Below are 113,295 nucleotides of genomic sequence, written 5' to 3'. Positions count from 1 at the left end.
ACAGCACGCCCTGCGGATAGAGCAGCCCGAGCTTCTGGATTTCCTGGTGTGCGGCGAGCAGGTTGCCCTCGACGCGCTCCGCGATGAACTGCAGCGCGCGCCGGCCGTCGTCGCCGGGCGCGACGCGCTGGCTCTGCATCGACAGACGCTGGCCGATCCAGTTCGGCAGCTGCGCGCGGTCGACCGGATCGATCTTCAGCGCGACGCCACCGTTCTGCAACGCGGTAAACCACGCGGATTTCTGCGTTGCCGCGTCGAGGCGCGGCAACGTGACGAGCATCAGCGCGTCGGGGTTGGGCGTCGCCGCGAGCGTCTTCAGCGCGTCGGCGCCTTCCTTGCCGGGCTTGCCCGACGGAATGCGCAGCTCGATCAGCTGGCGTTCGCCGAACAGCGACATCGCCTGGGTCGCGCCGAGCAGCACGCTCCAGTCAAAGCCGCGCTCGACCGTATGCACCGAACGTTCGGTGAACCCGGCCGCGCGCGCGGCCGCACGAATGCGGTCGCACGCTTCCTGCGCGAGCAGCGGCTCGTCGCCGTAGACGGTGTAGAGGCCGGCCATCCCCTTCGCGAGGTGCGGCTCCAGCGCATCAAGTCGCAATTGCATCGGTGCGTGCGCCCGCGATCAGAGCGGTGGCGGCGGCAGCGGTGCGCGCGGCGCGACGCCCGGCACCACGTCCTCCGGCGCCGGCGTCAGCGAGTGGACGATCGCGAGACGCCGCATCAGCTGGTCGACCGCGTCGTTCTGCATGTCGCCGTACAGGATGTCGGCTTCCTGCGCCTTCGCGTTGGTGTACTGGTCGCTGTACGTCATCGCGCGGTTCAGCGCGATCGCGCTCGGCGGGATCAGCACGGTGCCGTCCTTGCTCGTCAGCGTGTAGTTCAACGTGTAGAACAGCGCATATTCCTGCGCCGAGCCGTACTTGTTGAGCGTCAGCGTGTTCTGCCCGCGCGATTCCCACATGCGCAGCACGGCGTCGGCGTCGTCCGCCGACTTGACGATCTTCGTGTCGCTGCCAGCCTCGACGAGACGCACCAGGCGCGCCTCGACGGGCGCTGGCGCGCCGGCCACCAGCAAGTGCTTGAACGCATAGTCCTGCTGGCCGCGCAACTGGAAACCGCATGCCGACAGCGCGACCGCGCTGCCGACGGCGAGCATCAAAAACGATCTGCGGATCACCTTCGCTCCTTCTGTGTGCACCCGACGGCCAACGGCCGTCAGACGACGATGTTCACGAGGCGGCCCGGCACGACGACGATCTTCTTCGCCGGCTTGCCGTCGCTGAACTTCGCGAACGCCTCGTCGGCCACCGCCGCGGCTTCGATCGCCTCGCGGCTCGCGTCCTTCGCGACCTTCAGCGCGCCGCGCACCTTGCCGTTCACCTGCAGCACGAGTTCGATCTCGGCCTGCTCGAGCGCGGCCTCGTCGACCTTCGGCCACGGCGCGTCGAGCAACGGACCGAACTCTTCCGCGTAGCCCAGTGCCTTCCACAGCTCGAACGTGACGTGCGGCACGACAGGGTACAGCACGCGCAGCAGCACGCCGTACGTCTCGCGCAGCACGCCGGGCGTCGCGCCCTTCGCGCCGTCGATCGCGTTCAGCATCTTCATCGCGGCCGACACGACCGTGTTGTACTGCAGGCGCTGATAGTCGAAATCGGCCTGCTTCAGCACGCTGTAGATCTCGCGGCGCAACGCCTTGTCGGCATCGCCGAGCGCGGCCGCGTCGAAGCCCGCGCGCACGGAAAGCGCTTCGCGATTCATCGCGCCGAAGCTCCACACGCGGCGCAGGAAGCGGCTCGCGCCTTCGACGCCCGCGCCCGACCACTCGAGCTGCTGCTCGGGCGGCGCGGCGAACATCGTGAACAGGCGCGCGGTGTCCGCGCCGTACTGGTCGATCAGCACCTGCGGATCGACGCCGTTGTTCTTCGACTTCGACATCTTCTCGATGCCGCCGAGCACGACCGGCTGGCCGTCGGCGTTCAGCGTCGCGCCGACCGGGCGGCCCTTTTCGTCGAACGCGACGGTCACGTCGGCCGGGTTGTACCAGGTCTTCTTGCCCGACGCGTCTTCACGGTAGAACGTCTCGTTCAGCACCATCCCCTGCGTGAGCAGGTTCTTCGCCGGCTCGCCGAACTTCACGAGGCCGAGGTCGCGCATCACCTTGGTCCAGAAGCGCGAATACAGCAGGTGCAGGATCGCGTGCTCGATGCCGCCGATGTACTGGTCCATCGGCATCCAGTAGTCGGTGCGTGCGTCGACCATCGTCTCGGCGTCCGGCGCCGTGTAGCGCGAGAAGTACCACGACGAATCGACGAAGGTGTCCATCGTGTCGGTTTCGCGCTTCGCGGCCGCGCCGCACTTCGGGCACGTGCAGTTCAGGAACGCTTCCGACTTCGCGAGCGGGTTGCCCGAGCCGTCCGGCACGAGGTCTTCCGGCAGCACGACCGGCAGGTCCTGCTCGGGCACCGGCACGTCGCCGCACGACGGGCAGTGGATGATCGGGATCGGCGTGCCCCAGTAGCGCTGGCGCGACACGCCCCAGTCGCGCAGGCGCCACGTGACCTGCTTGTCGCCGAAGCCGCCGGCCTTCAGGTCGGCCGCGATCGCGTCGACCGCCGCGCCGTACGCAAGGCCGTCGTACTTGCCGCTGTTCACGCAGGTCGCGACTTCCTTGTCGCCGTACCACTCCTGCCATGCGTCGAGCGAGTACGTCTGGCCTTCGGCCGCGATCACCTGCTTGATCGGCAGGTCGTATTTCTTCGCGAATGCGAAGTCGCGCTCGTCGTGCGCGGGCACGCCCATCACGGCGCCTTCGCCATAGCTCATCAGCACGTAGTTGCCGATCCAGACCTCGACCGGCTCGCCCGTCAGCGGATGCGACACCGTGAAGCCCGTCGCGACGCCCTTCTTCTCCATCGTCGCGACATCGGCCTCGGCAACGCCGCCGCGCTTGCATTCGTCGATGAACGCCTGCAGTTCCGGCTTGCCCTGCGCGAGGCGCGTGGCGAGCGGGTGCTCGGCCGCGACCGCGCAGAACGTGACGCCCATGATCGTGTCGGCACGCGTCGTGAACACGCGCAGGAGCGCCTTCTCGCCGTCGAGTTCGTACGGGAAGCCGAAGTTCACGCCGAAGCTCTTGCCGATCCAGTTCTGCTGCATGATCTTCACGCGCTCGGGCCAGCCGAGGCCGTCGAGGTCGTTCAGCAACTCATCCGCGTACTGCGTGATCCGCAGGTAGTACATCGGGATCTCGCGCTTCTCGACGAGCGCGCCCGAGCGCCAGCCGCGGCCGTCGATCACCTGCTCGTTCGCGAGCACGGTCTGGTCGACCGGGTCCCAGTTCACGGTGCCCGTCTTCTTGTACGCGATGCCCTTCTCGAGCATCTTGAGGAACAGCCACTGGTTCCACTTGTAGTAGTCGGGCTTGCACGTCGCGATCTCGCGCGACCAGTCGATCGCGAGGCCCATCGACTGCATCTGGCCCTTCATGTAGTCGATGTTGTCGTAGGTCCACTTCGCGGGCGGCACGCCGTTCGCCATCGCGGCGTTCTCGGCCGGCATCCCGAACGCGTCCCAGCCCATCGGCATCAGCGTGTTGTAGCCGTTCATCCGCAGATAGCGGTACATCACGTCGTTGATCGTGTAGTTGCGCACGTGACCCATGTGCAGCTTGCCGGACGGGTACGGCAGCATCGACACGCAGTAGAACTTCGGCTTCTGCGAATCTTCCTTCGTCTTGTAGGCATCGGCTGCGCGCCAGTCGCCCTGAGCGGCGGCTTCGACGTCGGCGGGTACGTATCTCTCGTGCATGGTGTGGTTCGGACTAGGCTTTAAGCGGCGCGCCACGAGGCGGGCACGCGGAAGTGGACGAAATCGGGCAGCCCGGCGGCGGGAGCAGGCTCACGGTTCCCGGGCCTGCCTCATGGTTCCGGAGGTTCGCCGGGTAACCCGGAGGGTCTCCAGGTTACCCGGCGAAACCCTGCCAACCGGGCGGAAACGACGATTATACCGTTCGTGGCGGGCGGTACGGCCGGTCTCGCGGGCCGTGGCGCATTCTTGCCTGCACCGGGCTTGCGGGCGGCAGGCGGGTCAGGGTTTCGCGCCCGCGGCGGCCGGCGCGGCGGCGCCCGCCGGCGGCATGTCGGTGACGAAGCCGATCCGCGTGAGGCCCGCGGCCTGCGCGGCGCCCATCACCTGCGCGATCACGTCGTAGCGGGTCGCGCGCGATGCGCGCAGCCGCAGCTCGGGCGGCGCGGCGCCCGCGGCGGCGGCCCGGAAGCGTGCCGGCAGCGCGTCGAGTGCGACGGGCGCGTCATCCCAGTAGAGCTTGCCGGCGTCGTCGATCGACAGCGTGACCGACTGCGGCGTGTCGCGCGCGACACCGGCCGCGACCTTCGGCAGGTCGAGCCGGATCGCGTGCGTCATCAGCGGCGCGGTGATGATGAAGATGACGAGCAGCACGAGCATCACGTCGATCAGCGGCGTCATGTTGATCTCCGCCATCGGCGCGGACGTCTTGTGGTGCTCCAGTCCGCCGAATGCCATGGTCGTTCCTCCCGGCCGCGCGTCAGGCGCCCTGCGCGCACACGAATACGTGCAGGTCGCGCGCGAAGCCGTCGAGTTCCTCGGCGAGCTGGCGCACGAGCCGCCCGAGGATGTTGTAGGCGAGCACCGCGGGGATCGCGACGACGAGCCCGAACGCGGTCATGATCAGCGCCTCGCCGACCGGCCCCGCGACGTTCTCGATCTGCGCCTGCCCGCTCGCGGCGATGCTGCCGAGCGCGTGGTAGATGCCCCATACGGTGCCGAGCAGCCCGACGAACGGCGCGGTGCTGCCGATCGACGCGAGCAGCACCTGGCCGAACTCGAGACGCCGCTGCGAGCGCAGCATCGCGTGACGCAGCGCGCGCAGCACGCGTTCGCTGCGCTCGACACGCGCGGCCAGCGCGGCCGGATCGTGTTCGTCGGCCGCGTCGCGCGCGGCTTCGGCGAGCGGCACGAACACGCGCTCGCGATCGGTGCCGGCGAGCGCGGCGATGCCCGCGTCGAGCGACGCCGCGCGCCAGAACGCGGCGAGCGCACGCGGCCCCTGCCGCTTCGCGCGGACCAGCAGCCAGGCTTTCATGACGAGGAAGCACCAGCTGGCGACGGACATCGCCAGCAGCACATAGGCGACGGCGTGCGTGATCGCATCGCCGCTTTCGAGGTAATGGACAACGCCGGTGGGAATCGCCATCGGAGTTTCCCCGTGAGGATCAGCGCAGGCCGAGCACGTCCTGCATGTCGAACAGGCCGGCGCCGCGCGCCGACAGGAAGCGGACCGCACGCAGCGCGCCCTGCGCGTACGACACGCGGCTCGACGACTTGTGCGTGATCTCGATCCGCTCGCCGATCCCGGCGAACAGCACGGTGTGATCGCCGACGATGTCGCCGCCGCGCACGGCCGCAAAGCCGATCGTCGACGGATCGCGTTCGCCCGTCACGCCCTGGCGGCCGTACACCGCGCAGTCGTCGAGCGAGCGCCCGAGCGCGCCGGCCACGGCCTCGCCCATCATCAGCGCGGTGCCCGACGGCGCGTCGACCTTGTGACGGTGATGCGCCTCGATGATCTCGATGTCGTAACCGTGCGAGAAATGCTTCGCCGCGAATTCGAGCAGCTTCAGCGTGACGTTCACGCCGACGCTCATGTTCGCCGCGAACACGATGCCGATCTTGGCGGCCGCAGCCTGAAGCTCGGCCTTCTGCTCGGCGGTGAAGCCGGTCGTGCCGATCACGAGCTTCACGTCGTGGCGCAGCGCGGCCGCGACGTGCGCGATCGTGCCTTCCGGCCGCGTGAAGTCGATCAGGTAGTCGGCCTGCGCGAACACGGCGTCGAGGTCGTCGGTCAGCTTGATCCCGGTTTCCTTGCCTAGGAACGCGCCCGCGTCCTGGCCGAGGAACGGCGAATCGGCGCGGTCGAGCGCGCCGACGAGCTGCGCGTCGGAATCGTTGAGAACGGCTTCGATCAGCATCCGGCCCATACGGCCCGATGCACCGGCAATCGCAATCTTCATGGCTTTCTACACGACAGGTCTAAAGGCGGGCGGCGCATGCCGCCCTGTTTCCGCACGCCGGCCGCTTATTGCGACTGGGCCGGCGCGGTGAGCGGCTGGTTCTGCAGGTTGTCCGAACCTTGCGGGCCGACCGGCGGCGACGCCTCGTTCGACACGTTCGGCTGCGGCGGACGATGGAACTGGAACTGCGGCTGAATCGCCGGCGCGGCGCCCGGCGGCTGGCCGCCCGGCACCGGCGCACCGCTCGAGGCCTGCGCGGACGGCGTGAAGCGGCGGGCGGCAGTGCCCTGCCCCGACACCTGGTTGGTCGCGCGGTTCGCCGCGCGCGCCGCCTGGGCGTTCGCATCCAGGTCGACCGCCGCGCCGGAGGCCGGCTCGGCGGCCGGGCTCGCGGCAGCGGCCGCCTGCGCGGCGCTCGCGGCAGCAGCGGCTTCGGACGCCTTCTTCGCCGCGGCCGCGGCCTTCGCCTTCTTGCCGCCGCGGTCGCCGTCGATATCGGCCAGCAGGTCGAGTTCGGACGGCAGGTTCTCGGCGCCCGTCCAGCTCGCGAGGCGGTCGCCCGAGAACGTCAGCACGAGGTCGCGCTGCTGGACGACGGACGTCGAGCCGCGCTTGAAGTAAAAGAGGTAATCCCAGCGATCGGCATGGAACATGTCCGACAGCAGCGGCGTGCCGAGCAGCGCGCGGACCTGCTCGCGCGTCATCCCGGCCTGCAGCTGCGCGGCCTTCTCCTGCGACACGAAGTTGCCCTGCACTACAGTGATCCGATAGGGCGTGATGCTCTGCGCGATGCGCTGCGTCACGCTGTCGTACGACGAACAACCAGCCAGCGCGGCAACGGCGGCGGCAGCGATGATGGCACTCCGCATGCGACTCCTCTGAAAGTGCGAAAGGGATTCCGGGAACATTTCCGTCACCGTGCTGGCCCGCGTCGCGGGCCGCGCGTGTTTCTGGAACGGCGAAAAGCCGGTAACATTGAAGCCCTGCATTGTACTCTAGGGATGCCTAGCCATGACCAATCCGACGGATCTCAAGAATATCGGGCTAAAGGCCACCCTACCGCGCCTCAAGATTCTCGAGATCTTCCAGCAAAGCCCGGTGCGTCACCTGACGGCCGAAGACGTCTACCGCAACCTGCTCAACGAGCAGCTCGACATCGGGCTCGCCACCGTTTACCGCGTGCTGACGCAGTTCGAGCAGGCCGGCCTGCTCACGCGCAGCAACTTCGAATCCGGCAAGGCCGTGTTCGAACTGAACGAAGGTTCGCACCACGATCACCTCGTCTGCCTCGATTGCGGCCGCGTCGAGGAATTCTTCGACGCCGAGATCGAAGGCCGCCAGCAAGCGATCGCGAAGGAACGCGGCTTCCGGCTCCAGGAACACTCGCTCGCGATGTACGGGTCCTGCACGACCGAGAACTGCCCGCACCGCAAGCACTGATCCGCACGCTTCGCGCCTGCGCGACGGCCCGGCCGGCAACTCGCCGCCCGGGCCGTGTTGTTTTCGGGACCGGAATGAAAAACGGCCCGCGCGTCACGTGCGGGCCGCCTCGGGTCGGGTCGGAACGTTTTCAGTCGATCGAGCGGCGGCGAGCCGTGCTGCCGCCGGCGACTCTCGATGCTCGACGATCGGTGCCAGGCTCGATGCCGCCTTCGCCGCGCGTCAGGCCGCGCTCGCGCACGCCGGCTCGAACTCGAGCGCCCAAGTGTCGTCGAGCGGAATCTCGTCGCAGTTCGGCTGCGGGCCGCCACGGTCGACGATCACGAAGTCGCTGACCGCGTCGAGCGCGAGCAGCGGATGGTGCCAGACGCCCTTCGCGTAGTTCACGCCCTGCCAGCCTTCGGCCAGGAACGCGCGCATCGCTTCGGGCCGGAACTCGCCGGTCGGCGCGACGACGATCGCGTAGCGCGACACGGCCGCCAGCGGGATGAACGCCTGGCTGCCGTGCGGATGGCGCTCCATCAGCGTGATCGCGACCGGCAGCGCGCGCGGCTGCGCGCGAAACACGCTGACGAGCGGCCGGCCGCCGTCCGCGCAGACATCGATCGTCGCAAGATCGTGGAAGCGCTCGGTCGTGCCGCCGTTGATCGGGAAGTGCCGCGCGCCTTCGAGCGCGATCACGTCGCCGAACGGCGCGAAGGCCTCGCGGGTCAGGCGCTCGACGCGCAGGATGTGGGGTCCGCTCATGGCATTGCCCTCCTTCAAGCCGGCTCGCCCCACAGACGCAGGCGCGACACGCCGCCGTCCGGGAAGATGTTGAAACGCACGTGCGTGACGGGGCCGAGTGCCGCGAGCTGGTCGAACGTATGCACGTGGTCCATCTGCAGCTTCTGCTCGCCGAGCAGTTCGGCCCAGAACATCGCCTGCGTGACGAGCGAATCGTCGGTGCCGCCGGCAACGTGCGCGGCCTGCAGCGAGCAGCGGTCGGGGAAGTTGCCCTTGAAGAACGCCGTATCGACCTCGACGCGCCGGATGATGCCCGGCCGCGCCAGCGCGACGATCGCCCAGTCGTTGCCGGGCTCGCGCCGCCGCCGCGTTTCCCAGCCGTCGCCCATGTTCGCGCCGCGCCCCGGCATCAGCATCTGCGAGGCCGGGCCGAAGTGCTGGTTGTTCGCGGCCACCAGGTAGCCGCCGTTCTCGATCGCCGCGAGATCGACGAGTTCGCCCGCCGGCACATGGCGCCAGTCGCGCTGCGGCTGGCCGTACACGCGCAGCCGCGCGAGCCCGCCGTCCGGATACAGGTTCACGCGCAGGTGCGTGACCGGCTGCGCTTCGTCGACGCTCACGTAGTGATGCGAATTGCCCTGCAGCGTCGTCGCGGGGACGATCGTGCGCCATTCGGCATCGTCCGGCGGCGTGTCGCCGTCCACCGCGCAGGCCTCGATCGACGCGGCCGGCGGGAAGTTGCCGGTGAAGTGGCTCGTATCGAGATCGACGCCGTGGATCACGCCCGGCCGCGCGAGCCGGACCACGCAGAAGTCGTGGCCGGTGGTGCGCTTGCGGCGTGTTTCCCAACCGTCCATCCACTTGCCGTGGTCGTCGTACTTGCCGGGAATGAAGACGGCCGGCTCGGGATTCAGCATGCGCTCCTTCGGCGCGAAGAATTCGTCGCTGGCGAAGAGCGCCTGCGCGCCCAGGCGCGGGTCGGCGAGGTTCATGTAGCGCCGCGTGAAGGCCGGCGCGTTCGGATCGAGGATGGGGGCTGCCATGTCGTCTCCACTATCTTGTCTTGGTAAGGGCCGGCGCACGTCGTCGCTGCGGCCGCGGAAAATTCGTCCGCGGGAACGGCCGGGGAAGCCGCTCCGCGCGAGCGTGCGCTCAGAGCGCGTGAGCCTGGTCGCCGGCGACCGGCGCGGCGCTGCCCGGCTCGTCGGCCACGTAGCGCAGTTCGCGGTTCAGCACGCGCTTCGCGCGGGCCCGGTCGATGTCGTTCTCCCACACGGCGACGACCACCGTCGCGACGCAGTTGCCGATCAGGTTGGTCAGCGCACGGGCGATGCCGACGAACCAGTCGACCGGCAGGATCAGCACGAGGCCGAGCACCGGAATCGCGGGAATCGCCGACAGCGTCGCCGCAAGGATCACGATCGCCGAACCCGGAATCCCGTGCGCGCCCTTCGACGTGACGAGCGACACGAGCAGCACGACGATCAGGTCATGCGTGGACAGCGGCGTGTTGGTGGCCTGCGCGATGAACAGCACGGCGAGCGTCAGATAGATCGAGAAGCCGTCGAGGTTGAACGAGTAACCGGTCGGGATCACGAGGCCGACCGTCGAATCCTTGATGCCCATGTATTCGAGCTTGCTCATCACCTGCGGCAGCACCGCGTCCGACGACGCCGTGCCGAGCACGATCGACAACTCCTCGCGCAGGTAGCGGATCAGCTTGAACACCGAGAAGCCCGCGAGACGCATCACCGCGCCGAGCACGACCGTGACGAACACGAAGCAGCTCAGGTAGAACACCGCGACGAGGTAGCCGAGCTGCTTGAGCGACGCGACGCCGTACTTGCCGGTCGTGAACGCGATCGCGCCGAGCACGCCGAGCGGCGCGAGCTTGATGATGAAGCCGATGATGCGGAAGAACACGTGCGACAGTTCCTCGATCAGGCTGTTCACGCGCTGTGCCTTGTCGCCGAGCAGCGACAGCGCGGAGCCGAACAGCACCGCGAACACGAGGATCTGCAGGATGTCGCCCTTCGCGAACGCGTCGATCGCGGTCTCGGGGATGATCTTCATCAGGTAGCCGGCCGTGTCCTTCAGGCTTTCGGCGTTCTTCGCGTACGACGAGAGCGAGGCCGCATCGAGCGAGTGCAGGTCGATGTTCATCCCGACACCCGGGCGCGTGAGCCACGCGAGTACCAGACCGATGCCGAGCGCGAGCGTCGTCATGATCTCGAAGTAGACGACGGCCTTCAGGCCGACGCGGCCGACCTTCTTCAGGTCGCCCGCATTGGCCATCCCGCTGACCACGACGCAGAACACGATCGGGCCGATGACCATCTTGATGAGCTTCAGGAAGCCGTCGCCGAGCGGTCGCAGCGACTCGGCGAAATGCGGGAAGAACGCGCCGAGCGCGACCCCCAGGATGAGTGCGACGACTACCCGGCCAAACAGCGAATTGAGGAATTTCGACACGGCGCTCTCCCGATCCAACGGTTGCAGTTTCGTCTGTTCATACTGGTAAGACCAGTGATGTTATGGTGGATAGTAGGAAGCCGATATAGTCACGTCAAGGACGGACAAAATAGGGATTTCCCGCCCCCTTCGCCTCCGTTTGCAGCGCACCATGCAGGGGCGGATCGTGGCTTTCCCGTAGGCCGGTCGTGCACCGCGCGCGTGCGGATTACAATGCCGGTCAGACCGGCCATCGTTCACATCATGAAAAACGTTCCGCACACCGTGACCGACGCCGCCATCGCGACGATCCGCGACCGGATCGAGGCAGGCGTGTATCCGGTCGGCAGCCTGCTGCCGGCCCAGCGCCAGCTCTCCGAGGAGCTGGAGATCAGCCGCGCGTCGCTGCGCGAGGCGCTCTCCACGCTCGAGGCGCTCGGGATGCTGCGCATCCGCGCCGGCAAGGGCGTGTATGTCGAAAGCGCGCAGGCGACGGCTGCCCATCCCTGGCAGTTCGCCGAGCAGTCGTCGCCGCCCGACACGTACCAGATGCGCTATGCGCTCGAAGGGTTCGCCGCGCGGATGGCCGCGCACGTCGTCACCGACGACGACATCGCATGGTTCGAGGACAACCTCGCCGACCTGCACGTCGCGCTGACCGAAAGTGCGCTCGACGAAGCATCGCGCCTCGACTTCGACTTCCACATGCGGATCATCCATCTCGCGGGCAACGCGGCGATCGAGTCGGTACTGCGCAGCAGTGCGGACATCATGAAGGAAAGCCAGCGCATGCCGTTCTACCGCCGCGAACTGCTGCTGTCGACGTGGCACGAGCACCGCGCGATCGTCGACGCGCTGATCGCCCGCGATGCGGCCGCGGCCGGCATCGCGATCGAGACGCACATCGCGAACGCCGCGCAGCGCGCGGGCATCTTCTTCCCGACGCCGGGCACCTGACGCAGCCGTCGGCCGGCGGTCGCGGCCGGCGCGGCAGCCATTCTCCGGTCGAGCCGGTCATCCTCCCGACGGAGCCTGCCGATCGCGCTGTGGCTCGCCTCGCAGCGCGTCGGCGTGCGGCAAGTCACGCAGTAGCCGGCTTTCACTCCCGCCAATGAAAAAGGCACGCTCCCGCAAACCGCGGGCGTGCCTTTTTGCATTGCGCGCCGTCGCGCGCCATCAGCAGACGATCATGCCGCCTCGCTCGCGAAATCGATCAGCACCTTCATCGCGCGCTGCCGGTCGCCGGCCAGCTCGAACGCATGGTTCGCATCGCGCATCGGGAACACGCCCGTCACGGCCGGGCGCAGGTCGACGCGCTGCGCATTGATCAGCTGCACCGCGAGCGCGAATTCCGCATGGAAGCGGAACGAGCCGCAGATCGACAGCTCCTTCGCGACCACGACGTTCTGCGGCAGGCTGACGTCGCCGCCGAGCCCGAGCTGCACGACGACGCCGCGCGGCCGCATCACGTCGAGGCCATCGCGCAGCGCGCGCGCATTGCCCGAACACTCGATCATCACGTCGAACGTGCCCTTGTCGGCACCGTAGCGCGCGACCCAGCCGGCGTCGGTCGCCGCATCGATCGTATGGTCGGCGCCGAGCGCGCGGGCGACCTCGAGCGGCGCATCGACCACGTCGGTCGCGACGATCTCCGCCGCGCCGTGCACGCGCGCCGCCGCGACCGCCAGCACACCGATCGGCCCGCACCCCGATACGAGCACGCGCCGGCCGATCAGCGGGCCCGCGCGCGACACCGCATGCAGCCCGACCGCGAACGGCTCGGCGAGCGCCGCGAGCGACAGCGGCACATGGTCCGCCACCTTCACGCACTGCGTGGCGTCGCACACGAGCGCGTTGCGAAACGCGCCCTGTACGTGCGGCATGCGCATCGCGCTGCCGTAGAAGCGCATGTCGAGACACTGGTTCGGCAGCCCTTCGAGGCAGTAGCGGCACGCGCCGCACGGGCGGCTCGGATTCACCGCGACGCGATCGCCGACCTTCACCGACGTCACGTCGGGCGCGACCGCCGCGACCGTGCCGGCCACTTCATGGCCGAGCACCATCGGCTGCTGCAGCCGGATCGCGCCGAAGCCGCCGTGCCGGAAGTAATGGAGATCGGAGCCGCAGATGCCGCCCATCGCGACATCGACGCGCACCTGGCCCGGGCCGATCTCACCCGCGTCCTGCTCTTCGAGCCGCAGATCGTTCGGCCCGTGGATCACGAGACACATGCAACGCATACGCATGACTTTCTCCTATACCGCGCTCGTCAACCCGCCGTCGACGAACAGCGTCTGTCCGTTCACGAAATCGGACGCCGCCGACGCGAGGAAGATCGCCGCGCCGCACAGCTCGTCGACGCGCCCCCAGCGGCCGGCCGGCGTGCGCTTGCACAGCCAGTCGGAGAACGCCGCGTCGTCGACCAGCGCGCGATTCAGTTCGGTCTCGAAATAGCCGGGCGCGAGGCCGTTCGCCTGGATGCCGTGACGCGCCCAGTCGGCGCACATCCCTTTCGTCAGCATCCGCACCGCGCCCTTCGTCGCCGCATACGGCGCGATCGTCGGCCGTGCGAGCTCGCTCTGCACCGAGCAGATGTTGATGATCTTGCCGCGGCCGCGCGCAATCATGTGGCGCGCTACCGCCTGCGCGACGTTGAACACGCCGTCGAGATTCACGCGCATCAGCGCGTGCCAGTCGTCCGGGTCGAATGCATCGAGCGGCGCGCGACGCTGGATGCCCGCGTTGTTCACGAGGATGTCGATCGCGCCGACGCGCGCCTCGAAATCGTCGATCGCCGCGCGCACCTGCGCGTGCTCGGTGACGTCGAACACCGCATGGTCGGCCGCGAAACCCTCCTCTCGGAAATGGCGCGCAAGCGTCGCGGCCTTCTCCTCATTGCGATCGTTGATCACGATCGCCGCACCGGCTTCCGCGAGGCCGCGGGCGAGCGTCAGCCCGATCCCGCGTCCGGAACCCGTGATCAGTGCGCGGCGGCCGTCCAGGCGGAACCGGTCAAGCGCGTTGCTCATGCATGTCTCCTCGTGCCATCGAGCCGACCGCCGGGTCGCGGCCGGTCTCGCGTCAAGGGTATCTTCGGCGCTCGGCCGGGGGCCGCGCCAATGGTCTTTTTTGATCCGGTTATCATGAAATCCGATCACCGTCCGCTGCCGCCCGCCCACCATGGAACTCAAGCAATTGCGCGCCTTCGTCACGCTCGCCGAAGAGCTGCATTTCGGGCGCGCCGCGCAGCGCCTGTTCGTCGTGCAGTCCGCGCTGAGCATGCAGATCAAGGCGCTCGAGGAAGAGCTGGGGGCGCGTCTGTTCGAGCGCGACCGTCACAAGGTCGAACTCAGCGATACGGGGCGCGTGTTCCTGCCCGAAGCACGGGCGACACTGCAGCAGGCCGCGCGCGCGGAGCAGATGGCGCGGCTGTCGAGCCGCGGCGAGATCGGCACGCTGCGGATCGCGTTCGTGTCGTCGGTGCTGCCGGCGCTGCTGCCGGCCGTGCTGCGCACGATGCGCGATCGCTATCCGCTGATCACGCTCGAACTGAAGGATTTGCCGACGCCCGACCAGATCGCCGCACTGCGCGACCGGCGCATCGATTTCGGGATGATACGGCTGCCGGCCGCGTATGCGGGCATCGACACGCGCGTGGTGCTCGAGGAAGGCTTCGTCGTCGCGCTGCCGCTCGACCATCCGCTCGCCGCGCACGACACGATTTCACCGTCCGCGTTGCGCGGCCAGCCCGCGTTCGTGCTCGCGCGCCGCTACGCGCCCGGCTTTCACGACGACATGCTGCTCGCGCTGAGCCGTGCGGGCACGACGCTCGAGATCGCGCAGGAATTCGGGGAATTCACGACGATGCTCGCGCTCGTCGCGGCGGGGATGGGGATCGGGCTGATCCCGGCGGAAGCCGCGAGCGCGCTGCCGCCGAACGTGCTCGCGCGGCCGCTCGACCTGGCCGGCCACCGGACCGGTATCGGCCTCGCATGGACCGACCTCGACAGCCCGCTGAAGCGCGCGTTCGTCGACGCGCTCGAACACGTGACGGCGAACGCCGGACAATAAAAAACCCGGCCGCAGAATCGGGCCGGGTTCGTTCGCCGCGCAAGCCGCCTTGAGGCGGCCGCGCAACGTGCGGGATTACTTCGCGTTCGCGAATGCGACTGCCGTATCCAGCATGCGGTTCGAGAAACCCCACTCGTTGTCGTACCAGCTCGACACCTTGACGAGGCGGCCCGACACCTTGGTCAGCGTTGCGTCGAACGTCGACGAAGCCGGGTTGTGGTTGAAGTCGATCGACACCAGCGGTGCGTCGTTGTAGCCGAGGATGCCCTTCAGCGCGCCTTCCGATGCTTCCTTCATGATCGCGTTGACTTCCTCGACCGTCGTGTCGCGCTTCGCGATGAACGACAGGTCGACGACCGACACGTTGATCGTCGGGACGCGGATCGCGTAGCCGTCGAGCTTGCCGTTCAGTTCCGGCAGTACGAGGCCGACGGCCGACGCCGCGCCCGTCTTCGTCGGGATCTGGCTGTGCGTGGCCGAACGCGCGCGGCGCAGGTCTTCGTGGTAGACGTCCGTCAGCACCTGGTCGTTCGTGTACGCGTGGATCGTCGTCATCAGGCCGGTTTCGAGGCCGATCTTGTCGTTCAGCGGCTTGACGAGCGGCGCGAGGCAGTTCGTCGTGCACGATGCGTTCGAGATGACGGTGTGCTCGGCCTTCAGCACGTTGTGGTTCACGCCGTAGACGATCGTTGCGTCGACGTCCTTGCCGCCCGGCGCCGAGATGATCACCTTCTTCGCGCCGCCCTTCAGGTGCGCGCTCGCCTTTTCCTTCGTCGTGAAGAAGCCCGTGCATTCCATCACGACGTCGACGCCCAGCTCGCCCCACGGCAGTTCTGCCGGGTTGCGGTTCGCCAGCACGCGGATCTTGTCGCCGTTCACGACGAGGTAGTCGCCGTCGACCGACACTTCACCCGGGAACTTGCCGTGCGCGGTGTCGTACTGGGTCAGGTGCGCGTTGGTCTTCGCATCGCCCAGGTCGTTGATCGCGACGATCTCGAGATCGTGCTTCTTGCCGTTTTCATAGAACGCGCGCAGCGTGTTGCGGCCGATACGGCCGTAGCCGTTGATTGCGACGCGAATCGTCATGGTCTATCTCCTGATGGCTGAAAAAATTCGTTTCGTGCAGCTTCACGGTGCGACGCGCGCGCGGGGCCGCGCGCGTCGCGAATGCTTTTAGGCCAGCACGGCCTTCGCGGTCTCGACGACGTGCTCGACGGTGAAGCCGAAGTACTTGAACAGCACGCCGGCCGGCGCCGATTCGCCGAACGTGTCGATCCCGACGACGCCGCCTTCGAGGCCGACGTACTTGTGCCAGAACGCGGTCACGCCCGCTTCGATCGCGACGCGGCGCACGCCGTGCGGCAGCACGCGTTCGCGGTATTCGGCGTCCTGGCGGTCGAACACGTTGGTCGACGGCATCGACACGACGCGGGCCGCGATGCCCTGCTGCGCGAGCGACTCGACGGCCTTCATCGCGAGTTCGACTTCCGAGCCCGTCGCGATCAGGATGATCTTGCGCGCGACGATTTCCTCGTCCCAGTCCTTCAGCACGTAGCCGCCCTTCTCGATGTTCGCGATCTGCGAGTCGGTGCGCGGGTTGAACGCGAGGTTCTGGCGGCTGAAGATCAGGCTCGACGGACGGTCGGCGGCAACCGCGTGGGTCCATGCGACGGCCGTCTCGACCGTGTCGGCCGGACGCCACACGTCATGGTTCGGGATCAGGCGCAGGCTCGATACGTGCTCGACCGACTGGTGCGTCGGGCCGTCTTCGCCGAGGCCGATCGAGTCGTGCGTGAACACGAAGATCGACGGGACCTTCATCAGCGACGCGACGCGCAGCGCGTTGCGGCTGTAGTCGGAGAACGTCAGGAACGTGCCGCCGAACGGCTTGTGGCCGCCGTGCAGCGCGAGGCCGTTGATCGCGGCGCTCATGCCGAATTCGCGCACGCCGTAGTTGATGTGGTTGCCGAGCAGCACGCCCGCGCCTTCCGGATTCGCGCGCACCGCCTTCGATGCCTTCCAGTTGGTCAGGTTCGAGCCGGTCAGGTCGGCCGAGCCGCCGAGCAGTTCCGGCAGGGCGGCGGCGAGCCCTTCGATCGCCTGCTGCGATGCCTTGCGGGTCGCGACCGTCTCGGCGCGCTCGTTCGCGCCGGCGATGATCGCCGCGGCCTTCTCGGCCCAGTCGGCCGGCAGCTTGTTGGCCATCCGGCGTTCGAATTCAGCGGCTTCTGCCGGGAATTTCGCGCGATAGGCGGCGAACGTCGCGTCCCATTCGGTCTCGGCACGCTTGCCGGCTTCCTTCGCGTCCCATGCCGCGTAGACTTCCTGCGGAATCACGAACGGCTCCCACTTCCAGCCGAGCGCTTCGCGCGTCTTCGCGATTTCTTCCGCGCCGAGCGCCGCGCCGTGCACGTCGTGGCCGCCCGCCTTGGTCGCCGCGCCCTTGCCGATCACCGTCTTGCAGCAGATCAGCGTCGGCTTGTCCGACAGCTTCGCCTTCGCGATCGCCGCGTCGACCGCGTCGACGTCATGGCCGTTCACGTTCGGGATCACGTTCCAGCCGTACGCTTCGAAGCGCTTCGGCGTGTCGTCGTGGAACCAGTTCACGACGTCGCCGTCGATCGAGATGCCGTTGTCGTCGTACAGCGCGATCAGCTTGTTCAGCTTCAGCGTGCCCGCGAGCGAGCAGGCTTCGTGCGAGATGCCTTCCATCAGGCAGCCGTCGCCGAGGAACACGTACGTGTGGTGATCGACGATCTTCGCGCCGTCACGGTTGAACTCGTCGGCCATCAGCGCTTCGCCGAGCGCCATGCCGACCGCGTTCGCGAGACCCTGGCCGAGCGGGCCGGTGGTCGTCTCGACGCCCGGCGTGATGCCGTATTCCGGGTGGCCCGGCGTCTTCGAGTGCAACTGGCGGAAGTTCTTCAGCTCTTCCATCGGCAGGTCGTAGCCGGTCAGGTGCAGCAGCGAGTACAGCAGCATCGAGCCATGGCCGTTCGACAGCACGAAGCGGTCGCGGTCTGCCCAGTGCGGGTTCGTCGGGTTGTGCTTCAGGTGGCGCGACCAGAGCGCGACGCCGATTTCGGCCATGCCCATCGGCATGCCGGGGTGGCCGGAGTTCGCTTGCTGGACGGCGTCCATCGCGAGCGCACGGATCGCATTGGCCATCAGGGTGGTGGAGGCGGGAGACGAAGTCGTCATGTCGAGTCCGGAGAACGAGTCGAGGAAACGGGGGCACGGCGGCATCCGGAAGCTCGAGCGTCAATCGTTCCCGGCGCGCGGTGCGGCGCCTGACGGACGCGAAGCGGACGGAGCCTACGGACGGGGCTGCAAAGCTCGTCATTTTAACAGATGGGCTGACATTTCCCTTGTCGGCGCGTAGTGTTCCGGCACGGTTTTCCGCCAGACCGCCCGCCTCCTATAATTCAGGCGTCGGAACTGCCTACCCCGAGCGGCCCGCCCGTGAACACGACCCTTCTCTTCCATCCCACGCCCGATGCCGCGTACGGCTTCCCGAATGCACGCCGGCTCGCGCACGTCGCGTCGCCGCACCAGCACATCGAAGTCTGGGAAACCCCGCAGCTCGGCCGCCTGTTCACGCTGGACGGCCGGCCGATGACGTCGGTCGGCGACGAATACGTGTACCACGAGTGCATGACGCACCCGGCCGCGCTCGCGCATCCGTACCCGAGGAAGGCGCTCGTGCTCGGCGGCGGTGACGGCGGCGCCGCGCGCCAGCTGCTCAAGCACGCGTGCATCGAGCGGATCGTCGTCGCGGAACTCGACGACGAAGTGGTCGGCATGGCGCGCCGCTATCTCGACGACGTGCACCAGGGCGCGCTCGACGACCCGCGCGTCGAGGTCGTGATCGGCGACGCCACGCATTTCGTCGCGTCGACCGTCGAGCATTTCGATCTCGTCGTGTTCGACCTCACGCCGCCCGATTCGCCGGCGGCCGGCCTCTATACGCGCGAGTTCTACGCGCGGCTCAAGCGGATCCTCACGCCGTGCGGCGCGATCTCGATGCATCTCGGCTCGCCGGTATTCCACGCGGCGCGCATCGCCGCGCTGCTCGACGACCTGCGCGCGAGCTTCGCGGTCGTCGATCTGCTGTCCGCGCACGTGCCGCTGTATGGATCCCAATGGCTGATGGCGATCGCGAGCGACACGCTCGACGCGGCCGCGCTGTTCGCGCACGACATCGACGAACGGCTCGCCGCACGCCGCGTGCAGGGCTTGCGCTACTACGATGCGCGACTCCATGCGGCCCTCTTTGCCCTGCCGCGCGCGCTGCGCGATACACTGGGCGCTCGCCGCTGAGCTTCCGGGCGGACGCAGCGTTCCGCGGGTTGGTCGCGCAGTCTCCCGCGCCGGACCCGCGCGCAGGCCCGGAACGATGCAGGCGGCCCGCCTGCGTAATCGCGACACAGCGCGACACGGCGCAGCACGGCGCGGGACCGCACCGGGCGCCCGCGCGCCAATATCCGCCGGATTGCAACGCCTGGGACCGGCGTAACCGCTCAAGCGCCAACACCGTTCGACCGCAAAGCATGGGAACAGCGTAGGCGCTGAAGCACCAACACTGTTCGACAGGAGATTTCATGACCGATCCACGTCCGGCCAACGTGCCTTGGTTGACGCCTTACCTGGCCGTGCGCAATGCGCACGCGGCCATCGAGTTCTTCCAGGCCGCATTTGGCTTCGAACTGCGCGACGTCCATGACGAGGACGGTGCGATCATGCACGTCGAGATGACCTACCGCGGGCAGCTGATCGTGATGTTCGCGCCCGAAGGCGCATTCGGCTCGACCGCGCTCACGCCGAAGCGTGCGTGCGCAACCGCCCCGCAATCGTTCTACCTGTATGTCGACGACGTCGACACGACCTGGCAGCGGGCGCTCGACGCGGGCGCGAAATCGCTGACCGCGCCGCAAGATCAGTTCTGGGGCGACCGCTTCGCGCAGATCGAGGATCTCGACGGCTACCGCTGGGCGCTCGCGCGCCGCCTCGGTGCATGAACGGAGCCGCGATACGCATGAGTGAAGCCACCACCACCGCGGCCGTGCCGCGTTTCTTCGTCGAAGCGGCGCTATGCGCCGATGCGACGCTCGCGTTGCCGGCCGACGTCGCGCGGCACGCGCACGTGCTGCGGCTGCAGCCCGGCGACGCGCTCGCGCTGTTCGACGGCAGCGGCGGCCAGTACCGCGCGCGGCTCGTCGAGATCGACAAGCGCGGCGCGCTGGCGCAGATCGAAGCGTTCGACCCGGCCGAGGCCGAGCCGCCCTACCGCGTGACGCTGGCGCAAGGCATCGCCGGCGGCGACAAGATGGACTGGGTGATCGAGAAGGCCGTCGAACTCGGCGTCGCGGCGGTCGTGCCGCTGTCGACCGCGCGCGGCGTCGTGAAACTGTCCGGCGAGCGCGCGGACAAGCGCGTCGCGCACTGGCGCGGTGTCGTGCGCGCGTCGTGCGAACAATGCGGGCGCAACCGCGTGCCCGACGTCGCGCCGGTACGCGGCTTCGGCGCATGGCTCGATACGCTGCCGGCCGCGCCGGCCGACGGCGAATTGCGGCTGCTGCTGTCGCCGCGCGCGAGCATCCCGTTCGCGTCGCTGCCGGACACGCCGCCCGCGGCGGCCGTCACGCTGCTGATCGGGCCTGAAGGCGGGCTGTCGCCAGACGAGGAAAACGCGGCCCGCGCACACGGGTTCACCGCGTTGTCGCTCGGGCCCCGCGTGCTGCGCACCGAAACAGCCGGCGCGGCCGTGCTGGCGGCGCTGGCCGCGCGCTGGGGCGGCTGGTAACGAACCCGACGTGCCGCACCACGTGGCGGCCCGGCCCCCGGGTCACCGCGTGAATGCGGCGCGCCGTCCTGCATGCGTCGCACGGACGCAAAAAAGCCCGCGCGAGGCGGGCCTTTCGCCGAATCGGCCGCGCTCGGGCGGCCGCCGGGTTCGCGCTTTACGCGAACGAATAGAACACGCGAAACGCGACCTTGCGCTCGGCCCAGAATTCGGCGGCTTCGCGGAACACGTCGAGCAGCGTCTCGCGCCCTTCCTTGTCGAATTTCTGCGCGATCGGCAGCCCTTCGAGCACGATCACGAAACCGGGCTGCGCGCCGGCCTTCGCGACGAGGTCGGTCAGGCAGTCGTACAGCGCGTCGTAGTTCTTCCCGAAATGCTTCGGAAACAGGAACGACGTCGCGATCGTCTCCATCACTTCCTGCTTCGACTGCGCGGCACCGCAATACGCGTACAGGAAATGCTGGCCGAGCCGCCCGGCTTCGTCGGCGAGATCCTGCACGCGGAACGCGCGGATCGACTGCACGAGATTGGGTCGCACGGTCGTGAAAAGGCTCATAGGCTCCTCGTTCGATGAAAGCCCGTCGGCTTCCTGTTGCTCCGGCGCGCCGCCGGCCTGTGCCGCCGCGTGAAGCTGGATCACGCGCTGAAACAGATTGCCGTCGCCGGCCGCGAACAGTTCCGCCGCCGCCGTATCGTGCGCGTAGATGGAGTCGCTCATGCCGTTCATCCCGAAGTCATTCAACAATACGTTTAAAACTGTTGTAGTGGTCGTCCGTGTAAAAACAGTTGTCGATTCGGCGCAATGGCCCGCCACAGACGATCCGGCGCGCGCCGCGATTGCGTGCGCGCGGCGTCGGCACCGTGTACTCGTGGTAGTAGCCGCGCTTCGCCTTCGGCAGGATCCGCTCACGGTTGCCGAAGACGACGCCGTCTTTCTCGTACGGATAGGGGCCACCGGCGCCGATCAGGCCAAGCGTGGTCACGGCCTCGCGCGGCAGGCGGCCGGTCGGGATCGTATCGAGCCCGCCGACGGCCACGTCGGCCGAAACGGCCTGCCGTGCGTAAGCGGCGGAAACCAGACTGCCCGTCGGTGTACCGACGATACCCATCGCGAACATCGCGAAGCCGGACGCGAGCGCGCCGTTGCGGAGCCACTTGCGTGCCATGAACCAGGGTTCCCGCTGTTAAATCAAGTAGTTGACGACCAACCAAAGGCGTTAGCGTAGCGCTATTGTCCGCGCGAATCAATGTTCGTTTGGGAACCGAAAGGCTGGGGTCGCACGGAATCGCGCATTTTTTACCGAAACAAGACTACATTTAGCTTCCATGGGATAAAATATCGGCGGCATCTCTCGTATGGCAAGACACTGCCTCCTTGCCACGCTCGCTACCCGGAGTGGAGAGATGCTGCTGTTGCTTATGGGAAGCGCGTTTGCGCCCTGCCCGCGGCGTGCCCATTGCGGGCACGCCTCTTTTTGCTTTTGTTTACAATTTCGCCCGACGTGCGGCACCGGTTCGACCGGCACCGCGCGTTCGTTCCGGCTCAGCGCGCGGCGTTCACGTCGGCAACCAGCAGCGCCGCCATGTTGACGATGCGGCGAACGGTCGCCGATTCGGTCAGCACATGCACCGGCTGAGCCGCGCCCAGCAGGATCGGCCCGATCGCGATGTTGTTGCCGGCGGCCGTCTTCAGCAGGTTGTATGCGATGTTCGCGGCATCGATGTTCGGCAGGATCAGCAGGTTCGCGTCGCCTTCCAGCGTCGATTCCGGCAGGATTTCCTTGCGCAGCGCCGCGTCGAGCGCGACGTCGCCGTGCATTTCGCCGTCGACCTTCAGCTCCGGCGCACGTTCCTGCAGGATCGCGAGCGTATCGCGCATCTTCTTCGCCGAAGGTGCGTTGCTCGTGCCGAAATTCGAGTGCGACAGCAGCGCGACCTTCGGCTCGATGCCGAACCGGCGCACTTCTTCCGCGGCCATGATCGTGATCTCGGCCAGTTCCTCCGGGGTCGGATCGACGTTCACGTGCGTATCCACGAGGAAAATCTGGCGGCCCGGCAGCACAAGGCCGTTCATCGCCGCGTACACGCTGCAGCCCGGGCGCTTGCCGATCACCTGGTCGATGAAGTGCAGGTGGCGGTGCGTGGTGCTGATCGTGCCGCAGATCATCCCGTCCGCTTCGCCCTTCTTCACCAGCATCGAGCCGATCAGCGTCGTGCGGCGGCGCATTTCGACGCGCGCGAGCTGCTCGCTGATGCCCTTGCGCGCCATCAGCTTGTGATACGTCTGCCAGAAGTCGCGGTAGCGCGCGTCGTGCTCGGTGTTGACGACCGTGAAGTCGACGCCCGGATTCAGGCGCAGGCCGTAGCGCTGGATCCGGTGCTCGATCACCGACGGGCGGCCGATCAGGATCGGCTTCGCGAGTTTTTCGTCGACGATGATCTGAACCGCGCGCAACACGCGCTCTTCCTCGCCTTCCGCGAACACGACGCGCTTCTTCTCTTCCGGCGCGACCCGCGCGATCTGGAAGATCGGCTTCATCGTCGTGCCGCTGTGATACACGAACTGCTGCAGGTGCTGCTTGTACGCATCCATGTCCTCGATCGGGCGCGTCGCGACGCCGCCGTCCATCGCGGCCTGCGCGACGGCCGGCGCGATCTTCACGATCAGGCGCGGATCGAACGGCTTCGGAATCAGGTATTCGGGCCCGAACGACAGATCCTGGATGCCGTACGCGGTCGCGACGATGTCGCTCTGCTCGTGCTGCGCGAGTTCGGCGATCGCATTGACGGCCGCGATCTCCATTTCACGCGTGATCGTCGTCGCGCCGACGTCGAGCGCGCCGCGGAAGATGAACGGGAAGCACAGGACGTTGTTGACCTGGTTCGGGTAGTCGGTGCGGCCGGTCGCGAGAATCGCGTCGGGGCGCACTTCGAGCGCGAGTTCCGGCAGGATTTCCGGCGTCGGGTTCGCGAGCGCGAGGATCAGCGGGCGCTCGGCCATGCCCTTCACCATCTCCTGCTTCAGCACGCCGGCGGCCGACAGGCCGAGGAAGATGTCCGCGCCGTCGATCACTTCGGCCAGCGTGCGAGCGTCGGTTTCACGCGCGAAACGCTCCTTGTCCGGATCCATCAGCTCGGTGCGGCCCTTGTAGACCACGCCGGCCAGGTCGGTCACCGTGATGTTCTCGAGCGGCAGGCCGATGTCGACCAGCAGGTCCAGGCACGCGAGCGCGGCCGCGCCCGCGCCGGACGCGACGAGCTTGACCTTCTTGATGTCCTTGTTGACGACCTTCAGGCCGTTCGTGACGGCCGCGGCCACGACGATCGCGGTGCCGTGCTGGTCGTCGTGGAACACCGGGATCTTCATCCGCTTGCGCGCTTCGCGCTCCACGATGAAGCAGTCCGGCGCCTTGATGTCTTCCAGGTTGATCCCGCCGAAGGTCGGCTCCAGCGCGGCGATCACGTCGACCAGCTTGTGCGGGTCCGACTCGTTCAGCTCGATGTCGAACACGTCGATGCCGGCGAACTTCTTGAACAGTACCGCCTTGCCTTCCATCACCGGCTTCGACGCGAGCGGGCCGATATTGCCGAGCCCGAGCACCGCCGTGCCGTTCGTGACGACGCCGACCAGGTTGCTGCGCGCGGTGAAGCGTGCGGCGTTCAGCGGGTTCTCGACGATCTCCTCGCACGCATACGCGACACCCGGCGAATACGCGAGCGCGAGGTCGCGCTGGTTGATCATCTGCTTGGTCGGGGCAATCGCGACCTTCCCGGGCGTCGGGAACTCGTGATAGTCGAGAGCGGCTTCGCGGAGCTTGGCTTTGGAGGAGGCTTGGGTCGACATGTGTCTCTTGACGGGCGGATTAGAATAACTGTTCGACGGCATTGTAGCGCCAATCGAAGGCCGCCAGACCGGCGATTCGGGTGCAACAGCCGCGACAAAAATGGGCTGAACGGTGCGGGAATGGCGCCGTTCGCTGCGTACAATGCCGTTCCTTTCACCGCTTCCGGGTCCGTCCGCCGTGCCAGTCGCCCTGTCCGAGTTTTCGCTGATCGATCGCTTCTTCGCGCGCCGCGCGGCCCGGGGGGCGCGTGCGTCGACGCTTGGCATCGGCGACGATTGTGCGCTGATCGCACCGCGATCCGGCAAATTGCTGGCCATTTCGACGGACATGCTCGTCGAAGGCCGCCATTTCTTCCCCGATGTCGCGCCCGACGCGCTCGGCCACAAGACGCTCGCGGTCAACCTGTCGGATCTCGCGGCGATGGGCGCCGAGCCGCGCGCGTTCACGCTCGCGTGCGCGCTGCCGCGCGCCGACGCGGCGTGGCTCGGGGCGTTCAGCAACGGGCTGTTCGCGCTCGCCGAGCGGTTCGGCTGCGAGCTGATCGGCGGCGACACGACGAGCGGGCCGCTGAACCTGTGCGTGACCGTATTCGGCGAGGTCGCGCCGAATGCGGCGCTGCGGCGCGATGCCGCGCGCGACGGCGACGACGTGTGGGTATCCGGCACGCTCGGCGACGCCCGTGCCGGGCTCGGGGTCGCGCGCGGCGAATGGGCCGCCGGCGCGGCCGAAGCCGCCGTGTTCCGTCAGGCGCTCGAGCGCCCGGAGCCGCGCATCGCGCTCGGGCTCGCGCTCGCGGGCGTCGCGCATGCGGCGCTCGACATCTCGGACGGCCTCGCCGGCGACCTGCGGCACATCCTGGCCCGCTCGAACGTGCGCGCCGACATCGACGCCGACGCGGTGCCGCGCTCGGCCGCCCTCGCGACGCTGCCGCCCGACGTGCAGCGACGCTGCACGCTGGCCGGCGGCGACGACTACGAACTGTGCTTCACCGCGCCGGCCGCGGCCCGCGCGGCGGTCGAGGCAGCGGGCGCGAGCGCCGGCGTCCGGGTCACGCGAATCGGTACAATACACGCGTTGTCCTCGCCGTCGGAGCAGCCCGCGATCGCGTGGCGCGGCGCCGCCGGCGCGCCCCTGACTCTCACGTTGCACGGTTTCGACCACTTCCATGCAGACTGACCCGACGACCGCGCAATCCGCGGCCGCGCCCGGCGCCGCCCGGAACGTGCCGCGGCGCGCCACCTTGCGCTTCATGCTGTCGCACCCGGCGCACATCGTGTCGCTCGGCTTCGGCAGCGGGCTCGCGCCGTTCATGCCCGGCACGTTCGGCACGCTGTTCGGCTGGGTCACGTTCGTCGTGCTCAACCGCTACCTGACGGTGCCCGAATGGTGGGCGCTGATCGCGATCGGTTTCGCGGCGGGCACATGGATCACCGGTTTCACCGCGAGAAAGATGGGCACGTCTGATCCGGGCGCCGTCGTCTGGGACGAAATCGTCGCGATCTGGCTCGTGATGCTGTTCGTCACGCCCGCGACCTTCATCGGCCAGCTGTGGGCGTTCGTCGTGTTCCGCGTCTTCGACATGCTCAAGCCGCCGCCGATCCGCTATTTCGACCGTCGCGTGAAAGGCGGGCTCGGCATCATGGTCGACGACCTGATCGCCGCGTTCATGACGCTGCTGGTGATCGCCTTCTGGCGCTCCGTCGTCGGCTGACCCATTTCCCGACTCCCGCTTCCCGACCGCATGCCAACCGATTCCGTCGTCCATCAGCTTGCGATCCGCGCAGGCAACAAGCTGCGTGACGAGCACCTGTCGCTCGCCACCGCCGAATCCTGCACGGGCGGCATGATCGCCGCCGCGATCACCGACATCTCCGGCAGCAGCCAGTGGTTCGAACGCGGCTTCGTCACCTACTCGAACCAGGCCAAGATCGAGATGATCGGCGTGCCGCCCGACCTGATCGAGAAACACGGCGCCGTCAGCGAGCCGGTCGCGCGCGCGATGGCCGAAGGCGCGCTGCGCAACAGCCGCGCGCAGGTCGCGCTGTCCGTCACCGGTATCGCCGGCCCGGCGGGCGGCAGCGAGAAGAAGCCGGTCGGCACGGTGTCGTTCGCATGGAGCAACCGGCTGCATACCGACGTCGAGACCCTCGTGTTCAAGGGCGACCGCGAGCAGATCCGCACGCAGGCGGCCGCGCATGCGCTGCGCGGGCTGCTGAAGCTGCTCGACGAACGCGAACGCTGATTCGCCGGCGTAACGGCAGGGACGGCCGGCGCCCCTGCGCGCCTACTGGATCGCGTCGGGCTTCACGACGATCCAGTTCTTGTCCGCCGTGACCGGCAGGCCGAGCGCCTTCTGCTGCGCGGCCGATTCGTCCGACCACGCGCGGATCTGCGCCATCTGCTTGTCCTTCTTGTTCACCCATACGCGCACGCCGCCGCGCGCGACGTCGGTCGCGTTCAGCAGCATGTAGCCGTCGGATTTCGGCGTATCGCCCGCGACGAGCACCGGCTTCTTCCACTGGTCGATCCAGCCGGCGATCGAGCCCAGCTTGCCCTCGTACCACGTCATCGGGTTCATCAGGAACGGCGTGATCACGAGGTCGCGGTTCGCGGCCTCGTCGTACTTGCCGGCCTTGATCTGCAGCCGCGACGTGGTCAGCGCGCCCGTCGCCGGGTTGCGCAGCAGCGTCGTCACGCCGATCACGTTCTGCGGCTTCACGTTGTAGCCGTACTTCGGATCCGACAGCACGAGCCGCGCGAGCTCCTCGTGCGCGGCGGTCATCACGTAGACCTCGATCCCGTTCTCGCGCAGCGCGTTGTACAGCTCCTGCATGCCGCGGAAGAAGCGCGGCGGATGCGCCGCGCCGTCGACGACCTTGTCGCCCTGCCAGTAGCGGATCGGCACCGGCTTGCCGTCGGCGAGCATCGCGTCGACGTGGCGCTTCAGGTCGGCCAGCGACAGCCCCGCGAACGCCTGCGCAATCCACGGGTAGCAGACCAGGTCGTCGATCTCGCAGAGGCGGTAGTAGTAGCTCGTCAGCGATTCCCTGTAGTCGGCTGAATCCTTGAACGGGATCAGCTTCAGCGACGGATCGAGCGAGTCGCGCGTGAGCACGCCGTGGTTCTCCAGATACGGCAGCAGCGATTCCTCGAGGTCGTAGCGATAGGTCGTGTTGTCGGCGTCGAACACCGCGTAGTCGCCGCGATGCGCATGCGCGGCGATCATCGCGTTCAGTGCCTTCGCACTGTCCGCCGGCCAGTGCGACAGGTCCGCCGCATGGGCGAACGACATGCACAACGACGCGGCAAGCGCGCTCAGAAGACGTCGGGACAGCTTGGGCATGGCGTCGCTCCCTTTCTTGACATTTTGATTACGGATCGATGACAAGCGGCAGCATCGCGCGATTGATGCGCGGGCATGCGGTGCGGAAGCGACGGGAAGTTGTTCGCGTGCGCCAATGCGACAGGCAGGAATACGGAACAAGTGGAGAGGAAAGGGGAACAGCGGAGAAAGCAGCACGGGCCCGCGGGCGCGGGCCTGCCGGAGCGGGCCGCCCGTACGGGCGACCCGTGCCGTCCGCAATCAGCGATGCGCGTTGATCGTGTCGCGCGTCTTCTGCGCGGCGAGCGCGGCGGCTTCGGCGAAATCCTCGCCCTTGCTCGCGTACAGGATCGCGCGCGACGAGTTGATCATCATCCCGGTGCCGTCGGCGGTGCGGCCCGCGTTGACGGTCGCCTGCACGTCGCCGCCCTGCGCGCCGATGCCGGGGATCAACAGCGGCATGTCGCCGACGATCCCGCGCACGATCTCGATTTCGTTCGGGAAAGTCGCGCCGACCACGAGGCCGAGCTGGCCGTTCTTCGCGTTCCACTTGTTCGCCGCGAGGTCGGCCACGACCTGGTACAGCGGCCGGCCCGGATGGCCGTTTCCGCCGGTTTCCAGGAACTGCAGGTCCGACCCGCCCGGGTTCGACGTACGGCACAGCACGATCACGCCCTTGCCTTCATGCTCGAAGTACGGCTCGACCGAGTCGTAGCCCATGTACGGGTTCACTGTGACCGCGTCCGCGCGATAGCGCTCGAACGCTTCGCGCGCGTACTGCTCGGCCGTGCTGCCGATGTCGCCGCGCTTCGCGTCGAGGATCACGGGCAGGCCCGGATGCTGGAGGTGGATGTGCGCGATCAGGCGCTCGAGCTGATCTTCCGCGCGGTGCGCGGCGAAGTACGCGATCTGCGGCTTGAACGCGCTCGCATACTGCGCGGTCGCGTCGACGATCTGCCGGCAGAATTCGAAGATCGCGTCGGGCTGGCCGTCGAACTGCACGGGAAAGCGCGACGGCTCGGGATCGAGGCCGACGCACAGCAGCGAATTCGTGCGCTGCCACGCGGCGCGCAGCGATTCGATGAAAGTAAGCGGGGAAGACATGGCGGATACTCGCGGCAAACCGTTGGTAGACCGCGTATTTTACCCGCGTCGCCGGCGTCCTTCGCGCGAAGCGGCGTCGCTGCGTGCATCGGCGCGCTCGACGGTGAACGAAAAACGCCGCGTGAGCCGCTCGCCCGGCGCGAGCAGCGTCATCCCGTGTGCGGCCGCGCCGCCCGGCAGGTTCACCGCATTGATCGGATGATCGACCGGCTCGAAACAGAAGAAATCCTCGCCGGGCGGCGTATAGAGCACGTATGCATCGGCGTCGGCCGCCACCGTCAGCAACAGCCCGCGGCGCGGCCAACTCACCGTCGCGTGGCCGCCCCAGCCGGTGAACGCATGATTGACGAGCGTCGCCGGCAACGGATACGCGACGCCGAACTGCCAGGCCGGCGGCACGCTCACGTGCCGCACCGGCAGGAAATCGGCGCCCGACAGCCACAGGCCGCCGGCCGCCGCGGCCAGCTCGGTCGCATCGTCGCGCACCAGGAACGGATGCACGCCGAGCCCGAACGGCAGCCTTGCGCGCCCCGCATTCTCGATCGTCAGCGCGATCGACAGCGTCGTGTCGTCGAGCGCGAACGACTGGATCGCGCGAAACGCATAAGGCGCGCCGTTCGCGCGATCGAGCGACAGCTGCAGCGTCGTGTCGGTCGCATCGTCCACCTGCCACGGCGCAAGCCAGCCGTCGCCGTGAATCGGCAGCGGCTCGTCGCGGCGGTTGCGCGGCACCGCGACGCTGCGCCCGTCGCATTCGAAGCGGCCGTTGCCGATCCGGTTCGAGTACGGCAGCAGCGGATAGCATGCGAGCGCGTTCGGGTCCGTCGCCGTTTCCGGATGCTCGCAGCGGCGGAACACCGGCACCAGCGCGCCGTGGTCGCCGCGCCAGTCGAAGCGCGCGATCCCGCCACCGAGGTGCGGCAGCACGTCGAGCCGCAGCGACGCGTTCGACAGCGTGACGCTCGCCGCGTAAGCGGCGCCGACGCCCTGCGCGAACGCGGCGGTCTGCGGGCCGGCGCTGACCGGCTGCGCGGCGGCAGCCAGGCGCGCGCGGCGCGACTGGCTCGTGGACGACGATGCGTGCGAGGACGTGGCGGTCATGGTGAGCTCCTTTCCTTCGTCGATGAATCGATACGGGTCGTCGCGCGGCGCCGCGCGAACACGAACACCGGCAATCAGGCCCAGCCGCCGTCGACCACCACGTCCTGCGCGGTGATCATCCGGCTATCGTCGGCCGCGAGAAACAGCGCCATGCGCGCGAGATCGTCCGGCAGCAGCTCGGCGTCGATGCACTGGCCGGCCTTGATCGCCGCCCGGCCCGCGTCGTCGAGCCACAGCCTGCGCTGCTTGTCGGTCATCACCCAGCCGGGCACCAGCGAATTCACGCGGATTCCGAACGGGCCGAGATCGCGCGCGAGCCCGCGCGTGAGCCCCTGCACGGCCGCCTTCGCCATCACGTAGACGGGATAGCCGCCGTTCTTCAGCATCCAGCTGATCGAGCCGAGATTGATGATCGCGCCGCCGCCACGCTGCTTCATGTCGTCGATCACTGCCTGCGCGGCGAAGAACTGGTGGCGCAGGTTCACCGCGATGCCCGCGTCGAACGACGCGGGCGTCACGTCGCCGATCGCGTGGCGCGTGTCGTTCGCCGCGTTGTTCACGAGCACCGCGATCGCGCCGATGCGTGCGCGGATCGCATCGATCGCATGCCGCAGCGCATCGATGTCGGTCAGGTCGCACGGGATGAACAGCGGCGCGTGGCGTACGTCCGGCAACTGCGCGAGACTTTCCGCGAGCACCTGGCCCGCCTGCGCGTCGAGATCGACGAACGCCACGCGCGCGCCCTGCCGCGCGAAGTGCTCGACGAACGCGGCGCCGATGCCGGTCGCGCCGCCCGTGATCAGCACCGCGCGATCGTCGAGGCTCGGGTAGCGCGCATAGCGCGCGTCGCTCGCGGCGCGCGGATCCTGCGCGGAAGTGTCGATGGTCATGCGAATCGTCTCCGTGGAATCGGTCAGTCGCGTACGCCGCGGTTCTTCAGCTGGTCGAGCAGCACCGCCGCCAGCAGGATCGCGCCGCGCACGAGGTACTGGTAGAACGCGTCGATGTTCAGCAGGTTCATCACGTTCTCGACGGTGCCCATGATCAGCACGCCGATCACGACGCCCGAGATCGTCGCGCGGCCGCCCATCAGCGACACGCCGCCGAGCACGCACGCGGAGATCACGTTCAGCTCGAAGCCCTGCGCGGCGTTCGGCTGGCCCGACGTGATGCGCGACGCGAGGATCACGCCGGCGAGCGCCGTCACCGCGCCCTGGATCAGGAAGATGTACACGCGCGTGCGTTCGACGTTGATCCCCGCGAGACGCGATGCCTCGGGGTTGCCGCCGATCGCGAGCGTGTTGCGGCCGTACACGGTCTGGTTCAGCAGCACGCCGAACACGATGAAGCACAGCAGCGTGACCCAGATCGGCAGCGACACGCCGAACAGCGACAACCCGCCGAGCGCGATGAACGTATCCGACGACACGCCGACCGCCTGTCCCTTAGACACGATGAAGCCGAGCCCGCGCACGATTTCCATCGTCGCGAGCGTCGTGATCAGCGCGTTGATGCGCAGGTACGCGATCACCGCGCCGTTCACGAAGCCGATCGCCGCACCGGCCGCGACCGCCGCGACGATCGCGACGAACGTGTTGTCGGTCGCGTTCAGCACCATCGCGCACAGCACGCCGGAGAACGCGACGGTCGAGCCGATCGACAGGTCGAAGTCGCGCGAAGCGAGGCAGAACATCATCGTGCACGCGACCATCCCGATCTGCGAGATCGACAGCGCGAGGCCAAGCATGTTGTCGATCGAGAAGAAGTGATCGACCGTCAGCGACATCGTCACGAACATCGCCGCGAAGATCGCGATCAGGCTGTATTCGGTGAGGTGCTGCCACCACTTCTGGCGGTCGCTCTGCTGTGGAACCAGCGCGTCGGCCGACGGCTTCACGGCTGCGCTGGCGAGGTTTTCCCGGACTTGCATGGTTGTTTCTCCTGCTCCTGCATCGCGCGGCCCGCGCCGCGCGTAATCGATTCGAATATCATGCGTCGCCCGCGGCGACCTGACACCGCGTCAGGCCGCCTCGACGACGCTCGTCTGCGGCAGCGCGAGGCTCAGCACCGCATGCTCGTTCGCCTGCTCGCGCGGCAGCTCGCCCGCGATGCGGCCTTCGCGCATCACGACGATGCGGTCGGACACGCCGAGCACTTCCGGCAGTTCCGACGACACCATCACGATCGCGCAGCCGCGTTCCGCGAGCCGGTAGATCACGTCGTAGATCTCGTGCTTCGCACCGACGTCGATCCCGCGCGTCGGCTCGTCGAGGATCACGACCTTCAGGTCGGGCTCCGCGAGCCAGCGCGACAGGATCGCCTTCTGCTGGTTGCCGCCCGACAGGAAGCGGATCTTCTGGCGCCGGTTCGGCGTCTTGATCTTCAGCCGCTGGATGAAGCGATCGGCCGTCGCGCTTTCGGTCTTGCGATCGATGAAGAGCCCCGCGCGCAGCGAATGACGGCGGCAGCTGATGTTGATGTTCTCCGCGACCGACGCCATTGCGATGATCCCTTCTTCCTTGCGGTCCTCCGGGCACAGCACGATGCCGTGACGGATCGCGTCGCCGGTGCGCTTCACGTCGATGCGCTTGCCGTCGAGCGTCAGCACGCCCGCGCGCCGGCGGTCGGCACCGTAGACGAGCCGCATCAGTTCGCTGCGCCCGGCGCCGACGAGGCCGAAGAAGCCGACGATCTCGCCCGCGCGCACCGAGAAGCTCGCCGGTTCGCGCAGCGCCGGGCCGTCGACGCCCTCGGCGGACAACCGCACGTCGCCGAGCGCGCGCGGCGCGTAATGGTAGATATCCGCGATCTCGCGCCCGACCATCTCGGCGACCAGCCGTTCGCGCGGCACGTCGGCGAGCGCTTCGTGCGACGCGATCTTGCGGCCGTCGCGAAAAATCGTGCACGCATCGCACAGCCGGTAGATCTCGTCCATCCGGTGCGAGATGTAGATCAGCGCGCGGCCCTGCGCACGCAGGTCGTCGACGAGCTTGAACAGCACCTCGGTCTCGCGATGCGACAGCGAGCTCGTCGGTTCGTCGAGCGCGATCACGCGTGCATTGCGCATCAGCGCCTTGCAGATCTCGACCATCTGCCGCTGCGCGATCGACAGCCGCCCGAGCTTCGCGTCGGGATCGAGATCGACGCCCATCGCGGCGAGCCGCTCGCGCACATGGCGCTTCGCCTCGCCCTTCCTCACCCAGCCGAGCGCATTCGGCAGGCGGCCGAGCAGCAGGTTCTCCGCGACCGTCAGGTCGGGCACGTACTGCAGTTCCTGGTGAATCACTGCAATGCCGGCCGCGATCGACGCAGCCGCACTCGAGAAATGCACGGGCTGGCCGTCGACCAGCACGCTGCCCGCATCGGGCTGGTATTCGCCGCCGAGAATCTTCAGCAGCGTCGACTTGCCCGCGCCGTTCTCGCCCATCAGGCCATGCACCTCGCCCGCGTGCACGTCGAACGAGATGCCGTCGAGTGCGCGCACGCCGGGAAATACCTTGCCGATATTGTCAAAACGCAGTGCCGCTGACACGTCGTCTCCCCACTTCCAAATCGATCGACCGCCGGCCGCCGCATCGCCGCGGCAGCCGGCGGGCCGCTTACTTCGAGGCGAGCCCCATCTCCTCGCGCACTTTCGACACGTTGTCGCGCGTCGCGAGCATGCCGGTGGTCAGCGTGAGCGGCGCCGGTGCCTTGCCCTGCGTGATCCACGTGTACATCAGCTCGGAGGTTTCCTCGCCGTGGCGCTTCGGGCTGATGATCACGGTGCCGTAGAAACCCGTCGGCTGCGGCTTCTTGAACTCGTTCAGCGCCGAATCGGACCCGCCGATGCCGATGCCGATCATGTTGTCCGCCTTGAAGCCGCGCCCTTCGGCTGCGCGCACCGCGCCGAGCACGGCCTCGTCGTTCAGGCCGTAGGCAACCCAGTGCTTGAACTGCGGGTTCTTCGTGAGCGCGATGTTCGCCGCGTTGAATGCGTTCTCGGTATCGGTCTTCGCCTGCGGCGCCGCAATCACGTTCGCCTTCGGGAAGCCGGCCGCCACCAGCGCGTCGGTCGCGCCGCTCGTGCGGTCGTGCGCGGTCGGCAGCTGCTCGTACGTGATGTCGATCGCGCCGACGTCCTTCATGTTCCAGCCGCGCTTCTTGATCTCGGCCGCGATGCCATCGCCGACCTGCTTGCCGATGTTGTACGCGGAGATCCCCATGTGCGGCACCGACTCGATCGGCTTGCCCGCGCCGTCGACGAGGCGGTCGTCGACCGTCATCATCTTCAGGCTGTGCGACTTCGCCTTCGCGACGATGCCCGGCCCGAGCTTCACGTCGGGCGTGCAGATGATGAAGCCCTGCGCCTTCTGCGCGGACAGGTTGTCGATCGCGCTCATCACCTTCTCGCCCGATGGCGCGCCGATCTTCACGAGCGTGAAGCCCTTGTCCTTCGCGGCCATCTCGGCGAACTTCCATTCGTCCTGGAACCACGGCTCTTCCGGCTGCTTCACGAGGAAGCCGATCTTGACCGGATCGGCCGCGTGCGCAACCGGGCTTCCCATCACCACCGCGGCCGCGGCGGCCAGCGTTACGAACGTTCTGCGTTTCATCTCCAGTGTCTCCTTGTCTTCATCGAATCAACCAGCCGCTTGTTGGTTTCGACGCAGCGTGCGCGCGGCCGTCGCACGTGCGGTCTTTCGAATCGTTGCGTCAGTCGTGGTACAGCGCCGCGCGCCCGCCGTCGACGGTGATGCACGCGGCATTGATGAACGGCGCCTCGTCGGTGGCGAGGAACACGGCCGTCATCGCGACCTCCTCCGGTGTGCCGATCCGCTTCATCGGCTGCAGCGCGAGCGTCTCGGCGCGTGCCGCGGCCGGGTCGGCCTGCGCATCCCACCAGTCACGCGTGAGCTGCGTCTCGATGTAGCCGGGCGCGATCGCGTTCACGCGCACGTTGCGCGCCGCATATTCGATGCCGAGCGCACGCGTGAGGCCCAGCACGCCGTGTTTCGCGACCGGGTACGGAAAGCAGCCCGGGATGATCCGGAACGCATGCGTCGACGCGATGTTCACGATGCTGCCGCGGCCGCGTTCGACCATTCCCGGCAGCGCCGCGCGGCAGCCGTGCCACACGCCGTCGAGGTCGACCGCGAAGCAGCGGCGCCAGTCGTCGTCCGTCATCGTCAGCGGATCGGCGAACACGTTGATGCCGGCGTTGTTCACCAGCACGTCGAGCGGGCCGAATGCGGCTTCGGTCCGCGCGAGCGCGTCGCGCACCGAGTCCTGCCGCGCGACGTCCGCGTGCAGCGCGAGCGCGCGTGCACCGTCGATGGCGTCGGCGATCGCGGCGGTCGTGCGCTGCGCTTGCGGGAAGTCGAGGTCGACGAGCGCGACGGCCGCGCCCTCGCGCGCGAACGCCTGCGCGATCGCGGCGCCGATCCCGCGGCCCGCGCCCGTCACCATCGCGACCTTGCCCGCGAGGCGCCCCATCATGCGCCTCCGCTGCGCGCCGCGCGCAGGCCGGCCTGGAACGCGCGCGCGTTCGCCGCGGTCGCGTCCGCCGACTGACCGGGCCGGTACAGCGCCGAACCCAGGCCGAAGCCGTTGGCACCGGCTGCGAGGAACGGCTGCATGTTGTCCGGCGCAATCCCGCCGACCGGAATCAGCGGCACCGCGCGGTCGATCACCGCGCGCCATGCCTTCACGACGGGTATGCCGAGCTGCTCGGCCGGGAACATCTTCAGCACGTCGGCGCCGTTCGCGAGCGCGGCGAACGCCTCGGTCGGCGTCGCAACGCCCGGTGCGCTCGCGAGCCCGCGCTCGCGCGCGCGGCGGATCACGGCCGCGTCGCTGTGCGGCATCACGATCAGCGTGCCGCCGGCGTCCTGCACGCGATCGACAAATTCGGCGCGCAGCACGGTGCCCGCGCCGACGATCATGTCGTCGGGCAGCGCGCGGCGCAGCGCCGCGATGCTGTCGAACGGATCGGGCGAGTTGAGCGGCACCTCGACGATCCGGAAGCCCGCTTCATGCAGCGCAAGGCCGTGGTCGGCGGCTTCGGCGGGCGTGATGCCACGCATGATCGCGATCAGCGGGCACGCGTCGAACGCGCGCATCAGTGCGGCGTGCGGCGTGTACGGCGCGGGCAGCGTAAGGTCGGACGACATCGGCGGTTCCTCTTCGATCGGTTCATTGGTCGGCGCAGACGGGCTCGCCGTCCGCGCGCACGAGTCCGGCACGCGACGCAATCCACCACAAGCCGCGCTCGGTCGCCTGTGTGGCGACGCGTGCATGCGTGCAGCCGAACACGCTCAACGCGTCGACGTAGCGTGCACACAATCCGTCGTCGCCGATCAGCAGCAGCGGCTGGTTCGCGAGCGCGACACCGCGCTCCGCGAGCATCGCGTCGAGCGCGTTGAGCTCATGGCCGATCAGCAGCCCGGACAGGTAGTCGCCCTGCGCGTCGGGCGCGAGGCGGTCGGTCAGGCCGAGCGTGCGCGTGCTGAAGATCGTCGCGAGCAGCCCCGCGCGCTGCGCGCCGCGGGCCACCGCGACGCCGCGCGCGAACGCCGCGCGGTCGGGCGACGCGCTCGCGCGCATCGTGCGGCCGAGGATCGTGTGATCGCGCAGCGCCGCGAACAGCTCGCCCGTCATGAAGGTCTGGAAACGCTCGATGAGCCCGTCCTTCACCCATGCCCATTTCGCATGCGTGCCCGGCAAGCCGATCAGTACCCCTGAACGATCAGCGTCAAGCATGGGATCGTTCGCGAGTGCGCCGAATATCTGCGTTTCCTCGCCGCGCATCACATCGGGCAATTCGCCCGTCGCGATCACGCCCGGCACGATCGACACCGTCGTGCCGCGCGCCGTCGTCACCGTGACGAGGCCCGCGACGAGCGCGTCGGCGCCGGCCGGCACCGCGACGTACGGCGCCTCGCGCCAGCCCTGCGCGCTGCCGACCATCCCGGCCGCCAGCACCGGCACGCCCGGCACACGGTCGAGCCAGTCGCCGCACGCTTCCTCGAACACGACGTCGAACGCACGCGCGCCGCCGGCCGGCACGTGCATCACGCCCGCCGCGCGGCTGCGCGTGTCGAGCAGCACGCCGTGCGCGTCGAACAGATATGCGCGCAGCGACGTCGTGCCCCAGTCGAGCGCGATCAGCGACGGGGCGGCGGAGTTGGCGTCCGGAGCGGTCCGGGTCGAATTGGTCATCGTTTGATCCTGCGGGTACCCTGCGGCGGGCTCCAGCCCAGTTCCGCGGAAATGGCTCGCGCTTCGCGCTGCACGAGCGGAATCAGTTCGTCCATCCGGTCGTGCGGCATGTACGGAATCGTGCTCGCGACCGATACGGCCGCGACGATCGCGCCTGACGCGTCGCGGATCGGCGCCGCCACGCAGCGGATCGACGCTTCGTTTTCCTCGAGGTCGAACGTGTAGCCGCCGGCCGCGTAATGCGCCATGCGTTGCAGGAACGCGCTCGTCTCGGGCCGGTTGTCCGGCTTGAAATTGACGCCGGCCAGTGCGCGCCGCGCGGCCTCGAACAGCGAGCGCCACAGGTCCGGATCGAGGTCGAGCATCATCGCCTTGCCGATGCCGGTCGATGCGAGCGGCATCCGGTGGCCGACGCGCGAACGCATCTCGAGGCCGCGCGTGCCGGGAATCTTGTCGATGTACAGCACGTCGTCGCCATCGCGCACGCCGAGGTGGATCGTGTCGAGCGTCGCTTCCGCGAGCGCCTCGAGGTGCGGTCGCGCAACTGCCGTAAGCGGCATCTGCTCGAGCGCGATCGTGCCGAGCTCGATCAGCTTCGGGCCGAGCAGGTAGCCGCCCTGCACCTGACGCAGGTAGCGCGCCTGCACGAGGCTGCTGACGAGACGGTGCGTCGTGCTGCGCGTCGTGCCGAGCGCGGCGCCGATCGCACGCATGTCGCGCGCGCCGTTCGCGATCGCTTCGAGGATCGCGAGACCGCGCAACAGCGTCTGCGTACCGGCCTGCTGCGCGGCGAGGTCGAGCGGCGTGCTGGTCGCGCCGATGCTGTCGGTCAGCGGCGCATCGTCCGGCGTCGCGCGCCGGGCGTCGACAGCTAGGGAATCGGGCATCTTGGTCATGGAACAGGCTTCTTCAACGGAATCGGTGAAGCCGCTGTCGCGAGGCCGGAACGAGGTCGGGCGTCGCGGCAACGCGGTGGTCGATGCACCGAGGAAAGCGCCCGGCGAACTTCATGGAATGTGTCTCCGTGTGCGTCGGGCGCCGCGCGGTGCGTGGGTCCGAAGCTGTCGATGTGCTTCGGATTGTAGGAGCGCACGCACTCGTCTCCAATATTTGAATGCGTTGTCCAGATAATGAGATAAACGGGCAATGACCGCGTCATTCGACGTGAAACGGCCGCACCATGCGCACGGGGGCGGAACCCGGCGCGTCGCGGGTTCCGCCCCCGTTATCCATGCGCGCCGCGCTTACTGCTGGTTCGTGCTGCGCGCCTGCATGTAGCGCTGCACGTCGGAGAACGAGACGCGGCCGCTGCCGCTCGAATCGATCTGCCGGAAGTGGTTCGCGACATAGCCGAGACCGGCCGCGCGCGCCTGCGCTTCGGTGATCGAACCGGTGTTCTGCGTATCGGCCGCGCCGAACTGCCGCGCGAGCTTGCGCACCACCTGCGCGTGCAGCGCGGCGCCCGTCGTCTGCGTGCCGGCAGTCGGCTTGCGTGCGGCCGGCGGCACGTACGGATCGCCGAGCTGCGCCTGGCGCGCGCGCGCCGGGGTGCCGGCGTCGCTCGCCTGCGCGAACGCGGACACCGATGCGGATGCTGCAACCCCGGCGCATGCAAGCGCCGCGGCAACGACGATGAAACGTTTGTTCATGTCAGGCTCCAGTCTGGAATGAGGTCGTCGACGGGCGGCGAGCGGCGCCGCCACGGGCGCGCGTCGCCAGGCCCGTACTTCGCATCAGTGCGCGGCCGCGTTGTAGAAAGTCACGAGGTCGGCTTTCTCCTGCGGACGCGACGTATCGTCGAGATAGACCATGTGTCCACCCTGATAGTCCTTGATCGTCAGGTTCGGTTGCGAGCCGAGCCGCGCGAGGTCGAGCTCGGTCTGGTAGAACGGCGTCGCGATGTCGTGATACCCGTTCAGCGACAGCACCTTCAGCGACGGATTCAGCGTCAGCGCCGCCGCAAGATCGGGAATCGTATCGGGCATCGCGAGGCCGTCGTGCGACCAGTCCCACGTCTGGATCGCGTTGCTGCTGACCGAATACGCCGTCTGCGCGCTGTACTTCAGCACGTTCGGCAGGTAGCTGCCGATGGTGTCGGTAAACGGCTTCGTGATGAACGAGCTCGACGGATCGCCGTCCGCGGCGAGCGGGCTCGACGACGGCACATTCACGCGTGCGTCGTAGCGGCCGATCAGCGTGCCCGGGATCAGCGACACCTGGAAGCTGTTGTCGAAGAACGTCGGGACCACGTTGAAGTCCGCATTCCACAGCGACTGCTTCACGCCGGTCGAATTCACCATCGTCGTGACGAGCGTCGGCGGAGGCGGCGTGTGGCTCGCGAGATACGCGTTCACGGCCGGTGCGTAGCTGCCGGCCGTCAGGAGGCGCATCTGGTCCGCATACTGCGGCAGGCTCGACGGGTTCGGATTGTCGAGCTGATAGTACGCGCCGACGGTGCCATAGGACGGCACGAAGCCCGCGCAACTCACCGGGCTCGCCCCGTTGTTCGAGTTGCCGACATAGTCGCTCGCCATGTCGCAGTTCGCGTTGTAGTTCAGGATCGACGACTGCAGCACGATGCCGTCGAGCTTCACGCCGGCCGTCTCGAGCAGGTTCGCGAGCACGTCCGTGCGCGGCGTGCCGTACGACTCGCCGAACAGGTACTTCGGCGAATCGTTGCGCTGGTTCACGGCGATGTAGCGCGTCACGAAGTCGCGGAACGCGCCGCCGTCCTGGTCGACGCCCCAGAAGGTCTGGTTCGTGTTCGGCGCGATCGCCTCCGAGAAACCCGTGCCGATCGCATCGACGAACACGAGGTCGGTCGTATCGAGCAGGCTTTCCGCGTTGTCGACGAACGGGAACGTCGACGTGTTCGCGTTCGGGTCGCCCGTCTGGACCCGCTTCGGACCGAACGAGCCGAGATGCAGCCACACCGATGCGGAACCGGGGCCGCCGTTGTACAGGAACGTGACGGGCCGCTTCGCCGCGGGCTGGTTGTCGGCGGTGTACGCGACGTAGAAGAACGAAGCCTCGGGCGCGCCCGTCTGCGGATTGCGCGCGACGAGGTGGCCGGCGCTGGCCGTGTAGCGAATCGTCTTGCCGTTCAGTGTGATCTGGTGATGGGTGACGGCGGCCTTTTCGACCGCGGCGGACGCGTCGAGCGACGCGGTCGCGCTCGACGAATAACTATTGGGATCGTTGTACGGCCTGTCCACCTGAGCGGCGGGATCGGCTGAATTGTCGGACCCTGCTGCCGAGGACGACGTCACGTCGTCGTTGCAGGCCGTCAGAATCAGCGAAGAGAACACGACCCCCAACAACAGCTTCGCTTTGCTCGCTGGCATCGTTGCTTTCCTTCTCTCGAATGTTTTTTGTGTCGAGCAGCCGGGTAAGCCGCCCCCCGCCTCGATTGCGGCCGATAAGCCGAGGCGCTGGCCAATATACGCGAGCGGGTCGGCTTTGAAAAATTTGGAAATATTTGATCGGTAGTCGGTGCGGTGCACACCTTTCAGGAATGCCTCGATTTGCGAACCATCGATTTTCATTCGCCTTTCGGAGGCTTTCGCGTTTACCGGAAAACACTAAAACCGCGCGGATTTCGTGCCACATCGGCAAACAAAATCCCGCGCCTGCGGGCATTGCTCAGCAAAGCGAAATAGACGAATTCGTCTAACGGATGTGGCCCGACATGCGGGCGGCACGAATGCGCTGCAGCGCACCAATGGTGCGCCGGCGACGGAACGGACAATGCAACGGCGCGGGCGCGCCGCTCACTGCGATGGCGGAAGCTCGGCCGCGCCCATCCGGCGGGCAATGACGGCGGCACGCTGCGCCTGGGAGGCCGAGCCGCGGTGCGCGTCGAACCAGCGCGGCTTCGGAAGCATCACCGCGAGGCGCGCCGACTGCCACGCGCCGAGCCGGCTCGCGGGAATCCTGTAGTAATAGCGGGCGGCGGCCTCGGCCCCGTACACGCCGCGGCCCCATTCGACCGAATTCAGGTAGATCTCGAAGATCCGCTCCTTGTCGAGCACCGCCTCGAGCATCCACGTGATGATCAGTTCCTGCCCCTTGCGGATGTAGCTCTTCTCGCGTGACAGGAACAGGTTGCGCGCGAGTTGCTGCGTGATCGTCGAACCGCCCGCGACGATCCGCCCGCGCGCCTTGTTCTTCTCCCACGCCTGCAGGATCGCGTCGACGTCGTAGCCGTTGTTGGTCGCGAAGGTCGAATCCTCCGACGCGATCAGCGCGCGCTTCAGGTTGCGCGAGATCTGGTCGTACGGCACCCACTGGTGCTGGATCTGCGCGGGCGGCTTGTCCCGCGACAGCCACCACGCATCGGTACGCATGAACGCGGTCGAACCGGGATTGATGAACGACCACAGCGCGATCTGCGCGAGATAGAACAGCTGCGTCGCGAGCCACGCGCCCGTGAACACCGAACCCGCATAGACGATCCAGCGGGTCGCACTGACCGTGCGCGTGCGCTGCGTGCCGCTTACCGCCACCACCTGCCGCGCTCCGGTCAGGCGGCCGCGAGCGCCTGGCGCAGCGCGGCCAGCACCGGTGCGCCGTCCGGCCGCACGCCGCGCCAGATGAAGAACGATTCGGCCGCCTGCTCGACCAGCATCCCGAGCCCGTCGGCCGTGCGCGCGCCAAGCGACGTCGCATGCTGCATGAACACGGTCGGCTGCGCGCCGTACATCATGTCGTACGCGAGCGTGCCCACGCCGAACGCGGCCGCGTCGCACGCCGGCAGCGCCGCATCGAGGCTGCCGGCCGTCGCGTTGACGATCACGTCGTACGGTTCGGCGCGCACGCAGTCCGGGCCGCCGCCTGACAGCACGCAGCCCGCATCGTGCGCGGCCTGCGTGAACTGGCCGACGAGTGCCTCGGCCTTGCTCGCGGTGCGGTTCACGATCGTGATCGATAGCGGCGCGCGCTCGAGCATCGGCAGCACGACGCCACGCGCCGCGCCACCCGCGCCGAGCAGCAGGACGCGCGCGCCCGCGAGCGACACGCCGAGATTCAATTCGATGTCGCGCACGAGGCCGACGCCGTCGGTGTTGTCGCCGTAAATGCTGCCGTCGGCGTCGATGCGCAGCGTGTTCACCGCGCCCGCCGCCGCCGCGCGCGGCGACAGCGTATCGGCGAGCGCATGTGCGTCGAGCTTGAACGGCACCGTCACGTTCGCGCCGCGGCCGCCCTCGGCAATGAACGCGCGCACGGCGGCCTCGAAGCCGTCGAGCGGCGCGAGCCGGTGCTCATAGACGATCGCCTCGCCCGTCTGCGCGGCGAACTGCGCGTGGATGAACGGCGACTTGCTGTGCGCCACCGGGTTGCCGAACACCACGTAGCGGTCGGCGCCGCTCGTCGACGCGGCTGCGTTCATGATGCGCGCCCCTCTTCGCTTTCCTGGCCGTTGCCATTCGCGGCCTCGCCGCCTTCGACCACCGCGCCGTCCGCTTCGGCCAGTGCTTCGGCCTCGGTTTCCGCCGACGCGTCTTCCGCATCGACCAGCGTGTCGTCGCCGCCTTCGGTCTCGTCTTCGTCTTCGGCCGCATCGCCGCTCGTCACGGTCGGCGCGTCGAGCACGTTAAGCAGTCGCACCGACGCCTCGATCGTCAGCTCGTCGAGCGACATCACGTCGAGCAGCACGCGCGTGCCGCGTGCATGCACGCCGAGCCCCGGCACGTGCAGCAGCAGCGGGATTTCCTCGAGGCGCACGAGATCGCCCTTCACGACACTCGCGACGACCTGTTTCTTCTGCTCCTGCGCGAGCCAGCGCAGACACCAGAAGTACTCCATCCGGCGCTGGTAGTCGGCATACGCGGTATAGGTGTCGTCGAAGCCCTGCACGACCGCGTACAGGTCGGCGTCCTTCGGCTTGAACGGCGCGGCGAGCTTCGCGGTGACGCCGTGCTGCACGCATGCGAGCAGTTGCCACTGGTTCACGAGGTCGACGTAGCGGCGCAGCGGCGACGTGCTCCACGCGTATTGCGCGACGCCGAGGCCTTCGTGCGGCGCGGCCGTCGTCTGCATCCGCGTGCGCTTCGGGCCCGGCGCGCCGAAGCCGCGCTGCGAGCGGTAGATGCCGGGCACCGTGTGATCGTGCAGGAACGCGCCCCACGTCGAGTTCGCGAGGATCGCGAGCTCCGACACGATCAGGTCGAGCGGCGACCCGCGGCGACGCGGCGTGATCGTCACGTGCTCGCCTTCGACGTAGAAGTTGTAGTCGGTATTGCGCTGCACTTCGCGCTTCAGGCCGTAGCCCGCGCGCGCGACCTGGCGCTTCTCGAACAGCGCCTGCGCGAGCGGCCACAGCACGGCGATGTCGTCCTTGTGCGGGTAGTCGCCGGTGCCGGCCGCGAGGGTCTCTTCGTTGACGAGTTCGTCGAGCGTGTTGTGGCGCAGGTTGTTCTTCACGAACACGAGTTCGGCACGCGTCTCGTTCGCGACGATCTCCTGCGTCTCGCGATTGACGATGATGTACAGCGACAGCGCGGGGCGGTAGTCGCCTTCCTTCAGCGTGAACACGTCGACGACGTCGTCCGGCAGCATCGTGATCTTGTCGCCCGGCATGTAGACCGTCGACAGGCGCGCGCGCGCGATCGCGTCGACCGCATCGCCACGCACGATGCCGAGCGCCGGCGCCGCGATGTGCACGCCGATCCGCACACGACCGTCGGACAGGTGCTCGACCGAGAACGCGTCGTCGATTTCGGTCGTCGTGATGTCGTCGATCGAGAACGCCTGGACGTCCGCGCGCGGCAGGTCGTCCGGCAGCGGGCCGACCGTGACGGCCGGGAAGCCCGTGCCGTGCGGGAAGAATTCCGCGAGAAAACGCGCTTCGTGCAGCGCACGCGGCGACGCGATGCCGCCGCAGTCGAGCATCAGCCGCGCCGGCGACACGCCGCGCGCGCCGGCCGCCGCTTCCATCGCCTTGTATTCGATCGCGTTCTTGTCCGGCCGCGTCAGCAGCCCGAGCACCTTGCCCGCGAACGCTTCCGGCAGCTTGCCGGCCTTCAGTTCCTCTTCATACTGCGCCTGGACGAGCGCCTGCTGGCGCTTGCGCTCGAGCGACGCGAGCGCCATCTTGAGCTGCTCTTCCGGCGCGCGCTGATACTGGCCGCGCCCCTTGCGGCGGAAATAGACGGGCGAGCCGTGCAACCGCAGCACTAGCGCCGCGCGTTCGACCGGGCCGTAGGTCGCGCCGAAGTATTCCGCGGCCAGCGCCGTATACGCGAATTCGTCGGCCGGCGCGCACTCCCACAGGAAATCCAGGTCGATCTGCTGCGCGGCCGTATCGGCCTCCTGCATCAGCTCGCTCGCGGCCGGCTTCTCGAATTCGATCAGCACGTCTTTTGCGCGCACCTTCGCCCGCCGCCCGCCGGGCAACTCGACCTGAAACGCGTCGCCCTGGCGCGACAGCACGCTGCCCGCCTTGAAACTGCCCGATTCCTCGAAGAAAACGTTCACTCAGTACTCTCGTTCAGACTGCCGGGCACCGCATCGGCGGCGCCGCATGATGATGGGAATTCGATCGGCATGACGCCGGGTTCATGACGTTCTGTCGTCGCAAAAGGCGAGAACGTCGTCGACATAGTCGGCAAATTCGCTGATCCCGTGATCGCTGCCTTCGATCACGCGCGTTTTCGCGCCCGGGTAGTGGGCGAGCATCTCGCGGTAGTCCAGCACTTCGTCGCCCGTCGCCGCGAACAGATAGTAGCGTTCGGGCCGCGAAATCACCGGCACGCGCAGCGCATCGAGCTCCTGCAGGTGATGGCGTTCGACGACGATCGACCCGCCGCCGTGCCACAGCGGCTGTTCGCCCAGATGCTGTTCGAGATCGCGCTGCGGCACGATCGCCGGATTCAGCAGCACCGCCTTCCAGCCGTGCTTTTCGGCGAGCCAGGTCGCGTAGTAGCCGCCGAGCGAGCTGCCGATCACCGTCACGTCGCGCGCACCCGCCACCTCGGCTTCCGCGACGGCGATCGCCTCGAGCGGCGACACCGACAGCGACGGGCAGCGCCATGCGTGCGTGCGGCCGAGTTCGGCCATGCGCGCGGCGAGCAGCCGCGACTTCTGCGACTCCGGCGACGACCGAAACCCGTGCAGGTACAGGATCACGGGCGGCTCCCGAGCGCGTCGAGCAGCCTCTGGTGCACGCCGCCGAAACCGCCGTTGCTCATCACGAGCACGTGGTCGCCCGGGCGCGCGGCCCCGACGACCGACTTCACCAGCAGATGGAGATCGTCGAACGCGCGCGCCTTGTCGCCGAGCGGTGCGAGCGCATCGCCGAGGTTCCAGCCGAGCGCGTCGCGCCCGGTCGGGGCGCCGTAGCCGAACACCAGGTCGGCGTCCGCGAGACTTGCCGGCAATTGCGCCTTCATCACGCCGAGCTTCATCGTGTTCGAACGCGGCTCGAGCACGGCGAGAATGCGGGAATTTTGGCGGCCGATGCGCGCACGAAGGCCGGCGATCGTGGTTTCGATCGCGGTCGGATGGTGCGCGAAATCGTCGTAGACGGTTACGCCATCCACGCTGCCGCGCACTTCCATGCGCCGCTTCACGTTGCGGAACGACGCGAGGGATGCGGCGGCCTGCGCGGGCGGCACGCCGACGTGGCGCGCGGCGGCGATCGCCGCGAGCGCGTTCATCCGGTTGTGGTCGCCCTGCACCTGCCACGCGACTTCACCGACGCGCTCGGCGTGGCGATACACCGCGAAGCGCTCGTCGACCGGCACGCCGTCCTCGGCCGGCAGCGCCTGCCAGCCGCCGTCGACGCCGAAGCGCTCGACTTCGCTCCAGCAGCCGCGCGCGAGCACGCGCTCCAGCGCATCCGAGCGGCCGTTGGTCACGATCCGGCCGACGCCCGGCACGGTGCGCACGAGGTGATGGAATTGCGTTTCGATCGCGGCGAGATCCGGGAAGATGTCGGCGTGATCGAATTCGAGATTGTTGAGCACCGCGGTGCGCGGCCGGTAGTGGACGAACTTCGAGCGCTTGTCGAAGAACGCCGTATCGTATTCGTCGGCCTCGATCACGAAGAAGCTCGAATCGGTCAGCCGCGCCGACACGCCGAAGTTCAGCGGCACGCCGCCGATCAGGAAGCCCGGGTTCAGGCCGGCATCTTCCAGCAGCCATGCGAGCATCGACGACGTGGTCGTCTTGCCGTGCGTGCCCGCGACCGCCAGCACCCATTTGCCGGCGAGCACGTGCTCGCCGAGCCATTGCGGACCGGACACATACGGCAGGCCGCGATCGAGGATCGCCTCCATCAGCGGATTGCCGCGCGTGACGACGTTGCCGATCACGAACAGGTCGGGCTTCAGGTCGATCTGCTCGGCGCCATAGCCCTCGATCAGCGTGATGCCCTGCGCCTCGAGTTGCGTGCTCATCGGCGGATAGACGCCCGCGTCGCAACCCGTCACCGTGTGGCCCGCCTCGCGCGCGAGCACGGCGAGACCGCCCATGAAGGTGCCGCAGATGCCAAGAATGTGGATGTGCATAGATGAATGCTTTCGCGCCGCCGGGCGCCGTCGATTCGGAAAGGAAGGTCTGCGGCACGCCGGACAGGCCGCCCGGCCAACGACTTTCGCCGCGACACAAAGACCGTCATTGTAACTGACGGGCCGCCGTGCCCGGCGGCCCGAACGATGGATCGGGAGGCTGCCCGGCGCGGCGGACGGCACGCAGCCGCACCGGATTCGGCCGTGGCGGCGATCGAGTATGATTGCCGGATCATGTCTCGCAAACCTCTTGTCGACCCGCGGCGCGCCCGCGAGGAAATCGCCCAGTCCGCCGCCCGTCTGATCGCGGAGGACGGCCTCGATTACGCCAGCGCGAAACGCAAGGCCGCGCGCCAGCTGTTCGGCGATACGCGCGTTGCCGGCGAATGGTTGCCGGATAACGACCTGATCGAGGAAGAACTGCGCGAGTTCCTCGCGCTGTTCCAGAGCGACACGCAGCCGGAAGAACTGCGCCGCCTGCGCGAGGTCGCGCTCGACTGGATGCGCCGGCTCGCCGAGTTCAATCCGTATGTGACGGGCGCGGTGCTGAACGGCACCGCGAATGCGCATTCGGACATCCATTTGCAGATATTCACTGACAACCCGAAGGACGTCGCGATCTACCTGCTGAACCAGAACGTTCAGTACGACGTGTCCGAGACACGGCATTTCGCCGGTCGCGCCGACGTCGAGACGCTGAGCTTCCTGTGGCGCCCTCGACGCGACGTGGACGCGACCGGTATTCACGTCGCCCTCTACGCAAGCGACGACCTGCGCGGCGCGGTCAAGGCCGACGCCCGCGGGCGGGTCGCCCGCGCGGACGCCAACGTATTGCGTGCGCTCCTCGAGGCCAGCAACGCCCCTTCCGAACCGGAATGATTCAACGATGATGATGAAACGCATGTTGGCGCTCGCGGTGGTCGCCGCCGCCGCCGTCGCCGGCGGGCTCGCCGCCGGCCACTGGTTCCGCGGCGGCAGCGCCGATGACGGCGTCGCCGTTGCCGCACCCGCCGCGCAAGGCGGCCCGGTCGACCAGTTGTGGGCCGCGTCGCTGACCGGCGTCGACGGCAAGCCGGCGTCGCTCGCTTCCTTCAAGGGCCAGAAGGTCGTGGTCAATTTCTGGGCGTCGTGGTGCGGCCCGTGCGTCGAGGAGATGCCGGAGCTCGTCGCGCTGTCGCACCAATACAAGCAGAAAGGCATCCGCTTCATCGGGATCGGCGTCGATTCGAACCAGAACGTGAAGAACTTTCTGCAGAAGGTGAAGGTCGACTATCCGGTTTTCGTCAGCGGTTATGCGGGCGCCGATCTGGCCCGTAATTTCGGAAATACCGCCGGCGCGCTGCCGTTCACCGTCGTCATCGACGAAACCGGCAAGATTCGCGAGACAAAATTAGGCCAAATCCAGCCGGCCGAGCTGAAAAAGACGCTCGACGCGTTGTGATCGCCCGGAACGACGGCCCGCACGTTGGCGGCGATTTGTGCGTCGATCGCCGCAAATTCACGTGAATTCGCTGATACTTTGCAGCCGCGCCGGTAATTCTTGCAGGTCCGGCGCGCCCGGCCGTTCGGCAAAACTAGACAAATTTCTCTAAATAGCGCTAAAGTTCGCGCAATTCCGCAGAAATAGAAGCGACCATGACACGATTGCTGGTGCTGCACGGCCCCAACCTGAACCTTCTCGGCACCCGGGAACCGGAGGTGTACGGCCGCGTCACGCTCGCGCAGATCGATCAGGCGCTTGCCGCGCGGGCTCAGGAAGCCGGCGCCGAACTGTCGTCGTTCCAGAGCAACCATGAAGGCGCGCTCGTCGACCGCATCCAGGCCGCGCGGGAGGAACAGACCGATTTCATCCTGATCAATCCCGCCGCGTATACGCATACGAGCGTCGCGATCCGGGACGCGATCGCCGGCGTTGGCATCCCGTTCGTCGAGGTTCACCTGTCGAACGTGCACCGCCGCGAAGCGTTCAGGCACCACTCCTACTTTTCCGACCAGGCCGAAGGCGTGATCTGCGGGCTCGGCTGGAAAGGTTATCTGTACGCGCTCGAGTACGCGCTGGACAAGCTGCAAGGCGCGTCGCGCGGCTGATTTCGCGATCTAGATTCAGCGCCGGTCCCACCGGCGCTTTCACGTATTGAAAGGGGAATTCCCGATGGATCTTCGTAAGCTGAAAACTCTGATCGACCTCGTCTCCGAATCCGGCATCTCCGAGCTGGAAGTGACGGAAGGCGAAGGCAAGGTGCGTATCGTCAAGAACGCGCCGCCGGTCTATGTCCAGCCGACGGGCGGATTTGCCCCGCAGGTCAGCGCACCGGCCCCGGCGGTCGCGCTGCCGGCCGAAGGCGCGGCTGCCGCGCCGGCCGCAGGCGCCGCTGCCGCGCCCGCCGTCCCGCAAGGCCACGTCGTGACGTCGCCGATGGTCGGCACGTTCTATCGCGCGCCGTCGCCCGGCGCGGACCCGTTCACCCAGGTCGGTGACACGGTCAAGGAAGGCCAGACCATCTGCATCATCGAAGCGATGAAGCTGCTCAACGAGATCGAGTCGGACAAGGCCGGCGTGATCAAGGAAATCCTCGTCGAGAACGGCCAGGCCGTCGAATACGGCCAGCCGCTTTTCGTGATCGGCTAAGTACGCCGCGCGGCCCACCCGGCCGCGCACCGCCGATGCTCGCCAGGCGCCGTTCGCGCGCCCCTCGAAGAGACGAATACTCGCTATGTTTGAAAAAATCCTCATTGCCAACCGCGGTGAAATCGCGCTGCGCATCCAGCGTGCGTGCCGCGAGCTCGGCGTCAAGACGGTGGTCGTCTACTCGGAAGCCGACAAGGAAGCCAAGTACGTGCGCCTCGCGGACGAAGCCGTCTGTATCGGCCCGGCTCCGTCGAACCTGAGCTACCTGAACATGCCGGCACTGATCAGTGCCGCGGAAGTCACCGATGCCGAGGCGATCCACCCCGGCTACGGCTTCCTGTCGGAGAACGCCGACTTCGCGGAGCGCGTCGAGCAGTCGGGCTTCACGTTCATCGGCCCGCGTCCGGAAACGATCCGCCTGATGGGCGACAAGGTCACCGCGAAGCAGACCATGATCAAGACCGGCGTGCCGTGCGTGCCGGGTTCGGAAGGCGCGTTGCCGGACGATCCGAAGGAGATCGTGAAGATTGCGCGCGCGATCGGCTATCCGGTGATCATCAAGGCAGCGGGCGGCGGCGGCGGGCGCGGGATGCGCGTCGTGCACACCGAGGCCGCGCTCGTCAACGCGGTCAACATGACCCGCGAGGAAGCCGGCCGTGCGTTCGGCAACCCGCAGGTGTACATGGAGAAGTTCCTCGAGAACCCGCGCCACATCGAAATCCAGGTGCTGTCGGACGCGCACAAGAACGCGATCTGGCTCGGCGAGCGCGACTGCTCGATGCAGCGCCGTCACCAGAAGGTGATCGAGGAAGCGCCGGCGCCCGGCATTCCGCGCCGCCTGATCGAGCGCATCGGCGACCGCTGCGCGGACGCGTGCAAGAAGATGGGCTACCTCGGTGCGGGCACGTTCGAATTCCTGTACGAGAACAACGAGTTCTACTTCATCGAGATGAACACGCGCGTGCAGGTCGAGCACCCGGTGTCGGAGATGATCACGGGCGTCGACATCGTGCAGGAACAGATCCGCATCGCGGCCGGCGAGAAGCTCACGCTGCGCCAGCGCGACATCCAGTTCCGCGGACATGCGATCGAATGCCGGATCAACGCGGAAGATCCGTTCAAGTTCACGCCGTCGCCGGGCCGGATCACGTCGTGGCATACGCCCGGCGGCCCCGGCGTGCGCGTCGACTCGCATGCGTACAATGGCTATTTCGTGCCGCCGAACTATGATTCGATGATCGGCAAGCTGATCACCTACGGCGCGACGCGCGACCAGGCGATCCGCCGGATGCGCATCGCGCTGTCGGAAATGGTCGTCGAAGGCATCCATACCAACATCCCGCTGCACCGCGAGCTGATGATCGACTCGAAGTTCGTCGAAGGCGGCACCAGCATCCACTACCTCGAACACCGGCTCGCCCAGAAGCAGCAGGTCGCACCGGAAGAAGCGTAAGCATGAGCTATCGCGAACTCGTCGTCGAACTGGCCCGTGAGCATGCGGAAGCGTTGTCCGACGCGCTGCTCGATCTCGGCGCGCTGTCGGTGTCCGTCGAGGACGCCGACGCCGACACGCCCGACGAACAGCCGCTCTTCGGCGAGCCGGGCCTCGTTCCCGAACGCACCGCGTGGCAGCACTCGCGCGTGATTGCGCTGCTGTCGCCCGATCACGAGCCGGCCGTGCTGCTTGCGGCGGCCGCGAACGAGATCGGTGTCGCCGAGACGCCGAAGTTCGACGTGCGCGAAGTCGAGGAGCAGGACTGGGTACGGCTCACGCAGTCGCAATTCGAGCCGATTCCGATCGGCGAACGCATCTGGGTCGTGCCGTCGTGGCACGACGCGCCCGACCCCGACGCGCTGATCCTCGAACTCGACCCCGGTCTCGCGTTCGGCACCGGCAGCCACCCGACCACGCGCCTGTGCATGGAGTGGCTCGAACAGTCGGTGAAGCCCGGCCAGTCGGTACTCGACTACGGCTGCGGCTCGGGCATTCTCGCGATCCTCGCGCAGAAATGCGGGGCGAACCCCGTGGTCGGCATCGACATCGATCCGCAGGCGGTCGAATCGGCGCGGCAGAACAGCGAACGCAACCATGCGGAAGTCACGTATGGGCTGCCCGACGCGTGCCCGGCCGGTGAATTCGACATCGTCGTCGCCAACATCCTGTCGAACCCGCTGAAGCTGATGGCGTCGATGCTCGCATCGAAGGTGAAACCGGGCGGGCGCATCGCGTTGTCGGGTGTGCTCGCGCGCCAGGCGGACGAAGTCGCGGCCGTCTACGCGCGCTACGTCGACATCTCGGTCTGGCGCGAACACGAAGGTTGGGTATGCCTCGCCGGAACCCGGCGGGAAAGCCATTAGAATAGCGCTGTCCTTCACTCTGGCCAGCAGGCCGCCCGGCTCGACATGCTTCTTGCGACGCGCTGCCCTCATTGCGAAACCGTCTTCCGGCTGCAGCAGGAACAGCTCTCGCTGCATGACGGGCTCGTGCGTTGCGGACACTGCCAGCAGGTCTTCAACGCCTCGCAGTCGCTCGTTCCCGAGCCGATGCTGACCGAAGCGGTGCCTGCCGAGCCGGCCGGCACCGCCCCGCCACACGACGCCGCGCCCGCGCGGCTCTTCACCATCGACGCACCGGTCGAACCGGCATCCGGTTCCGATTACAAGCCGGAAGGCTGGGACATGTGGGCGCCGTGGCTCGATGCCGGCGTCGACCCGTCCCTGCAGCACAACGTGCAGACCGTACGCGCCGAGCCGCTGGTGCCGCTCGCGCTGCCGGCCACGGACGCCGGCGTCGTTCACCTGTCCGGCACGCCCGCGCCGATCGCATCGGCCCCGCCCGAGCTGCACGCTGTCGCGTCGCAACCGGCCGGACCGGATGCGACGCTGCACGAATCCGGCGCATCGGGCACGTCGCGGGCCACGCCGCCCGCCGAACCCGACCCGCGCGAACCGCGCTTCGTCGCGCACCCGCCGTCGGCCGCCGACACGGACGAACCCGTCGCCCACGCGCACTTCGCCGTACCCGACGACGAACGCGCACCGCGCGAACCGCGCTTCGCGTTCACGCCGGCGCAAGCCGTCCCTGAACCCGATGCCGACGCCGACGAGCGCGCCCCCGCACCGGCTGCGGCCGCCAGCGAGCCGGCCGCTCAACCGGCCGTCCAACCGGCCGTCCCCTTCCCCGCCGCACTGACCGACGACGACCGCCCGCACTTCGCCGTCACGCGCGAAACGCGCGCGCCGCAGCAACGCGGGATGCTCGGCGGCTTTTTCGGCGGACTCGTCGCCGCCGCGCTCGCGGTGCTGCTCGTCGCGCAACTCGCGTGGTGGCAGCGCGAAAGCGTGATGATCTACTGGCCGGTCACGCAGGGCTGGTTCCGGCAGGCGTGCGCACCGCTCGGCTGCACGGTCACGCCGCCGCGCGCGATCGACGGCCTGCGGCTCGACGCGGCCGACCTGCGCCAGCTCGACGGCCCGCGCGTGCTGGAGCTGAAGGTGCCGCTGACGAACCGCTACCGCGTCGCGCTCGCCTATCCGTCGCTCGAGCTGACGCTGCTCGACGACACGAATCACGTAACCGTGCGCCGCGTGCTCGCGCCGCGCGAGTACGTGCGCCCGGGCACGCCGATTTATGCCGGGCTGCCGCCGGGCACGACGCAGACGATGGTCGTCCGTCTCGACACGAACGGCGCGCCCGCCTCGAATTTCCGCGTCCAGATCTTCTATCCGTGACGCCCCGCGGCGCGCACATGCGCGCCGTCTCAACCCGCGCGCCGGAGCGGCGCGCTATTTCGGAGCACGAACATGAGCAAAGTTACGCTGGGTGGCAACCCGATCGATCTCGCCGGCACGTTCCCGGCCGTCGGCTCGCAAGCCCCCGACTTCAAGCTGGTCGGCAAGGACCTCGCCGATCTGTCGCTTGCCAGCTTCGCCGGCAAGCGCAAGGTGCTGAACATCGTCCCGAGCCTCGACACGCCGACCTGCGCGACGTCGACCCGCAAGTTCAACGAAGCCGCGTCGTCGCTCGACAACACGGTCGTGGTCGTCGTGTCCGGCGACCTGCCGTTCGCCGCCACGCGCTTCTGCACGACCGAAGGCCTCGCGAACGTCGTGACGGCTTCGACGTTCCGCGGCGGCCGCGCGTTCGCGAACGCGTATGGCGTCGACGTGACGAGCGGCCCGCTGAACGGCCTGACGGCCCGCGCGGTCGTCGTGCTCGACGCGCAGGACAAGGTGATCCACGCGGAACTCGTCGGCGAGATCAAGGACGAGCCGAACTACGACGCAGCGCTCGCCGCACTGAAGTAACCCGCAGCCGCCCGACCCTGCCGCGCGGGGCCCGACGGCCTCCGCGCGCCGGCCGGGCGGTCGCCTCCTTTTGCTCTCTACAGGAACGCACGCCTTGACTACGCTGATTTGCGGCTCGCTCGCCTACGACAACATCATGACCTTCGAAGGCCGGTTTCGCGAGCACATCCTGCCCGACCAGGTTCACCTTCTGAACGTGAGCTTCCTCGTGCCGACGATGCGTCGCGAATTCGGCGGTTGCGCGGGGAACATCGCCTACGCGCTGCACATGCTCGGCGGCGACGCGCGCATCATGGCGACGGTCGGCGCGAACGATGCCGATCGCTATCTCGAGCGTCTCGACAGCCTCGGCCTGTCCAAGGCCAGCGTGCGCGTGGTGCCCGAAACGCACACCGCGCAGGCGATGATCACGACCGATCTTGAGAACAACCAGATCACCGCATTCCACCCGGGCGCGATGATGCAGTCGCACCTGAACCGCGCGGACGAAGTGGCGGGCGTGAAGCTCGGCATCGTCGCGCCGGACGGCTTCGACGGGATGGTCCAGCACGCCGAGCAGTTCGCGAAGGCCGGCATCCCGTTCATCTTCGATCCGGGCCAAGGCCTGCCGCTGTTCGACGGTGCGACGCTGCGCCGCATCATTGAACTCGCGACCTTCGTCGCGGTCAACGACTACGAGGGCAAGCTCGTCAGCGACAAGACGGGCTGGTCCGAACAGGAAATCGCCAGCCGGGTTCAGGCGTTGATCATCACGCGCGGCGAGCGCGGCTCCACCATTGTTCACAAAAACGGCGAAGAACAGATTCCGGTCGTGCAAGCCGAGCGTGTCGTCGATCCGACCGGCTGCGGCGATGCCTTCCGGGGCGGCCTGCTGTACGGCATCGAGAATGGCCTCGACTGGGCAACCACGGGCCGCCTCGCGAGCCTCATGGGCTCGATCAAGATCGCCCACCAGGGGCCCCAGACTTACGCACTGACGCGCGCCGAAATCGACGCGCGCTTCGAGGCTGTCTTCGGTTACAGTCTCAAATGAATATTGTGGGAGAACAAAGATGTTGACCAGGAAAACCCTCGCGCTCGCGGCCATGCTGACGGCCACGCTGACGCTCGCCGGCTGCTTCACGGCGCCGGGCTCGGCAGATGTCTATAGCGTCGGCCAGGCGCAGCGCGAACAAACCGTCCGCATGGGCACGGTCGAAAGCGTCCGTGCCGTGCGCATCCAGTCCGACGGTGGCGGCAGCGCGATCGGCACGCTCGGCGGCGGTGCGCTCGGCGCAGTTGCGGGCAGCGCGATCGGCGGCGGCAAAGGGTCGATCCTGACGGCCATCGCGGGCGGTCTCGTCGGCGCGGTCGCGGGCAACGCGGTCGGCGAAAACCTCAGCACGGCGAACGGTGTCGAAATCACCGTGCGCCTCGACAACGGCGACCTGCGCTCGATCACGCAGGCGGCGAGCGGCGAAATGTTCCGCGCCGGCGAACGTGTGCGGCTGCTGTCGAGCGGTGGCGTCACGCGCGTCACGCACTAACCGAGCATCCTCAGCACGCGGCGCAAGCCGCGGTCGAACGCATGTGCGAAGCTGCACATGCGTTTTTTTTCGCCCGTGACCGGCAACCAGTCGGCGCATCGATGAATACGGACAAAAAAAATCCCGCCACCTGAGCCAGATGGCGGGATTGATTGAGTAGCGCTACTCAACCCGCGGACACCACGTGAGTGTCCGGGTGGTACGGGTCAGCCGCGATTACGGACGGCTGCCGGTCGGGAACGGCCATGCCGCTGCCGGGTTGAGCGCGGTCTTCACGCCCGATGCCGGCGCGACCGATGCGGTCGACGCGGTCGTTGCCGGTGCAGCCTTCTTCACGACGGCCTTCTTCGGAGCAGCAGCCTTCTTCGCCGGTGCGGCGGCCTTCGGTGCAGCGGCAGCCTTCGGTGCAGCAGCAGCCTTCTTCGCAGGAGCAGCCTTCTTGGCAGGCGCAGCCTTCTTCGCGGCAGCCTTCTTCGCAGGCGCAGCCTTCTTCGCGGCAGCCTTCTTCGCAGGCGCGGCCTTCTTCGCAGCAGCCTTCTTCGCCGGTGCTGCCTTCTTCGCAGCAACCTTCTTCACTGCGACTTTCTTGGCTGCAACCTTCTTCGCAGCGGCCTTCTTCGCCGGTGCCGCCTTCTTCGCGGCGACCTTCTTCACCGCGACCTTCTTCGCAGCAACCTTCTTGGCTGCAACCTTCTTCGTTGCGACCTTCTTTGCCGCGACCTTCTTCGCAGCGGCCTTCTTCGCCGGTGCTGCCTTCTTCGCGGCAACCTTCTTCACCGCGACCTTCTTCGCAGCAACCTTCTTCACTGCAGCGGCCTTCTTCGCCGGAGCAGCAGCCTTCTTCGCAACGGTCTTCTTGGCAGCAACCTTCTTAGCGGCCGGTTTCTTCTTGGCAGTAGCCATGTTGTTCTCCTTCAGGTTCAGATGAGAGTCAGTTCAAACTACACCCTTCGTCAAAACCCGCTTCCCGCGGACGCTGTTCAGGACGTGCGCTTCGAAGCGGGCTATTCATCGGCGTACGCGGATACCGCGCGCTTACGCTAATGAATACGGTATGGCGCGCGTGACCCCATGGCCTCGCGCGCCAAATCAAGTCGGTAGCCGGCGCGCCTCGCGCCGCCACCCCTAATCGCTTGATCAAGCGGACCGCCACACGGCCGTCCGCTTTTTCCGGAGGGAAGTTTGCCCATCCCACTGAAGGGTTCGCAAAGTGCCGATCATGTCGTTGGGCCGTTAAGGCACCAGGCATGCTTTGCATCAGGCGTTCTTGCTCCTAAACCTTGGGCCGGGGCCGAGAGGCCACCGGCTGCTCACATCATGTGACGGGTTCGCTGCTGCGGGTTATTCCCAGGACAGCGCGCCGCCCGTCTGATACTCGATCACTCGCGTCTCGAAGAAGTTGCGTTCCTTCTTCAGGTCGATCATCTCGCTCATCCACGGGAACGGGTTTTCCTCGTTCGGGTACAGCGGATCGAGGCCGATCTGCTGGCAACGGCGGTTGCTGATGAAGCGCAGATAGCTCTTGAACATCGACGCGTTCAGACCCAGCACGCCGCGCGGCATCGTGTCCTCGGCGTAGCGGTATTCGAGTTCGACAGCCTGCTTGAACAGCTCGCGGATCTCGGCGCGGAATTCCGCGGTCCAGAGATGCGGGTTCTCGAGCTTGATCTGGTTGATCAGGTCGATGCCGAAATTGCAGTGCATCGACTCGTCGCGCAGGATGTACTGATATTGCTCTGCAGCACCCGTCATCTTGTTCTGGCGGCCGAGTGCGAGAATCTGCGTGAAGCCAACATAGAAGAACAGGCCTTCCATGATGCAGGCGAACACGATCAGCGACTTCAGCAGCTTCTGATCCGCTTCGAGCGTGCCGGTCTTGAAGGCCGGGTCCGTCAGCGTGTGGATGAACGGGATCAGGAATTCGTCCTTCGCGCGGATCGACGTGACCTCGTGGTACGCGTTGAAGATCTCGCCTTCGTCGAGACCGAGCGATTCGACAATGTATTGATACGCGTGCGTGTGGATCGCCTCTTCGAACGCCTGGCGCAGCAGGAACTGCCGGCACTCGGGCGCCGTGATGTGGCGGTACGTGCCGAGCACGATGTTGTTCGCGGCGAGCGAATCGGCCGTCACGAAGAAGCCGAGGTTGCGCTTGACGATGCGGCGCTCGTCCTCGGTCAGACCGTTCGGGTCCTTCCACAGTGCGATGTCGCGGGACATGTTGATTTCCTGCGGCATCCAGTGGTTCGCGCAACCCGCCAGATACTTTTCCCACGCCCACTTGTACTTGAACGGCACCAGCTGATTGACGTCAGTCTGGCCGTTGATGATGCGCTTGTCGGCGACATTGACCCGGGCTTCCGAACCGCCAGCGGGAACAGCCGATGCTTGCGGCGGCACCGCAAGATCGCCTTCGAAAATGTCGCGGACCTGATGGGCGGCAGGCGTTGCAGCCTGCATTCCGACAGCCATCCCTGCGGAGGTGCGCATCGCGTTTTGCTGCGCTCCGCTCGCGGGGGTTACGGCAGTCTTCTCGTCATCCCAGTTGAGCATAAATTCTCACCATCAATTTAGAACGGTTTGTACCATCTTTTCCTGAGCGATAAAAGGGTTCGCTCACGAAAAATCCTTTTTTCGATTCGCGTTGCGACCTCGATACAACACTTTGAGCAACGCATCGTCGTTCATGCAGCGCGCGACGCGTGTCGCGCTTGTATCGCGAGGTGCGCTCGACGCATCGAACGCTGATCGAAACGCGACGTCGTCGGGGATGTTTCGATCGCTGGTCACTGCCTGCAACGCGAATGCCGCGTTACAGATTCCTTATCATTTTTTTAGTAGAGAGCGGCGCACACTTCAACCTCGATCGGTTGTCGTGCGCGCCGCCCGAACCTTCTTCAGGTCATGCGCGCCGCGTTACTGGCAGGCTTCGCACTCGTCGAAGCCCGGATCGCCCGGACGCATCGTGCACACCGGACCATCTGCCTCGACCGGCGCCAGCGCCGGCGCCGCATTGACCGCACCCGACGCTGCATCGCCGCCTGCCGCACCGAAGCCGCCTGCCGCGCCTTGCGCGCCGCCGCTGCTCGAGCCGCCCGCACCGCTCGTCGGCACTGCGTTCAGCGCGCCGTGTGCGACCGTCGACTTCTCGACGTGCGTCGCCGCCATCGTGCGGAGGTAGTAGGTCGTCTTCAGACCGCGCAGCCATGCGAGCTTGTAGACCTCGTCGAGCTTCTTGCCCGACGCGCCGCCCATGTAGATGTTCAGCGACTGCGCCTGGTCGATCCACTTCTGGCGACGCGATGCTGCTTCGACCAGCCACGTCGGGTCGACTTCGAACGCGGTCGCGTAGATCGCGCGCAGGTCGGCCGGGATGCGGTCGATGCGCGACAGCATCCCGTCGAAGTACTTCAGGTCGGCGACCATCACTTCGTCCCACAGGCCGCGTTCCTTCAGGTCGCGAACGAGGTACTCGTTGACCACCGTGAATTCGCCCGACAGGTTCGACTTCACGTACAGGTTCTGGAAGGTCGGCTCGATGCACGCCGACACGCCGATGATGTTCGAGATCGTCGCCGTCGGCGCGATCGCGACGCAGTTCGAGTTGCGCATGCCGTGCGCGGCGATCCGCGAACGCAGCGTCGTCCAGTCGAGCGACTCGGACGTGTCGACCTCGACGTAGCCGCCGCGCGCTTCCGTCAGCAGCTTCAGCGTGTCCTGCGGGAGGATGCCGCGATCCCACAGCGAGCCGCGGTAGCTCGAGTAGCGGCCGCGTTCCTCGGCCAGCTCGGTCGACGCGTAGTACGCGTAGTAGCAGACCGCTTCCATCGAACGATCGGCGAACTCGACCGCCGCTTCCGACGCGTACGGCGTGCGCAGCAGGTGCAGGCAGTCCTGGAAGCCCATGATACCCATGCCGACCGGACGGTGCTTCAGGTTCGAGTTACGCGCCTTCGGCACCGCGTAGTAGTTGATGTCGATCACGTTGTCGAGCATGCGCATCGCGACGCTGATCGTGCGCTTCAGCTTGTCGTGGTCGAGCGCGTAGCTGCCGTCGGCCTGCTTCACCAGGTGGGCGACGAGGTTCACCGAGCCCAGGTTGCACACCGCGATTTCGGTGTCGCTCGTGTTCAGTGTGATTTCCGTGCACAGGTTCGACGAGTGGACGACGCCGACGTGCTGCTGCGGCGAGCGCACGTTGCACGGATCCTTGAACGTGATCCACGGGTGGCCCGTTTCGAACAGCATGCCGAGCATCTTGCGCCAGAGCTGCTGCGCCGGGATCTTCTTGAACAGCTTGATCTCGCCGCGCGCGACCTTGTCTTCGTAAGCCGTGTAAGCCGCCTCGAACTCCGCGCCGAACTTGTCGTGCAGGTCCGGGCAGGTCGACGGCGAGAACAGCGTCCAGTCGGCGCCTTCCATCACGCGCTTCATGAACAGGTCGGGGATCCAGTTCGCCGTGTTCATGTCGTGCGTACGGCGGCGATCGTCGCCGGTGTTCTTGCGCAGCTCGAGGAATTCCTCGATGTCGAGGTGCCACGATTCCAGGTACGCGCACACCGCACCCTTGCGCTTGCCGCCCTGGTTCACCGCGACGGCCGTGTCGTTGACGACCTTCAGGAACGGGACCACGCCTTGCGACTTGCCGTTCGTGCCCTTGATATGCGAGCCGAGTGCGCGCACGCGGGTCCAGTCGTTGCCGAGACCGCCGGCGAACTTCGACAGCAGCGCGTTTTCCTTCAGCGCTTCATAGATGCCGTCGAGGTCGTCCGCGACCGTCGTCAGGTAGCACGAGGACAGCTGCGAACGGTGCGTGCCCGAGTTGAACAGCGTCGGCGTCGAGCTCATGAAGTCGAAGCTCGACAGCACGTTGTAGAACTCGATCGCGCGCGTTTCGCGGTCGATCTCGTTCAGCGACAGGCCCATCGCGACGCGCATGAAGAATGCCTGCGGCATTTCGATGCGCGAGCCGTCGACGTGCAGGAAGTAGCGGTCGTACAGCGTCTGCAGGCCGAGGTAGCCGAACTGCAGGTCGCGGTTCGCGTCGAGCGCGTCGCCGAGACGCTTCAGGTCGAACTGCAGCAGCTTGTCGTCGAGCAGGCCGGCGTCGACGCCGCGCTTCAGGAACTGCGGGAAGTATTCCGCGTAGCGGGCCGACATCTCGGCCTGGACCACTTCCTCACCGAGGATCTCGCGACGGATCGTGTGCAGCAGGATGCGGGCCGTGACCTGGCTGTACGCCGGATCCTTCTCGATCATCGTGCGCGCAGCCAGGATCGCCGAGTCGTAGACCTGGCTCATCGGCACGCCGTCGTACAGGTTCTTCACCGTTTCCGCGACGATCGGGTCAGGGTTAACCGCGGCGCCGAGGCCGTCGCATGCCGACACGATCAGTGCGCGCAGCGCGTTCAGGTCGAGCGGACGCGTGACGCCGTTGTCGACGACGTTGATGCCCGTGCTCGCCTCGGCGCCCGCTGCCGCTGCTTCCTCGCCCGCATGCTGGCGCTCGAGGTGACGCTTCTCGCGATACAGCACGTACGCACGCGCGACGTTGTGCTCGCCGCCGCGCATCAGCGCGAGTTCGACCTGGTCCTGAATGTCTTCGATATGGAACGTACCGCCGTTCGGACGGCTGCGCACGAGCGCGCGCACGACGTTGTGCGTCAGCTGCTCGACGAGTTCGCGTACGCGCGCCGATGCCGCGCCCTGCCCGCCGTTGACGGCCAGGAAAGCCTTGGTCACCGCAATCGCGATCTTCGAAGGCTCGAACGACACCACGCTGCCGTTGCGGCGGATCACCTTGTAGTCGGCGAACGTGGCCTGCGGCGCGAGCGCCTGCGCGCCCTGTTCGGTCCCGCCGAGCGGACGGCTCGAGGCGCTCTCGTACTGGGACGTCGCGTTGTCGGTGGTTTGCATGTGCAAAGCTCCTGGTGTTGGATGGTGCGGAGAGAACCGCGGATTAAAACGAACGCTGCGCAATGGGGTGCGCGAGCGGTAAGAGGCGAGCGATGCGTCGGGGAAGCCGGTTGGGTCGATGCGCGACAACCGATCCGGTCGTGTGCTTCGTCATGTGTACCTACCCCGTCGAAGTTCGCTGCGCTTGATCGCGACGCCCGGACCGCCCGGCCTGGCGCGTCGCCCTGAGAACGCTGTCCGCCGGCATGGCCCGCCGGCCGGTGCCGCTCGGGTTTCCCCTGCGACACACACTATATCTAGTACGGAACCGCTCAACTGGCACCAAGTATAGTGGACATTCGGACGAGGTCAAAACGGATAATTTGCGACGGAGGTCTTGACATCGCTCGCGCGCAGACACGACAAGGCATTGGTCGGAGAAAAAACTTTCCCCGGTCAAAAAACCCTGCGCTCAGTGCTGACGGAAAGGAAAGTATTCGGCGGAAAAGCCGGCATCGCCTGCGAAGCGTTGCCAATCGAAATGCGGACCGGGGTCGGTTTTGCGGCCCGGCGCAACATCGGAATGGCCGGCCACCGCATCGATCGGGTAGCGCGCGGCGAGCGTGCGTGCGAGCACGCCGAGCGTCGCGTACTGCGCCGCGTCGAACGGCACGTCGTCCGCGCCTTCGAGCTCGATGCCGATCGAGAAGTCGTTGCAACGCGGCCGGCCGAAGAACTCGGACGCGCCCGCGTGCCATGCGCGCTCGTCGCACGACACGAACTGCACGAGCTCGCCGTCGCGACGGATCAGGAAGTGCGCGGACACGCGCACGTCGCGCAGGTGGCTCTGGTAATAGGGGTGCGCATCGCAATCGAGACAATTCAGGAACAGCGCCTCGATTGCATCGCCGCCGAACTCACCGGGCGGCAGGCTGATGTTGTGGACGATGACGAGCGTCGGCACCGCGCCCGTGGGCCGCGCCTCGAAATTCGGCGACGGCGCGTGGCGCGCTTCGCGCACCCAGCCATGTGCGTCGACCGACAGCAGTGCTGCGTCGCTCATCGGGCGTCGTGGCCGCTCGCGCGTGCGCCGTAGCGCTGCGCGTGCTCGGTGCTGCAGAAGTATTCGCCGCCCGCGGCGACGGCATCGCCCTTCGGCGCATGCACGCCGCATTCGGCACAGCGCACCATCGGTTCGGGCAGCGAGCGCGCGTCGTCGTTCGGGCGTGCCATCCCGGCGCCGCGACCGGGCGCGTCGTCGTAGCCGCCACCGCGGCCGGTGCGCGCCTGCGCGTGCTCCTGGGCCTGGCGCAGCTTGCGCGTGAGCCATGAACCGGCGAAGAAGAGAAGAATCAGGAGAAGAATCTGTCGCATCGGAAACCTGCGTTCAAACCACGGAGCGGTGCAGCAGCACCTCGAAAACGAACCGGCTGCCGACATACGCGAGCAGCAGCGCGGCAAACGACACGAGCATCCAGCGCGCGGCGCCGCGCCCGCGCCAGCCCGACGTCTTGTGAGCGACCAGCAGGCCGCCGAACATCAGCCACGACAGTACCGCGAACACGGTCTTGTGATCGAGCCGCAGCGCGCGTGCATCGACCTGCTCGCTGAACAGGATCCCCGACGCGAGCGTCAGCGTCAGCAGCACGAAGCCCGCGCCGATCAGGCGGAACAGCAGCTTCTCGAGCGTGAGCAGCGGCGGCAGCGTTTCGAGCCAGCTCGCGATCCAGCCGGTCGAGCCGTCGCGTCCGCCGCTCCTCAGCGACTGCAGGCGCCGCTCGACCATCAGCATCAGGACCGCGTGCAGCGCGGCGATCGCGAAGAGGCCGTATGCGATGTTCGCGATCAGGAAGTGCATCTTGAACAGCGGCGCCGCGGCATAAGGCAGCACCCGCACGCCGCCGAACACGAGCGGCAGAAGCGACGCGCCGCACGCGAGCGGCAACACGAGCAGGCGCAGGCTGTCGAGCGGGAAGAAGAAGCTCTCGATCCAGTAGATGCCGGCGCCGAGCCAGAACATCGCGGACAGCGCGAACGCGAAACCGAAGATCATCGCGTCGTGCGGAAAAATCGTCATGTGCAACAACACGCCGTGCGCGACGAGCGCCGCGAACAGCAGCGCGCGGCCGGCTCCGCTCATCCCCGACGCGGCGGACGCCGGAACCGGCACGGCCGGCACGCTCGCGACGAGCGGCGCCGCGCCCTGACGGTGCGTGCGCCAGCCTGCGACGGCGAGGCCGCCGTACAGGAATGCGGTGAGGGCATACAGTACAATATCCATGTTCGAAGTTTACACTAGGCCCCCTTCCCGCGACGGCTCCCTTTGTTCGGTTCCGTTGCGCCTTCGGGCCCCACTGTCCATCGCTCCCCATGCTCGACAATCTCACTCAACGGATGGCGCGCGTCGTCAAGACGCTGCGCGGCGAGGCCCGGCTCACCGAGGCGAACACCCAGGAGATGCTCCGCGAGGTGCGTCTCGCGCTGCTGGAGGCCGACGTCGCGCTGCCCGTCGTCCGCGAATTCATCGCCAAGGTCAAGGAAAAGGCGCTCGGCGAGGAAGTGATCAGCAGCCTGTCGCCGGGTCAGGCGCTGGTCGGCGTGGTCCAGAAGGAACTGACCGCCGTGATCGGCGGCGACTACGAAGGCAAGGCCGCCGAGCTGAACCTCGCGGTCACGCCGCCCGCCGTGATCCTGATGGCCGGCCTGCAGGGCGCCGGCAAGACCACGACCGCCGGCAAGCTCGCGAAGCTGCTGCGCGAGAAGTACAAGAAGAAGGTGCTGACGGTGTCGTGCGACGTGTATCGCCCGGCCGCCATCATGCAGCTGAAAACGGTGAGCGAACAGGTCGGCGCCGATTTCTTCCCGTCGACTCCCGACCAGAAGCCGGTCGACATCGCGCTCGCGGCAGTCGACTGGGCGAAGCGCCACTACCATGACGTGCTGATCGTCGACACGGCCGGCCGCCTCGGCATCGACGAGGCGATGATGCAGGAAATCGCCGCGCTGCACGGCACGCTGAAGCCGGCCGAGACGCTGTTCGTCGTCGACGCGATGCTCGGCCAGGACGCGGTCAACACCGCGAAGGCGTTCAACGACACGCTGCCGCTCACCGGCGTCGTGCTGACCAAGCTCGACGGCGATTCGCGCGGCGGTGCCGCGCTGTCGGTGCGCCACATCACGGGCAAGCCGATCAAGTTCGTCGGCGTCGCCGAAAAGCTCGACGGCCTCGAGGTGTTCCACCCGGATCGGATGGCGAACCGGATCCTCGGCATGGGCGACATCCTCGCGCTCGTCGAGGAAGCCCAGCGCGGCGTCGACGTGCAGGCCGCGCAGAAGCTCGCCGACAAGGTCAAGAAAGGCGGCGACTTCGACCTGAACGATTTCCGCGCGCAGATCTCGCAGATGAAGAACATGGGCGGCCTGTCGTCGCTGATGGACAAGCTGCCCGCGCAATTCCAGCAGGCCGCGGCCGGCGCCGACATGGGCCAGGCCGAGAAGTCGATCCGCCGGATGGAAGGGATCATCAGCTCGATGACGCCCGCCGAGCGCGCCAAACCCGAAATCATCAAGGCAACGCGCAAGCGCCGCATTGCAGCCGGCGCGGGCGTGCCGGTGCAGGAAGTCAACCGGATGCTGAACCAGTACGACCAGATGCGTACGATGATGAAGAAGCTGAAGGGCGGCAACATGCAGAAGATGATGCGCGGCCTGAAGGGCATGATGCCCGGCATGCGCTGATTCCGCCCGTCGGCCGGCGCGCGGGTTTTTGCCGTAGCGCGCGCCGGCCGTTCTGCTTCATTCTTATTTGTATACCGACTGCCCGCCAGAACACATGAACCGCGAAGAAGCCCTCCACATTTTCGACCACTCCGAAGAGATCGTCTCGGCCGATGCCGTCAACGCATCGATCGCCCGGATGGCCGACGCGATCCGCGCCGAGATCGGCGATGCGTTCCCGCTCGTTCTCTCGGTGATGGGCGGCGCCGCGGTGTTTACCGGGATGCTGCTGCCGCATCTCGATTTCCCGCTGGAATTCGACTACATCCACCTGACCCGCTACCGCAACACGACGCAGGGCAGCCCGGAGATGCACTGGCGCGTCGCGCCGCGCGAATCGGTGAAGGACAGGATCGTGCTCGTGCTCGACGACATCCTCGACGAAGGCGAGACGATGGCCGCGATCCGCGACCGCATTCTCGACATGGGTGCGAAGCGCTTCATGTCCGCCGTGCTGTGCGAGAAGACGCTCACGAAGGCGAAACCGCTGCATCCCGACTTCTGCGGCTTCTCGGTGCCGGACCGCTACGTGTTCGGCTGCGGGATGGATGCAAAGGGCTACTGGCGCAACCTGCCGACGATCCGCGCGCTGACCACGAACGTCTGACTGTCCTGCCCGCCATAAGGAAAAGCGGCGCTCCGGTTTCCCGGAGCGCCGCTTTTTTTCGTCGGCCGCGCCGCCCGCGCTACAACTGGTGCACGAACGCCCGAATGCCGGCCAGCAACATCTCGACCGAGATCGCGACCAGCACGAGGCCCATCAGCCGCTCGAACGCGGCTACGGTACGCTCGCCGAGCCACTGCTGGATCCGTTCGGCCAGCACCAGCGTGATCGCGCAGACGATCATCGTGACCGTCAGCGCGCCGACCCACTCGAACATCTTGCCCGGCGCCTGCGACGTCAGCAGCATCACCGTCGCAAGCGCGGACGGCCCGGCGAGCGCGGGAATCGCGAGCGGCACGATGAACGGCTCGCCCCCGGCGCGAGGATCGCTGCCGAGCGCCCCGTCCGGATGCGGGAAGATCATCCGCAGCGCGATCAGGAACAGCACGATCCCGCCGCCGAGCCGCAGCGACAGGTCGGTGAGGCTCATCATCCGCAGGAAGCGGTCGCCGACCACCATGAAGAACAGCAGGATCACGAACGCGATCCCCACTTCACGCAGGATCAGCTTCACGCGCCTCTCGCGCGGCACGTCCCGCATCGCCGTGATGAACAGCGGGATGTTGCCGAGCGGATCCGTGATCAGCACGAGGAGCACGGTGGCCGACAGGAAGGTGTATTCCACCGTGTCCTCCGGTCGAAGCGCTTAGTGCGCGAGCGCGGCGCGGATCTTCTCCGTCACCGTCGCCGCGGCCGCGTCGGCCGGCAGCAGCGTCGCCTCGGCGTCGCGGCGGCCCTGGTACTCGATCTTGCCTTCCTTAAGGCCGCGCTCGCCGATCACCAGGCGATGCGGCACGCCGATCAGCTCCCAGTCGGCGAACATCACGCCCGGGCGCTCGCCGCGATCGTCGAGGATCACGTCGATGCCGGCCGCGGCCAGTTCCGCGTACAGCTTGTCGGCGGCCTCGCGGACCATCTCGCTGCGGTCATAGCCCATCGGGCACAGCACGACCTCGAACGGCGCGATCGACTCGGGCCAGATGATGCCGCGGTCGTCGAAGTTCTGCTCGATCGCCGCGCCGAGAATGCGCGTGACACCAACGCCGTAGCAGCCCATCAGCATCGGCTGCGGCTTGCCCGACTCGTCGAGGAACGTCGCGCCCATCGCTTCCGAGTACTTGGTGCCGAGCTGGAACACGTGGCCGACTTCGATGCCGCGGCAGATGTCGATCTCACCCTTGCCGTCCGGCGACGGATCGCCCTTCTTCACGTTGCGCACGTCGGCAACTTCCGGCTCCGGCAGGTCACGGCCCCAGTTCACGCCCGCGATGTGATAGTCGACCTCGTTCGCGCCGACGACGAAGTCGCTCATGTTCGCGACCGTGCGGTCGGCGATCACTTTCACCGGCTTCTTCGTGCCGACCGGGCCGAGATAGCCCGGCGGCGTGCCGAACCACTCAACGATTTCCTGCTCGGTCGCGAAGCGGTGGTTCTTCAGGCCCGGCAGTTTCGACACCTTGATCTCGTTCAGGTCGTGGTCGCCGCGCAGCATCACGAGCCAGATGGTTGGCTCGGCGCCTTCGTTGTCGGTCGCGAGCACGATCGACTTGATCGTGCGCTCGAGCGGGATCGCCAGCAGTTCGGCGACGGCTTCGCACTTCGCCTTGCCGGGCGTCGCCACCTTCTCCATCGCTTCGGCCGGCGCCGCGCGCTTCGACGTCAGCGGCAGCGCTTCGGCCGCTTCGATGTTCGCCGCGAAATCGGACGTCGGGCAGTAGGCGATCGCGTCCTCGCCGGTATCGGCGATCACGTGGAACTCGTGCGAGAAGTTGCCGCCGATCGAGCCGCTGTCGGCCGCGACCGCACGGAACTCGAGGCCGAGGCGCGTGAAGATGCGCACGTATGCGTCATACATCTTGCGATACGACTCGTTCAGGCCCGCCGCGTCCTTGTCGAACGAATACGCGTCCTTCATGATGAATTCGCGGCCACGCATCACGCCGAAGCGCGGACGGATCTCGTCGCGGAACTTCGTCTGGATCTGGTAGAAGTTCACCGGCATCTGCCGATAGCTCTTGATCTGGTTGCGGGCGATGTCGGTGACGACTTCCTCGTGCGTCGGCCCGATCACGAAGTCGTTGTCCTTGCGGTCCTTGAAGCGCAGCAGCTCCGGGCCATACTGTTCCCAGCGGCCCGATTCCTGCCACAGCTCGGCCGGTTGCACGGCCGGCATCAGCAGCTCGATGGCGCCTGCCCGGTTCATTTCCTCGCGCACGATCGCCTCGACCTTGCGAATCGAACGCAGCCCGACCGGCAGGTAGTTGTAGATGCCGCCGGCGACGCGACGGATCATGCCGGCGCGCACCATCAGCTTGTGGCTGACGATCTCTGCGTCGGCCGGTGCCTCTTTGAGGGTGCCGATAAAGAAACGGGAAGCTTTCATGCGGACGGTTCCAAATACGGCGCCCCCAGGCGGGGCGCCCGAAAAAGTTTCAAGGTGAAAAAGCTGCGCGCGACGAACGACGATGGCGCAGATGACTTAGCAGACAAATCAGGGACAATTCAGCTGGTGCACCCCGCGCGGATTCGCTCCGTCACGGTGCGCAGCGCCCGTTATCTGTTTATAATCAAAGCAATTTTAAAGGATTCGAAGGTGGTTGTATGCTGGATCGTGAAGGCTTTCGCCCGAACGTCGGCATCATCCTCTTGAACGCGCGCAACGAGGTGTTTTGGGGCAAGCGGCTCCGCGAGCATTCCTGGCAGTTTCCTCAAGGTGGGATCAAGTACGGCGAGACCCCCATGCAGGCGATGTACCGGGAACTGCACGAGGAGACGGGCCTGCACCCGGAACACGTCAAGATAATCGGCCGCACTCGCGACTGGTTGCGTTACGAGGTGCCTGACAAGTTCATCAAACGCGAAGTACGCGGTCATTACCGCGGCCAGAAGCAGATCTGGTTCCTGCTGCGGATGGTCGGACGCGATTGCGACATTTGCTTGCGCGCGACCGATCACCCGGAGTTCGATGCGTGGCGCTGGAACGAGTATTGGGTGCCGCTCGATGCGGTGATCGAGTTCAAGCGGGATGTCTATCAGTTGGCGCTGACGGAACTGTCGCGCTTCCTGCGCCGCCCGGCGCAGCGAGCCGAAAAGCCGCGTGGGCCGCGTCCGTCGCGCTATCCGCGCGTCATCGGCGCGCAGGTCCAGCAGACGCTGACGATTGTCGACGCATCGGTAGTCTGTTCGGAGATCGAAGTGGAGGCGAGTACGCTCGACGAGTTGCCACCCCACGTGATCGTCGGCAAATGACGAGTCGGACTGCATGACCGGGCGCGACCTTGGTGTCGCGCCCTTTTTTTACGAGGAATGCATATTGAAAGCGATTGCTCTCGCGCTCGCATCGATTGTCGCGGCGGCCACGCTGGCCGGTTGCGCGAATTCGAAGACGCCGACCAACAAGGATGACAGCGAGTTCGTGTACCTGCTGGACCGCCAGGGCAACTGGAAGGAAAACCCGGTCGACACGCTGCCGCCGCTGCCGCAAGCGGGCGACCTGCTGCCGTTCAACGTGTCGCAGAACACGCCGCTCAAGTTCTCCGTCGATGCGAAGTCGCTCGCGGTCGGCACCGACGGCGTCGTGCGCTATGCAGTCGTCATCACGAGCCCGGCCGGCGCGCGCAACGTGAACTATGAAGGCATCCGCTGCGACACCTACGAATGGCGTCAGTATGCAGGCCTGAATTCGGATCACGACGGCTGGGACCGCACGGTCGAGAACGACTGGCGTCGCATCGAGAACGGCGAGCTGAATGCGTACCACTCGGCGCTGTATCAGGACTACTTCTGCTCGAACAAGATGCCGCAGGGCACGACCCAGCAGATTCTCGAGAACATCCGGTTCCATCGCACCGCGATGAGCCAGCTGCGCTGACGGCGTTTGCGCAGGCTGCCTGTCCGGCCCTGCCCCACCCGTCGCAATGAAAAAGCCCGCGTAATGCGGGCTTTTTCGTTGTCTCGCGACGTCTGGCCGACCGGCTACACGAGCACGAGGTTATCGCGGTGAATCAGCTCCGGCTCCAGCATGTAGCCGAGTACCGTCTCGATCTCGCCGCTCGGCTTGCGGTGAATCAGCTTCGTTTCCGCACTGCTGTAGTTCGTGAGGCCGCGCGCCACTTCACGCCCGTCGGGGCCGACGCACGCGATCACTTCGCCGCGTGCGAACGCGCCCTGCACGCCGATCACGCCAATCGGCAGCAGGCTCTTGCCGCCGGCCGTCAGCTTTTCGACCGCGCCCGCATCGATCACGACGTGCCCGCGTACCTGCAGGTGATCGGCCATCCATTGCTTGCGTGCGGCCATCCGCGCGGTGCGTGCGATCAGTTGCGTGCCGATCGCCTCGCCCGCTGCCAGCCGCACCAGCACGTCGGCTTCGCGTCCACTCGCGATCACGGTGTTCGCGCCACTGTGTGCCGCGCGCTTCGCCGCGAGGATCTTCGTCAGCATCCCGCCGCGACCGAGGCTCGAGCCTGCGCCGCCCGCCATCGCCTCGAGTTCCGGCGCGCCCGCACTGGCTTCCGCGACCAGCGTCGCGTTCGGATCCTTGCGCGGATCGGCGGTGAACAGCCCCGACTGGTCGGTCAGGATGATCAGCGCATCGCCTTCGATCAGGTTCGCGACGAGCGCGCCGAGCGTGTCGTTGTCGCCGAACTTGATTTCGTCGGTGACGACCGTATCGTTCTCGTTGATGATCGGCACGACGCCGAGCCGCAGCAGGGTGAGCAGCGTCGAGCGCGCATTCAGGTAGCGTTCGCGATCGGCCAGATCGGCGTGCGTCAGCAGAATCTGCGCGGTGCGGATATCGTGCTCGGTAAAGCGGCTTTCATAGACTTGCGCGAGCCCCATCTGGCCGACCGCGGCGGCGGCCTGCAGTTCGTCGATCTCGCGCGGACGCTTGCTCCAACCGAGCCGCTGCATCCCTTCCGCAATCGCGCCCGAACTGACGAGCACCACTTCCTTGCCCTGCGCGCGCAGCGCGGCGATCTGGGCCGCCCAGCGGCCGATCGCCGTATGATCGAGCCCCTTGCCGTCGTTGGTCACGAGGCTGGAGCCCACCTTCACCACCAATCGCTTCGAATCCGCGATGATCGAACGCATCGTGCGTTGTCTCCTGTATCTGATCGCGATTGAATTCCGGCACCGGACGCGACGCCCGGTGCGCTTCGGGCCCGCTCAGGCGTCGCCGCCCGGCGTCGCACCGCCATCGGCAGGCGGCGCATCGCGGAACCGCACGTCCGCGGCCAGATCTTCCTCTTCCGCCGCGCGATGCGCGTCCGAATGCTGGGCGAGGTAATCGTAGATCGCGTAGCACAGCGCTTCGCAGCCCTGGCCCGTGAGCGCCGAAATCTCGAACACCGGGCCGTCCCAGCCGAAACGGTCGAGGAAATCGGCGACGCGCGCCTCGCGCTCGTCTTCCGGCACCATGTCGAGCTTGTTGAGGACGAGCCAGCGCGGCTTCTCGTAAAGCGCCTCGTCGTACTTGCGCAGTTCGCCGACGATCGCGGTCGCTTCCGCGACCGGATCGACGCTTTCGTCGAACGGGGCCAAATCGACGAGATGCAGCAGCACGCCGGTGCGCTGCAGGTGTCGCAGGAACTGGTGGCCGAGGCCCGCGCCTTCGGCGGCGCCCTCGATCAGCCCCGGAATATCGGCGATCACGAAACTCTTGCTCGGGCCGACCCGCACGACGCCGAGGTTCGGCGCGAGCGTCGTGAACGGATAATCGGCGATCTTCGGCTTCGCGTTCGACACCGACGAGATGAAGGTCGACTTGCCGGCGTTCGGCATGCCGAGCAGCCCGACATCGGCAAGCACCTTCAGTTCGAGCCGCAGCATGCGTCGCTCGCCCGGCTTGCCGTCGGTTTTCTGGCGCGGTGCGCGATTCGTGCTCGACTTGAAATGCAGGTTGCCGAGACCGCCCGCGCCGCCCTTCGCGAGCATCACCTGCTGATCGTGCTCGGTCAGGTCGGCGATCAGTTCGCCCGTGTCCATGTCGGTCACGACCGTGCCGACCGGCATGCGCAGCGTGACGTCGTCACCGCCCTTGCCGTAGCAATCCGAGCCGCGACCGTTTTCGCCGTTGCGCGCCAGGTGCTTCTTCGCGTAACGGTAGTCGATCAGCGTGTTGATGTTGCGGTCGGCGATCGCGTAGACGTTGCCGCCCCGGCCGCCGTCGCCGCCGTCCGGCCCGCCGAACGGGACGAATTTCTCGCGGCGCATCGACGCGCTGCCATCGCCTCCGTCGCCGGCGATGACTTCGATTCGTGCTTCGTCAATGAACTTCATTCGTCACTCCGACCAGTATTTCCGCTATTGTGCCGCGCGCCGGCGCGCTTGAACAATCTGCCGTTCGGCCGATTGCCCGCCGTTTTGCGACAGCCGCCGGCGCGCACATGCGCGCGGCGGCCAAATAAAAAAAGGCCCCGCGAAGACTGCGGGGCCTTTCGGCTACGAAGCCCGTGGGTGCCTGAATTAGGCAGCCGCCGGGACGACGATGACCAGATGCTTCTTGTCCGCGCCCTTGGTCGCGAACTTGACGTGACCGTCGACCAGCGCGAACAGGGTGTGATCCTTGCCCATGCCGACGTTCTCGCCAGCGTGCATGCGCGTACCGCGCTGACGCACGATGATGCCGCCGGCGTTGATCGCCTGGCCGCCGTACACTTTCACGCCGAGACGTTTCGACTCGGAGTCGCGGCCGTTCCGGGAAGAGCCGCCTGCCTTTTTGTGTGCCATCTGATTGCTCCTTTACCGAGGCGCTTACGCGTTGATCGCGTCGATGCGCAGCTCAGTGTAGTTCTGGCGGTGGCCGCCATGCTTTTGGTAGTGCTTCCGGCGACGCATCTTGAAGATGGTGACCTTGGCATGACGACCGTGCGACACAACGGTGGCCTTGACGGAAGCCCCACTGACCAGCGGCGTACCGAACTGAATCGATTCGCCTTCGCCCACTGCGAGAACCTGGTCGAGCGTGATTTCAGCGTCAATGTCAGCCGGTATCTGTTCTACTTTGAGTTTTTCGCCAACGGCAACCTTGTACTGCTTGCCGCCGGTTTTTATGACCGCGTACATTGAGAACCTCACTCTGGATCCAATTTTTCCGCACACCACGCGCGGAAAACACGTGATTATACATGAGGTTAGCACCCGAGTCAAAGCCGATCCACGATTGCCGCGCGCAAGCCCTGGCCGGACGGCCAAAATCACGGGGCGGGCACGTCCGACAGACCGGGATATCTCGGATTCGACTTATAATCCGCGGCATCACCCATTTCGATCATCATGTCGTCGTCCACCGCCTCCCCCACCCTCAGCGCCGCCCACATGCTCGCCCCGATCGCCAGCGACATGGAGCAGGTCAATCGCGTTATCCGGCAAAGCCTCGCGTCCGACGTGCTGCTGATCAACCAGATCGCCGAGTACATCATCGGCGCGGGCGGCAAGCGGCTGCGTCCGGCCCTGCTGCTGCTCGTCGCCGGCGCGCTCGGCGAGACGTCGCATCAGCGGCACGTGCTGGCCGCCGTCGTCGAGTTCATCCACACGGCCACGCTGCTGCATGACGACGTCGTCGACGAATCCGAACTGCGGCGTGGTCGCCAGACGGCCAACGCGCTGTTCGGCAACGCGGCGAGCGTGCTGGTAGGCGACTACCTCTATTCGCGCTCGTTCGAGATGATGGTCGGCGTCGGCAAGATGCGCGTGATGGAAATCCTGTCGGAAGCGACGACGATCATTTCCGAAGGCGAAGTGCTGCAGCTTCTGAACATGCACGACGCGGACGTCGACGAGACCCGCTACATGCAGGTGATTCGCTACAAGACGGCTAAGCTGTTCGAGGCATCGGCCCGCCTCGGTGCGGTGCTCGCCGGCGCCGATGCGCCGACCGAAGCGGCCGCGGCCGAATACGGCCGCCGGATCGGCACCGCGTTCCAGATCATGGACGACTGGCTCGACTACGCGGGCACGGCCGAAGCGATGGGCAAGAATGCCGGCGACGACCTGCGCGAAGGCAAGCCGACGCTGCCGCTCATCTATCTGATCGAGCGCGGCACGCCCGAACAGTCGGCGCTCGCACGCGAGGCGATCGAGCAAGGCGGCACCGATCGCTTCGACACGATCTTCGACGCGATCACGCGTTCCGGCGCGCTCGACCATACGCTCGAATGTGCACGTCAGGAAGCACAGGCCGCTGCTGCCGCGATCACCGCGTTCCCGGATTCGATCTACAAGGAAAGCCTGCTCGCGTTGTGCGCGTACTCGACGTCGCGGCAGTCGTAAACGCGCCGCGAACGAAAGGCGATACCTTGTCTCGAAAAATTTCTTCATCAAGGTATTCCCTTTTCGAAAAAACATCGTTATAGTTACGTTCTTGCTTGTGACGACGCAGCGATCTTCACCAAGACGGCGAAGTCGGAAGAGCAAGAAATCGGGGTGTAGCTTAGCCTGGTAGAGCGCTACGTTCGGGACGTAGAGGCCGGAGGTTCGAATCCTCTCACCCCGACCAGATTTGAAAAAACCGTGCACCGTGTGCACGGTTTTTTTTTGCCTTCTTTTGCCCGATCGCGCGAGCCCGCGTGCCGCGCGCGACACATCCCGGCCGCCGGCCTCTGCTATATTCCCTTCATCCCTGTCCTTCACTGCCCTTCTGACGCGTGGACCAAATTCCCTTATGGGCGCAAATCGGCGCCGTCTTCCTGCTTCTCCTCTGCTCCAGCTTCTTTTCCATTTCCGAGACCGCGATGATGGCGCTCAACCGCCATCGGCTGAAACATCTCGCCGGTCAGGGCGTGCTCGGCGCGAAAACCACGCAGGGTCTCCTCACGCGCACCGATCTGCTGCTCAGCGTGATCCTGATCGGCAACAACCTGTTCAATACGATCATCCCGGTCCTGACGACGTCGCTCGCACTGCACACGTTCGGCCGTAACAACCTCGCGCTGTCGATCGCGACCGGCATCGTCGCGTTCCTGATCATCGTGTTCGCGGAAATCGCGCCGAAGATCGTCGGCGCGACCTTTCCCGAGCGCATCGCGCTGCCCGCCAGTCTCGTGATCGCGCCGCTGATGCGCGTGTTCAAGCCGGTCGTCTGGTTCGTCAACGCGCTCGCGAACGGTGTGCTCTGGGTGCTGCGCATCAATACGAAGAAGGGCCGCGACCAGCGGATGTCGGCCGACGAGCTGCGCGCGATCGTGCTCGAGTCGAGCAGCTTCATGCCGACCAAGCACCGCAGCATCCTGCTCAACCTGTTCGACCTCGAGAACATCACGGTCGACGACGTGATGGTGCCGCGTCGGCAGATCGAGTCGCTCAACTTCTACGCGCCGCTCGACGACATCCTGCATCAGCTCGAGACCTGCTATCACAACCGCCTGGTCGTCTACGAAGGCGACATCGACAAGGTGCTCGGCGTGCTGCACGTCCGCAAGACGCTCACCGCGCTGCACAACCAGGATTTCGACCGCGAAACGTTGCGCACGCTGCTTGCCGAGCCGTACTACGTGCCGTCGGGCACGCCGGTCGTCCAGCAGCTCCAGTATTTCCAGGAAAGCCGGCAGCGGACCGCGCTCGTCGTCAACGAGTACGGCGAACTCGAGGGGCTCGTCACGCCCGAGGACATCATCGAGGAGCTGATCGGCGAATTCACGACGTCGATGCCGCGCGGCGAACGCGCGGGCGGCTGGGACGCGAAAGGCGAATGCATCGTCGCCGCCAGCACGCCGCTACGAGAACTGAACCGCTGGCTGCACCTGCAACTGCCAACCGACGGACCGAAGACGCTGAACGGCCTGATCCTCGAAATCCTCGAGGAAATTCCCGAAGGCGACGTGTGCCTGAAAATCCGCGACGTGATGCTCGAGGTCATGCGCAGCGACGACCAGGCCGTACGTACCGTCAAGCTCTTCAAACCGCGCAGCACGCGCGCACGCGCCGCGCGCTGACCGAACGGCCGACTGTCGGCGCCGCTCGCGATACGCGACCATTTGCCGGTCACGATCAACAGGCGGCCGAGCGCCGGCTCACATGCACTTCCCATCTCCCGGGGCGCCGCTGCGCACGCAGCGGCCGCCTGCCTCCACCGACGCATCGCTCGCTGAAACACCCCGGTCGCTCGACGCGACGCAACTCGACGACTCGCCCGCCGTACGGCTGCTGACCGACACGCTGCATGCCGCCCGCGTGCGCGACGCGTCCGACATCCACGTCGAATCGTTCGAAGCAGGCTGGCGCATCCGCCTGCGCATCGACGGCGTCCTGCATGAACACGCGCGACCGCCCGCTCATCTGCGCGACGCGCTCGTGACGCGGATCAAGGTGCTCGCCCGCATGGACATCGCCGAGCGCCGGCTTCCGCAGGACGGCCGGCTGCGCATCGCGGTCGACGGCGGCATGCGAGGCGACTACCGGGTCAGCTCGCTGCCCACGCTGTTCGGCGAGAAGCTCGTGTTGCGCCGCCTCGAAACGTTGCCGCCCGATCTCACGCTCGCGCGCCTCGGCTTCGACGCGCGGCAGGTCGCGGCGATGGAAGCCGCGATACGTGCGCCGCACGGCCTCGTGCTCGTCACCGGGCCGACCGGCAGCGGCAAAACGCTGTCGCTCTACTGCGCGCTGCAGATGCTCGACCGCGATGCACACAACGTATGCACGGTCGAGGATCCGGCCGAGATCCAGCTCGACGGCATCAACCAGGTCGGTGTCGCCGAAAAGGCCGGGCTCACGTTTGCCACCGCGCTACGCGCGCTGCTGCGGCAGGACCCGGACGTCATCATGGTCGGCGAAATTCGCGATGCGGAGACGGCCGACGTCGCGATCAAGGCCGCGCAAACCGGGCACCTCGTGCTGTCGACGCTGCACACGAACGACGCGCCGACAGCCGTCGCGCGACTGCTCGACATCGGCGTCGCGCCGTACAACCTGGCAGCCGCGTTGCGCCTCGTCACCGCGCAACGCCTCGTTCGGCGTCTGTGCGCCACCTGCCGCGTGCGTTCGGACGCATCGGTACGCGCGCTACGCGACGCAGGCTGCGATCCGGCGACGCTGGAATCCGGATGGCGCCCGTTCGTCGCGCGCGGCTGTTCCGCCTGTCACGGCATCGGTTATCGAGGCCGGATCGGCCTGCATCAGACGATGCCGGTTTCACCGGAGATGGCGGAACGCATCGTCGCGCGCGCAAGCGTGGGCGCGCTCGCGCAATGCGCGGCAGCCGAGGGCGTACGCAGTCTGCGTGACGCGGCACTCGCGCACGTTCGCGACGGCACGACAAGCGTCGCGGAAGCGCTGGCCGCGACGCCTGACGCGTGATCGCAATGCATATGCCGCCGCACGAGACGCGTTTCGCGTGGCGTGGCCGTCGTCGCGACGGCACGCCATGCCGCGGGACCGTCATCGCCTTCGATGCAGCAGCCGCGCGTGCAGCGCTCGCGCGCGACGGCATCGCGGTGCTGTCGCTCGACGTCCGCGGCACAGCCCGGCCACCGGCAGCCGGCGCGCGGGAGGTCACGCGCTTCACGCGTCAGCTCGCCAGCCTGCTGCAAGCCGGACTGCCGCTCGCACCGTCGCTCGAGATGCTCGCCCGCACCCGTACGCGCGACGGGCTGCCGCGCATCGCCGCCGGCCTCGCACGCGAGATCGTCGGCGGCCAACGCTTCGCCGCCGCGCTTGCACGCTATCCGTCCCAGTTCGGCACGCTGTATCGCCAGTTGATCGAGGTGGGCGAAGCATCGGGCGCGCTCGGCACCGTGCTGACCCGCGTCGCGGAGCACCGCGAACGCGCCGACGCGCAATGGCGCAAGCTGCGCGCCGCACTCGCCTACCCGGTCGCCGTCATCGTGTTTGCGCTCGCGATCTCGGCCGCGCTGATGGTGTGGGTCGTGCCGACGTTCCGGCACATCTTCGACGGCTTCGGCGCGGCGTTGCCGGCGCCGACCCGCGCCCTGCTCGCCCTCTCGTCCGCGACATCGGCCTGGGGTGGTATGTTCGTCGCCGGCGCAGCCATCGCGGGACTCGCCGCGCACCACGCGCTGCGGCGCTCGCCACCGCTGCGCTACACGGTCGCACAACACGTGCTGAATGCGCCGCTCGTCGGCAGCGCGCTCACGCGGTTCGCGACCGCGCGCTGGTGCCGCTCGCTTGCCACGCTGCTCGGTGCGGGCGTCCCGCTCGCCGATGCATTCGCCACGCTCGAACGCACCGCCGGCCATCCGGTGTTCGAGCAGGCCACCGCGCAGATCGCGACGCGCGTGCTGCGCGGCGCGCGTCTCGCCGACGCAATGCACGCGGCGGGCTGCTTTCCGGACGACGTCGTGCAGCCGATCGCCGTCGCCGAGGAAACCGGCGCGCTCGACACGATGCTCGCCGACATCGCCGCGCTTTGCGAGCGTCAGCTCGACGCGCGCCTCGATGCGCTCGCCGCGCTCGGCGAGCCGCTGATCGTGATCGTGCTGGGCGCGCTCGTCGGCGGCCTCGTGATCGCGATGTATCTGCCCATCCTTCAGCTTGGCAACGTGGTGTAGCATCGCAACCGATTCTGTCGCCTTTCAAGCCCGAACCCGAGCCCCATGACGCCCGCGCCCCTGACCACCGTTTTCGACTCGCCCGACAGCACGTTGCTCGCGCTGGCGATGCTGCCGCCCGCGGTGCAGTATGTATTCGCCGTCGTGCTCGGCCTGTGCGTCGGCAGCTTCGTGAACGTCGTCGTGCACCGGATCCCCGTGATGATGCAGCGCGCCTGGCAGGCCGAAATCGCCGAAGCGACCGGCAGCGCGAGCACGCCGCCGGACGACGGCTATCCGCCACACTATGATCTGTGGCGCCCGCGCAGCGCCTGTCCGCATTGCGGTCACGTGCTGCGCGCGTGGGAGAACATCCCGCTTGTCAGCTACCTGCTGTTGCGCGGGCGCTGCCGTCAGTGCGGCCATCCGATCGGTGTGCGCTATCCGCTCGTCGAGCTTGCCGGTGCGCTGCTCGCCGCCGGGTCGCTCGCCGCGTTCGGCCCCACCGTCGCCGCACTCGCCGCGTTCGGACTGTGTGCCGCGCTGCTGGCGATGAGCGCGATCGATATCCGGACCGGCTACCTGCCCGATTCGATGACGCTGCCGCTGCTGTGGGCCGGGCTCGCACTGAATCTCGGCGGCACGTTCACGTCGCTGCGTTCGGCCGTGGTCGGCGCGATGGCCGGCTACCTGTTCCTGTGGTCGGTCTACTGGCTGTTCAAATGGCTGCGCGGCATCGAGGGCATCGGCTTCGGCGACTTGAAGCTGCTCGCCGCGCTTGGCGCATGGATGGGCTGGACCGCACTGCCGCAGGTCGTGCTGTTCGCCGCGGTGACGGGTGCGCTCGTCGGGCTCGTCGCGACCTGGCGCGGGCGCATGCGCTTCGAGGAGCCGATTCCGTTCGGCCCGTTCCTCGCGGCAGGCGGCGTCGCCACGCTGTTTTTCGGTACCCCTTTCTATTCGGCGCTCGGCGGCTGACATGGCGCACCGCCGGCGTCCGCTTTGTTCGCTGCGTCGCGGGGAGGCGCTTCGCTTCCTTGTGGCGGCCCGGCGGAGGCTCACATGTTTGCAATAGGACTCACCGGCGGCATCGGCAGCGGCAAGACGACCGTCGCCGACATGTTCGCCGCACGCGGTGCATCGCTCGTCGATACCGACCTGATCGCGCACCGAATCACCGCACCGGCCGGTCTCGCGATGCCGGCGATCGAACACGCATTCGGACCGGACTTCGTCGCGGCCGACGGCTCGCTCGATCGCGCGAAGATGCGCGCACTCATTTTCAGCGACGACGACGCGCGCCGGCGCCTCGAAGCGATCACGCATCCGCTGATCCGCGCCGAGACCGATCGCGAAGCCCGCGAAGCGCAGGGCCCTTACGTGATCTTCGTCGTGCCGCTGCTCGTGGAGTCAGGCAATTGGAAGGCGCGCAGCGATCGTGTGCTGGTGGTCGACTGTCCTGTCGAAACGCAGATCGCACGTGTGATGCGGCGCAATGATTTCACGCGCGAACAGGTCGAAGCGATCATCGCAAGACAGGCCACGCGCGAAGCGCGTCTCGCCGCGGCCGACGACGTGATCGTCAACGACGCGACGACACCCGATGCACTCGCCGCGCAGGTCGATGCATTGCACCAACGCTATCTCGGATTCGCGGCCGCCGCGCACTGACCGCCGCGCGTGATCGTGATGGTGTACGAAATTGGTGCGTTGCTAGGGTAGAGAGTGAGCATTAGAATGTCCTGCATTGTTTCAATCCCTACCCAAGAGGCGAGCGCGCTTGATTCTTTACGAGTATCCGTTCAACGAGCGAATTCGCACGCTGTTGCGCCTCGAAGACCTGTTCGAGCGCTTCACGTTCTTTTTGGCTCAGGAGGACCCGCGTGAACATCACGTCGCGCTGACGACGCTGTTCGAAATCGCCGAGGTCACGGGCCGCGCGGACCTGAAATCGGATCTGATGAAGGAGCTCGAACGTCAACGCCAGACGCTCGCCCCCTTTCGCGGCAATCCGGGCATCGAACAGAATGCACTCGAGTCCGTGCTCGGTGAAATCGAGCAGACGCTCGCCAATCTTGCGCAGATGCAGGGCAAGACCGGGCAGCATCTGGTCGACAACGAGTGGCTCGCCAGCATCCGCAGCCGCGCGGTGATTCCCGGCGGCACGTGCAAGTTCGACCTGCCGTCGTACTACGCGTGGCAGCAATGGCCCGCGGAACAGCGGCGCCAGGACATCGCGAAATGGATCCTGCCGCTGCTGCCGCTGCGCGATGCCGCGGCGATCGTGCTGCGGCTCGCGCGCGAATCGGGCCAGGCATCGAAGGTGATGGCGATGCAGGGCAGCTACCAGCAGATGCTGTCAGGGCGCTCTTATCAGCTGATGCAGGTGCGCGTGCCGCCGGAGCTTCGCGTCATTCCCGAAGCGAGCGCCAACAAATACATGCTGTGGGTACGGTTCACCATGCAGGACGGCGACGTGCGGCCGCGCGCGGTGGACATCGACGTGCCGTTCCATCTGACACTGTGCAATCTGTAACGGCCGTGTGCCGGTTCGACGCTTTCGTATGACTACCGTTGTGAAATGTCCTTCGTGCGGCGCGGAAGTGCGCTGGACGCCTGAAAACAAGTTCCGTCCCTTCTGTTCGGCCCGCTGCAAACAGCTCGACCTCGGCGCATGGGCCGCAGAAAAGTACCGCATCGGCGGGTCCTCCGACGAGGGACCGTCGTCGGAGGAAGACGGCACCGACGCCCGCCGCGACAGCTGAGCGGCGCGCGGCAGCGCCCGTGGGCGGATATGGCCCGCCTTTCAGGCGAACCGTCACGGCGTCATTGTGACGCCGCTTCCTTCTCGAGCAGTTCCAGCACTGGCAGCGCCGCCGGCAACAGCGGCGCGACCTCGACCGGCAGTGGCTGCCACACGAACGCCTGCCCTTCCTTGCTGTGCGGCTCGCCCGTCCAGCCCGTCACCTTGCAGAAATAGAGCCGCACGTACGCATGCGGATAATCGTGCTCGAGCGTATGCCAGCGGTGGCTGGCCGTGACCTCGATGCCGAGTTCCTCGTGCAATTCGCGCGCCAGCGCGTCCTCGACGCTCTCCCCGGCCTCCAGCTTGCCGCCCGGAAACTCCCAGTAGCCTTCGTACGGCTTGCCCTGCAGCCGCTGCGCGAGCAGGTAGCGGCAGCGGCCGACCGGCCCGTCCGGCTGCACCATCACGCCGACCGCGACTTCCGTCACCTTGCGGCCGTCGGGCGCGCGCACGGCGCTCGTTGTGGAATCCGTGCTCATGCCTGCTCCTTGCGGCCCGACCAGTCGCGCGCGAACTGCCATGCGACGCGCCCCGAGCGCGAACCGCGCTCGAGCGCCCAGACGAGTGCGTCGCCGCGTGCCGTCTCGATCTCGGCGTCCGCACAGCCGAAATGGCGCAGCCAGTGCGCGACGATGTCGAGGTAGTCGTCCTGCTTGAACGGGTAGAAGCTGACCCACAAGCCGAAGCGCTCCGACAGCGAGATCTTTTCCTCGACGACTTCACCGGGGTGGATCTCGCCGTCCGGCAGATGCTTGTAGGACTCGTTGTCGCTCATGTACTCGGGCAGCAGATGGCGGCGGTTCGACGTCGCGTAGATCAGCACGTTGTCGGACTGCGCGGCGATCGAGCCGTCGAGCGCGACCTTCAACGCCTTGTAGCCCGATTCGCCTTCCTCGAACGACAGGTCGTCGCAGAACACGATGAACCGCTCAGGACGCTGCGCGATCAGCTCGACGATATCGCCGAGATCGTGCAGGTCGTCCTTGTCGACTTCGATCAGGCGCAGCCCGTCCTTCGCATGCGCGTTCAGGCACGCCTTGATCAGCGACGACTTGCCGGTGCCGCGGGCACCGGTCAGCAGCACGTTGTTCGCCGGCTTGCACTGCACGAACTGTCGCGTGTTCTGCTCGATCAGCCCTTTCTGACGATCGATGTTGTGCAGGTCGTCGAGCGTGATCGTCGACGCGGCCGGCACCGGCTGCAGATAGCCGCGCCCCTGGCGCTTGCGCCAGCGAAACGCAGTGGCGGCATTCCAGTCGACGGCCGCCGGTGCGGGCGGCAGCATCCCCTCGAGGCGGCCGAGCAGCGCTTCCGCGCGCGTCAGAAACTGTTCGAGCTTGTCCATGTCGTTCGAGCGCTCCCGATCAGGAGCGGTAATCCGCGTTGATGCTCACGTAATCGTGCGACAGGTCACACGTCCAGACGGTTGCCTGCGCGTCGCCGCGGCCGAGCAGCACGCGGATCGTGATTTCGCTCTGCTTCATCACGCGCTGGCCGTCCTCTTCCTGGTAGGCCGGGTTGCGGCCGCCGGCCTTCGCGACGAGCACGTCGTCGAGATAGAGATCGATCTTGCCGACGTCGAGATCCGTGACGCCCGCATAGCCGATCGCCGCGAGGATCCGGCCCAGGTTGGGGTCCGATGCATAGAAAGCCGTCTTCACGAGCGGCGAATGCCCGATCGCATACGCGATCTGGCGGCATTCGGCGACGCTCTTGCCGCCTTCGACCTGCACCGTCATGAATTTCGTCGCGCCTTCGCCGTCGCGCACGATCAGCTGCGACAGCACCTGGGCGACCTGCGTGACCGCGTCGCGCAGCGCCGCATAGGCCGGCGAGTCCGTCGACGTGATCGCGGGCAACGTGCTCTGGCCCGACGCGATCAGGATGAACGAGTCGTTCGTCGACGTGTCGCCGTCGATCGTGATGCAGTTGAACGAGCGGTCGGCCACTTCCTTCACGAGCGTGTCGAGCACCGGCTGCGCGACATTCGCATCGAACGCGAGGAAGCCGAGCATCGTCGCCATGTTCGGCTTGATCATGCCCGCGCCCTTGCTGATGCCCGTGAGCGTGACCGTGTGGCCGTCGATCGTCACCTGGCGCGACGTGGCCTTCGGCAGCGTGTCGGTCGTCATGATCGCCTGCGCGGCGTCGTACCAGTTCGCGGCCTTGCGGTTCGCGAGCGCGGCCGGCAGCCCGGCCGTCAGGCGGTCGATCGGCAGCGGCTCGAGAATCACGCCGGTCGAGAACGGCAGCACCTGCTCGGCGTCGATGCCCGCGAGGCGTGCGAGTGCCGAGCAGGTTTCACGCGCGTTCACGAGGCCCGGCTCACCGGTGCCCGCATTCGCGTTGCCCGTGTTCACGACGAGCGCGCGAATGCCCGCGCCGCCGGCACGCACCTTCGCCAGGTGCTCGCGGCACACCGTCACCGGTGCGGCGCAGAAGCGGTTCTCGGTGAATACGCCGGCGACCGTCGCCCCTTCGTCGACGGAAATGACCAGCACGTCCTTGCGATTCGGCTTGCGGATGTTCGCTTCCGCCCAGCCGAGCGTGACGCCGGCGACGGGATGGAGTTGGGCGGGATCGATCGACGGAAAATTGACAGCCATGGGGCACACCTGCCGGATGGAAAATGCCGGCACGCGCCGGCATCGATTGGAAGAACCGGCGGCCGCACGAGCGGGCCGCCGCAACTCACATCACTGACTCGAAGCTGCGAACGAAGCGGCACGCGGACGCGCGCCGCCGCCGATCATGACAGCTTCCCGTGACATTGCTTGTACTTCTTGCCGCTGCCGCACGGGCACGGGTCGTTGCGGCCGACCTTCGGCATCTCGCCGCCGGGACCGCTGTGGGTCATTGCGCTGCCGACCATGTCGGCCGTCGCCGTCGCTGCGGCCGCGGCCGTGACGTTCGCGACCGGCGCGCCGGATTCCGCGTAGTCGGCGTGCTGGTACTCGACGTTCTCGAGATGACCGCCGCGCTCCTCGATCTGCTCGGCGGCTTCCTCGAGTTGTTCCGGCGACTGGATCTGCACGTTCATCACGATGCGCGTGACTTCCTGCTTGATCGCCTCGAGCATCGCGGCGAACAGCTCGAACGCTTCGCGCTTGTATTCCTGCTTCGGGTTCTTCTGCGCATAGCCGCGCAGGTGGATGCCCTGGCGCAGGTGGTCGAGCGCCGCGAGGTGCTCGCGCCACAGGCGGTCGACCGTCTGCAGCATCACCGAACGCTCGAACGCGCTGAACGATTCGCGGCCGACCAGAGCGACCTTCGCCTCGTACTGCTCGTCCGCGGCGGTCGTCACGGCGTCGAGAATCTCCTCGGCCGTGATCGACGACGACTCGTTCACCATTTCCTGGATCGCGAGGTCGAGCTGCCAGTCGTTACGCAGCGCTTCCTCGAGCTCGGGCACGTCCCACTGCTCCTCGATGCTGCCTTCCGGCACGAACTGGCGGACGACTTCGGCGATCACGCCGTGACGCATCGCCGAGATCGTCTCGGTGATGTCGTGGGCTTCGAGCAGTTCGTTGCGCTGCTGGTAGATCACCTTGCGCTGGTCGTTCGACACGTCGTCGTATTCGAGCAGCTGCTTGCGGATGTCGAAGTTGCGCGCTTCGACCTTGCGCTGCGCGGATTCGATCGAACGCGTGACGATGCCGGCCTCGATCGCCTCGCCTTCCGGCATCTTCAGGCGATCCATGATCGAGCGCACGCGGTCGCCCGCGAAGATGCGCAGCAGCGGATCGTCGAGCGACAGGTAGAAGCGCGACGAGCCCGGGTCGCCCTGGCGGCCCGCACGGCCGCGCAGCTGGTTGTCGATCCGGCGCGATTCGTGGCGCTCGGTGCCGATGATGTGCAGGCCGCCCGCGGCCTTCACCTGCTCGTGCAGCGTTTCCCACTCGTCATGCAGCTGCTTGATGCGGCGCGCTTTTTCATCGGCGGGAATCGCGTCGTCGGCTTCGATGAACGCGGCCTGCTTCTCGGCGTTGCCGCCAAGCACGATGTCGGTACCGCGACCGGCCATGTTGGTCGCGATCGTGATGCGGTTCGGACGGCCGGCTTCCGCGACGATCGCCGCTTCACGCTCGTGCTGCTTCGCGTTGAGCACCTCGTGCGGCAGCCCGGCCTGCTTCAGCAGGTGCGACAGCAGTTCCGAGTTCTCGATCGACGTCGTGCCGACCAGCACCGGCTGGCCGCGCTCGTAGCACTCGCGGATGTCGCGGATCACCGCGTCGTAGCGCTCCTTGGCCGTCTTGTAGATCTGGTCCTGCTTGTCGATCCGCTTCGGCGGACGGTTGGTCGGGATCACGACCGTCTCGAGGCCATAGATCTCGTTGAATTCGTACGCTTCGGTGTCGGCCGTACCCGTCATGCCCGCCAGCTTCGCGTACATCCGGAAGTAGTTCTGGAACGTGATCGAGGCGAGCGTCTGGTTCTCGCTCTGGATCTTCACGTGCTCCTTCGCCTCGACCGCCTGGTGCAGGCCGTCCGACCAGCGGCGGCCCGCCATCAGGCGGCCCGTGAATTCGTCGACGATCACGACTTCGCCGTTCTGCACGACGTAGTGCTGGTCCTTGTAGAACAGCGTGTGTGCGCGCAGCGCCGCATACACGTGGTGCATCAGCGTGATGTTCTGCGGCGCGTACAGGCTCTCGCCCTCGCCGATCAGGCCCCACTCGGCGAGCAGCCGCTCGGCCTTCTCGTGGCCCGACTCCGTCAGGAACACCTGGCGCGACTTCTCGTCGAGCGTATAGTCGCCCGGCTTCTCGACGCCCGTGCCGTCGGCCTTCTCCTCGCCGATCTGGCGCTCGAGCAGCGGCGGCAGCGCGTTCATCCGCACGTACAGTTCGGTGTGATCTTCCGCCTGGCCCGAGATGATCAGCGGCGTACGCGCCTCGTCGATCAGGATCGAGTCCACTTCGTCGACGACCGCGAAGTTCAGGGCCCGCTGCACGCGCGCGTCGGTCTCGTAGACCATGTTGTCGCGCAGGTAGTCGAAGCCGAACTCGTTGTTCGTGCCGTAGGTGATGTCGGACGCGTAGGCCTGCTGCTTCTGGTCGTGCTCCATGCCGGACAGGTTGATGCCGACCGACAGACCGAGGAAGTTGTAGAGGCGCGCCATCCATTCGGCGTCGCGCTGCGCGAGGTAGTCGTTGACCGTCACGACGTGTACGCCGCGGCCGGCCAGCGCATTCAGGTAGACGGGCAGCGTCGCGACGAGCGTCTTGCCCTCGCCGGTGCGCATTTCCGCGATCTTGCCGTAGTGGAGCACCATGCCGCCGATCAACTGCACGTCGAAGTGGCGCATCTTCAGCACGCGACGGCTCGCCTCCCGGCAGACCGCGAACGCCTCGGGCAACAGCTTGTCGAGCGACTCGCCGCCTGCGATCCGCTGGCGGAACTCATCCGTCTTGCCGCGCAACTGGTCGTCCGTCAGCTTCTCGATCTGCGTTTCGAGCGCATTGATCGTCGCGACGGTCTTTTGGTATTGCTTGACGAGCCGCTGGTTGCGGCTGCCAAAAATTTTCTGGAGAAAACCGGTTGTCATCGGATCGGATCCTGCGTCGCAGCACCGGCGCCCGGCGCGTGTTGCGCGCCCCGACGCCCGAGCCTCGGCGGCTTAGCGAATTAGTGGAATCAAACGAGGAATTTTAGCACGCGAGAAAGCATGCGCCCGTGTCCCGGCCGGACTCGCGCCGTGCCCCGGGACCGCGCCGGCAACCGGGCGTGCGGCCCGAAAGCCGCCCGTGCGCGTGCCGGCGCGGGTACAATCGGCGTCAACGTCCGCGCACGTGCGCGCCCGAAGAATGCCTCGATGAACCGATTTTCCAAGCGTTTCGGCCCGCTCCCCGCGTATCGCCCGCAACCCGTGTCCGAAGTGCTCAACCGCACCGACGCGTTCGCGGCGCTGCGCGCCGGCGTCGAACAGGTCGCGTCGCTGCAGCGCGACCTCGCCGCGCTCCTGCCCGACTATCTTGCGAATCATGTCGAACCGGGTTCCATCAAGGACGGCACCCTGACCCTCTTTGCCGCGCACAATGCGCTCGCTGCCCGGCTGCGGCAGGTCGAGCCGCGCCTGCTTGCCGATCTCCAGAAGCGCGGCTGGCCAGTCTCGGCGCTGCGCGTGCGCGTGCGGCCGAAGGACGCGCCGGAACCGCCACACGTGAAGCAGGCGCGCATGACGACCGTCGGCGCCACCGCGCTGCGCGAGCTCGCCGATCACCTCGAGCCGTCGCCGCTGCAGGCCGCGCTCGCGCGGATGGCCGCGCGGCACGGCGCGAAATCGTCGCGCTGAACGCGCGCCGCCGACCGCGGCCGCCCAACAAAAAAGCGACCCGAAGGTCGCTTTTTTATCGCGGGTGCCGAACGCCGATCAGGCGAAGGCCGTCTGCGTGTCGAACGCGAAACCGCTCGGTGCGGCTTGCGGATCGTCGAACGTGACGATCTCGTACGCATCCTCGTGCGCGAGCAGCTCGCGCAGCAGCGCGTTGTTCAGCCCGTGACCCGACTTGTACGCGGTGTACGACGCCAGCAGCGGATGGCCGACCACGTACAGGTCGCCGATTGCGTCGAGCATCTTGTGCTTCACGAACTCGTCGTCGTAGCGCAGTCCGTCGTTGTTCAGGATCCGGTATTCGTCGAGCACGATCGCGTTGTCCATGCTGCCGCCGCGTGCGAGACCCAGCTCGCGCATCATTTCGACTTCGTGGGCAAAACCGAACGTACGCGCCCGCGCGATCTCGCGCACGTACGACGTGTTCGCGAAGTCGACCTCGAGTTCCTGGCCCGTCTTGTCGACGGCCGGGTGACGGAAGTCGATCGTGAACTTCAGCTTGAAGCCGAAATACGGATCGAGACGCGCGAACTTGTCGCCGTCGCGGATTTCGACCGGCTTCTTCACCTTGATGAAGCGCTTCGGCGCGTTCTGCTCCTCGATGCCCGCGGACTGGATCAGGAACACGAAGGACGCGGCGCTGCCGTCCATGATCGGGATTTCCTCGGCCGTCACGTCGACATAGAGGTTGTCGATGCCGAGACCGGCACACGCCGACATCAGATGCTCGACGGTCGATACGCGCGCGCCATCCTTCTGCAGCACCGACGCGAGCCGCGTATCGCCGATCGACATCGCGGATGCCGGAATGTCGACGGGCGTGGGCAGGTCGACGCGCGAGAAAACGATCCCCGTGCCCGGCGCGGCCGGGCGGAGCGTCAGTTCGACCTTACGGCCCGAGTGGAGACCGATGCCCACGGTCTTCACGATCGATTTGATGGTGCGCTGCTTCAGCATGATGTTCTTCATCTTGATTGAGAATATCAATCAGGAGTTATATTCGATAGGTGAGATTATAGCGTAATTCCCTATTCAACGCTGTTTGAAACTGCGTATCAATCTGTTTCGGCTGTTTACCCGCGCCGATACGGGACGGGCCGATGCCCGGAACGGAGGCGTTTCCGGTCATCGGCCCGTGTTACAACTGCCCTGAAGCCGGTGAGCAGCGTTGCCGGCAGGCAACGGCGCACCGCACGATCAGGACGTCAACGTCGCGAGCACACTCGCCGCATCGCTCACTTCGAACTTGCCCGGCGCTTCGACGGCCAGCGTCTTGACCACACCGTCGTCGACCACCATCGCGTAGCGCAGGGAACGGATTCCCATGCCACGCGCGGACAAATCCTGCGTCAGCCCCAGCGCATGAGTGAAAGCAGCGCTGCCGTCCGCCATCATGCGCACCTTGCCCGCGGTGTGCAGATCACGTCCCCATGCGCCCATCACGAATGCGTCGTTGACGGACACGCACCAGAGCTCGTCGATGCCCGCCGCGCGCAGTTGCTCGGCGTGTTCGACGTAGCCCGGCACATGCTGCGCCGAGCAGGTCGGCGTGAACGCGCCCGGCAATCCGAAGATCACCACCCGCTTTCCCGCAACCTGGTCGCGCACGCTGTAGGCGTTAGGCCCCAGCGTGCACCCTTCGCGCGCATCGTCGATGAACTCGAACAATTGCGCGTCGGGCAGCGCGTCGCCCACTTGAATCATGGCTGGTCCCTCATAGCGATACGGTTTTTCAGCGTGTTGCGGACAGCACGGCCCATCCCGCCCCGCTTGTGCGGAGAGGGCACGTTTCCCGGCCCGGCGTCGCATCCGACGCGGCCTGTCGTGGTCCGTAGCATCCGTCACGCCGGCGATACCGCGGCAGTGCCGCCGCGGCTTCGCCTGTGTTTGCGTCAGTCAGCCTGCTTGCGCAGGAAAGCCGGGATGTCGTACGTGTCGACACCCTTCTCCTGCAGCGCCTGCACGTGCGATGCCGCGGTTTCGCGCGAGTTGCGCCACACCGCCGGCGTATCGAGCGCGCCGTAGTCGGCCGTGCTGACGTGTTGCGGCTGCGCATAGCCGTGCGAGACCGCGCTGACCGGCTGGTTGTCGGTACCCGTGCGCAGCAGCGTCATCGGAGCCGATTGCTGCTTCTTCGCCGCACGGCCCAGACCCGTCGCCACGACCGTCACGCGCAGTGCATCGCCCATTGCGTCGTCGTACACCGCACCGAAGATCACCGTGGCATCTTCCGCCGCGTAGCTCTTGATCGTGTTCATCACTTCGCGCGTTTCCGACAGGCGCAGCGAACGGCTCGACGTGATGTTGACCAGCACGCCGCGCGCGCCCGACAGATCGACGCCTTCGAGCAGCGGGCTCGCCACGGCCTGTTCCGCCGCGAGGCGTGCGCGATCGACGCCGGCGACCGTCGCCGTGCCCATCATCGCCTTGCCCTGCTCGCCCATCACCGTCTTCACGTCTTCGAAGTCGACGTTCACGAGGCCATCGACATTGATGATTTCAGCAATGCCTGCGACCGCGTTGTTCAACACGTCGTCCGCGCACTGGAAGCACTTGTCCATCTCGGCGTCATCGCCCATCACGTCGAACAGCTTGTCGTTCAGGACGACGATCAGCGAGTCGACGTGATCCTCCAGTTGCTGCGAGCCTGCTTCCGCGACGCGCATACGCTTGCCGCCTTCGAATTCGAACGGCTTGCTGACGACACCAACCGTCAGGATGCCCATCTCCTTCGCGATCTGCGCGACCACCGGCGCCGCGCCCGTACCCGTGCCGCCACCCATGCCGGCCGTGATGAACACCATGTGCGCGCCACGCAGTGCGTCGGCGATGCGCTCACGCGCCTCTTCCGCCGCCGCCTTGCCCATTTCCGGCTTCGCGCCGGCGCCAAGGCCCGTGTTGCCGAGCTGAATCACGGACGGTGCGCGCGCACGCGACAGCGCCTGTGCGTCGGTGTTCATCACGATGAAGTCGACGCCCTGCACGCCACGGTTGATCATGTGCTGAACGGCATTGCCGCCAGCGCCGCCAACGCCGACCACCTTGATGATGGTGCCGTTGGTTTCGGTTTCCAGCATTTCGAATTCCATTGTTGCCTCCGTCAAGAAAATAAACCTACTCGGCCGTTATTCGGCAGGAGATCGGGCAACCCCCTGTCGCGCGCCAGCCGCCGGCACCAGCGCGAATTTCGATTCGTCAGAAGTTGCTCAGGAACCATTCCTTCATCCGCGAGAAGATCTGCCCCGCGTTGCCGGACTGCACGGCGACCTTGCGGCCGCGCATGCGCTGAGCGCTGCCTTCGACGAGCAGGCCCATCGCCGTCGAGTAGCGCGGATTGCGCACCACGTCGGCGAGGCCGCCCGCGTATTCCGGCGCGCCGATGCGCACCGGTTTCAGGAAAATGTCTTCGCCGAGCTCGACCATGCCCGGCATCATCGAAGCCCCGCCGGTAATGACCACGCCGGAGCTCAGCAGTTCTTCGTAACCCGACTCGCGCACGACCTGCTGCACGAGCGAGAACAGTTCCTCGACGCGCGGCTCGATCACGGCGGCAAGCGCCTGGCGCGACAGCGTGCGCGGGCCGCGTTCGCCGAGGCCCGGCACTTCGACCATCTCGTCCGGATCGGCGAGCGCCTGCTTCGCGATCCCGTAGCCGACCTTGATGTCTTCCGCGTCCGGCGTCGGCGTGCGCAGCGCCATCGCGATGTCACTCGTGATCTGGTCGCCGGCGATCGGAATCACCGCGGTGTGGCGGATCGCGCCTTCGGCGAAGATCGCGATGTCGGTCGTGCCGCCGCCGACGTCGACCAGCACCACGCCGAGATCCTTCTCGTCTTCCGTCAGCACGGCCAGCGACGACGCGAGCGGCTGCAGGATCAGGTCGTTCACTTCCAGCCCGCAGCGGCGCACGCACTTGACGATGTTCTGCGCGGCACTGACCGCGCCCGTCACGATGTGCACCTTCACCTCGAGGCGGATGCCGCTCATCCCGATCGGCTCGCGCACGTCTTCCTGGCCGTCGATGATGAATTCCTGCGTGAGGATGTGCAGCACCTGCTGGTCGGTCGGGATGTTGATCGCCTTCGCGGTCTCGATCACGCGCGCGACGTCGGTCTGCGTGACTTCCTTGTCCTTGATCGCGACCATCCCGCTCGAGTTGAAGCTGCGGATGTGGCTGCCGGCAATCCCCGTGAACACGTTGGTGATCTTGCAGTCGGCCATCAGCTCGGCTTCCTCGAGCGCGCGCTGGATCGACTGCACGGTGGCCTCGATGTTGACCACCACGCCCTTCTTCAGACCCTTCGATTCACTCTGGCCGAGGCCGATCACCTCGTAATGGCCCTCGCCCTTCAGCTCGGCGACGATGGCCACCACCTTCGACGTGCCGATGTCGAGGGAAACCAGCAGATCCTTGTAGTCTTTGCTCATAAAGTGCTCTTGCGTGTGATCTCTCGTTACTTCTTGCGCTTGTCGGTATCGGTCAGGAACCGCATGCCTGCCGCACGAATCGCGAATCCGTTCGGATAACGCAGGTCCGCGTACTCGATGTCGTTGCCCCAACGCTCCGTGACGGCCGGCCACGCGGCGACGAGGCGCTGGCTCCGGTCATGCAGGGTCTCGCTGGTACGCTCCTTGCCCAGTTCGACCTGCATGCCGTTCGACAGCTTCACCGTCCACGCGTAGCGCGCCGACAGCGTCACTTCTTCAGGCGCCGCCTTCAGCGGCGCAAACCAGTTCGCGAAGTCGCGATATCGCGTGACGACTTCCTTCGCACTGCCCTCCGGGCCGTCGAACGCGGGCAGCTCCTGATCCAGTTCGCCCTGGTTCGCGGTGAACAGCTCGCCGTCGACGCTCACGAGCTGCGCGCTGCCCCAGGTCCCGAGCGGTTTGTACTCCTCGAGCGTGACAGCCAGCGCATTCGGCCAGACCCGGCGCACGCTCGCGTGGCGCACCCACGGCATCTGCTCGAACGCGGCACGCGCCGTGTCGAGATCGACCGTGAAGAAATTGCCCTTCAGCCGGCCGACCACGCCCGCACGCACCGTCGGCGTGTTGATGTGCTCGGTGTCGCCGTCGATCCGGATCTCGCGCAACGCGAATGTCGGACGCTGGATCAGCCAGTAGCAGCCGGCCGCCGCCAACACGAGCAGCAGCAGCGCGTACAGCGCGCTGGCGGCAAGGTTGAGTTGGCGAACGTTGTTCCACATACGTCGTTCCGTTCCTGCGTCAGTCGTTGAGCGTAAGCGACAGCACCTTCACGACCAGCTCCGAATAGCTGATGCCGATCGACCGCGCGGCCTTCGGCGGCAGCGAGTGGTCGGTCATCCCGGGGGCCGTGTTCACTTCCAGGAAATACGCGTTGCCGGCGCCGTCGAGCATGAAGTCGGCCCGGCCCCAGTCGGTGCAGCCGAGCACGTCGAACGCGCGGCGCGCGATGCGCTTCAGTTCCGCTTCCTGTTCGGCGGGCAGCCCGCACGGAATCAGGTACTGCGTATCGTCGGCGACATACTTCGCGTGGTAGTCGTAGAACTCGCCGGCCGGCACGATCTTGATCAGCGGCAGGTCGAGATCGCCGGCGATGCACGCGGTGTATTCGCCACCGCCTTCGATGCTCTTCTCGACGATCACGATCTTGTCGTGCGTCGCGGCTTCCGACAGTGCGGCGGGCAACGCGTCGGCCGTCTTCACCTTCAGCACCGCGACGCTCGAGCCTTCGCTCGCCGGCTTCACGAACAGCGGCAGGCCGAGCTTCGCGACGATGTCCGCCGCGCGCGCCGCATAATCGTCGTCGCGCATCACCGTCTCGAACGGCGGCGTCGGCACGCCCGTCTGCTGCCACACGAGCTTCGTGCGGAACTTGTCGAGGCCGAGCGCCGAGCCGAGCACGCCGCTGCCCGTGTAGCGGATTCCGTAGAAATCGAGCGCGCCCTGGATCTGGCCGTTCTCGCCGTAGCCGCCGTGCAGCGCGTTGAACGCGCGCACGAAGCCTTCGTCCTTCAGCGCCGACAGCGGCCGCTCGGCCGGGTCGAACGGATGCGCGTCGACGCCCGCGTCGCGCAGGCCCTGCAGCACGAGACGGCCCGAGGTGAGCGACACCTCGCGCTCGGCGGATTCGCCGCCGAACAACACCGCCACCTTGCCGAAACGTTTCGGATCGATCCCGCTCATGTCATGCCTTCTGTTGTGTGTGTTGCACGAGCTTCGCCGGCACGCCGCCGATCGAGCCCGCGCCCATCGTGATCACCACGTCGCCGTTCAGCGCGACCTTGGCCAGTGCGTCCGGCACGTCGTCGACCGTCGCGACGAACACCGGGTCAACCTTCCCCACCGCGCGCAGCGCACGCGACAGCGCGTCGCCGTTGGCCGTCGCGATCGCCGCCTCGCCCGCGGCATAGACTTCCGTCAGCACCAGCGCGTCGACCGTCGACAGCACGTTGACGAAGTCGTCGAAGCAGTCGCGCGTGCGCGTGTAGCGATGCGGCTGGAACGCCAGTACGAGGCGGCGGCCCGGGAACGCACCGCGCGCGGCCGCGATCGTCGCGGCCATCTCGACCGGGTGGTGGCCGTAATCGTCGATCAGCGTGTACTGGCCGCCGTCCGCACTCGGCACCTCGCCGTAGCGCTGGAAGCGCCGGCCGACGCCGTTGAATTCCGCCAGCGCCAGCTGGATCGCGTCGTCCGCCACGCCGAGGTCGGTCGCGATCGCGATCGCCGCGAGTGCGTTCTGCACGTTGTGCAGGCCCGGCAGGTTCAGCACCACCGCGAGCGGCGCACGGCCTTCGCGGATCACCGTGAAGTGCATGCGGCCGTCGCGCGCGTCGATGTCTTCCGCGCGCACCTGCGCGTCCGGCGACAGCCCGTAGCGCACGACCGGCTTCGAGATGAACGGGATGATCTGCCGCACGTTCGGATCGTCGACGCACACCACCGCGCTGCCGTAGAACGGCAGGCGCTGCGTGAATTCGATGAACGCCTGCTTGAGCCGCGCGAAATCGTGGCCGTAGGTATCCATGTGGTCGGCATCGATGTTCGTGATGACTTCGATCACCGGATACAGGTTCAGGAACGACGCGTCCGACTCGTCGGCCTCGGCGACGATGAAATCGCCCGTGCCGAGCCGCGCGTTCGCGCCGGCGCTGATCAGCCGGCCGCCGATCACGAAGGTCGGATCGAGGCCGCCCGCCGCGAGCACGCTCGCGACGAGGCTCGTCGTCGTGGTCTTGCCGTGCGTGCCGGCAATCGCGATCCCCTGCTTCAGGCGCATCAGTTCCGCGAGCATCACCGCGCGCTGCACGATCGGCACGCGCTGGTGGCGTGCGGCCAGCACTTCGGGGTTGTCCGAGCGCACTGCCGTCGACACGACGACCGCGTTCGCGCCCTCGATGTTCGCCGCGTCATGGCCGATCGCGATCCGCGCGCCGAGCGCCTCGAGACGGTCGGTCACCGCGTTGCGCGACAGGTCGGAGCCGCTGACCTCGTAGCCGAGGTTGACGAGCACTTCGGCGATGCCGCTCATGCCCGCGCCGCCGATCCCGACGAAATGAATGTGTTTGACGATGTGTTTCATTGCAGTATTTCCAGGTTCGCGCCGGCCACTTTCGCGCAGACGCGCGCGACTTCATCGGTGGCCTCGGGCTTCGCCAGCGAGCGCGAACGCTCCGCCATGTCCGCGAGCGATGCCCGCGACTGGCCGCGCAGCCAGTCGGCAAGCAGTTCCGCCGACAGGTCGCGTTGTTGCACCAGCACCGCCGCGCCCGCATCGGCGAGGAACGCGGCGTTGGTTGTCTGGTGATCGTCGACCGCGTACGGGAACGGCACGAACAGCGCCGCCACGCCCACCGCCGCGATCTCCGACACCGTCATCGCGCCGGAGCGGCAGATCACGAGATCCGCGGCCGCGTACGCGGTCGCCATGTCGTCGATGAACGGCACGAGCCGTACTTCGTCGCCGCCCGAGAAACCGGCCGCTTCGTAATTCGCCTTCAGCGCGTCGATGTGCTTCGCGCCGGCCTGGTGCACGATGTGCGGGCGCTCGCCCGGCACGAGCAGCGCCAGCGCGCGCGGCACGACTTCGTTCAGCGCGGCGGCGCCGAGACTGCCGCCGACCACCAGCACGTTCAGCGGGCCGCTGCGCGATGCATAGCGTGCTTTGGGCGTTTCGGTGCGCGCAAGTTCCGCGCGAATCGGGTTGCCGGTCCATTCCGCGTGCGGCAGCGCGCCGGGGAACGCGACGAGCACGCGCTTCGCGAACTTCGCGAGCACCTTGTTCGCGAGACCGGCGATCGAATTCTGTTCGTGCAGCACGAGCGGACGGCCCGACAGCGCGGTCATCACGCCCGCCGGAAACGTGATGTAGCCGCCCATCCCGAGCACGACGTCCGGCCGCACGCGGCGCAGCGCGCCGAGGCTTTGCCAGCACGCGCGCAGCAGGTTGAACGGCAGCGTCAGCTTGGTCTTCAGGCCCTTGCCGCGCAGTCCGCCGAAGCGCACGTATTCCATCGGAATGCCGTGCTTCGGCACGAGCGTCGCTTCCATCCCGGCCGGATTGCCGAGCCATACGACGCGCCAGCCCGCCGCTTCCATCCGGTGCGCGACCGCGAGCCCCGGGAACACGTGGCCCCCGGTGCCGCCTGCCATCACCATCAGCGTGCGTCGCGGCGCGGTCATACCTTCCCTCCGCGCATCAATACGCGATTTTCATAGTCGACCCGCAGCAGTACGGCGAGCGCGACGCAATTCAGCAGGATGCCCGAACCGCCGTAGCTCACGAGCGGCAGCGTCAGACCCTTGGTCGGCAGCAGGCCGAGGTTCACGCCCATGTTGATGAACGTCTGCGCGCCGAACCAGATACCGATGCCCTTCGCCATCAGACCCGCGAACGTGCGGTCGAGCGCGAGTGCCTGGCGACCGATCTCGAACGCGCGGCGCACGATCCAGTAGAACAGCAGGATCACGACCAGCACGCCGACGAAGCCGAGTTCCTCGCCGATCACGGCGAGGATGAAGTCGGTATGCGCTTCGGGCAGGTAGTTCAGCTTCTCGACGCTGCCGCCGAGGCCGACGCCGAACCACTCACCGCGGCCGAACGCGATCAGCGAGTGCGTGAGCTGGTATGCCTTGCCCTGCGCATAGCGCTCGTCCCACGGATCGAGATACGCGAAGATCCGCTCGCGACGCCACGGCGACAGCCATACGAGCATCGTGAAGGTGCCGACCGCCGTCGCGACCAGGCCGCCGAACAGCTTGCCGTTCACGCCGCCGAGGAACAGCACGCCCATCGCGATCGCGGCGACCACCATGAACGCGCCCATGTCCGGCTCGAGCAGCAGCAACGCGCCGACGAGGCCGACCGCGAACGCCATCGGCAGGAAGCCCTTCGCGAAGCTCTGCATGTACTCCTGCTTGCGCACCGTGTAGTTCGCCGCGTAGATCGTCACCGCGAGCTTCATGATTTCCGATGGCTGCATGTTCGTGATGCCGAGCGGAATCCAGCGGCGCGCGCCGTTCACGCCCTTGCCGACGTGCGGGATCAGCACGATCACAAGGCCGACCAGCGCGATCAGGAAGAGATGCGGCGCGTATTTGTCCCAGGTCGACACGGGCACCCGGAACGCGATCACCGCCGCGATGAATGCGACGACGAGCGATACGCAGTGGCGCATCAGGAACGCGTAATCGTGATACGACGCGTATTTCGGCGAATCGGGCATCGCGATCGACGCCGAATACACCATCACGACACCGAGCCCGAGCAGCGCGATCGCCACCCACAGCAGCGAGTAGTCGAAGTCGAGCATCCGCGAGCGGCTCGGCCGCACGCCGTTGACGACGCTCGCGAGGCCGCCGGTCGCAGCACGCGTGGCCGACGCGACGCGGCCGCCGGCGGCGTTGCCGCCGGTGTCGCGCCGGTCGTTGAAACGGGAGACGAGGCGATCGGACCAGCTCATGACGTCGCTCCTTTGTCGATGGCGACTTCATCCACCGCCGCACGGAACACATCCGCGCGATGGGCGTAGTTCCTGAACATGTCGAGGCTCGCGCACGCGGGCGACAGCAGCACCGCATCGCCCGGCTCGGCGAGCTCGGCGGCGGCACGCACCGCGCCTTCGAGCGTCGCGTGGTCGGCGAGCGGCACGCCGGTTTCGGCGAGCGTGTCGCGAATCGCCGGCGCGTCGCGGCCGATCAGCATCACCGCACGGCACCAGCGCGCGACCGGCGCGACCAGCGGCGCGAAATCCTGACCCTTGCCGTCGCCGCCGGCGATCAGCACGATCTTCTGCGCGAGCCCGTCGAGCGCGGCCACCGTCGCGCCGACGTTCGTTCCCTTGCTGTCGTCGACGTAGTCCACGTCGTCGATTGTCGCGATCACTTCGACGCGATGCGCTTCGCCGCGGTATTCGCGCAGCGCGTGCAGCAGCGGCGCGGCCGGCAGGTCGATCGCACGCGCGAGCGCGAACGCGGCCAGCGCGTTTGCCGCGTTGTGCAGCCCACGAATGCGCAGCGCGTCGGCCGGCATCAGGCGCTTCTGCGCGATGTCGGGCGTATGCGCGCCGTCGCGCTTGCGCCGGCGGGTCGTCGTCTCGTCCGGTGCGTCACGGTCGACCGCTTCGACCAGCCACGCGATGCCGTTGTCGCGCGACAGCCCGTAGTCGCCGTCCTGCGCCGGTTCATTCAGGCCGAACGTGACCGCGCGCGCCGCATCGGCCGCGCCGGCGGCCGGCGCGAACTTCATCACGGCCGCATCGTCGCGGTTGAGCACGCGCGTGGTGGTCGCACCGAAGATCCGGCCCTTCGCCGCCGCATACGCGTCGAAGCTGCCGTGCCAGTCGAGGTGATCCTGCGTGATGTTGAGAATCGCCGCCGCGTCGGGCGCGAACGTGCGCGCCGTCTCGAGCTGGAAGCTCGACAGTTCGAGCACCCAGACGTCGGGCAGCGCCGTCTCGTCGATCGCGCCCGCGAGCCGGTCGAGCATCGCCGGGCTGATGTTGCCGGCGACGGCGACCTTCTTGCCCGAACGCTGGCACAGCAGGCCCGTGAGGCTCGTCGTCGTGGTCTTGCCGTTGGTACCGGTGATTGCGAGCACCTTCGGCTGATAGCCGCTCATGCCAAGCGCGCGCAGCGCCTGCGCGAAGAATTCCAGTTCGCCCCACACCGCAATCGCGCGCTCGTTCGCGGCCGCGATCAGCGCCGCCAGTGCCGGTTCGAGCGGCGACAGGCCGGGGCTCAGCCCGACGATCTCGACGCCGCCGTCGAGCAGCGCGGGCGTGAACGGCCCGCCGACGAACTCCGCATCGATGCCTTCGGCCTGCAGCGCGGCAAGGTTCGGCGGCGCCTCGCGGGTATCGGCAATACGCAGCCGGCACCCGTGCCTCGCGCACCATCGCGCGATCGCGAGACCCGATTCACCGAGCCCCAGTACGAGCACCATCGGCCGCTGCCGATCTCCAAACATCTCGCCAGACATCCTTGTTACCTTTCCTTTACCGCAACTTGAGGGTGGACAGACCGAACAGGCACAGCATCAGCGTGATGATCCAGAAACGCACCACCACCTGCGTTTCCTTCCAGCCGGACAATTCGAAATGGTGATGCAGCGGCGCCATCTTCAGCAGGCGCCGCCCTTCGCCGTAACGCTTCTTCGTGTACTTGAACCACGACACCTGCAGCATCACCGACAGCGTTTCCGCGACGAAGATGCCGCCCATGATGAACAACACGATTTCCTGGCGCACGATCACCGCGACCGTGCCGAGCGCGCCGCCGAGCGCCAGCGCGCCGACATCGCCCATGAACACCTGCGCGGGGTGCGTGTTGTACCAGAGGAACGCGAGCCCTGCCCCGCCCATCGCGGAACAGAAGATCAGCAGTTCACCGGCACCCGGGATGTGCGGGAACAGCAGGTACTTCGAATAGACGGAACTGCCCATCACGTACGCGAACACGCCGAGCGAGCCGCCGACCAGCACGACCGGCATGATCACGAGGCCGTCGAGACCGTCGGTCAGGTTGACCGCGTTGCTCGCGCCGACGATCACGAAGTAGGTCAGCACGATGAAGCCCCAGACGCCCAGCGGGTAGCTGATCGATTTCAGGAACGGCAGCATCAGGTCGGCCCGCGCGGGCAGCCCCATCGACAGGCCGCTGCGCACCCACGCCATGAACAGGTCGAACACGCGCACGTTGTTCGCCTCGGACACGCTGAATGCGAGGTAGACTGCCGCGAACAAGCCGATCACCGACTGCCAGAAATACTTTTCGCGCGACGACATCCCGCGCGGGTCCTTGTAGACCACCTTGCGGTAGTCATCGACCCAGCCGATCACGCCGAAGCCGAACGTGACGAGCATCACGATCCAGATGAAACGGTTCGTCAGGTCGCCCCACAGCAGCGTCGCGACCGCGATACCGATCAGGATCAGCACGCCGCCCATCGTCGGCGTACCGGACTTGACGAGATGGCTCTGCGGGCCGTCCTTGCGCACGGCCTGCCCGACCTTCATTTGCGTCAGCTTGCGGATCACCCACGGTCCGCACACGAGCCCGATCCCGAGCGCGGTGATGGTAGCCATCACCGCACGGAACGTCAGGTACGTGAACAAGCGCAAAAAGCTTGCGTCTCCTTGCAGCCATTGCGCCAGCGCCAGCAGCATGCTTCCTTCCTTCTACTCAGTGTGCAGCGGGCACCGTGCCCGCCGCGGGTTGGTTCGTCAGCGCGTCGACCACGCGCTCCATCTTCATGTACCGCGAGCCCTTCACGAGCACCGTCGCCTGCGCGCCATAACCCGCCGCGAGCAGCGCCGTGACCAGCGCGCCGACGTCGCCGAAATGGCGGCCCGTGTCGCCGTACGCCGTACACGCGTCGCGCGACGCATCACCGAGCGCGAACAGCGCATCGATGCCGCGCTCGCGCGCATACGCACCGATCTCCCTGTGGAATGCCGGGCCTTCGTCGCCGACCTCGCCCATGTCACCGATCACCAGCACGCGCGGCGCCGGCTGTGCGGCCAGCACGTCGATCGCCGCACGCATCGAATCGGGGTTCGCGTTGTAGGTGTCGTCGACGACCGTCGCACCCGCGAGGCTGCCGACGTCCGCCCGCCGGACCTGCAAACGGCCCTTGACCGGCTCGAACGATTCGAGGCCCTGCTTGATCGCGGCCAGCTCGATGCCGGCCGCAAGCGCCGCGGCCGTTGCAGCCAATGCGTTGCGTGCGTTGTGCTCGCCGAGCGCGCGCAACCGGACCGTCACCGCGCCGGACGGTGTGTCGATCGCAAGCTCGCCGCCGTGCAGACGGCCCGTGACCTGCGCTTCGACCTGCCGTTCGGCGTCGTGCAGCGCGAAATCGAGAATCCGGTTGCCGGTCGCCGCGACGCGCCAGATACCGGCGTACGTATCGTCGGCCGGAAACACCGCGACGCCGTCCGGCGTCAGCGCATGAATCACGGCCGCGTGTTCGAGTGCAACGGCTTCGACCGTCGCCATGAATTCCTGGTGCTCGCGCTGCGCGTTGTTGACCAGCGCGACGGTCGGCGCCGCGATGCGCGCGAGGACTTCGGTCTCCCCCGGATGGTTCATCCCGAGCTCGATCACCGCGACGCGATGCGCGCCCGAGAGGCGCAGCAGCGTCAGCGGCACGCCGATGTCGTTGTTCAGATTACCGGACGTCGCCAGTCGCGCGTCGGCGCCGACTGCCGCCGCAAGGATCGACGCGATCATCTCCTTGACGGTCGTCTTGCCGTTGCTGCCCGTCACCGCGACGAGCGGCACCGCGAAGCGCTTGCGCCAGCCGTGCGCAAGTGCACCGAGCGCGGCACGCGTTTCGCCGCCCTCGACAACCGGCATCGCGAGGCCCGCCGGCACGTGCGCGACAAGCGCCGCGGCTGCGCCGCGCGCCGCCACGTCGCCGAGGAAGTCGTGCGCGTCGAAGCGCTCGCCCTTCAGCGCGACGAACAGGTCGCCCGGACCAGCCGTGCGGCTGTCCGTCGACACGCGCTCGAACGTGACGTCCGGATCGCCGTGGACGGTAGCGCCAGGAATCAGGCGGGCGGCTTCGCCGAGACTGAGCATCGTCATTCGCCGCCTCCCTTGCCATGTGTCGCGCGTGCCGCGAGCGCGAGCCGTGCGTGATCCTGATCGGAGAACGTGCGCTTCTTGCCCATGATTTCCTGCGTTGCCTCGTGCCCCTTGCCGGCCAGCACGACGACATCCTCGCGGGCGGCGCCGCGCACGGCCTGCAGGATCGCGCTCGCGCGATCCTCGATGCTGCGTACGCGATCGGGCGCGGTCATGCCCGCGATGACTTGATCGATGATGCGCTGCGGATCTTCGCTGCGCGGATTGTCACTCGTGACGACGACTTCGTCGGCAAGCCGCTCGACGATCGCACCCATCAGCGGGCGCTTCGTCGCATCACGATCGCCACCGCAGCCAAACATGCATACGAGGCGGCCACCGCGCGCCGCAGCGATCGGGCGCAGCGCGTCGAGCGTCTTTTCGAGCGCATCGGGCGTGTGCGCATAGTCGATCACGACCAGCGGTTCGTCGTTCTGCAGCCGGCCGCCAAGGCGCTGCATGCGGCCATTGACGGACTCGAGCCGTGCGATCTCCGCGACCGCCGCGTCGAACGGCACGTCGACCGCGAGCAGCGAGCCGAGCACCGCGAGCAGGTTGCTGACATTGAATACGCCGAGCGTGCCGACCTCGACGTCCGCGTCGCCCCACGACGAGCGCAGGCGAAATGCCGTACCCGTGGCGGTCGCGCGCACGTCGAGCGCGACCAGCTCGCGATCGGCGTCGGGCGCCTGCGCGTCGCCGATCCCGTATGCGATCGTGCGCACGCGGCCGGCCAGCTTCTCGAGCAGGCGGCGGCCGGCTGCGTCGTCGCGATTGACGACCGCCGCGCGCAGGCCGCGCCAGGCGAACAGCTTCACCTTCGCGGCTTCGTACGCGTCGAGCGTGCCGTGATAGTCGAGGTGATCCTGCGTGAGGTTCGTGAAGACGGCAATGTCGAATGCCGTGCCGTTCACGCGGCCCTGATGCAGCGCGTGCGACGACACTTCCATTGCGACAGCCTTCGCGCCCGCGTCATGCAGTTGCGCGAGGCTGCGCTGCAGTTGCGGCGCGTCCGGCGTCGTGAAGCCGGTCGGCACCAGCCGACCCGGCATGCCGCTGCCGAGCGTGCCGATCAGCGCGCACGGCTGGTGCAGCGCCGTCAGCGCGGTAGCAATCCACTGCGTGCACGACGTCTTGCCGTTCGTACCGGTCACGCCGATGGCGAGCAGGCTGTCGCTCGGGTCGCCGTACCAGCCGCTGGCGATCTCGCCGGCCAACTGGTCGAGCGCCGGCACCGCGAGTGCGACGGGTACGGCCGGTGCGGCCGCGAGGCCTTCCGGCTGATACAGCACGGCGGCCGCGCCGCGGGCGACGGCATCGGAAATGAAGGCGCGATTGTCCGCACCGTCGACTGCATAACCGAGAAACACATCGCCAGCCTGCAGGCCGCGCGTGTCGGCATGCAGTTGCGCCGCAGGGGCCACATGCTGGCGCAGCCACGCAAGCGCGGCCGCGATCTGCTGATGCGCCGGATGGGAACTGCGAGCGGCGCTCATCGAACAACTCCTGGTGAATTACGTGTCGTGCTGGATACGATCATATGCTTCGCACCGCCGCCCGCGCCGAGCTTTTGCGGGCCCGGCTTTGCGGGTGCGCCCGGCGCGTCGTCGGACACGACGAGCTGCTTGATCGGCATGTTCGGCGGCACGTTCAGCGCGCGCATCGTATCGCCCGCGATCGCCGAGAATACGGGGCCCGACACCTGGCCGCCGAAGTGGCTGCCGGCAGTCGGTTCGTCGACCGACACCGCGACGACGATTCGCGGGTTCGGCATCGGCGCCATCCCGACGAACGACGCGCGGTACTTGCGCGTGTAACCGTGGCCTTCATGCTTGTACGCGGTACCGCTCTTGCCGCCGACACGATAGCCCGGCACGGCCGCATCGGGCGACGTGCCGCCCGGCGCCACCACCGTCTCGAGCATCGCGCGCACTTCGCGCGCGGTGGTCGGGTTGAACACCTGCGTACCCACGACCGGCTGGTTGGGGTCGGTCTTGAAAATGGTCACCGGCATCAGCTCGCCGTCATGCGCGATCGCCGTGTATGCGCGCGCGAGCTGGAACAGCGACACCGACAGGCCATAGCCGTACGACATCGTCGCCTGCTCGATGCGACGCCAGCTCTTCCACGGACGCAGGCGGCCGGCCACTGCGCCCGGGAACCCGACCTTCGGCGCCTGGCCGAGGCCGATGCTCGTATACATATTCCACATTTCCTCGGGCCGCATCGTCATCGCGATCTTCGTCGCGCCGATGTTGCTCGACTTCTGGATCACGCCGCCGACCGTCAGCGTGCCGAACCCCGCGTCGTCGGTAATCGGCGCGCCGTCGAGCACGAAATGCCCGTTGCCCGTCTCGACGAGCGTGTTCGGCGTCACGCGGTGCAGGTCCAGCGCGAGCGACACCGTGAACGGCTTCATGATCGAGCCCGGCTCGAACACGTCGGTCATGATCCGGTTGCGCAACTGCTCGCCCGTCATGCGCGAGCGGTCGTTCGGGTTGTACGTCGGATAGTTGACCAGCGCGAGCACCTCGCCGGTGCGCACGTCGACGACCATCGCCGCGCCGGCCTTCGCCTTGAACTTCTCGACGGCGGCCTTCAGGTTCGCATACGCGATGTACTGGATCTTGCTGTCGATCGACAGGTCGACGTCCGTCCCGTTGTGCGGCGGAATCTGTTCGGCGACGTCCTCGACGATGTGCCCCATCCGGTCCTTGATCACGCGGCGCACGCCGGACGTGCCGGACAGCATCTTCTGGTCGCCGAGCTCGACGCCCTCCTGCCCTTCGTCCTCGACGTTCGTGAAGCCGATCAGGTGCGCGGTGATCTCGCCTTCCGGATAGAAGCGCTTGTATTCGTTGCGTTGATAGATACCGGGAATGTCGAGTGCGGCGACCTTGTCCGCGATGTCGATCGGCACCTGGCGCTTTACATAGACGAAACCCTTGTCTTCCGACAGCTTCACGCGCAGTTCCTTCGGCGTCATGCCGAGGAGCTTGCCGAGCTGGTTGACCTTGTCCGCGCCAAGATCGTCCGGCACGGCGTCCGGAATCGCCCAGATCGCGCGCACGGGCAGGCTCGTCGCGAGCACGAGCCCGTTACGGTCGAGAATCTTGCCGCGCGTGGCAGGCAGCTCGAGCGTGCGCTGATAGCGGCTTTCGCCCTGCTTCTGATAGAACGCGTTGCCAGGCCCCTGGATCCAGAACGCCCGCGCGGCCAGCGCGACGAACGCCATGAACAGCAGGAACACGACGAGTTTCGAGCGCCACATCGGCAGATGCACGCCGAGCACGGGGCTCGACGAGAATTTCACGTCCTGGCGCTTTTGCGACGGCTTCATCGCGCGCCTCCGCTACCCTTGGTGGCCGTATCGGCCGAAGCGGGAATCGGCGCGTCGATCGCCTTCACGGCGCCCGGCGGCAGCGTCAGGTATTGGGTGCGGCCCGTCGTGATCGGCTGCATCTTCAGCGAATCGTTCGCGAGTTGCTCGATGCGCGACGTCTTCGATAGCGCGCTCTGCTGATATTGAAGCTGCGCGTGGTCCTGCTGGAGCTGACGCTCCTGCGACTGCGCGCGCTGCAGCTGGATGAAGATCTGGCGCTGCTGGTTCGTCGAGTTGACGACCGACAGCGCGCAGCCCATCACGATGATCAGCAGGAAGATATTGAAGCGGCTCATGGCGTGACGCGCTCCGCGATGCGCATCACGGCCGACCGGGCGCGCGGATTCGCGGCGACTTCCGCTTCGCTCGGAAATTGACGGCTGATTATCTTGAGCGGCGGGCTCGGGAGATCGACGGCACGAATCGGCAGGCGACGATCGACCGCGGGCGCACTCGCGTGCGCCTGCATGAATCGTTTGACGATCCGGTCCTCGAGTGAATGAAAGCTGATGACCACCAGCCGCCCCCCTTGCTCCAGCAACGACAATGCCGCGTCTAGTACGACTTGCAGGTCCGCAAGCTCTTGATTGACGTGAATCCGTATAGCCTGAAAGGTGCGGGTTGCCGGATCCTTGCCCTTCTCACGGGTTTTGACGACGTTACCCACGATTTGGGCAAGCTCGCCCGTGGTGTCGAGAGGCCCAAGACGGTCGGACTCTGCCCGGCGAGCAACAAGCGCCTTTGCAATCTGAAAAGCAAACCGTTCTTCCCCATAATCCCGTATCACCTCCGTCAATTCCTGCACCGAAGCCCGCGCGAGCCACTCGGCCGCCGACTCGCCACGCGTCGGATCCATTCGCATGTCCAGCGGGCCATCCGCGCGAAAGCTGAAGCCGCGCGCCGGATCGTCCACCTGCGGCGAGGACACGCCCAAGTCCAGCAACACACCCGACACCTTCTCGACGCCGCGCGCCGCAAGCGCGTCGCGCATCGATGCAAAGCTGTCATGCACGATCGAGAAGCGCGCATCCTCGATGCGCTGCGCCGTCTCGATCGCCCTCGGATCCTTGTCGAACGCGATCAGCCGGCCGCCCGGCGCCAGCCGCGCGAGCACCGCGCGGCTATGACCGCCGCGCCCGAACGTGCCGTCGACATAAATGCCGTCCGGCCGCGTCACGAGCGAGTCGACCGCCTCGTCCAACAGCACGGTCCGATGTTGCAATTCGTTTCCCATCGCGGGCGTCTCCGTCACCGCAATCAGAACGTAAAGTTCTTCAGCGCGTCGGGCATGCCCTGCGCCATCGCTGCCTGCTCCTTCGCGATGTAGGTCTGCGAATCCCACAGCTCGAAGTGACTACCCATTCCCAACAACATGACTTCCTTTTCCAGTCCGGCGGCCATCCGCAGCTCGGGCGATACGAGAATCCGGCCCGCGCTGTCGAGATCGACATCCATCGCATTGCCGAGAAAAATCCGCCGCCACCAATGCGCATCCATCGGCAGCGCGGCGATCTTGGCGCGGAATACCTCCCATTCGGGGCGCGGAAACAGCAACAGGCAGCCGTCCGGGTGCTTGGTCACAGTCACCCGTCCTTCTGCCTGTCCTTGCAGCGCTTCGCGATAGCGAGCCGGCACCGACATCCGCCCTTTCGCATCGAGCGTCAGCGCCGACGCCCCTTGGAACACGTTCCGCTCTCCCGTTCAGGGCACCGAAGCACCCGCTCAACGCTCAAGAATTTAGCCCGAATAGCCCGCCAAATCACACAAAAATACACTTTCTCACACTGTCTCCCACTTTAGAGGAAGGGTTTGGCACGGTCAAGGGAGCGGCCCGGTTTTTTGACGAATTTTGTTAGTTAGAACAAGGACTTAGGCGCACATGCTCATGCGGCCCCTCATACCAAAAACCGTTATAAATGAATGAGCTAGTGCAACTTGTGAAGGTGATACGTGAGAAAGGCGGGCCAGACTGGCGTGCGGATGGGGCTTTCAGGGGTGGGAAAACGCGGAAAAAACGGGCGGTATCGGGGGCGGCGAACCGGGGCGGCGTCTCGTGTCGCCCCGGCCCGAATGTCAGAGATAGTACGCAGTGCTCGTCATGACTTTCGACGCGGCGCGCATCAGCATCCGTGCGGGCAGCGGCAGTTCGATCCCGCCGGCGTCGGTCGCGGCCTTGCCGTGCTTCACCTCGTCGAGCCGCATCTGCTCGACGATCGCGCGCGACGTCGTGTCGGTCGCCGGCAGCTCGGACAGGTGCCCGTCGAGGTGGCTCTCGACCTGACGCTCCGTCTCCGCCATGAACCCAAGGCTGACCTTGTCGCCCAGCGTGCCGGCCACGACGCCGATCGCGAGCGCACCAGCGTACCACAGCGGGTTGAGCAGGCTCGGACGCGAATCGAGTTCCTTCAGCCGATGCGCGGTCCACGCGAGATGATCCTCCTCCTCGCGCGCGGCCTCCTCGAACATCGCCTTCGACGACGACGAGCGCGCGGTCAGCTTCTGCGCCTGATAAAGCGCCTGCGCGCAGACCTCGCCGACGTGGTTCACCCGCATCAGCCCGGCGGCATGCGTACGCTCCGCGGGCGTGAGTTCGCCGGCCGGCGGCTCCGCCGGCGCGGGCACGGGGCGGCTCATCCGGCTAATGCCGGTCAGCGATCGCAAGCCGCGATCGAATTCGCTGATCAGTTCATCCAACACCATCCTGTTCTCCTGGCTGCGTGTGCTGCCGCGGGCGGCAAGGACACGTGCTCCGCTGCGTAACCGACTTGATTATTCAGCGGAAATTGCGGTTAACCCGTGATTTTAACCATTGTTGCATAAAGGAAACATGGCGACCTTGAGCCACGGCATTTCGCTTTGTCCGAAAAATCGGTTTTGCTACATTACGTGCGACTTCTTGCGAAGTTGATGGGGCCCGTCAACACAACATAACTATCCGCCCCGCCAAAAAAATTCAGTGATTCTTGGAGATCCGTTAATGAAAAAGTCGCTTCTCGCGCTCGTCGCGCTGGGCGCGTTTGCTGGCGCAGCTCATGCGCAAAGCAGCGTGACGCTTTACGGCATCATCGATGAAGGCTTCATCTTCAACAACAACGCCAAGGGCGGCCATCTGTACGGTCTGGCAAGCGGCGTGATGCAAGGCAGCCGCTTCGGCCTGCGTGGCACCGAAGATCTGGGCAGCGGCCTGAAGGCGATCTTCGTGCTCGAAAACGGTTTTGACGTCAACTCCGGCAAGCTCGGCCAGGGCGGCCTGATGTTCGGCCGCCAGGCTTACGTCGGCCTGTCGAGCCAGTACGGTACGGTCACGCTGGGTCGCCAGTACGACTCCGTCGTCGACTTCGTCGGCCCGCTCGAGGCAGGCGACCAGTGGGGCGGCTACATCGCCGCTCACCCGGGCGACCTCGACAACTTCAACAACGCGTACCGTGTGAACAACGCGGTCAAGTACACGAGCCTGACCTACGGCGGCTTCTCGTTCGGCGGCATGTACAGCTTCGGCGGCCAGGCCGGCCAGTTCTCGAAGAACCAGGTCTGGTCGCTCGGCGCCGGTTACAACAACGGCCCGCTGGTGTTGGGTGTCGGCTACTTGAACGCACGCACGCCGGCGAACTTCGGCGGCATGTTCAACACGGGTGCGTCGGCTGCCGCGACGGCCGTGTCGTCGCCGGTCTATGGCGCGTACGCGAACAGCGCGAACACGTATCAGGTCATCGGTGCGGGCGGCGCGTACACGTTCGGCGCAGCGACGATCGGCGCGACGTACTCGAACACGAAGTTCAAGGGCTTCTCGGTAGGTCCGTTCGTGAACCAGACCGCGACGTTCAACAACGGCGAAATCAACTTCAAGTATCAGTTGACCCCGGCGCTGATCCTCGGCGCAGCGTACGACTACACGCAAGGCAGCAAGATCGACGGCAACTCGGCAGCCAAGTACCACCAGGGTTCGCTGGGCGTCGATTACTTCCTGTCGAAGCGCACGGACGTCTACGTGATCGGCGTGTATCAGCATGCGTCGGGCAATGCGCTCAACGCGGCAGGCGACGTCGTTCAGGCACATGCTTCGATCAACGGTCTCGATCCGTCGACGACCAGCAACCAGGTCGCAGCGCGCGTCGGCATCCGTCACAAGTTCTAATCAGCTTGCCTGACAAGCCGCAGCATATTGAAGGCGCCTTCGGGCGCCTTTTTCTTTTCTGGGCCCCAATGCCCCACCACGAACAAAAAAGCCCGGCACAGGCCGGGCTCGTCGTTCGACTTCGGGGTTACGCGCGTCCGTCGCGCAGTTCGCGCCGCAGGATCTTGCCGACGTTCGTCTTCGGCAGCTCCGTGCGGAACTCGACGAGTTTCGGCCGCTTGTAGCCAGTGAGCCGCTCCTTGCAGTACGCGAGAATGTCCTTGTCGGTCAACGCCGGGTCCTTCTTCACGACGAACAGCTTCACGGCTTCGCCCGAGTGCTCGTCCGGCACGCCGACCGCCGCCACCTCGAACACGCCCGGGTGCGATGCCACCACGTCCTCGACCTCGTTCGGATACACGTTGAAGCCGGATACCAGGATCATGTCCTTCTTCCGGTCGACGATCTTCACGTAACCGCGCGCGTCCATCACGCCGACATCGCCGGTCTTGAAAAAGCCGTCCGGGAACATGACTTTTGCGGTTTCGTCCGGACGGTTCCAGTAGCCGGCCATGACCTGCGGCCCGCGGATGCAGATCTCGCCCGGTTCGCCGAGCGCGACGTCGTTGCCGGCGTCGTCGCGGATGGCAACTTCAGTCGATGGCAGCGGCAGGCCGATCGTCCCGCTGTATTCAGTCGCAGTCACCGGGTTGCAGGTCGCAACCGGCGACGTTTCGGACAGGCCATACCCTTCGACGATCGCCGTATGGGTCTTCTCAAACCAGCGCTTCGCGACGCCTTCCTGGATCGCCATGCCGCCGCCGTTGGCGATCACGAGCTTCGACAGGTCGAGCTGGTTGAATTCGGGATGGTTCAGCAGTGCGTTGTACAGCGTGTTGACCGCCGGAATCGTCGAGATCTGATAACCCTTCAGTTCCTTGATCATGCCGCCGATGTCGCGCGGATTCGGAATCAGGATGCCCATGCCGCCCGTGCGCATCGTCAGGAAGCCGCAGACGGTCAGCGCGAACACGTGATAAAGCGGCAGCGCGACAACCGTCACGAACTGCTTCACCTCGGGGTACTTCGCGTGCGCGGGATGGTGCCACGCACCGGCCTGCAGCACGTTCGACACGATGTTCCGGTGCAGCAGCGTCGCGCCCTTCGCGACGCCCGTCGTACCGCCCGTGTACTGGAGAAACGCGACGTCGTCGGGGCCGAGCTTTTGCGGCTTGAAGGTCTGCCGCGCCCCTTCGGACAGCGCGGCCTTGAAGCGCGTGAACGACGGAAGCTGCCAGGCCGGCACCATCTTCTTCACGTTGCGCACGACGTAATTGACGAGCCAGCCCTTGATGCCCAGCAAGTCCCCCATCGACGCGACCACGACATGCTTGACGGCGGTATTGGCGATGACGGCCTGCAGCGTCGACGCGAAATTCTCGAGGATGACGATCGCCTCGGCCCCGCTGTCCTTCAGCTGATGTTCGAGCTCGCGCGGCGTATAGAGCGGGTTGACGTTGACGACGGTATAGCCCGCGCGGAGCACCGCAACGATCGCGACCGGGTACTGCAGCACGTTCGGCATCATGAGCGCGACGCGCGCGCCGCGCTTCAGGCCGCGCGACTGCAGCCACGCGCCGAACTGGCGCGACAGCGCATCGAGTTCGCCGTATGTGATGCTCTTGCCCATGCAGACGAACGCGTTGCGGTCGCGATACTGCTTGAAGCTCTCGTCGAGGAGATCCGGGATGGAAGGATACGGGGACGCGTCAATTTCGGCTGGAACGCCGGGTGGGTACGATTTCAGCCAAATTTTGTCCATACTACGCGTCTCCTCACAAATTTTCGAATGGTCGTGCTAAAACGCATCGTAGCGGCTCGCCCGTCCAGAAACAACAGGGTTAGATGCCCACTTCGAACTTTCGAATCAATTTGTCTGATCATATCCGGAAGTTCGGTCAAATCCGCTCAACTTCCACCAGACAATCGTAAAACGTCGCCGAGTTGCCGAGATCGGTAAGTGCCTGGCTCGTCACTTCGTTCGCGTTGCGCCCGTCCGCCGACAGTTTCTTCCACCAGATCGACAGCCCGACGACCAGTCCCACCCGCGCGCGATCGGTCACTCTTGCGACCGCCTGCATCGACCCGCGGTCGTTGAAGATGCGAACGACGTCGCCCTCCCCGATGCCGCGCGCATCGGCATCGGTCGGGTGTATATCAAGGTGTGGCTGGCCTTCCGTGCTACGCAGGCTGTCCACGTTCACGAACGTGCTGTTCAGGAAGTGCCGGGCTGGCGGAGAAATCATCGCAAGCGGATAGCGGGCGGCGAGCTCGGGCGCGGCCTCCGCCGACTCGTACGGCGGCAGGTAATCGGGCACCGGGTCCATGCCCATTTGCTCGAGTCGCGCACTGTAGAACTCGCATTTGCCGGACGGCGTGCGGAAGCCGCCATTCGCGAAAGGCGCATCTGCCACCTTGAGCTTCAGCCAGCCGGCACGCTTCAACGCCTCCCAGTCGCTGTCGAGCGCCGGATCGTCCCAATGCAACGCCGCCTGCGCGACCTCTTCGTCGCTGTGATAAAGCGCGGGCTCGTCGAGCCCCATGCTGCGCGCAATGCCGCGAAAGATGTCGGTATTCGGCCGTGCGTCGCCGACCGGCGGAATCGCCGGCAGATTCGCCATCACGTAGGTGTGACCGTACGACTTGTGAACGTCGAGATGCTCGAACTGCGTCGTAGCGGGCAACACAATGTCGGCGAAGTCGACCGTATCTGTCTTGAAGTGTTCGAGAACGACCGTAAACAGGTCTTCTCGCGCGAATCCTGCGGCGACTTTCGACGAGTCGGGTGCGACCGCGACCGGATTCGAGTTATAGACAATCACGGCTTCGACCTTCGGCCCGAAAGTCGCATCGCCCGGATGCAGCAGCGCATCGCCGATCGCATTCATGTTGATGATGCGCGGCAGTTTGTGCGGCCAGCCAGGCATCAGATCGGGGCGCAGCAGCGCCGCCTGATTGACCGGTGCGGATTCCGACGACGAGAGCAGCAGCCCGCCGGCCCGATCGCGCCACGCGCCCGTCAGCGCAGGCAGGCTCGCGATCGCGCGCACGGCATTGCCGCCGCCGCGCACACGCTGCATACCGTAATTGAGGCGGATCGATGCCTTGCGGGTCGCGCCGTAACGACGTGCGAGTTCGATCAGTTCCGACACGTCGATGCCGCAGATCTGCGCGACACGCTCCGGCGGATAGGACAGGGCTCGCGCCTTGAGCGCATCGAAGCCGAGCGTATGACGCGTGATGTAGTCATGATCGAGCAGATCTTCGGTGATCAACACATGCATCATGCCGAGGGCGAACGCCCCGTCGGTGCCCGGCTTCAATGCGATGTGCTGATGGCATTTCTCTGCCGTCAGCGAGCGGTACGGATCGATGGCGACGAGACGGGCACCGCGACGCTTGGCTTCCTGCGCGCGGGTCCAGAAATGCAGGCTGGATGCGATCGGATTGGCACCCCAGATCAGGATCAGCTCGCTTTCCTCGAAATGCTCGAGATGCATGCCGACGTTTCCGCCATACGTATAGCGCAGCCCTGCCGCACCGGCCGCGGCGCAGATTGTCCGCTCGAGCCGGGACGCGCCGAGTTTATGGAAGAACCGCTGCGCAATGCCGTCGCCCTGTACGAGCCCCATCGTTCCCGCATAGCTGTACGGCACGATCGCCTCCGGCGCGCGCACCGCGATTTCCCCGAGGCGACGACCGATCTCCTCGAATGCTTCCCTCCAGCTGATCGGCACGAAGCGCCCCTCCCCCTTCGCGCCGACGCGCTTGAGGGGAACTGTGAGCCGGTCGGGATGGTGAACGCGTTCGGCGTATCGGCTGACTTTCGTACACAACACGCCTTGCGTGGGCGGATGGTCGGGATCGCCCGTGACCTTGATCGCCCTGCCGTTTTCGACGGTCACGCGCATGGCGCACGTGTCTGGACAATCGTGCGGGCAAACGGCCCGAGCTATCTGAGAGGCGGCGTTCATCGTTCTGGTTGCTACCGGGGTGGGGATTCGCAAATTTTACGTGGACGGGCCGAATAGGGCGGCACTTCGCATGAATTTCTCGCCTATTGGCGAAACTGCGGTAATGACGGATCGCGAATATCGAGACGGGACGCGCTTCGAAAGGCCGACGCGACGATCGAGGTATGGAGTGGGGGTATGCGCGTTGCGACTTGAGCAATAAACGGAGGTGATTGACGTGTCTGAGACCGCGTTTTCCGTCGCGCCAATGCAAAAACCCCCGCCTTTACGGGCGGGGGTTCTTGGCTTAGGGAGCCTGACGATTACCTACTTTCACACGGGAATCCGCACTATCATCGGCGTAGAGTCGTTTCACGGTCCTGTTCGGGATGGGAAGGGGTGGGACCGACTCGCTATGGTCATCAGGCAAAGAGGGTTGTTGTGCTGGCTTCGCAGCACAACCAATCTTGGAAGAAGCAGTAATTTTGAGTTGTGTGTATCACACACGAGAATCCAACCAGTCCTGGCTCACACGTGTGGAGCCGAAACAGACTTGTTATAGGATCAAGCCTTACGGGCAATTAGTATCAGTTAGCTGAACGCATTACTGCGCTTACACACCTGA

At 66.7% G+C, this 113,295-nt stretch carries 105 protein-coding genes, 1 tRNA gene and 1 rRNA gene (1 of these 107 only partly in view); 34 read left to right on the top strand and 73 right to left on the bottom strand.

The window, feature by feature from the left end:
- The 7 genes from holA to DIE06_RS22660 all read right to left on the bottom strand — a co-directional run.
- Positions 1 to 604 carry the 5' portion of a DNA polymerase III subunit delta gene (holA, locus tag DIE06_RS22690; protein ID WP_124663264.1) on the bottom strand. The gene continues 491 nt to the left of window position 1, outside the view, so the window shows 604 of its 1,095 coding nt (coding positions 1-604); it begins with the start codon at positions 602 to 604; its stop codon lies beyond the left edge, outside the window.
- An 18-nt stretch (positions 605 to 622) separates the two neighbouring features.
- Positions 623 to 1,177, bottom strand: a complete 555-nt coding sequence (gene lptE, locus DIE06_RS22685; protein ID WP_085042215.1) for an LPS assembly lipoprotein LptE — start codon at positions 1,175 to 1,177, stop codon at positions 623 to 625.
- A gap of 38 nt (positions 1,178 to 1,215) precedes the next feature.
- Positions 1,216 to 3,810, bottom strand: coding sequence for a leucine--tRNA ligase (leuS, locus tag DIE06_RS22680; protein ID WP_124663263.1), 2,595 nt, complete (start codon positions 3,808 to 3,810; stop codon positions 1,216 to 1,218).
- A 279-nt stretch (positions 3,811 to 4,089) separates the two neighbouring features.
- Positions 4,090 to 4,545 (bottom strand): biopolymer transporter ExbD, encoded by a 456-nt coding sequence (locus tag DIE06_RS22675; RefSeq protein WP_124663262.1) that lies wholly within the window; start codon positions 4,543 to 4,545, stop codon positions 4,090 to 4,092.
- A 22-nt stretch (positions 4,546 to 4,567) separates the two neighbouring features.
- Entirely contained in the window at positions 4,568 to 5,236 is a 669-nt protein-coding gene (locus DIE06_RS22670; protein WP_124500276.1) for a MotA/TolQ/ExbB proton channel family protein, read from the bottom strand.
- A 19-nt stretch (positions 5,237 to 5,255) separates the two neighbouring features.
- Positions 5,256 to 6,053 carry a 4-hydroxy-tetrahydrodipicolinate reductase gene (gene dapB / locus DIE06_RS22665; RefSeq protein WP_124663261.1) on the bottom strand — a complete coding sequence of 266 codons (798 nt, stop codon included), beginning with the start codon at positions 6,051 to 6,053 and terminating at the stop codon, positions 5,256 to 5,258.
- Between the two features lie 65 nt (positions 6,054 to 6,118).
- Positions 6,119 to 6,922 (bottom strand): outer membrane protein assembly factor BamE, encoded by an 804-nt coding sequence (locus DIE06_RS22660; protein ID WP_124663260.1) that lies wholly within the window; start codon positions 6,920 to 6,922, stop codon positions 6,119 to 6,121.
- A gap of 142 nt (positions 6,923 to 7,064) precedes the next feature.
- Here DIE06_RS22660 and fur point away from each other — a divergent pair, with 142 nt between their 5' ends.
- Positions 7,065 to 7,493 (top strand): ferric iron uptake transcriptional regulator, encoded by a 429-nt coding sequence (gene fur, locus DIE06_RS22655; RefSeq protein ID WP_011350926.1) that lies wholly within the window; start codon positions 7,065 to 7,067, stop codon positions 7,491 to 7,493.
- A 222-nt stretch (positions 7,494 to 7,715) separates the two neighbouring features.
- On the opposite strand, the gene DIE06_RS22650 is transcribed toward fur, so the two are convergent.
- The 3 genes from DIE06_RS22650 to DIE06_RS22640 form a co-directional block, all read right to left on the bottom strand.
- The gene (locus DIE06_RS22650; protein ID WP_124663259.1) at positions 7,716 to 8,240 is read right to left on the bottom strand and encodes an ureidoglycolate lyase; all 525 of its coding nucleotides are present in this window, start codon (positions 8,238 to 8,240) and stop codon (positions 7,716 to 7,718) included.
- A gap of 14 nt (positions 8,241 to 8,254) precedes the next feature.
- Positions 8,255 to 9,262, bottom strand: coding sequence for an allantoicase (gene alc / locus DIE06_RS22645; protein WP_124663258.1), 1,008 nt, complete (start codon positions 9,260 to 9,262; stop codon positions 8,255 to 8,257).
- A gap of 109 nt (positions 9,263 to 9,371) precedes the next feature.
- Positions 9,372 to 10,691 carry a C4-dicarboxylate transporter DctA gene (locus DIE06_RS22640; RefSeq protein WP_124663257.1) on the bottom strand — a complete coding sequence of 440 codons (1,320 nt, stop codon included), beginning with the start codon at positions 10,689 to 10,691 and terminating at the stop codon, positions 9,372 to 9,374.
- Positions 10,692 to 10,904: 213 nt separating this feature from the next.
- Here DIE06_RS22640 and DIE06_RS22635 point away from each other — a divergent pair, with 213 nt between their 5' ends.
- On the top strand, positions 10,905 to 11,627 hold the full coding sequence (locus DIE06_RS22635; RefSeq protein ID WP_185733448.1) for a FadR/GntR family transcriptional regulator: 723 nt from the start codon (positions 10,905 to 10,907) through the stop codon (positions 11,625 to 11,627).
- Between the two features lie 230 nt (positions 11,628 to 11,857).
- On the opposite strand, the gene DIE06_RS22630 is transcribed toward DIE06_RS22635, so the two are convergent.
- Both DIE06_RS22630 and DIE06_RS22625 read right to left on the bottom strand, forming a co-directional pair.
- Positions 11,858 to 12,916: an L-idonate 5-dehydrogenase gene (locus DIE06_RS22630; RefSeq protein ID WP_124663255.1), complete on the bottom strand. Its 1,059-nt coding sequence runs from the start codon at positions 12,914 to 12,916 to the stop codon at positions 11,858 to 11,860.
- Positions 12,917 to 12,925: 9 nt separating this feature from the next.
- Positions 12,926 to 13,699 (bottom strand): SDR family NAD(P)-dependent oxidoreductase, encoded by a 774-nt coding sequence (locus tag DIE06_RS22625; protein WP_124663254.1) that lies wholly within the window; start codon positions 13,697 to 13,699, stop codon positions 12,926 to 12,928.
- 151 nt (positions 13,700 to 13,850) lie between these two features.
- On the opposite strand from DIE06_RS22625, the gene DIE06_RS22620 reads away from it, so the two are divergent.
- Complete coding sequence (locus DIE06_RS22620) at positions 13,851 to 14,741, top strand: LysR family transcriptional regulator (protein WP_124663253.1); 891 nt, start codon at positions 13,851 to 13,853, stop codon at positions 14,739 to 14,741.
- Positions 14,742 to 14,816: 75 nt separating this feature from the next.
- On the opposite strand, the gene gap is transcribed toward DIE06_RS22620, so the two are convergent.
- The gene (gene gap, locus DIE06_RS22615) at positions 14,817 to 15,827 is read right to left on the bottom strand and encodes a type I glyceraldehyde-3-phosphate dehydrogenase (protein ID WP_014898111.1); all 1,011 of its coding nucleotides are present in this window, start codon (positions 15,825 to 15,827) and stop codon (positions 14,817 to 14,819) included.
- A gap of 87 nt (positions 15,828 to 15,914) precedes the next feature.
- Positions 15,915 to 17,987 (bottom strand): transketolase, encoded by a 2,073-nt coding sequence (gene tkt / locus DIE06_RS22610; protein WP_124663252.1) that lies wholly within the window; start codon positions 17,985 to 17,987, stop codon positions 15,915 to 15,917.
- A 216-nt stretch (positions 17,988 to 18,203) separates the two neighbouring features.
- Here tkt and speE point away from each other — a divergent pair, with 216 nt between their 5' ends.
- The 3 genes from speE (at position 18,204) to DIE06_RS22595 (ending at position 20,544) form a co-directional block, all read left to right on the top strand.
- The gene (gene speE / locus DIE06_RS22605; RefSeq protein ID WP_124663251.1) at positions 18,204 to 19,061 is read left to right on the top strand and encodes a polyamine aminopropyltransferase; all 858 of its coding nucleotides are present in this window, start codon (positions 18,204 to 18,206) and stop codon (positions 19,059 to 19,061) included.
- A 281-nt stretch (positions 19,062 to 19,342) separates the two neighbouring features.
- Positions 19,343 to 19,759: a glyoxalase/bleomycin resistance/extradiol dioxygenase family protein gene (locus DIE06_RS22600; RefSeq protein ID WP_124663250.1), complete on the top strand. Its 417-nt coding sequence runs from the start codon at positions 19,343 to 19,345 to the stop codon at positions 19,757 to 19,759.
- Positions 19,760 to 19,776: 17 nt separating this feature from the next.
- A complete protein-coding gene (locus DIE06_RS22595) occupies positions 19,777 to 20,544 on the top strand; it encodes a 16S rRNA (uracil(1498)-N(3))-methyltransferase (RefSeq protein WP_124663249.1) in 768 nt (255 codons plus the stop codon).
- 157 nt (positions 20,545 to 20,701) lie between these two features.
- Here DIE06_RS22595 and DIE06_RS22590 read toward each other — a convergent pair whose 3' ends face one another.
- The 3 genes from DIE06_RS22590 to DIE06_RS22580 all read right to left on the bottom strand — a co-directional run bounded on the left by DIE06_RS22590 (position 20,702) and on the right by DIE06_RS22580 (position 24,430).
- On the bottom strand, positions 20,702 to 21,262 hold the full coding sequence (locus DIE06_RS22590; RefSeq protein ID WP_014898116.1) for a barstar family protein: 561 nt from the start codon (positions 21,260 to 21,262) through the stop codon (positions 20,702 to 20,704).
- Positions 21,263 to 21,278: 16 nt separating this feature from the next.
- Entirely contained in the window at positions 21,279 to 21,710 is a 432-nt protein-coding gene (locus DIE06_RS22585) for a ribonuclease domain-containing protein (RefSeq protein ID WP_124663248.1), read from the bottom strand.
- Positions 21,711 to 22,087: 377 nt separating this feature from the next.
- Complete coding sequence (locus tag DIE06_RS22580; RefSeq protein ID WP_311767637.1) at positions 22,088 to 24,430, bottom strand: NADP-dependent malic enzyme; 2,343 nt, start codon at positions 24,428 to 24,430, stop codon at positions 22,088 to 22,090.
- 100 nt (positions 24,431 to 24,530) lie between these two features.
- Here DIE06_RS22580 and thiL point away from each other — a divergent pair, with 100 nt between their 5' ends.
- From thiL to DIE06_RS22565, 3 genes are read left to right on the top strand one after another with little or no spacing between them, the layout of a single operon-like run.
- Positions 24,531 to 25,565, top strand: a complete 1,035-nt coding sequence (gene thiL, locus DIE06_RS22575; protein WP_124663246.1) for a thiamine-phosphate kinase — start codon at positions 24,531 to 24,533, stop codon at positions 25,563 to 25,565.
- The gene (locus DIE06_RS22570) at positions 25,555 to 26,100 is read left to right on the top strand and encodes a phosphatidylglycerophosphatase A (RefSeq protein WP_124663245.1); all 546 of its coding nucleotides are present in this window, start codon (positions 25,555 to 25,557) and stop codon (positions 26,098 to 26,100) included. Before thiL ends, DIE06_RS22570 begins: the two co-directional genes overlap by 11 nt.
- A gap of 30 nt (positions 26,101 to 26,130) precedes the next feature.
- Entirely contained in the window at positions 26,131 to 26,631 is a 501-nt protein-coding gene (locus DIE06_RS22565) for a CinA family protein (protein ID WP_124663244.1), read from the top strand.
- A gap of 42 nt (positions 26,632 to 26,673) precedes the next feature.
- On the opposite strand, the gene DIE06_RS22560 is transcribed toward DIE06_RS22565, so the two are convergent.
- The 18 genes from DIE06_RS22560 to mpl form a co-directional block, all read right to left on the bottom strand.
- Complete coding sequence (locus DIE06_RS22560) at positions 26,674 to 27,732, bottom strand: haloacid dehalogenase-like hydrolase (RefSeq protein WP_124663243.1); 1,059 nt, start codon at positions 27,730 to 27,732, stop codon at positions 26,674 to 26,676.
- Positions 27,733 to 27,972: 240 nt separating this feature from the next.
- A complete protein-coding gene (gene pyrF, locus DIE06_RS22555) occupies positions 27,973 to 28,815 on the bottom strand; it encodes an orotidine-5'-phosphate decarboxylase (protein ID WP_124663242.1) in 843 nt (280 codons plus the stop codon).
- A gap of 39 nt (positions 28,816 to 28,854) precedes the next feature.
- Positions 28,855 to 29,916: an aldose 1-epimerase gene (locus DIE06_RS22550; RefSeq protein ID WP_124663241.1), complete on the bottom strand. Its 1,062-nt coding sequence runs from the start codon at positions 29,914 to 29,916 to the stop codon at positions 28,855 to 28,857.
- A 74-nt stretch (positions 29,917 to 29,990) separates the two neighbouring features.
- On the bottom strand, positions 29,991 to 30,806 hold the full coding sequence (locus tag DIE06_RS22545) for an SDR family NAD(P)-dependent oxidoreductase (protein WP_124663240.1): 816 nt from the start codon (positions 30,804 to 30,806) through the stop codon (positions 29,991 to 29,993).
- A gap of 23 nt (positions 30,807 to 30,829) precedes the next feature.
- Positions 30,830 to 31,846, bottom strand: coding sequence for an L-arabinose ABC transporter permease AraH (gene araH, locus DIE06_RS22540; protein WP_124663239.1), 1,017 nt, complete (start codon positions 31,844 to 31,846; stop codon positions 30,830 to 30,832).
- Between the two features lie 90 nt (positions 31,847 to 31,936).
- The gene (gene araG, locus DIE06_RS22535; RefSeq protein WP_124610607.1) at positions 31,937 to 33,448 is read right to left on the bottom strand and encodes an L-arabinose ABC transporter ATP-binding protein AraG; all 1,512 of its coding nucleotides are present in this window, start codon (positions 33,446 to 33,448) and stop codon (positions 31,937 to 31,939) included.
- 67 nt (positions 33,449 to 33,515) lie between these two features.
- Entirely contained in the window at positions 33,516 to 34,511 is a 996-nt protein-coding gene (locus DIE06_RS22530; RefSeq protein ID WP_124663238.1) for an arabinose ABC transporter substrate-binding protein, read from the bottom strand.
- Positions 34,512 to 34,611: 100 nt separating this feature from the next.
- Positions 34,612 to 35,391: an SDR family oxidoreductase gene (locus DIE06_RS22525; protein ID WP_124663281.1), complete on the bottom strand. Its 780-nt coding sequence runs from the start codon at positions 35,389 to 35,391 to the stop codon at positions 34,612 to 34,614.
- Complete coding sequence (locus tag DIE06_RS22520; RefSeq protein ID WP_124663237.1) at positions 35,391 to 36,068, bottom strand: 2-dehydro-3-deoxy-6-phosphogalactonate aldolase; 678 nt, start codon at positions 36,066 to 36,068, stop codon at positions 35,391 to 35,393. The genes DIE06_RS22525 and DIE06_RS22520 overlap by 1 nt, the downstream gene beginning before the upstream one ends.
- 22 nt (positions 36,069 to 36,090) lie before the next feature.
- Complete coding sequence (locus DIE06_RS22515) at positions 36,091 to 37,116, bottom strand: 2-dehydro-3-deoxygalactonokinase (protein ID WP_124663236.1); 1,026 nt, start codon at positions 37,114 to 37,116, stop codon at positions 36,091 to 36,093.
- Entirely contained in the window at positions 37,113 to 38,012 is a 900-nt protein-coding gene (locus DIE06_RS22510; RefSeq protein WP_124663235.1) for an IclR family transcriptional regulator, read from the bottom strand. Before DIE06_RS22510 ends, DIE06_RS22515 begins: the two co-directional genes overlap by 4 nt.
- A 348-nt stretch (positions 38,013 to 38,360) precedes the next feature.
- Positions 38,361 to 38,765, bottom strand: coding sequence for an EF-hand domain-containing protein (locus DIE06_RS22500; RefSeq protein ID WP_124663233.1), 405 nt, complete (start codon positions 38,763 to 38,765; stop codon positions 38,361 to 38,363).
- 84 nt (positions 38,766 to 38,849) lie between these two features.
- Entirely contained in the window at positions 38,850 to 40,460 is a 1,611-nt protein-coding gene (locus DIE06_RS22495; RefSeq protein ID WP_124663232.1) for a S10 family peptidase, read from the bottom strand.
- 426 nt (positions 40,461 to 40,886) lie between these two features.
- The gene (mtgA, locus tag DIE06_RS22490; RefSeq protein ID WP_124663231.1) at positions 40,887 to 41,624 is read right to left on the bottom strand and encodes a monofunctional biosynthetic peptidoglycan transglycosylase; all 738 of its coding nucleotides are present in this window, start codon (positions 41,622 to 41,624) and stop codon (positions 40,887 to 40,889) included.
- A gap of 14 nt (positions 41,625 to 41,638) precedes the next feature.
- Entirely contained in the window at positions 41,639 to 42,505 is an 867-nt protein-coding gene (aroE, locus tag DIE06_RS22485; protein WP_124663230.1) for a shikimate dehydrogenase, read from the bottom strand.
- On the bottom strand, positions 42,502 to 44,592 hold the full coding sequence (locus DIE06_RS22480) for an RNB domain-containing ribonuclease (protein ID WP_124663229.1): 2,091 nt from the start codon (positions 44,590 to 44,592) through the stop codon (positions 42,502 to 42,504). The genes aroE and DIE06_RS22480 overlap by 4 nt, the downstream gene beginning before the upstream one ends.
- An 81-nt stretch (positions 44,593 to 44,673) precedes the next feature.
- Positions 44,674 to 45,243 (bottom strand): YqiA/YcfP family alpha/beta fold hydrolase, encoded by a 570-nt coding sequence (locus DIE06_RS22475; protein ID WP_124663228.1) that lies wholly within the window; start codon positions 45,241 to 45,243, stop codon positions 44,674 to 44,676.
- The gene (mpl, locus tag DIE06_RS22470; RefSeq protein ID WP_124663227.1) at positions 45,240 to 46,625 is read right to left on the bottom strand and encodes a UDP-N-acetylmuramate:L-alanyl-gamma-D-glutamyl-meso-diaminopimelate ligase; all 1,386 of its coding nucleotides are present in this window, start codon (positions 46,623 to 46,625) and stop codon (positions 45,240 to 45,242) included. The genes DIE06_RS22475 and mpl overlap by 4 nt, the downstream gene beginning before the upstream one ends.
- Before the next feature lie 234 nt (positions 46,626 to 46,859).
- Here mpl and DIE06_RS22465 point away from each other — a divergent pair, with 234 nt between their 5' ends.
- The 10 genes from DIE06_RS22465 to DIE06_RS22420 all read left to right on the top strand — a co-directional run bounded on the left by DIE06_RS22465 (position 46,860) and on the right by DIE06_RS22420 (position 55,088).
- On the top strand, positions 46,860 to 47,504 hold the full coding sequence (locus tag DIE06_RS22465) for a UDP-N-acetylmuramate--alanine ligase (protein WP_124663280.1): 645 nt from the start codon (positions 46,860 to 46,862) through the stop codon (positions 47,502 to 47,504).
- A 7-nt stretch (positions 47,505 to 47,511) separates the two neighbouring features.
- Positions 47,512 to 48,066: a TlpA disulfide reductase family protein gene (locus tag DIE06_RS22460; protein ID WP_124663226.1), complete on the top strand. Its 555-nt coding sequence runs from the start codon at positions 47,512 to 47,514 to the stop codon at positions 48,064 to 48,066.
- A 194-nt stretch (positions 48,067 to 48,260) separates the two neighbouring features.
- Positions 48,261 to 48,713 (top strand): type II 3-dehydroquinate dehydratase, encoded by a 453-nt coding sequence (gene aroQ / locus DIE06_RS22455; protein ID WP_040143361.1) that lies wholly within the window; start codon positions 48,261 to 48,263, stop codon positions 48,711 to 48,713.
- A 64-nt stretch (positions 48,714 to 48,777) separates the two neighbouring features.
- Complete coding sequence (gene accB / locus DIE06_RS22450; protein WP_124663225.1) at positions 48,778 to 49,254, top strand: acetyl-CoA carboxylase biotin carboxyl carrier protein; 477 nt, start codon at positions 48,778 to 48,780, stop codon at positions 49,252 to 49,254.
- Positions 49,255 to 49,339: 85 nt separating this feature from the next.
- On the top strand, positions 49,340 to 50,707 hold the full coding sequence (gene accC, locus DIE06_RS22445; RefSeq protein ID WP_124663224.1) for an acetyl-CoA carboxylase biotin carboxylase subunit: 1,368 nt from the start codon (positions 49,340 to 49,342) through the stop codon (positions 50,705 to 50,707).
- 2 nt (positions 50,708 to 50,709) lie between these two features.
- Positions 50,710 to 51,612, top strand: coding sequence for a 50S ribosomal protein L11 methyltransferase (gene prmA / locus DIE06_RS22440; RefSeq protein WP_124663223.1), 903 nt, complete (start codon positions 50,710 to 50,712; stop codon positions 51,610 to 51,612).
- A gap of 45 nt (positions 51,613 to 51,657) precedes the next feature.
- Positions 51,658 to 52,986 carry a DUF3426 domain-containing protein gene (locus tag DIE06_RS22435; RefSeq protein WP_124663222.1) on the top strand — a complete coding sequence of 443 codons (1,329 nt, stop codon included), beginning with the start codon at positions 51,658 to 51,660 and terminating at the stop codon, positions 52,984 to 52,986.
- Positions 52,987 to 53,058: 72 nt separating this feature from the next.
- A complete protein-coding gene (gene tpx / locus DIE06_RS22430; protein ID WP_124663221.1) occupies positions 53,059 to 53,562 on the top strand; it encodes a thiol peroxidase in 504 nt (167 codons plus the stop codon).
- A 94-nt stretch (positions 53,563 to 53,656) separates the two neighbouring features.
- Positions 53,657 to 54,595 carry a carbohydrate kinase family protein gene (locus tag DIE06_RS22425; RefSeq protein ID WP_124663220.1) on the top strand — a complete coding sequence of 313 codons (939 nt, stop codon included), beginning with the start codon at positions 53,657 to 53,659 and terminating at the stop codon, positions 54,593 to 54,595.
- 19 nt (positions 54,596 to 54,614) lie between these two features.
- Positions 54,615 to 55,088 carry a glycine zipper 2TM domain-containing protein gene (locus DIE06_RS22420; protein ID WP_124663219.1) on the top strand — a complete coding sequence of 158 codons (474 nt, stop codon included), beginning with the start codon at positions 54,615 to 54,617 and terminating at the stop codon, positions 55,086 to 55,088.
- A gap of 216 nt (positions 55,089 to 55,304) precedes the next feature.
- Here the strand turns inward: DIE06_RS22420 and DIE06_RS22415 are convergent, their stop codons facing one another.
- From DIE06_RS22415 to DIE06_RS22375, 7 genes are all read right to left on the bottom strand, one after another.
- Positions 55,305 to 55,991: a histone H1-like DNA-binding protein gene (locus tag DIE06_RS22415; protein ID WP_059608192.1), complete on the bottom strand. Its 687-nt coding sequence runs from the start codon at positions 55,989 to 55,991 to the stop codon at positions 55,305 to 55,307.
- A 28-nt stretch (positions 55,992 to 56,019) separates the two neighbouring features.
- Positions 56,020 to 56,346, bottom strand: coding sequence for a hypothetical protein (locus DIE06_RS22410; protein ID WP_081472821.1), 327 nt, complete (start codon positions 56,344 to 56,346; stop codon positions 56,020 to 56,022).
- Positions 56,347 to 56,429: 83 nt separating this feature from the next.
- Complete coding sequence (locus DIE06_RS22405; RefSeq protein ID WP_014898151.1) at positions 56,430 to 57,641, bottom strand: ribonucleotide-diphosphate reductase subunit beta; 1,212 nt, start codon at positions 57,639 to 57,641, stop codon at positions 56,430 to 56,432.
- Positions 57,642 to 58,004: 363 nt separating this feature from the next.
- Entirely contained in the window at positions 58,005 to 61,004 is a 3,000-nt protein-coding gene (locus tag DIE06_RS22395; protein WP_124663217.1) for a ribonucleoside-diphosphate reductase subunit alpha, read from the bottom strand.
- A 451-nt stretch (positions 61,005 to 61,455) separates the two neighbouring features.
- Positions 61,456 to 62,046 (bottom strand): 1,6-anhydro-N-acetylmuramyl-L-alanine amidase AmpD, encoded by a 591-nt coding sequence (ampD, locus tag DIE06_RS22385; protein ID WP_124663215.1) that lies wholly within the window; start codon positions 62,044 to 62,046, stop codon positions 61,456 to 61,458.
- The gene (locus tag DIE06_RS22380; protein WP_124663214.1) at positions 62,043 to 62,357 is read right to left on the bottom strand and encodes a PP0621 family protein; all 315 of its coding nucleotides are present in this window, start codon (positions 62,355 to 62,357) and stop codon (positions 62,043 to 62,045) included. The genes ampD and DIE06_RS22380 overlap by 4 nt, the downstream gene beginning before the upstream one ends.
- 13 nt (positions 62,358 to 62,370) lie before the next feature.
- Positions 62,371 to 63,264, bottom strand: a complete 894-nt coding sequence (locus tag DIE06_RS22375; protein WP_124663213.1) for an inner membrane protein YpjD — start codon at positions 63,262 to 63,264, stop codon at positions 62,371 to 62,373.
- Positions 63,265 to 63,353: 89 nt separating this feature from the next.
- On the opposite strand from DIE06_RS22375, the gene ffh reads away from it, so the two are divergent.
- Complete coding sequence (ffh, locus tag DIE06_RS22370) at positions 63,354 to 64,721, top strand: signal recognition particle protein (RefSeq protein ID WP_039317379.1); 1,368 nt, start codon at positions 63,354 to 63,356, stop codon at positions 64,719 to 64,721.
- 94 nt (positions 64,722 to 64,815) lie between these two features.
- Positions 64,816 to 65,367 (top strand): hypoxanthine-guanine phosphoribosyltransferase, encoded by a 552-nt coding sequence (locus DIE06_RS22365; RefSeq protein WP_124663212.1) that lies wholly within the window; start codon positions 64,816 to 64,818, stop codon positions 65,365 to 65,367.
- A 79-nt stretch (positions 65,368 to 65,446) separates the two neighbouring features.
- Here the strand turns inward: DIE06_RS22365 and DIE06_RS22360 are convergent, their stop codons facing one another.
- Positions 65,447 to 66,049, bottom strand: a complete 603-nt coding sequence (locus tag DIE06_RS22360) for a MarC family protein (RefSeq protein WP_012363042.1) — start codon at positions 66,047 to 66,049, stop codon at positions 65,447 to 65,449.
- A gap of 21 nt (positions 66,050 to 66,070) precedes the next feature.
- Complete coding sequence (locus DIE06_RS22355; RefSeq protein WP_124663211.1) at positions 66,071 to 67,807, bottom strand: proline--tRNA ligase; 1,737 nt, start codon at positions 67,805 to 67,807, stop codon at positions 66,071 to 66,073.
- A gap of 218 nt (positions 67,808 to 68,025) precedes the next feature.
- Between DIE06_RS22355 and DIE06_RS22345 the strand changes: the two genes are divergently transcribed.
- The gene (locus tag DIE06_RS22345; protein WP_124663209.1) at positions 68,026 to 68,673 is read left to right on the top strand and encodes an RNA pyrophosphohydrolase; all 648 of its coding nucleotides are present in this window, start codon (positions 68,026 to 68,028) and stop codon (positions 68,671 to 68,673) included.
- Positions 68,674 to 68,686: 13 nt separating this feature from the next.
- Complete coding sequence (locus DIE06_RS22340) at positions 68,687 to 69,295, top strand: CNP1-like family protein (RefSeq protein WP_124663208.1); 609 nt, start codon at positions 68,687 to 68,689, stop codon at positions 69,293 to 69,295.
- Positions 69,296 to 69,399: 104 nt separating this feature from the next.
- On the opposite strand, the gene proB is transcribed toward DIE06_RS22340, so the two are convergent.
- From proB to rplU, 4 genes are all read right to left on the bottom strand, one after another.
- Positions 69,400 to 70,518, bottom strand: a complete 1,119-nt coding sequence (gene proB, locus DIE06_RS22335; RefSeq protein WP_124663207.1) for a glutamate 5-kinase — start codon at positions 70,516 to 70,518, stop codon at positions 69,400 to 69,402.
- A 75-nt stretch (positions 70,519 to 70,593) separates the two neighbouring features.
- Positions 70,594 to 71,706 (bottom strand): Obg family GTPase CgtA, encoded by a 1,113-nt coding sequence (cgtA, locus tag DIE06_RS22330; protein WP_124663206.1) that lies wholly within the window; start codon positions 71,704 to 71,706, stop codon positions 70,594 to 70,596.
- Between the two features lie 186 nt (positions 71,707 to 71,892).
- Complete coding sequence (gene rpmA / locus DIE06_RS22325; RefSeq protein WP_006476999.1) at positions 71,893 to 72,156, bottom strand: 50S ribosomal protein L27; 264 nt, start codon at positions 72,154 to 72,156, stop codon at positions 71,893 to 71,895.
- Between the two features lie 24 nt (positions 72,157 to 72,180).
- The gene (gene rplU, locus DIE06_RS22320) at positions 72,181 to 72,492 is read right to left on the bottom strand and encodes a 50S ribosomal protein L21 (RefSeq protein WP_004194344.1); all 312 of its coding nucleotides are present in this window, start codon (positions 72,490 to 72,492) and stop codon (positions 72,181 to 72,183) included.
- A gap of 210 nt (positions 72,493 to 72,702) precedes the next feature.
- On the opposite strand from rplU, the gene DIE06_RS22315 reads away from it, so the two are divergent.
- The 9 genes from DIE06_RS22315 (at position 72,703) to DIE06_RS22275 (ending at position 80,674) form a co-directional block, all read left to right on the top strand.
- A complete protein-coding gene (locus DIE06_RS22315) occupies positions 72,703 to 73,698 on the top strand; it encodes a polyprenyl synthetase family protein (RefSeq protein WP_124663205.1) in 996 nt (331 codons plus the stop codon).
- Positions 73,699 to 73,847: 149 nt separating this feature from the next.
- Positions 73,848 to 73,924: transfer RNA gene (locus tag DIE06_RS22310), tRNA-Pro, on the top strand.
- A 148-nt stretch (positions 73,925 to 74,072) separates the two neighbouring features.
- Positions 74,073 to 75,359: an HlyC/CorC family transporter gene (locus DIE06_RS22305; RefSeq protein WP_124663204.1), complete on the top strand. Its 1,287-nt coding sequence runs from the start codon at positions 74,073 to 74,075 to the stop codon at positions 75,357 to 75,359.
- A gap of 82 nt (positions 75,360 to 75,441) precedes the next feature.
- The gene (locus DIE06_RS22300) at positions 75,442 to 76,719 is read left to right on the top strand and encodes a GspE/PulE family protein (RefSeq protein WP_124663203.1); all 1,278 of its coding nucleotides are present in this window, start codon (positions 75,442 to 75,444) and stop codon (positions 76,717 to 76,719) included.
- A 5-nt stretch (positions 76,720 to 76,724) separates the two neighbouring features.
- Positions 76,725 to 77,930: a type II secretion system F family protein gene (locus tag DIE06_RS22295; RefSeq protein ID WP_124663202.1), complete on the top strand. Its 1,206-nt coding sequence runs from the start codon at positions 76,725 to 76,727 to the stop codon at positions 77,928 to 77,930.
- A 45-nt stretch (positions 77,931 to 77,975) separates the two neighbouring features.
- Positions 77,976 to 78,887: an A24 family peptidase gene (locus DIE06_RS22290; RefSeq protein ID WP_124663201.1), complete on the top strand. Its 912-nt coding sequence runs from the start codon at positions 77,976 to 77,978 to the stop codon at positions 78,885 to 78,887.
- Between the two features lie 84 nt (positions 78,888 to 78,971).
- On the top strand, positions 78,972 to 79,580 hold the full coding sequence (gene coaE, locus DIE06_RS22285; protein ID WP_124663200.1) for a dephospho-CoA kinase: 609 nt from the start codon (positions 78,972 to 78,974) through the stop codon (positions 79,578 to 79,580).
- A gap of 109 nt (positions 79,581 to 79,689) precedes the next feature.
- Complete coding sequence (gene zapD / locus DIE06_RS22280) at positions 79,690 to 80,445, top strand: cell division protein ZapD (RefSeq protein ID WP_124663199.1); 756 nt, start codon at positions 79,690 to 79,692, stop codon at positions 80,443 to 80,445.
- A 28-nt stretch (positions 80,446 to 80,473) separates the two neighbouring features.
- Positions 80,474 to 80,674, top strand: a complete 201-nt coding sequence (locus DIE06_RS22275; RefSeq protein WP_124663198.1) for a DNA gyrase inhibitor YacG — start codon at positions 80,474 to 80,476, stop codon at positions 80,672 to 80,674.
- Positions 80,675 to 80,735: 61 nt separating this feature from the next.
- On the opposite strand, the gene DIE06_RS22270 is transcribed toward DIE06_RS22275, so the two are convergent.
- The 4 genes from DIE06_RS22270 to secA all read right to left on the bottom strand — a co-directional run bounded on the left by DIE06_RS22270 (position 80,736) and on the right by secA (position 86,263).
- On the bottom strand, positions 80,736 to 81,194 hold the full coding sequence (locus DIE06_RS22270; protein WP_124663197.1) for an NUDIX domain-containing protein: 459 nt from the start codon (positions 81,192 to 81,194) through the stop codon (positions 80,736 to 80,738).
- Positions 81,191 to 82,060: an ATP-binding protein gene (locus tag DIE06_RS22265; RefSeq protein WP_124663196.1), complete on the bottom strand. Its 870-nt coding sequence runs from the start codon at positions 82,058 to 82,060 to the stop codon at positions 81,191 to 81,193. The genes DIE06_RS22270 and DIE06_RS22265 overlap by 4 nt, the downstream gene beginning before the upstream one ends.
- 19 nt (positions 82,061 to 82,079) lie before the next feature.
- Complete coding sequence (argJ, locus tag DIE06_RS22260; RefSeq protein ID WP_124663195.1) at positions 82,080 to 83,321, bottom strand: bifunctional glutamate N-acetyltransferase/amino-acid acetyltransferase ArgJ; 1,242 nt, start codon at positions 83,319 to 83,321, stop codon at positions 82,080 to 82,082.
- Between the two features lie 143 nt (positions 83,322 to 83,464).
- On the bottom strand, positions 83,465 to 86,263 hold the full coding sequence (gene secA / locus DIE06_RS22255; protein WP_124663194.1) for a preprotein translocase subunit SecA: 2,799 nt from the start codon (positions 86,261 to 86,263) through the stop codon (positions 83,465 to 83,467).
- Between the two features lie 267 nt (positions 86,264 to 86,530).
- Here secA and DIE06_RS22250 point away from each other — a divergent pair, with 267 nt between their 5' ends.
- Positions 86,531 to 87,010, top strand: a complete 480-nt coding sequence (locus DIE06_RS22250; protein ID WP_124610650.1) for a DUF721 domain-containing protein — start codon at positions 86,531 to 86,533, stop codon at positions 87,008 to 87,010.
- Positions 87,011 to 87,088: 78 nt separating this feature from the next.
- Here the strand turns inward: DIE06_RS22250 and lpxC are convergent, their stop codons facing one another.
- From lpxC to coq7, 18 genes are all read right to left on the bottom strand, one after another.
- Complete coding sequence (lpxC, locus tag DIE06_RS22245; RefSeq protein ID WP_059506998.1) at positions 87,089 to 88,006, bottom strand: UDP-3-O-acyl-N-acetylglucosamine deacetylase; 918 nt, start codon at positions 88,004 to 88,006, stop codon at positions 87,089 to 87,091.
- A 240-nt stretch (positions 88,007 to 88,246) separates the two neighbouring features.
- Positions 88,247 to 88,753 (bottom strand): peroxiredoxin, encoded by a 507-nt coding sequence (locus DIE06_RS22240; protein WP_124663193.1) that lies wholly within the window; start codon positions 88,751 to 88,753, stop codon positions 88,247 to 88,249.
- 188 nt (positions 88,754 to 88,941) lie between these two features.
- Complete coding sequence (gene ftsZ / locus DIE06_RS22235) at positions 88,942 to 90,138, bottom strand: cell division protein FtsZ (RefSeq protein ID WP_011883181.1); 1,197 nt, start codon at positions 90,136 to 90,138, stop codon at positions 88,942 to 88,944.
- Between the two features lie 106 nt (positions 90,139 to 90,244).
- Positions 90,245 to 91,477: a cell division protein FtsA gene (ftsA, locus tag DIE06_RS22225; protein ID WP_044844232.1), complete on the bottom strand. Its 1,233-nt coding sequence runs from the start codon at positions 91,475 to 91,477 to the stop codon at positions 90,245 to 90,247.
- A gap of 26 nt (positions 91,478 to 91,503) precedes the next feature.
- Positions 91,504 to 92,256 (bottom strand): cell division protein FtsQ/DivIB, encoded by a 753-nt coding sequence (locus DIE06_RS22220; protein WP_124610652.1) that lies wholly within the window; start codon positions 92,254 to 92,256, stop codon positions 91,504 to 91,506.
- A gap of 19 nt (positions 92,257 to 92,275) precedes the next feature.
- The gene (locus DIE06_RS22215) at positions 92,276 to 93,217 is read right to left on the bottom strand and encodes a D-alanine--D-alanine ligase (protein WP_124663192.1); all 942 of its coding nucleotides are present in this window, start codon (positions 93,215 to 93,217) and stop codon (positions 92,276 to 92,278) included.
- A gap of 1 nt (position 93,218) precedes the next feature.
- On the bottom strand, positions 93,219 to 94,616 hold the full coding sequence (gene murC / locus DIE06_RS22210) for a UDP-N-acetylmuramate--L-alanine ligase (RefSeq protein ID WP_124610653.1): 1,398 nt from the start codon (positions 94,614 to 94,616) through the stop codon (positions 93,219 to 93,221).
- The gene (murG, locus tag DIE06_RS22205; protein WP_124663191.1) at positions 94,613 to 95,716 is read right to left on the bottom strand and encodes an undecaprenyldiphospho-muramoylpentapeptide beta-N-acetylglucosaminyltransferase; all 1,104 of its coding nucleotides are present in this window, start codon (positions 95,714 to 95,716) and stop codon (positions 94,613 to 94,615) included. The genes murC and murG overlap by 4 nt, the downstream gene beginning before the upstream one ends.
- On the bottom strand, positions 95,713 to 96,996 hold the full coding sequence (gene ftsW / locus DIE06_RS22200) for a putative lipid II flippase FtsW (RefSeq protein WP_059465312.1): 1,284 nt from the start codon (positions 96,994 to 96,996) through the stop codon (positions 95,713 to 95,715). The genes murG and ftsW overlap by 4 nt, the downstream gene beginning before the upstream one ends.
- Positions 96,993 to 98,501, bottom strand: coding sequence for a UDP-N-acetylmuramoyl-L-alanine--D-glutamate ligase (gene murD / locus DIE06_RS22195; protein ID WP_124663190.1), 1,509 nt, complete (start codon positions 98,499 to 98,501; stop codon positions 96,993 to 96,995). Before murD ends, ftsW begins: the two co-directional genes overlap by 4 nt.
- A gap of 28 nt (positions 98,502 to 98,529) precedes the next feature.
- Complete coding sequence (gene mraY / locus DIE06_RS22190) at positions 98,530 to 99,699, bottom strand: phospho-N-acetylmuramoyl-pentapeptide-transferase (RefSeq protein ID WP_006752439.1); 1,170 nt, start codon at positions 99,697 to 99,699, stop codon at positions 98,530 to 98,532.
- 16 nt (positions 99,700 to 99,715) lie between these two features.
- Complete coding sequence (gene murF / locus DIE06_RS22185; RefSeq protein WP_124663189.1) at positions 99,716 to 101,122, bottom strand: UDP-N-acetylmuramoyl-tripeptide--D-alanyl-D-alanine ligase; 1,407 nt, start codon at positions 101,120 to 101,122, stop codon at positions 99,716 to 99,718.
- The gene (locus DIE06_RS22180) at positions 101,119 to 102,657 is read right to left on the bottom strand and encodes a UDP-N-acetylmuramoyl-L-alanyl-D-glutamate--2,6-diaminopimelate ligase (protein WP_124663188.1); all 1,539 of its coding nucleotides are present in this window, start codon (positions 102,655 to 102,657) and stop codon (positions 101,119 to 101,121) included. The genes murF and DIE06_RS22180 overlap by 4 nt, the downstream gene beginning before the upstream one ends.
- Positions 102,654 to 104,501 carry a penicillin-binding protein 2 gene (locus DIE06_RS22175; protein WP_124663187.1) on the bottom strand — a complete coding sequence of 616 codons (1,848 nt, stop codon included), beginning with the start codon at positions 104,499 to 104,501 and terminating at the stop codon, positions 102,654 to 102,656. The genes DIE06_RS22180 and DIE06_RS22175 overlap by 4 nt, the downstream gene beginning before the upstream one ends.
- Positions 104,498 to 104,839, bottom strand: a complete 342-nt coding sequence (gene ftsL / locus DIE06_RS22170) for a cell division protein FtsL (RefSeq protein WP_124663186.1) — start codon at positions 104,837 to 104,839, stop codon at positions 104,498 to 104,500. Before ftsL ends, DIE06_RS22175 begins: the two co-directional genes overlap by 4 nt.
- The gene (gene rsmH, locus DIE06_RS22165) at positions 104,836 to 105,777 is read right to left on the bottom strand and encodes a 16S rRNA (cytosine(1402)-N(4))-methyltransferase RsmH (RefSeq protein WP_059535156.1); all 942 of its coding nucleotides are present in this window, start codon (positions 105,775 to 105,777) and stop codon (positions 104,836 to 104,838) included. Before rsmH ends, ftsL begins: the two co-directional genes overlap by 4 nt.
- A 23-nt stretch (positions 105,778 to 105,800) precedes the next feature.
- Positions 105,801 to 106,229, bottom strand: a complete 429-nt coding sequence (mraZ, locus tag DIE06_RS22160) for a division/cell wall cluster transcriptional repressor MraZ (RefSeq protein ID WP_006400450.1) — start codon at positions 106,227 to 106,229, stop codon at positions 105,801 to 105,803.
- Between the two features lie 387 nt (positions 106,230 to 106,616).
- Positions 106,617 to 107,243, bottom strand: coding sequence for a 2-polyprenyl-3-methyl-6-methoxy-1,4-benzoquinone monooxygenase (gene coq7, locus DIE06_RS22155; protein ID WP_124663185.1), 627 nt, complete (start codon positions 107,241 to 107,243; stop codon positions 106,617 to 106,619).
- 277 nt (positions 107,244 to 107,520) lie between these two features.
- Here coq7 and DIE06_RS22150 point away from each other — a divergent pair, with 277 nt between their 5' ends.
- On the top strand, positions 107,521 to 108,678 hold the full coding sequence (locus DIE06_RS22150) for a porin (protein WP_124663184.1): 1,158 nt from the start codon (positions 107,521 to 107,523) through the stop codon (positions 108,676 to 108,678).
- A gap of 127 nt (positions 108,679 to 108,805) precedes the next feature.
- On the opposite strand, the gene DIE06_RS22145 is transcribed toward DIE06_RS22150, so the two are convergent.
- The 3 genes from DIE06_RS22145 to rrf form a co-directional block, all read right to left on the bottom strand.
- Complete coding sequence (locus DIE06_RS22145; RefSeq protein ID WP_124663183.1) at positions 108,806 to 110,479, bottom strand: long-chain fatty acid--CoA ligase; 1,674 nt, start codon at positions 110,477 to 110,479, stop codon at positions 108,806 to 108,808.
- Positions 110,480 to 110,615: 136 nt separating this feature from the next.
- Positions 110,616 to 112,691, bottom strand: coding sequence for a molybdopterin-dependent oxidoreductase (locus tag DIE06_RS22140; protein WP_124663182.1), 2,076 nt, complete (start codon positions 112,689 to 112,691; stop codon positions 110,616 to 110,618).
- Between the two features lie 293 nt (positions 112,692 to 112,984).
- Positions 112,985 to 113,097 (bottom strand): 5S ribosomal RNA (gene rrf / locus DIE06_RS22135).
- Positions 113,098 to 113,295 lie beyond the last annotated feature (198 nt).

The sequence above is a fragment of the Burkholderia sp. Bp8998 genome (assembly GCF_003854235.1).
Classification (GTDB): Bacteria; Pseudomonadota; Gammaproteobacteria; order Burkholderiales; family Burkholderiaceae; genus Burkholderia.
The sequence above is the reverse complement of the archived record's forward strand: the minus strand, read 5'-3'. Positions and strand labels throughout refer to the sequence as shown.

Coding starts and splice junctions, on each gene's coding strand:
- DIE06_RS22240 (WP_124663193.1), bottom strand. CDS start 88,753: ATGATTCAAGTGGGCGACGCGCTGCCCGACGCGCAATTGTTCGAGTTC.
- DIE06_RS22580 (WP_311767637.1), bottom strand. CDS start 24,430: ATGCCGTCGAACAGTTATTCTAATCCGCCCGTCAAGAGACACATGTCG.
- DIE06_RS22500 (WP_124663233.1), bottom strand. CDS start 38,765: ATGAACAAACGTTTCATCGTCGTTGCCGCGGCGCTTGCATGCGCCGGG.
- DIE06_RS22295 (WP_124663202.1), top strand. CDS start 76,725: ATGCATATGCCGCCGCACGAGACGCGTTTCGCGTGGCGTGGCCGTCGT.
- DIE06_RS22220 (WP_124610652.1), bottom strand. CDS start 92,256: ATGTGGAACAACGTTCGCCAACTCAACCTTGCCGCCAGCGCGCTGTAC.
- accC (WP_124663224.1), top strand. CDS start 49,340: ATGTTTGAAAAAATCCTCATTGCCAACCGCGGTGAAATCGCGCTGCGC.
- DIE06_RS22250 (WP_124610650.1), top strand. CDS start 86,531: ATGAACCGATTTTCCAAGCGTTTCGGCCCGCTCCCCGCGTATCGCCCG.
- DIE06_RS22410 (WP_081472821.1), bottom strand. CDS start 56,346: ATGCAAAGCATGCCTGGTGCCTTAACGGCCCAACGACATGATCGGCAC.
- rsmH (WP_059535156.1), bottom strand. CDS start 105,777: ATGGGAAACGAATTGCAACATCGGACCGTGCTGTTGGACGAGGCGGTC.
- DIE06_RS22530 (WP_124663238.1), bottom strand. CDS start 34,511: ATGAAACGCAGAACGTTCGTAACGCTGGCCGCCGCGGCCGCGGTGGTG.
- ampD (WP_124663215.1), bottom strand. CDS start 62,046: ATGAGCGACGCAGCACTGCTGTCGGTCGACGCACATGGCTGGGTGCGC.
- DIE06_RS22315 (WP_124663205.1), top strand. CDS start 72,703: ATGTCGTCGTCCACCGCCTCCCCCACCCTCAGCGCCGCCCACATGCTC.
- DIE06_RS22570 (WP_124663245.1), top strand. CDS start 25,555: ATGCAGACTGACCCGACGACCGCGCAATCCGCGGCCGCGCCCGGCGCC.
- araH (WP_124663239.1), bottom strand. CDS start 31,846: ATGCAAGTCCGGGAAAACCTCGCCAGCGCAGCCGTGAAGCCGTCGGCC.
- coaE (WP_124663200.1), top strand. CDS start 78,972: ATGTTTGCAATAGGACTCACCGGCGGCATCGGCAGCGGCAAGACGACC.
- DIE06_RS22560 (WP_124663243.1), bottom strand. CDS start 27,732: ATGCCCAAGCTGTCCCGACGTCTTCTGAGCGCGCTTGCCGCGTCGTTG.
- ffh (WP_039317379.1), top strand. CDS start 63,354: ATGCTCGACAATCTCACTCAACGGATGGCGCGCGTCGTCAAGACGCTG.
- dapB (WP_124663261.1), bottom strand. CDS start 6,053: ATGAAGATTGCGATTGCCGGTGCATCGGGCCGTATGGGCCGGATGCTG.
- DIE06_RS22290 (WP_124663201.1), top strand. CDS start 77,976: ATGACGCCCGCGCCCCTGACCACCGTTTTCGACTCGCCCGACAGCACG.
- lpxC (WP_059506998.1), bottom strand. CDS start 88,006: ATGCTGAAGCAGCGCACCATCAAATCGATCGTGAAGACCGTGGGCATC.
- DIE06_RS22660 (WP_124663260.1), bottom strand. CDS start 6,922: ATGCGGAGTGCCATCATCGCTGCCGCCGCCGTTGCCGCGCTGGCTGGT.
- thiL (WP_124663246.1), top strand. CDS start 24,531: ATGCCGTTCCTTTCACCGCTTCCGGGTCCGTCCGCCGTGCCAGTCGCC.
- DIE06_RS22145 (WP_124663183.1), bottom strand. CDS start 110,479: ATGGACAAAATTTGGCTGAAATCGTACCCACCCGGCGTTCCAGCCGAA.
- DIE06_RS22635 (WP_185733448.1), top strand. CDS start 10,905: ATGCCGGTCAGACCGGCCATCGTTCACATCATGAAAAACGTTCCGCAC.
- DIE06_RS22600 (WP_124663250.1), top strand. CDS start 19,343: ATGACCGATCCACGTCCGGCCAACGTGCCTTGGTTGACGCCTTACCTG.
- tpx (WP_124663221.1), top strand. CDS start 53,059: ATGAGCAAAGTTACGCTGGGTGGCAACCCGATCGATCTCGCCGGCACG.
- ftsL (WP_124663186.1), bottom strand. CDS start 104,839: ATGAGCCGCTTCAATATCTTCCTGCTGATCATCGTGATGGGCTGCGCG.
- pyrF (WP_124663242.1), bottom strand. CDS start 28,815: ATGTCTTCCCCGCTTACTTTCATCGAATCGCTGCGCGCCGCGTGGCAG.
- rplU (WP_004194344.1), bottom strand. CDS start 72,492: ATGTACGCGGTCATAAAAACCGGCGGCAAGCAGTACAAGGTTGCCGTT.
- argJ (WP_124663195.1), bottom strand. CDS start 83,321: ATGGCTGTCAATTTTCCGTCGATCGATCCCGCCCAACTCCATCCCGTC.
- DIE06_RS22515 (WP_124663236.1), bottom strand. CDS start 37,116: ATGACCAATTCGACCCGGACCGCTCCGGACGCCAACTCCGCCGCCCCG.
- DIE06_RS22625 (WP_124663254.1), bottom strand. CDS start 13,699: ATGAGCAACGCGCTTGACCGGTTCCGCCTGGACGGCCGCCGCGCACTG.
- DIE06_RS22270 (WP_124663197.1), bottom strand. CDS start 81,194: ATGAGCACGGATTCCACAACGAGCGCCGTGCGCGCGCCCGACGGCCGC.
- DIE06_RS22435 (WP_124663222.1), top strand. CDS start 51,658: ATGCTTCTTGCGACGCGCTGCCCTCATTGCGAAACCGTCTTCCGGCTG.
- DIE06_RS22140 (WP_124663182.1), bottom strand. CDS start 112,691: ATGAACGCCGCCTCTCAGATAGCTCGGGCCGTTTGCCCGCACGATTGT.
- DIE06_RS22415 (WP_059608192.1), bottom strand. CDS start 55,991: ATGGCTACTGCCAAGAAGAAACCGGCCGCTAAGAAGGTTGCTGCCAAG.
- DIE06_RS22180 (WP_124663188.1), bottom strand. CDS start 102,657: ATGAGCGCCGCTCGCAGTTCCCATCCGGCGCATCAGCAGATCGCGGCC.
- mraY (WP_006752439.1), bottom strand. CDS start 99,699: ATGCTGCTGGCGCTGGCGCAATGGCTGCAAGGAGACGCAAGCTTTTTG.
- DIE06_RS22585 (WP_124663248.1), bottom strand. CDS start 21,710: ATGGCACGCAAGTGGCTCCGCAACGGCGCGCTCGCGTCCGGCTTCGCG.
- DIE06_RS22340 (WP_124663208.1), top strand. CDS start 68,687: ATGACCGGGCGCGACCTTGGTGTCGCGCCCTTTTTTTACGAGGAATGC.
- tkt (WP_124663252.1), bottom strand. CDS start 17,987: ATGCCGCCGTGCCCCCGTTTCCTCGACTCGTTCTCCGGACTCGACATG.
- DIE06_RS22675 (WP_124663262.1), bottom strand. CDS start 4,545: ATGGCATTCGGCGGACTGGAGCACCACAAGACGTCCGCGCCGATGGCG.
- accB (WP_124663225.1), top strand. CDS start 48,778: ATGGATCTTCGTAAGCTGAAAACTCTGATCGACCTCGTCTCCGAATCC.
- ftsA (WP_044844232.1), bottom strand. CDS start 91,477: ATGAGCAAAGACTACAAGGATCTGCTGGTTTCCCTCGACATCGGCACG.
- prmA (WP_124663223.1), top strand. CDS start 50,710: ATGAGCTATCGCGAACTCGTCGTCGAACTGGCCCGTGAGCATGCGGAA.
- DIE06_RS22265 (WP_124663196.1), bottom strand. CDS start 82,060: ATGGACAAGCTCGAACAGTTTCTGACGCGCGCGGAAGCGCTGCTCGGC.
- DIE06_RS22405 (WP_014898151.1), bottom strand. CDS start 57,641: ATGCTCAACTGGGATGACGAGAAGACTGCCGTAACCCCCGCGAGCGGA.
- DIE06_RS22150 (WP_124663184.1), top strand. CDS start 107,521: ATGAAAAAGTCGCTTCTCGCGCTCGTCGCGCTGGGCGCGTTTGCTGGC.
- DIE06_RS22275 (WP_124663198.1), top strand. CDS start 80,474: ATGACTACCGTTGTGAAATGTCCTTCGTGCGGCGCGGAAGTGCGCTGG.
- coq7 (WP_124663185.1), bottom strand. CDS start 107,243: ATGGTGTTGGATGAACTGATCAGCGAATTCGATCGCGGCTTGCGATCG.
- aroE (WP_124663230.1), bottom strand. CDS start 42,505: ATGAACGCAGCCGCGTCGACGAGCGGCGCCGACCGCTACGTGGTGTTC.
- DIE06_RS22215 (WP_124663192.1), bottom strand. CDS start 93,217: ATGAGCGGGATCGATCCGAAACGTTTCGGCAAGGTGGCGGTGTTGTTC.
- alc (WP_124663258.1), bottom strand. CDS start 9,262: ATGGCAGCCCCCATCCTCGATCCGAACGCGCCGGCCTTCACGCGGCGC.
- fur (WP_011350926.1), top strand. CDS start 7,065: ATGACCAATCCGACGGATCTCAAGAATATCGGGCTAAAGGCCACCCTA.
- DIE06_RS22520 (WP_124663237.1), bottom strand. CDS start 36,068: ATGTCGTCCGACCTTACGCTGCCCGCGCCGTACACGCCGCACGCCGCA.
- aroQ (WP_040143361.1), top strand. CDS start 48,261: ATGACACGATTGCTGGTGCTGCACGGCCCCAACCTGAACCTTCTCGGC.
- DIE06_RS22375 (WP_124663213.1), bottom strand. CDS start 63,264: ATGGATATTGTACTGTATGCCCTCACCGCATTCCTGTACGGCGGCCTC.
- DIE06_RS22355 (WP_124663211.1), bottom strand. CDS start 67,807: ATGAAAGCTTCCCGTTTCTTTATCGGCACCCTCAAAGAGGCACCGGCC.
- DIE06_RS22545 (WP_124663240.1), bottom strand. CDS start 30,806: ATGACCATCGACACTTCCGCGCAGGATCCGCGCGCCGCGAGCGACGCG.
- DIE06_RS22565 (WP_124663244.1), top strand. CDS start 26,131: ATGCCAACCGATTCCGTCGTCCATCAGCTTGCGATCCGCGCAGGCAAC.
- DIE06_RS22510 (WP_124663235.1), bottom strand. CDS start 38,012: ATGACCAAGATGCCCGATTCCCTAGCTGTCGACGCCCGGCGCGCGACG.
- gap (WP_014898111.1), bottom strand. CDS start 15,827: ATGACGATTCGCGTCGCAATCAACGGCTACGGCCGTATCGGCCGCAAC.
- murF (WP_124663189.1), bottom strand. CDS start 101,122: ATGACGATGCTCAGTCTCGGCGAAGCCGCCCGCCTGATTCCTGGCGCT.
- rpmA (WP_006476999.1), bottom strand. CDS start 72,156: ATGGCACACAAAAAGGCAGGCGGCTCTTCCCGGAACGGCCGCGACTCC.
- murD (WP_124663190.1), bottom strand. CDS start 98,501: ATGTTTGGAGATCGGCAGCGGCCGATGGTGCTCGTACTGGGGCTCGGT.
- DIE06_RS22670 (WP_124500276.1), bottom strand. CDS start 5,236: ATGGCGATTCCCACCGGCGTTGTCCATTACCTCGAAAGCGGCGATGCG.
- cgtA (WP_124663206.1), bottom strand. CDS start 71,706: ATGAAGTTCATTGACGAAGCACGAATCGAAGTCATCGCCGGCGACGGA.
- secA (WP_124663194.1), bottom strand. CDS start 86,263: ATGACAACCGGTTTTCTCCAGAAAATTTTTGGCAGCCGCAACCAGCGG.
- DIE06_RS22460 (WP_124663226.1), top strand. CDS start 47,512: ATGATGATGAAACGCATGTTGGCGCTCGCGGTGGTCGCCGCCGCCGCC.
- DIE06_RS22365 (WP_124663212.1), top strand. CDS start 64,816: ATGAACCGCGAAGAAGCCCTCCACATTTTCGACCACTCCGAAGAGATC.
- DIE06_RS22420 (WP_124663219.1), top strand. CDS start 54,615: ATGTTGACCAGGAAAACCCTCGCGCTCGCGGCCATGCTGACGGCCACG.
- leuS (WP_124663263.1), bottom strand. CDS start 3,810: ATGCACGAGAGATACGTACCCGCCGACGTCGAAGCCGCCGCTCAGGGC.
- proB (WP_124663207.1), bottom strand. CDS start 70,518: ATGCGTTCGATCATCGCGGATTCGAAGCGATTGGTGGTGAAGGTGGGC.
- DIE06_RS22465 (WP_124663280.1), top strand. CDS start 46,860: ATGTCTCGCAAACCTCTTGTCGACCCGCGGCGCGCCCGCGAGGAAATC.
- DIE06_RS22395 (WP_124663217.1), bottom strand. CDS start 61,004: ATGCAAACCACCGACAACGCGACGTCCCAGTACGAGAGCGCCTCGAGC.
- DIE06_RS22175 (WP_124663187.1), bottom strand. CDS start 104,501: ATGAAGCCGTCGCAAAAGCGCCAGGACGTGAAATTCTCGTCGAGCCCC.
- DIE06_RS22620 (WP_124663253.1), top strand. CDS start 13,851: ATGGAACTCAAGCAATTGCGCGCCTTCGTCACGCTCGCCGAAGAGCTG.
- DIE06_RS22345 (WP_124663209.1), top strand. CDS start 68,026: ATGCTGGATCGTGAAGGCTTTCGCCCGAACGTCGGCATCATCCTCTTG.
- DIE06_RS22630 (WP_124663255.1), bottom strand. CDS start 12,916: ATGCGTATGCGTTGCATGTGTCTCGTGATCCACGGGCCGAACGATCTG.
- DIE06_RS22380 (WP_124663214.1), bottom strand. CDS start 62,357: ATGCGACAGATTCTTCTCCTGATTCTTCTCTTCTTCGCCGGTTCATGG.
- mpl (WP_124663227.1), bottom strand. CDS start 46,625: ATGCACATCCACATTCTTGGCATCTGCGGCACCTTCATGGGCGGTCTC.
- DIE06_RS22300 (WP_124663203.1), top strand. CDS start 75,442: ATGCACTTCCCATCTCCCGGGGCGCCGCTGCGCACGCAGCGGCCGCCT.
- ftsZ (WP_011883181.1), bottom strand. CDS start 90,138: ATGGAATTCGAAATGCTGGAAACCGAAACCAACGGCACCATCATCAAG.
- DIE06_RS22525 (WP_124663281.1), bottom strand. CDS start 35,391: ATGGGGCGCCTCGCGGGCAAGGTCGCGATGGTGACGGGCGCGGGCCGC.
- DIE06_RS22650 (WP_124663259.1), bottom strand. CDS start 8,240: ATGAGCGGACCCCACATCCTGCGCGTCGAGCGCCTGACCCGCGAGGCC.
- DIE06_RS22595 (WP_124663249.1), top strand. CDS start 19,777: ATGAGTGAAGCCACCACCACCGCGGCCGTGCCGCGTTTCTTCGTCGAA.
- DIE06_RS22550 (WP_124663241.1), bottom strand. CDS start 29,916: ATGACCGCCACGTCCTCGCACGCATCGTCGTCCACGAGCCAGTCGCGC.
- murC (WP_124610653.1), bottom strand. CDS start 94,616: ATGAAACACATCGTCAAACACATTCATTTCGTCGGGATCGGCGGCGCG.
- DIE06_RS22495 (WP_124663232.1), bottom strand. CDS start 40,460: ATGCCAGCGAGCAAAGCGAAGCTGTTGTTGGGGGTCGTGTTCTCTTCG.
- ftsW (WP_059465312.1), bottom strand. CDS start 96,996: ATGAGCTGGTCCGATCGCCTCGTCTCCCGTTTCAACGACCGGCGCGAC.
- murG (WP_124663191.1), bottom strand. CDS start 95,716: ATGACCGCGCCGCGACGCACGCTGATGGTGATGGCAGGCGGCACCGGG.
- DIE06_RS22590 (WP_014898116.1), bottom strand. CDS start 21,262: ATGAGCGACTCCATCTACGCGCACGATACGGCGGCGGCGGAACTGTTC.